112 protein-coding genes, 1 tRNA gene and 2 pseudogenes (2 of these 115 cut by a window edge) are annotated in these 110,243 nt (G+C 68.4%); 58 read left to right on the top strand and 57 right to left on the bottom strand.

Annotated elements, in window-relative coordinates; all coding sequences use genetic code 11:
- Positions 1-99 carry the beginning of a succinyl-diaminopimelate desuccinylase gene (gene dapE, locus EOW66_RS13485; RefSeq protein WP_128156864.1) on the bottom strand. 1,041 nt of this gene lie to the left of the window's left edge, so 99 of the gene's 1,140 nt are visible here — the first part of the coding sequence; the start codon lies at positions 97-99; the stop codon falls past the left edge of the window.
- Positions 100-394: 295 nt separating this feature from the next.
- Here dapE and EOW66_RS13480 point away from each other — a divergent pair, with 295 nt between their 5' ends.
- On the top strand, positions 395-1,978 hold the full coding sequence (locus tag EOW66_RS13480) for a Hint domain-containing protein (RefSeq protein WP_128156843.1): 1,584 nt from the start codon (positions 395-397) through the stop codon (positions 1,976-1,978).
- Entirely contained in the window at positions 1,975-3,087 is a 1,113-nt protein-coding gene (locus EOW66_RS13475; protein WP_128156842.1) for a Hint domain-containing protein, read from the top strand. Before EOW66_RS13480 ends, EOW66_RS13475 begins: the two co-directional genes overlap by 4 nt.
- A 117-nt stretch (positions 3,088-3,204) precedes the next feature.
- Here the strand turns inward: EOW66_RS13475 and EOW66_RS13470 are convergent, their stop codons facing one another.
- On the bottom strand, positions 3,205-3,768 hold the full coding sequence (locus tag EOW66_RS13470; protein ID WP_128156841.1) for a LabA-like NYN domain-containing protein: 564 nt from the start codon (positions 3,766-3,768) through the stop codon (positions 3,205-3,207).
- 140 nt (positions 3,769-3,908) lie between these two features.
- On the opposite strand from EOW66_RS13470, the gene folK reads away from it, so the two are divergent.
- The 11 genes from folK (at position 3,909) to recO (ending at position 12,667) form a co-directional block, all read left to right on the top strand.
- Complete coding sequence (gene folK / locus EOW66_RS13465; RefSeq protein ID WP_128156840.1) at positions 3,909-4,493, top strand: 2-amino-4-hydroxy-6-hydroxymethyldihydropteridine diphosphokinase; 585 nt, start codon at positions 3,909-3,911, stop codon at positions 4,491-4,493.
- Positions 4,494-4,563: 70 nt separating this feature from the next.
- Positions 4,564-4,920, top strand: a complete 357-nt coding sequence (rpoZ, locus tag EOW66_RS13460; RefSeq protein WP_113901516.1) for a DNA-directed RNA polymerase subunit omega — start codon at positions 4,564-4,566, stop codon at positions 4,918-4,920.
- 31 nt (positions 4,921-4,951) lie between these two features.
- Positions 4,952-7,069 carry a RelA/SpoT family protein gene (locus tag EOW66_RS13455; protein ID WP_128156839.1) on the top strand — a complete coding sequence of 706 codons (2,118 nt, stop codon included), beginning with the start codon at positions 4,952-4,954 and terminating at the stop codon, positions 7,067-7,069.
- Positions 7,070-7,130: 61 nt separating this feature from the next.
- Complete coding sequence (locus EOW66_RS13450) at positions 7,131-7,799, top strand: DUF2062 domain-containing protein (protein ID WP_128151321.1); 669 nt, start codon at positions 7,131-7,133, stop codon at positions 7,797-7,799.
- 92 nt (positions 7,800-7,891) lie between these two features.
- A complete protein-coding gene (locus tag EOW66_RS13445) occupies positions 7,892-8,638 on the top strand; it encodes a pyridoxine 5'-phosphate synthase (protein ID WP_128156838.1) in 747 nt (248 codons plus the stop codon).
- 2 nt (positions 8,639-8,640) lie between these two features.
- Positions 8,641-9,042 (top strand): holo-ACP synthase, encoded by a 402-nt coding sequence (gene acpS, locus EOW66_RS13440; RefSeq protein ID WP_128156863.1) that lies wholly within the window; start codon positions 8,641-8,643, stop codon positions 9,040-9,042.
- A gap of 55 nt (positions 9,043-9,097) precedes the next feature.
- On the top strand, positions 9,098-9,880 hold the full coding sequence (gene lepB / locus EOW66_RS13435; protein WP_128156837.1) for a signal peptidase I: 783 nt from the start codon (positions 9,098-9,100) through the stop codon (positions 9,878-9,880).
- 39 nt (positions 9,881-9,919) lie between these two features.
- A complete protein-coding gene (gene rnc / locus EOW66_RS13430; RefSeq protein ID WP_380711126.1) occupies positions 9,920-10,576 on the top strand; it encodes a ribonuclease III in 657 nt (218 codons plus the stop codon).
- Complete coding sequence (gene era / locus EOW66_RS13425; RefSeq protein WP_128156836.1) at positions 10,573-11,502, top strand: GTPase Era; 930 nt, start codon at positions 10,573-10,575, stop codon at positions 11,500-11,502. Before rnc ends, era begins: the two co-directional genes overlap by 4 nt.
- The gene (locus tag EOW66_RS13420) at positions 11,503-11,838 is read left to right on the top strand and encodes a DUF1491 family protein (protein WP_128156835.1); all 336 of its coding nucleotides are present in this window, start codon (positions 11,503-11,505) and stop codon (positions 11,836-11,838) included.
- A 106-nt stretch (positions 11,839-11,944) separates the two neighbouring features.
- A complete protein-coding gene (gene recO / locus EOW66_RS13415; protein ID WP_128156834.1) occupies positions 11,945-12,667 on the top strand; it encodes a DNA repair protein RecO in 723 nt (240 codons plus the stop codon).
- Here recO and EOW66_RS13410 read toward each other — a convergent pair.
- Positions 12,658-13,161, bottom strand: a complete 504-nt coding sequence (locus EOW66_RS13410; RefSeq protein WP_128156833.1) for a GNAT family N-acetyltransferase — start codon at positions 13,159-13,161, stop codon at positions 12,658-12,660. The two genes, recO and EOW66_RS13410, sit on opposite strands and share 10 nt — an antisense overlap.
- 96 nt (positions 13,162-13,257) lie before the next feature.
- The gene (locus tag EOW66_RS13405) at positions 13,258-14,901 is read right to left on the bottom strand and encodes an acyl-CoA dehydrogenase family protein (protein WP_128156832.1); all 1,644 of its coding nucleotides are present in this window, start codon (positions 14,899-14,901) and stop codon (positions 13,258-13,260) included.
- Positions 14,902-15,112: 211 nt separating this feature from the next.
- On the opposite strand from EOW66_RS13405, the gene ispH reads away from it, so the two are divergent.
- From ispH to EOW66_RS13390, 3 genes are all read left to right on the top strand, one after another.
- On the top strand, positions 15,113-16,057 hold the full coding sequence (gene ispH / locus EOW66_RS13400) for a 4-hydroxy-3-methylbut-2-enyl diphosphate reductase (RefSeq protein ID WP_128156831.1): 945 nt from the start codon (positions 15,113-15,115) through the stop codon (positions 16,055-16,057).
- Between the two features lie 73 nt (positions 16,058-16,130).
- Positions 16,131-16,589 (top strand): ribonuclease HI, encoded by a 459-nt coding sequence (rnhA, locus tag EOW66_RS13395; protein ID WP_128156830.1) that lies wholly within the window; start codon positions 16,131-16,133, stop codon positions 16,587-16,589.
- A 38-nt stretch (positions 16,590-16,627) separates the two neighbouring features.
- Positions 16,628-17,302 carry a trimeric intracellular cation channel family protein gene (locus EOW66_RS13390; protein ID WP_128156829.1) on the top strand — a complete coding sequence of 225 codons (675 nt, stop codon included), beginning with the start codon at positions 16,628-16,630 and terminating at the stop codon, positions 17,300-17,302.
- Here the strand turns inward: EOW66_RS13390 and EOW66_RS13385 are convergent.
- Positions 17,299-18,015, bottom strand: a complete 717-nt coding sequence (locus EOW66_RS13385; RefSeq protein ID WP_128156828.1) for an LrgB family protein — start codon at positions 18,013-18,015, stop codon at positions 17,299-17,301. The two genes, EOW66_RS13390 and EOW66_RS13385, sit on opposite strands and share 4 nt — an antisense overlap.
- Positions 18,008-18,364 (bottom strand): CidA/LrgA family protein, encoded by a 357-nt coding sequence (locus tag EOW66_RS13380; RefSeq protein ID WP_128156827.1) that lies wholly within the window; start codon positions 18,362-18,364, stop codon positions 18,008-18,010. The genes EOW66_RS13385 and EOW66_RS13380 overlap by 8 nt, the downstream gene beginning before the upstream one ends.
- Positions 18,365-18,548: 184 nt before the next feature.
- Between EOW66_RS13380 and smc the strand changes: the two genes are divergently transcribed.
- From smc to msrA, 3 genes are all read left to right on the top strand, one after another.
- The gene (smc, locus tag EOW66_RS13375) at positions 18,549-22,007 is read left to right on the top strand and encodes a chromosome segregation protein SMC (RefSeq protein WP_128156826.1); all 3,459 of its coding nucleotides are present in this window, start codon (positions 18,549-18,551) and stop codon (positions 22,005-22,007) included.
- A gap of 81 nt (positions 22,008-22,088) precedes the next feature.
- Positions 22,089-22,532 carry a peptide-methionine (R)-S-oxide reductase MsrB gene (gene msrB / locus EOW66_RS13370; RefSeq protein WP_128156825.1) on the top strand — a complete coding sequence of 148 codons (444 nt, stop codon included), beginning with the start codon at positions 22,089-22,091 and terminating at the stop codon, positions 22,530-22,532.
- Positions 22,532-23,035, top strand: a complete 504-nt coding sequence (msrA, locus tag EOW66_RS13365) for a peptide-methionine (S)-S-oxide reductase MsrA (RefSeq protein ID WP_206363709.1) — start codon at positions 22,532-22,534, stop codon at positions 23,033-23,035. The genes msrB and msrA overlap by 1 nt, the downstream gene beginning before the upstream one ends.
- Before the next feature lie 19 nt (positions 23,036-23,054).
- On the opposite strand, the gene fliP is transcribed toward msrA, so the two are convergent.
- The 4 genes from fliP to fliF are packed head-to-tail and all read right to left on the bottom strand — an operon-like array spanning position 23,055 to position 26,285.
- Positions 23,055-23,780: a flagellar type III secretion system pore protein FliP gene (gene fliP / locus EOW66_RS13360; RefSeq protein ID WP_128156823.1), complete on the bottom strand. Its 726-nt coding sequence runs from the start codon at positions 23,778-23,780 to the stop codon at positions 23,055-23,057.
- A gap of 3 nt (positions 23,781-23,783) precedes the next feature.
- A complete protein-coding gene (locus EOW66_RS13355; RefSeq protein ID WP_113901536.1) occupies positions 23,784-24,062 on the bottom strand; it encodes a FliM/FliN family flagellar motor switch protein in 279 nt (92 codons plus the stop codon).
- The gene (locus tag EOW66_RS13350) at positions 24,055-24,648 is read right to left on the bottom strand and encodes a flagellar biosynthesis protein (RefSeq protein ID WP_128156822.1); all 594 of its coding nucleotides are present in this window, start codon (positions 24,646-24,648) and stop codon (positions 24,055-24,057) included. Before EOW66_RS13350 ends, EOW66_RS13355 begins: the two co-directional genes overlap by 8 nt.
- Positions 24,648-26,285 carry a flagellar basal-body MS-ring/collar protein FliF gene (fliF, locus tag EOW66_RS13345; protein WP_128156821.1) on the bottom strand — a complete coding sequence of 546 codons (1,638 nt, stop codon included), beginning with the start codon at positions 26,283-26,285 and terminating at the stop codon, positions 24,648-24,650. The genes EOW66_RS13350 and fliF overlap by 1 nt, the downstream gene beginning before the upstream one ends.
- 128 nt (positions 26,286-26,413) lie before the next feature.
- Between fliF and EOW66_RS13340 the strand changes: the two genes are divergently transcribed.
- The 5 genes from EOW66_RS13340 to EOW66_RS13320 are packed head-to-tail and all read left to right on the top strand — an operon-like array spanning position 26,414 to position 30,971.
- Positions 26,414-26,893, top strand: a complete 480-nt coding sequence (locus EOW66_RS13340; protein ID WP_128156820.1) for a flagellar basal body-associated FliL family protein — start codon at positions 26,414-26,416, stop codon at positions 26,891-26,893.
- A gap of 10 nt (positions 26,894-26,903) precedes the next feature.
- Complete coding sequence (locus tag EOW66_RS13335) at positions 26,904-27,263, top strand: hypothetical protein (RefSeq protein WP_128156819.1); 360 nt, start codon at positions 26,904-26,906, stop codon at positions 27,261-27,263.
- The gene (locus EOW66_RS13330) at positions 27,260-27,844 is read left to right on the top strand and encodes a MotE family protein (protein WP_128156818.1); all 585 of its coding nucleotides are present in this window, start codon (positions 27,260-27,262) and stop codon (positions 27,842-27,844) included. Before EOW66_RS13335 ends, EOW66_RS13330 begins: the two co-directional genes overlap by 4 nt.
- A gap of 59 nt (positions 27,845-27,903) precedes the next feature.
- Entirely contained in the window at positions 27,904-28,773 is an 870-nt protein-coding gene (motA, locus tag EOW66_RS13325) for a flagellar motor stator protein MotA (RefSeq protein ID WP_128156817.1), read from the top strand.
- Complete coding sequence (locus tag EOW66_RS13320; protein WP_128156816.1) at positions 28,770-30,971, top strand: hypothetical protein; 2,202 nt, start codon at positions 28,770-28,772, stop codon at positions 30,969-30,971. The genes motA and EOW66_RS13320 overlap by 4 nt, the downstream gene beginning before the upstream one ends.
- A gap of 42 nt (positions 30,972-31,013) precedes the next feature.
- On the opposite strand, the gene EOW66_RS13315 is transcribed toward EOW66_RS13320, so the two are convergent.
- The 10 genes from EOW66_RS13315 to EOW66_RS13270 form a co-directional block, all read right to left on the bottom strand.
- Positions 31,014-32,261, bottom strand: a complete 1,248-nt coding sequence (locus EOW66_RS13315; protein ID WP_128156815.1) for an OmpP1/FadL family transporter — start codon at positions 32,259-32,261, stop codon at positions 31,014-31,016.
- An 80-nt stretch (positions 32,262-32,341) separates the two neighbouring features.
- Positions 32,342-32,740: an SCP-2 sterol transfer family protein gene (locus tag EOW66_RS13310; RefSeq protein WP_128156814.1), complete on the bottom strand. Its 399-nt coding sequence runs from the start codon at positions 32,738-32,740 to the stop codon at positions 32,342-32,344.
- A 16-nt stretch (positions 32,741-32,756) separates the two neighbouring features.
- Positions 32,757-34,478, bottom strand: coding sequence for a nickel-dependent hydrogenase large subunit (locus tag EOW66_RS13305; protein WP_128156813.1), 1,722 nt, complete (start codon positions 34,476-34,478; stop codon positions 32,757-32,759).
- On the bottom strand, positions 34,475-35,851 hold the full coding sequence (locus tag EOW66_RS13300) for a (Fe-S)-binding protein (RefSeq protein WP_128156812.1): 1,377 nt from the start codon (positions 35,849-35,851) through the stop codon (positions 34,475-34,477). The genes EOW66_RS13305 and EOW66_RS13300 overlap by 4 nt, the downstream gene beginning before the upstream one ends.
- Complete coding sequence (locus EOW66_RS13295) at positions 35,848-36,501, bottom strand: nitrate reductase (protein ID WP_128156811.1); 654 nt, start codon at positions 36,499-36,501, stop codon at positions 35,848-35,850. The genes EOW66_RS13300 and EOW66_RS13295 overlap by 4 nt, the downstream gene beginning before the upstream one ends.
- The gene (locus EOW66_RS13290; RefSeq protein ID WP_128156810.1) at positions 36,501-37,604 is read right to left on the bottom strand and encodes a hydrogenase small subunit; all 1,104 of its coding nucleotides are present in this window, start codon (positions 37,602-37,604) and stop codon (positions 36,501-36,503) included. Before EOW66_RS13290 ends, EOW66_RS13295 begins: the two co-directional genes overlap by 1 nt.
- Complete coding sequence (locus EOW66_RS13285) at positions 37,601-38,023, bottom strand: hydrogenase expression/formation C-terminal domain-containing protein (RefSeq protein WP_128156809.1); 423 nt, start codon at positions 38,021-38,023, stop codon at positions 37,601-37,603. Before EOW66_RS13285 ends, EOW66_RS13290 begins: the two co-directional genes overlap by 4 nt.
- The gene (locus EOW66_RS13280) at positions 38,020-38,532 is read right to left on the bottom strand and encodes a hydrogenase maturation protease (RefSeq protein ID WP_128156808.1); all 513 of its coding nucleotides are present in this window, start codon (positions 38,530-38,532) and stop codon (positions 38,020-38,022) included. Before EOW66_RS13280 ends, EOW66_RS13285 begins: the two co-directional genes overlap by 4 nt.
- A 409-nt stretch (positions 38,533-38,941) precedes the next feature.
- Positions 38,942-39,286: a flagellar export chaperone FlgN gene (flgN, locus tag EOW66_RS13275; RefSeq protein WP_128156807.1), complete on the bottom strand. Its 345-nt coding sequence runs from the start codon at positions 39,284-39,286 to the stop codon at positions 38,942-38,944.
- On the bottom strand, positions 39,279-39,566 hold the full coding sequence (locus tag EOW66_RS13270) for a rod-binding protein (protein ID WP_128156806.1): 288 nt from the start codon (positions 39,564-39,566) through the stop codon (positions 39,279-39,281). The genes flgN and EOW66_RS13270 overlap by 8 nt, the downstream gene beginning before the upstream one ends.
- 1,623 nt (positions 39,567-41,189) lie before the next feature.
- Between EOW66_RS13270 and EOW66_RS20410 the strand changes: the two genes are divergently transcribed.
- Complete coding sequence (locus EOW66_RS20410) at positions 41,190-42,269, top strand: flagellar hook-length control protein FliK (protein WP_164881129.1); 1,080 nt, start codon at positions 41,190-41,192, stop codon at positions 42,267-42,269.
- 10 nt (positions 42,270-42,279) lie between these two features.
- Positions 42,280-42,957, top strand: coding sequence for a flagellar hook capping FlgD N-terminal domain-containing protein (locus tag EOW66_RS13260; RefSeq protein ID WP_128156804.1), 678 nt, complete (start codon positions 42,280-42,282; stop codon positions 42,955-42,957).
- Here the strand turns inward: EOW66_RS13260 and ubiB are convergent.
- Both ubiB and ubiE read right to left on the bottom strand, forming a co-directional pair.
- Positions 42,945-44,474, bottom strand: coding sequence for a 2-polyprenylphenol 6-hydroxylase (gene ubiB / locus EOW66_RS13255; RefSeq protein ID WP_128156803.1), 1,530 nt, complete (start codon positions 44,472-44,474; stop codon positions 42,945-42,947). The genes EOW66_RS13260 and ubiB overlap by 13 nt on opposite strands.
- A gap of 1 nt (position 44,475) precedes the next feature.
- Positions 44,476-45,228: a bifunctional demethylmenaquinone methyltransferase/2-methoxy-6-polyprenyl-1,4-benzoquinol methylase UbiE gene (gene ubiE / locus EOW66_RS13250; protein WP_128156802.1), complete on the bottom strand. Its 753-nt coding sequence runs from the start codon at positions 45,226-45,228 to the stop codon at positions 44,476-44,478.
- A gap of 75 nt (positions 45,229-45,303) precedes the next feature.
- On the opposite strand from ubiE, the gene mutM reads away from it, so the two are divergent.
- The 9 genes from mutM to EOW66_RS13205 all read left to right on the top strand — a co-directional run bounded on the left by mutM (position 45,304) and on the right by EOW66_RS13205 (position 55,674).
- Positions 45,304-46,149 carry a bifunctional DNA-formamidopyrimidine glycosylase/DNA-(apurinic or apyrimidinic site) lyase gene (mutM, locus tag EOW66_RS13245; protein ID WP_113901620.1) on the top strand — a complete coding sequence of 282 codons (846 nt, stop codon included), beginning with the start codon at positions 45,304-45,306 and terminating at the stop codon, positions 46,147-46,149.
- 86 nt (positions 46,150-46,235) lie between these two features.
- Positions 46,236-47,012: an enoyl-CoA hydratase gene (locus EOW66_RS13240; protein WP_128156801.1), complete on the top strand. Its 777-nt coding sequence runs from the start codon at positions 46,236-46,238 to the stop codon at positions 47,010-47,012.
- 173 nt (positions 47,013-47,185) lie between these two features.
- Positions 47,186-47,452: a 30S ribosomal protein S20 gene (gene rpsT, locus EOW66_RS13235; RefSeq protein WP_113901618.1), complete on the top strand. Its 267-nt coding sequence runs from the start codon at positions 47,186-47,188 to the stop codon at positions 47,450-47,452.
- Between the two features lie 478 nt (positions 47,453-47,930).
- Complete coding sequence (gene dnaA / locus EOW66_RS13230; protein WP_239017587.1) at positions 47,931-49,295, top strand: chromosomal replication initiator protein DnaA; 1,365 nt, start codon at positions 47,931-47,933, stop codon at positions 49,293-49,295.
- A 100-nt stretch (positions 49,296-49,395) separates the two neighbouring features.
- Entirely contained in the window at positions 49,396-50,514 is a 1,119-nt protein-coding gene (gene dnaN, locus EOW66_RS13225; RefSeq protein ID WP_128156799.1) for a DNA polymerase III subunit beta, read from the top strand.
- A gap of 52 nt (positions 50,515-50,566) precedes the next feature.
- Entirely contained in the window at positions 50,567-51,622 is a 1,056-nt protein-coding gene (recF, locus tag EOW66_RS13220) for a DNA replication/repair protein RecF (RefSeq protein WP_128156798.1), read from the top strand.
- On the top strand, positions 51,619-52,065 hold the full coding sequence (locus EOW66_RS13215; protein ID WP_128156797.1) for a VOC family protein: 447 nt from the start codon (positions 51,619-51,621) through the stop codon (positions 52,063-52,065). Before recF ends, EOW66_RS13215 begins: the two co-directional genes overlap by 4 nt.
- Before the next feature lie 73 nt (positions 52,066-52,138).
- Positions 52,139-54,589, top strand: a complete 2,451-nt coding sequence (gyrB, locus tag EOW66_RS13210) for a DNA topoisomerase (ATP-hydrolyzing) subunit B (RefSeq protein WP_128156796.1) — start codon at positions 52,139-52,141, stop codon at positions 54,587-54,589.
- Positions 54,590-54,768: 179 nt separating this feature from the next.
- The gene (locus EOW66_RS13205) at positions 54,769-55,674 is read left to right on the top strand and encodes a LysR family transcriptional regulator (RefSeq protein WP_113901613.1); all 906 of its coding nucleotides are present in this window, start codon (positions 54,769-54,771) and stop codon (positions 55,672-55,674) included.
- A 34-nt stretch (positions 55,675-55,708) separates the two neighbouring features.
- Here the strand turns inward: EOW66_RS13205 and EOW66_RS13200 are convergent, their stop codons facing one another.
- From EOW66_RS13200 to EOW66_RS13190, 3 genes are read right to left on the bottom strand one after another with little or no spacing between them, the layout of a single operon-like run.
- Positions 55,709-56,644, bottom strand: coding sequence for an OmpA family protein (locus tag EOW66_RS13200; RefSeq protein ID WP_128156795.1), 936 nt, complete (start codon positions 56,642-56,644; stop codon positions 55,709-55,711).
- The gene (locus EOW66_RS13195) at positions 56,641-57,351 is read right to left on the bottom strand and encodes a GNAT family N-acetyltransferase (RefSeq protein WP_128156794.1); all 711 of its coding nucleotides are present in this window, start codon (positions 57,349-57,351) and stop codon (positions 56,641-56,643) included. Before EOW66_RS13195 ends, EOW66_RS13200 begins: the two co-directional genes overlap by 4 nt.
- A complete protein-coding gene (locus tag EOW66_RS13190; protein ID WP_128156793.1) occupies positions 57,348-58,076 on the bottom strand; it encodes a competence/damage-inducible protein A in 729 nt (242 codons plus the stop codon). Before EOW66_RS13190 ends, EOW66_RS13195 begins: the two co-directional genes overlap by 4 nt.
- 115 nt (positions 58,077-58,191) lie before the next feature.
- On the opposite strand from EOW66_RS13190, the gene map reads away from it, so the two are divergent.
- Positions 58,192-59,004: a type I methionyl aminopeptidase gene (gene map / locus EOW66_RS13185; protein ID WP_128156792.1), complete on the top strand. Its 813-nt coding sequence runs from the start codon at positions 58,192-58,194 to the stop codon at positions 59,002-59,004.
- 71 nt (positions 59,005-59,075) lie between these two features.
- Here the strand turns inward: map and EOW66_RS13180 are convergent, their stop codons facing one another.
- Genes EOW66_RS13180 through EOW66_RS13170 form a run of 3 tightly spaced genes read right to left on the bottom strand, consistent with a single transcriptional unit; the run spans position 59,076 to position 61,479 of the window.
- Positions 59,076-59,723, bottom strand: coding sequence for an HAD family hydrolase (locus EOW66_RS13180; protein WP_128156791.1), 648 nt, complete (start codon positions 59,721-59,723; stop codon positions 59,076-59,078).
- The gene (gene rsmD, locus EOW66_RS13175) at positions 59,720-60,283 is read right to left on the bottom strand and encodes a 16S rRNA (guanine(966)-N(2))-methyltransferase RsmD (protein ID WP_128156790.1); all 564 of its coding nucleotides are present in this window, start codon (positions 60,281-60,283) and stop codon (positions 59,720-59,722) included. The genes EOW66_RS13180 and rsmD overlap by 4 nt, the downstream gene beginning before the upstream one ends.
- Positions 60,280-61,479 carry an NAD(P)/FAD-dependent oxidoreductase gene (locus EOW66_RS13170; protein ID WP_128156789.1) on the bottom strand — a complete coding sequence of 400 codons (1,200 nt, stop codon included), beginning with the start codon at positions 61,477-61,479 and terminating at the stop codon, positions 60,280-60,282. Before EOW66_RS13170 ends, rsmD begins: the two co-directional genes overlap by 4 nt.
- A gap of 75 nt (positions 61,480-61,554) precedes the next feature.
- Between EOW66_RS13170 and EOW66_RS13165 the strand changes: the two genes are divergently transcribed.
- Entirely contained in the window at positions 61,555-62,043 is a 489-nt protein-coding gene (locus tag EOW66_RS13165; protein WP_128156788.1) for a peroxiredoxin, read from the top strand.
- Positions 62,044-62,085: 42 nt separating this feature from the next.
- Here EOW66_RS13165 and EOW66_RS13160 read toward each other — a convergent pair whose 3' ends face one another.
- From EOW66_RS13160 to EOW66_RS13145, 4 genes are all read right to left on the bottom strand, one after another.
- Positions 62,086-62,475 carry a 4a-hydroxytetrahydrobiopterin dehydratase gene (locus EOW66_RS13160; RefSeq protein ID WP_128156787.1) on the bottom strand — a complete coding sequence of 130 codons (390 nt, stop codon included), beginning with the start codon at positions 62,473-62,475 and terminating at the stop codon, positions 62,086-62,088.
- Positions 62,476-62,539: 64 nt separating this feature from the next.
- Positions 62,540-63,706 (bottom strand): GNAT family N-acetyltransferase, encoded by a 1,167-nt coding sequence (locus tag EOW66_RS13155; RefSeq protein WP_128156786.1) that lies wholly within the window; start codon positions 63,704-63,706, stop codon positions 62,540-62,542.
- A 49-nt stretch (positions 63,707-63,755) separates the two neighbouring features.
- A complete protein-coding gene (locus tag EOW66_RS13150) occupies positions 63,756-64,520 on the bottom strand; it encodes a glycerophosphodiester phosphodiesterase family protein (protein ID WP_128156785.1) in 765 nt (254 codons plus the stop codon).
- The gene (locus tag EOW66_RS13145; RefSeq protein ID WP_128156784.1) at positions 64,517-64,975 is read right to left on the bottom strand and encodes a RidA family protein; all 459 of its coding nucleotides are present in this window, start codon (positions 64,973-64,975) and stop codon (positions 64,517-64,519) included. Before EOW66_RS13145 ends, EOW66_RS13150 begins: the two co-directional genes overlap by 4 nt.
- Positions 64,976-65,123: 148 nt before the next feature.
- On the opposite strand from EOW66_RS13145, the gene EOW66_RS13140 reads away from it, so the two are divergent.
- Positions 65,124-65,669 (top strand): flavin reductase family protein, encoded by a 546-nt coding sequence (locus EOW66_RS13140; protein WP_113901601.1) that lies wholly within the window; start codon positions 65,124-65,126, stop codon positions 65,667-65,669.
- Positions 65,670-66,062: 393 nt separating this feature from the next.
- Positions 66,063-66,830 carry a DNA-binding transcriptional regulator gene (locus EOW66_RS13135; protein ID WP_128156783.1) on the top strand — a complete coding sequence of 256 codons (768 nt, stop codon included), beginning with the start codon at positions 66,063-66,065 and terminating at the stop codon, positions 66,828-66,830.
- Here the strand turns inward: EOW66_RS13135 and EOW66_RS13130 are convergent.
- Positions 66,815-67,402: an NAD(P)H-dependent oxidoreductase gene (locus EOW66_RS13130; protein ID WP_128156782.1), complete on the bottom strand. Its 588-nt coding sequence runs from the start codon at positions 67,400-67,402 to the stop codon at positions 66,815-66,817. The genes EOW66_RS13135 and EOW66_RS13130 overlap by 16 nt on opposite strands.
- A gap of 161 nt (positions 67,403-67,563) precedes the next feature.
- On the opposite strand from EOW66_RS13130, the gene EOW66_RS13125 reads away from it, so the two are divergent.
- Positions 67,564-68,481 (top strand): hypothetical protein, encoded by a 918-nt coding sequence (locus tag EOW66_RS13125; protein ID WP_128156781.1) that lies wholly within the window; start codon positions 67,564-67,566, stop codon positions 68,479-68,481.
- Positions 68,482-68,491: 10 nt separating this feature from the next.
- On the opposite strand, the gene EOW66_RS13120 is transcribed toward EOW66_RS13125, so the two are convergent.
- The gene (locus EOW66_RS13120) at positions 68,492-69,247 is read right to left on the bottom strand and encodes a TetR/AcrR family transcriptional regulator (protein WP_128156780.1); all 756 of its coding nucleotides are present in this window, start codon (positions 69,245-69,247) and stop codon (positions 68,492-68,494) included.
- Positions 69,248-69,910: 663 nt separating this feature from the next.
- Between EOW66_RS13120 and EOW66_RS13115 the strand changes: the two genes are divergently transcribed.
- From EOW66_RS13115 to EOW66_RS13080, 8 genes are all read left to right on the top strand, one after another.
- Positions 69,911-70,825 (top strand): VOC family protein, encoded by a 915-nt coding sequence (locus EOW66_RS13115; protein ID WP_128156779.1) that lies wholly within the window; start codon positions 69,911-69,913, stop codon positions 70,823-70,825.
- A gap of 56 nt (positions 70,826-70,881) precedes the next feature.
- Entirely contained in the window at positions 70,882-71,352 is a 471-nt protein-coding gene (locus EOW66_RS13110; RefSeq protein WP_128156778.1) for a nuclear transport factor 2 family protein, read from the top strand.
- Positions 71,349-72,029, top strand: a complete 681-nt coding sequence (locus tag EOW66_RS13105; protein WP_128156777.1) for an alpha/beta fold hydrolase — start codon at positions 71,349-71,351, stop codon at positions 72,027-72,029. The genes EOW66_RS13110 and EOW66_RS13105 overlap by 4 nt, the downstream gene beginning before the upstream one ends.
- 41 nt (positions 72,030-72,070) lie before the next feature.
- The gene (locus EOW66_RS13100) at positions 72,071-73,243 is read left to right on the top strand and encodes a p-hydroxyphenylacetate 3-hydroxylase oxygenase component (RefSeq protein WP_128156776.1); all 1,173 of its coding nucleotides are present in this window, start codon (positions 72,071-72,073) and stop codon (positions 73,241-73,243) included.
- A 77-nt stretch (positions 73,244-73,320) separates the two neighbouring features.
- Complete coding sequence (locus tag EOW66_RS13095; protein WP_128156775.1) at positions 73,321-73,842, top strand: flavin reductase family protein; 522 nt, start codon at positions 73,321-73,323, stop codon at positions 73,840-73,842.
- 33 nt (positions 73,843-73,875) lie between these two features.
- Positions 73,876-74,745 (top strand): transporter, encoded by an 870-nt coding sequence (locus EOW66_RS13090; protein ID WP_128156774.1) that lies wholly within the window; start codon positions 73,876-73,878, stop codon positions 74,743-74,745.
- A 159-nt stretch (positions 74,746-74,904) separates the two neighbouring features.
- On the top strand, positions 74,905-75,660 hold the full coding sequence (locus EOW66_RS13085) for an HpcH/HpaI aldolase family protein (protein ID WP_128156773.1): 756 nt from the start codon (positions 74,905-74,907) through the stop codon (positions 75,658-75,660).
- 490 nt (positions 75,661-76,150) lie between these two features.
- Positions 76,151-76,227 (top strand) — tRNA-Pro (locus tag EOW66_RS13080).
- A gap of 411 nt (positions 76,228-76,638) precedes the next feature.
- Here the strand turns inward: EOW66_RS13080 and EOW66_RS13075 are convergent.
- A complete protein-coding gene (locus EOW66_RS13075) occupies positions 76,639-77,370 on the bottom strand; it encodes an SDR family oxidoreductase (protein ID WP_128156772.1) in 732 nt (243 codons plus the stop codon).
- A gap of 99 nt (positions 77,371-77,469) precedes the next feature.
- Between EOW66_RS13075 and EOW66_RS13070 the strand changes: the two genes are divergently transcribed.
- The gene (locus tag EOW66_RS13070) at positions 77,470-78,375 is read left to right on the top strand and encodes an AraC family transcriptional regulator (protein WP_128156771.1); all 906 of its coding nucleotides are present in this window, start codon (positions 77,470-77,472) and stop codon (positions 78,373-78,375) included.
- A gap of 244 nt (positions 78,376-78,619) precedes the next feature.
- Positions 78,620-79,495, top strand: a complete 876-nt coding sequence (locus tag EOW66_RS13065; RefSeq protein WP_164881128.1) for an HNH endonuclease — start codon at positions 78,620-78,622, stop codon at positions 79,493-79,495.
- A 223-nt stretch (positions 79,496-79,718) separates the two neighbouring features.
- Here EOW66_RS13065 and EOW66_RS13060 read toward each other — a convergent pair whose 3' ends face one another.
- Complete coding sequence (locus tag EOW66_RS13060; protein WP_128156769.1) at positions 79,719-80,174, bottom strand: adenylyltransferase/cytidyltransferase family protein; 456 nt, start codon at positions 80,172-80,174, stop codon at positions 79,719-79,721.
- On the bottom strand, positions 80,171-81,145 hold the full coding sequence (locus tag EOW66_RS13055) for a hypothetical protein (RefSeq protein WP_164881127.1): 975 nt from the start codon (positions 81,143-81,145) through the stop codon (positions 80,171-80,173). The genes EOW66_RS13060 and EOW66_RS13055 overlap by 4 nt, the downstream gene beginning before the upstream one ends.
- On the opposite strand from EOW66_RS13055, the gene EOW66_RS13050 reads away from it, so the two are divergent.
- The 3 genes and pseudogenes from EOW66_RS13050 to EOW66_RS13040 all read left to right on the top strand — a co-directional run bounded on the left by EOW66_RS13050 (position 81,135) and on the right by EOW66_RS13040 (position 83,833).
- Positions 81,135-81,701 (top strand): hypothetical protein, encoded by a 567-nt coding sequence (locus tag EOW66_RS13050; protein WP_128156767.1) that lies wholly within the window; start codon positions 81,135-81,137, stop codon positions 81,699-81,701. The two genes, EOW66_RS13055 and EOW66_RS13050, sit on opposite strands and share 11 nt — an antisense overlap.
- Positions 81,702-82,399: 698 nt before the next feature.
- Positions 82,400-82,561: pseudogene (locus EOW66_RS20930) on the top strand (HigA family addiction module antitoxin); the annotation flags it as partial.
- Between the two features lie 73 nt (positions 82,562-82,634).
- Positions 82,635-83,833: pseudogene (locus tag EOW66_RS13040) on the top strand (IS3 family transposase).
- A 15-nt stretch (positions 83,834-83,848) separates the two neighbouring features.
- On the opposite strand, the gene EOW66_RS20405 reads toward EOW66_RS13040, so the two are convergent.
- The 5 genes from EOW66_RS20405 to EOW66_RS13020 all read right to left on the bottom strand — a co-directional run bounded on the left by EOW66_RS20405 (position 83,849) and on the right by EOW66_RS13020 (position 89,013).
- A complete protein-coding gene (locus EOW66_RS20405; RefSeq protein ID WP_164881126.1) occupies positions 83,849-83,995 on the bottom strand; it encodes a hypothetical protein in 147 nt (48 codons plus the stop codon).
- Between the two features lie 81 nt (positions 83,996-84,076).
- Positions 84,077-85,252 carry an acetyl-CoA C-acyltransferase family protein gene (locus EOW66_RS13035; protein WP_128156766.1) on the bottom strand — a complete coding sequence of 392 codons (1,176 nt, stop codon included), beginning with the start codon at positions 85,250-85,252 and terminating at the stop codon, positions 84,077-84,079.
- Between the two features lie 95 nt (positions 85,253-85,347).
- The gene (locus EOW66_RS13030) at positions 85,348-86,079 is read right to left on the bottom strand and encodes a metallophosphoesterase family protein (protein ID WP_113901878.1); all 732 of its coding nucleotides are present in this window, start codon (positions 86,077-86,079) and stop codon (positions 85,348-85,350) included.
- Positions 86,080-86,160: 81 nt separating this feature from the next.
- Complete coding sequence (gene serA, locus EOW66_RS13025) at positions 86,161-87,756, bottom strand: phosphoglycerate dehydrogenase (RefSeq protein ID WP_128156765.1); 1,596 nt, start codon at positions 87,754-87,756, stop codon at positions 86,161-86,163.
- 111 nt (positions 87,757-87,867) lie between these two features.
- Complete coding sequence (locus EOW66_RS13020) at positions 87,868-89,013, bottom strand: phosphoserine transaminase (protein WP_128156764.1); 1,146 nt, start codon at positions 89,011-89,013, stop codon at positions 87,868-87,870.
- 169 nt (positions 89,014-89,182) lie between these two features.
- On the opposite strand from EOW66_RS13020, the gene serB reads away from it, so the two are divergent.
- Entirely contained in the window at positions 89,183-90,055 is an 873-nt protein-coding gene (serB, locus tag EOW66_RS13015) for a phosphoserine phosphatase SerB (RefSeq protein WP_128156763.1), read from the top strand.
- On the opposite strand, the gene nagA is transcribed toward serB, so the two are convergent.
- Together nagA and EOW66_RS13005 are read right to left on the bottom strand one after the other, a co-directional pair.
- Positions 90,031-91,179, bottom strand: coding sequence for an N-acetylglucosamine-6-phosphate deacetylase (gene nagA / locus EOW66_RS13010; protein ID WP_128156762.1), 1,149 nt, complete (start codon positions 91,177-91,179; stop codon positions 90,031-90,033). The genes serB and nagA overlap by 25 nt on opposite strands.
- Entirely contained in the window at positions 91,167-91,985 is an 819-nt protein-coding gene (locus EOW66_RS13005) for a BadF/BadG/BcrA/BcrD ATPase family protein (RefSeq protein WP_128156761.1), read from the bottom strand. The genes nagA and EOW66_RS13005 overlap by 13 nt, the downstream gene beginning before the upstream one ends.
- A gap of 193 nt (positions 91,986-92,178) precedes the next feature.
- Here EOW66_RS13005 and EOW66_RS13000 point away from each other — a divergent pair, with 193 nt between their 5' ends.
- The 3 genes from EOW66_RS13000 (at position 92,179) to EOW66_RS12990 (ending at position 94,109) form a co-directional block, all read left to right on the top strand.
- A complete protein-coding gene (locus EOW66_RS13000; protein ID WP_128156760.1) occupies positions 92,179-92,829 on the top strand; it encodes a hypothetical protein in 651 nt (216 codons plus the stop codon).
- A gap of 145 nt (positions 92,830-92,974) precedes the next feature.
- Positions 92,975-93,748 carry a DUF6478 family protein gene (locus EOW66_RS12995; RefSeq protein WP_128148887.1) on the top strand — a complete coding sequence of 258 codons (774 nt, stop codon included), beginning with the start codon at positions 92,975-92,977 and terminating at the stop codon, positions 93,746-93,748.
- Between the two features lie 10 nt (positions 93,749-93,758).
- Positions 93,759-94,109, top strand: a complete 351-nt coding sequence (locus EOW66_RS12990; protein ID WP_128156759.1) for a hypothetical protein — start codon at positions 93,759-93,761, stop codon at positions 94,107-94,109.
- Positions 94,110-94,173: 64 nt separating this feature from the next.
- Here the strand turns inward: EOW66_RS12990 and EOW66_RS12985 are convergent, their stop codons facing one another.
- The 6 genes from EOW66_RS12985 to EOW66_RS12960 all read right to left on the bottom strand — a co-directional run bounded on the left by EOW66_RS12985 (position 94,174) and on the right by EOW66_RS12960 (position 102,168).
- Positions 94,174-96,186, bottom strand: coding sequence for an NADPH-dependent 2,4-dienoyl-CoA reductase (locus EOW66_RS12985; protein WP_128156758.1), 2,013 nt, complete (start codon positions 96,184-96,186; stop codon positions 94,174-94,176).
- A 101-nt stretch (positions 96,187-96,287) separates the two neighbouring features.
- On the bottom strand, positions 96,288-97,067 hold the full coding sequence (locus tag EOW66_RS12980; protein WP_206363708.1) for a fumarylacetoacetate hydrolase family protein: 780 nt from the start codon (positions 97,065-97,067) through the stop codon (positions 96,288-96,290).
- Between the two features lie 103 nt (positions 97,068-97,170).
- Positions 97,171-98,271: an ABC transporter permease gene (locus EOW66_RS12975; RefSeq protein WP_128156756.1), complete on the bottom strand. Its 1,101-nt coding sequence runs from the start codon at positions 98,269-98,271 to the stop codon at positions 97,171-97,173.
- A 2-nt stretch (positions 98,272-98,273) separates the two neighbouring features.
- Complete coding sequence (locus EOW66_RS12970; protein WP_128156755.1) at positions 98,274-99,419, bottom strand: ABC transporter permease; 1,146 nt, start codon at positions 99,417-99,419, stop codon at positions 98,274-98,276.
- A complete protein-coding gene (locus EOW66_RS12965) occupies positions 99,416-101,176 on the bottom strand; it encodes an ATP-binding cassette domain-containing protein (RefSeq protein ID WP_128156862.1) in 1,761 nt (586 codons plus the stop codon). The genes EOW66_RS12970 and EOW66_RS12965 overlap by 4 nt, the downstream gene beginning before the upstream one ends.
- Before the next feature lie 5 nt (positions 101,177-101,181).
- The gene (locus EOW66_RS12960) at positions 101,182-102,168 is read right to left on the bottom strand and encodes an HlyD family efflux transporter periplasmic adaptor subunit (RefSeq protein WP_128156754.1); all 987 of its coding nucleotides are present in this window, start codon (positions 102,166-102,168) and stop codon (positions 101,182-101,184) included.
- Positions 102,169-102,270: 102 nt separating this feature from the next.
- Here EOW66_RS12960 and EOW66_RS12955 point away from each other — a divergent pair, with 102 nt between their 5' ends.
- The gene (locus EOW66_RS12955) at positions 102,271-102,924 is read left to right on the top strand and encodes a TetR/AcrR family transcriptional regulator (RefSeq protein ID WP_128156753.1); all 654 of its coding nucleotides are present in this window, start codon (positions 102,271-102,273) and stop codon (positions 102,922-102,924) included.
- Here the strand turns inward: EOW66_RS12955 and EOW66_RS12950 are convergent.
- The 7 genes from EOW66_RS12950 to EOW66_RS12920 form a co-directional block, all read right to left on the bottom strand.
- Positions 102,914-103,693, bottom strand: coding sequence for a TIM barrel protein (locus EOW66_RS12950; protein WP_128156752.1), 780 nt, complete (start codon positions 103,691-103,693; stop codon positions 102,914-102,916). The genes EOW66_RS12955 and EOW66_RS12950 overlap by 11 nt on opposite strands.
- Positions 103,694-103,717: 24 nt before the next feature.
- Positions 103,718-104,524, bottom strand: a complete 807-nt coding sequence (gene iolB / locus EOW66_RS12945) for a 5-deoxy-glucuronate isomerase (RefSeq protein WP_128156751.1) — start codon at positions 104,522-104,524, stop codon at positions 103,718-103,720.
- Between the two features lie 27 nt (positions 104,525-104,551).
- Positions 104,552-105,454: a myo-inosose-2 dehydratase gene (iolE, locus tag EOW66_RS12940; protein WP_128156750.1), complete on the bottom strand. Its 903-nt coding sequence runs from the start codon at positions 105,452-105,454 to the stop codon at positions 104,552-104,554.
- A gap of 22 nt (positions 105,455-105,476) precedes the next feature.
- Complete coding sequence (gene iolD, locus EOW66_RS12935; RefSeq protein ID WP_128156861.1) at positions 105,477-107,309, bottom strand: 3D-(3,5/4)-trihydroxycyclohexane-1,2-dione acylhydrolase (decyclizing); 1,833 nt, start codon at positions 107,307-107,309, stop codon at positions 105,477-105,479.
- 2 nt (positions 107,310-107,311) lie between these two features.
- Positions 107,312-109,228, bottom strand: a complete 1,917-nt coding sequence (locus EOW66_RS12930; protein WP_128156749.1) for a bifunctional 5-dehydro-2-deoxygluconokinase/5-dehydro-2-deoxyphosphogluconate aldolase — start codon at positions 109,226-109,228, stop codon at positions 107,312-107,314.
- A gap of 119 nt (positions 109,229-109,347) precedes the next feature.
- Positions 109,348-110,166: an ATP-binding cassette domain-containing protein gene (locus EOW66_RS12925; protein ID WP_206363707.1), complete on the bottom strand. Its 819-nt coding sequence runs from the start codon at positions 110,164-110,166 to the stop codon at positions 109,348-109,350.
- Between the two features lies 1 nt (position 110,167).
- A protein-coding gene (locus EOW66_RS12920; RefSeq protein WP_128156747.1) for an ABC transporter permease crosses the window boundary here: on the bottom strand, positions 110,168-110,243 show its 3' portion. 1,028 nt of this gene lie beyond the right edge of the window; only the last 76 of its 1,104 coding nucleotides appear in the window; the start codon falls outside the window, past its right edge; it ends in the stop codon at positions 110,168-110,170.

Here is a 110,243-nt window from a genome sequence, read left to right as displayed (position 1 = left end):
CAGCACCTCTTCGAGCAGCACGAGCGCGCCGCCCTCGCCCGGCGTGACCGAGGGGCAGCGGATCAGATCGGCGGTGAGTTTCACGGGGTCGAGCGGCATCGCGGGCTCCTTCTCATGGCCCATCAGGCTTAGCCCCGGCCGGAAGCGAGCACAACCGCGGCGGAACTGTTGCACCGCAGACACCCGGGGCGCCGCCGCGGCCCCCTTGAAAGAAAAAGGTTTTCTCGTGGCGAGAGTCGGGCTTAGGCTGAGCGCAATAATTATGACCCGAGGCAGGGCAACGAGCAGGGCCAAAGCGCCCCCATGACACCGAGGCCGAAACGGCCCGACACCACGGCCGGACGCATGTTTCCGGTGCGGCGTTTGCGCTGCCTCCCACATTTGCGGGGACGGCATGGCACGAGCGGCAGAGCTGGGCTACAACACCTCCGCCACTGCAATGCAGATGGCGCAGACGATCTTTGGCGACGGCGTGACGGTGGTCGATGCCTCCTATACCGGCGCGAAGAACTCCTCCGCGATCTACACCAAGGGCGATTCGATCTCGCCCGAGGCGACGCCGTCCGACACCGGGGTGATCCTGTCGACCGGCAATGCCGCGGATTTCACCAACAGTGGCGGCTGGTTCTCGTCGGACCCGAACACCGCGACCAACACCTCGACCAACACCACCGGCATCGACAACAATGCCGGGTTCAACGCGCTCGCCGGTACGCGCACCTATGACGCGGCCTGGCTTGACGTCGACTTCGTGCCGACCGGCGATCTGATGACGATCAGCTTCACCTTCGCCTCGGACGAATACCCGGAATACGTGAACTCGATCTACAATGATGTGGTGGGGGTCTGGGTGAACGGCGCGCCGGTCGAGGTGAACCTCTCGACCGCGGCCACCTCGGTCAACAACGTCAACGGCGCCAACAACGAGAACCTCTACATCTCGAACACCAACGACGCCTACAACACCGAGATGGACGGCTTCACCGTGACGATGACGCTGACCTTCCCGGTGAACGTCGGCGCGCTGAACTCGATCCGCATCGGCATCGCCGACGCGGGCGATGCGAATTACGATTCGAACCTGCTGATCGCGGGGGATTCGATCCAGACCATGCTGGTCGCCGTCGATGACGAGACGACGGTCGAACCGGGGGGCGACAAGACGATCGACGTGCTCGGCAACGACGTGAACCGCACCGCGGGCACGCTGACGATCACCGAGATCAACGGCGTTGCAGTGCAGCCGGGCGACACCGTGCAGCTCGCCTCGGGCGAGAGCGTGACGCTGAACGCCGACGGCACGCTGACGGTCCATGCCGACCCCGAGGAAGAGACCGTCAACTTCACCTATGAAGCGACGAGCTCCGACGGGCACACGGACGTGGGCCTTGTCACCTTGCATGTCGTGCCCTGCTTCGTCGCCGGCAGCCGCGTTGCCACCCCCGCCGGGCCGCGCGCGGTCGAGACGCTGATGCCGGGCGATCTGGTGCTGACCAAGGACGCCGGGCCGCAGCCGTTGCGCTGGATCGGGCGGCGCACGGTGCCGGCCGAGGGCCGCTTCGCCCCGATCCGGTTCGAGACCGGGGCCCATGGCGCGACGCGGCCATTGCTGGTCTCGCCGCAGCACCGGGTGCTGGTGCGCGATCCGGCGGCCGAACTGCTGTTCGGCGAGGCCGAGGTGCTGGTCGCGGCGAAGGACCTGGTCGATGGCCGCGCCGTGCAGGTGGTCGAGGGCGGCACCGTCGAGTATGTGCACCTGCTCCTCGACCGTCACCACATCGTCTTCGCCGATGGCATTGCCAGCGAGAGCTTCCTGCCCGGGCCGCAGGTGATGGGCGCGATGGACGCCGCGGTGCAGGCCGAGATCTGCGCCCTCTTCCCCGAACTCGACCCGGAAACCGGCGCCGGCTACGGCCCCGCCGCGCGGCGCAGCCTGCGCGCCTACGAGGCGCGCTTGCTGTATCGGCGTGCCGCGTGAGCGCGGCGCGGATCGAGGCAGGCGGCTGGCTGCGGGCGCAGCTGCCGGGCGAAGGGGCGATTGCGCTCGCGCATCGCGCCCTGCCCGAGCTTTGGCCGCGCGGCAGCCTGATGCTCGAATTCACCCTGCTGCGCGGCGAGGACGGGCCGCTGCCGCTGCTGCATCTGCCGCCCATGGGCAGCGAGGGGCTGTTCCTGTCGATCGGAATCGGCACCGGGCATCAGCTCGGCCTGATCGAACGGCGCGGCGCGGCCTTCCATGCCCTGTCGATCGACGCCACGGCGGAATGCCTTGCCGGCGGACGGATGCGCCTTGTCTGGAGCTGGGACATCGCCGCCGGCGACAGCCTGCTGACGCTGGAAGCGCTTGACCAGGCCACCTTGCGCCAGCGCGCCGGCAGCACCCCCCTGCCGCCGCGCCGCGCCGAGATGGCCGCCCTCGTCGCCGGGGCAAGTGGCGCGCGGCCCGGGCCGCGGGTGGACTGGCTCGCGATCGGCGATCATGTGCAGCCGGTCGGTCCCGGCGCCTGCTTTGCCCCCGCCACGCCCATTGCCACCCCCGCGGGGCTGCGCCCGGCGGGCAGCCTGCGCCCGGGCGATCTGGTCGAGACCGTCGATGCCGGGCCGCAGCCGGTGCTCTGGTCGGGGCGGGTGATGCTGCCAGCGCTTGGCGCGCTGCGCCCGGTGCGGCTGAGCGCGCCGAGCTTCGCCGAGCGCACCGATCTGTGGCTTTTGCCGCAGCACCGCATCGCGCTCGCCGGCCCCGCGGTCGACTATCTGTTCGGCGAGGAAGAGGTGCTGATCGCCGCGCAGCACCTGGTCGACGGCTGCAGCGCGCAGCAGCCCGACCGGCCCTGCGTGCTGGGCTGGCAGGGGATCATGCTCGAACGTCATCACCTGCTGATCGCCGACGGCTGCCGGCTTGAAAGCCTCAGCGCCGGGCGGCTGGCGCGGCAGCCGGCACTCGCCCGCACCACCGCCCTCGCCGCGCTGGCCGAGGCCGGCGCGCTGCCGGTGCATGCCGCGCCGGTGCGGCGCGAGCTGGCGCCACACGAGGCGCAGGCACTGACGATGGCGCGCACGCAAGGCCGCGGGCCATGGGCGGCCTGAGCTGCACCCCAGCTGGCAGAAAAGGGGAGCCGAAGCCCCCCTTTCCGGATCTTGTCACCACCATTCCGGCCGGGCCCGCGCAAGAGAGTGGGTCGCGACGGCCCCGTCGGGTCCGGCTTACACCTCGGCGGCGGCCTCGGGTTCGCGGGCCTCGCGCGGCGGGCGGCCGATCACTTCGCGCAGCGCGTCGAGCTCGATGAAATTATCGGCCTGGCGGCGCAGCTCGTCGGCGATCATCGGCGGCTGGCTGCGGATCGTCGAGACGACCGACACCCGCACGCCCATCCGCTGCAACGCTTCGACGAGCGGACGGAAATCGCCGTCGCCCGAGAACAGCACGGCATGGTCGAGGCGCGGCGCGAGTTCCATCGCGTTCACCGCGAGCTCGATGTCCATGTTGCCCTTGACCTTCCGCCGGCCCATCGAGTCGGTGTATTCCTTCGCCGGCTTCGTCACCATCGCGTAGCCGTTGTAATGCAGCCAGTCGACCAGCGGACGGATCGGTGAATATTCCTCGTTTTCCAGCAGGGCCGTGTAATAGAAGGCCCGCACCAGCTTGCCACGCCGTTCGAATTCCTGCCGAAGCAGCTTGTAGTCGATGTCAAACCCGAGCGCCTTGGCTGCCGCGTAGAGGTTCGAACCATCAATGAACAGCGCAAGCCGCTCGTCCTTGTAAAACATCAACACTTCCTTTCGTCTTTGCGCAGCGGTAGGCGTCGTGTGAGTGGTTGACGCGAGGAAGAATATCCCCAATACGCCGCTGCGCACAGTTCCTGACAGAACTGCATAGCAATCGGCCGAGGGCAAGGATATCTGTATTTATGGCCAATAACACATTCCTGATTGCCCTCGGAGCGAATCTTCCGTCGGCCGCCGGACTGCCCGCGCAGACCCTGGCGGCAGCGCTGGAAAGGATGCCGGAACAAGGACTTGTGCTTGCGGCCGTGAGCCGGTTCTACCGCTCGCCCGCCTTCCCCGCCGGCTCCGGCCCCGATTACGTCAATGCCTGCGCCGTGCTGCGCGCCGAGGCGACGCCCGAACAGGTCCTCGACCGGCTGCACGCGATCGAGGCCGCGCTCGGCCGGGTCCGCAGCGAGCGCTGGCAGGCGCGCAGGATCGACCTCGACCTGATCGCCGCCGGCCAGACCGTGCTGCCCGACGCCGAGGGCCAGGCCGCCTGGCGCGCGCTGCCGCTCGAGCGGCAGATGCGCGAGACGCCCTCCGAGCTGATCTTGCCGCACCCGCGCCTGCAGGATCGCGGTTTCGTGCTGATTCCCCTCGCCGAGATCGCGCCCGGCTGGCGCCACCCCGCGACCGGCCAGAGCGTGGCGGAAATGGTCGCAGCCCTGCCCGAGGCGGAAAAAGCCGCACTCGTGCCGCTCGAGCCGGTGGGGGTGCCGGATTGAGCGCTTGTCAAGCCCCGATATTGCGCCTAAATAGGCGCTTCACACCTCCCAAGTCCGATTGGAGATGCCAATGGCCCGCGTGACGGTTGAAGATTGCGTTGACAAGGTTCCGAACCGCTTCGAGCTGGTGATGCTCGCAGCGCATCGGGCACGCGAAATCGCTGCCGGCTCTCCGCTGACGGTGGACCGCGACAACGACAAGAACCCGGTGGTCGCCCTGCGCGAGATCGCCGAAGAGACGCAGTCCGCCGAGGATCTGCGTGAACGTCTGATCGAGTCGCATCAGACCCAGATCGAAGTCGACGAACCCGAAGAGGATTCGATGGCGATGCTGATGTCGGGTGAAACCCCCGATCGTCCGCGCGCCGACGACATGGACGAAGAGCGCATGCTGCGCGCCCTGATGGACGCGCAGGGTCGCGACTGAATCGCACGACCGGCGGGGGGCGGATGCGCGAATGATCGACGTCGAAGACCTGATCGCGCTTGTCCGCAACTATAACCCGCATACCGATGCCGAGCTGATCCGCCGGGCCTATGTCTATGGCATGAAGATGCACGAGGGTCAGTTCCGGCAGTCGGGGGAATCCTATTTCACCCATCCCGTCGCCGTCGCCGCGATCCTGACCGAGCAGCGGCTTGACGATGCGACGATCGTCACGGCGCTTCTGCACGACACGATCGAGGACACCCGTTCGACCTATACCGAGGTCGAGGGGCTTTTCGGCCACGAGATCGCCGAGCTCGTCGATGGCGTCACCAAGCTCACCAACCTGCAGCTGTCCTCGAATGCCTCGAAGCAGGCGGAGAATTTCCGCAAGCTCCTGATGGCGATGTCGAAGGACATCCGCGTGCTGCTGGTGAAGCTCGCCGACCGGCTGCACAACATGCGCACGATCAAGTCGATGCGCGCCGAGAAGCAGGTGCAGAAGGCGCGCGAGACGATGGAGATCTTCGCCCCGCTTGCCGGCCGCATGGGCATGCAGTGGATGCGCGAGGAGCTCGAGGACCTTGCCTTCAAGGTGCTGAACCCCGAGGCCCGCACCTCGATCATCCGCCGCTTTGTCTCGCTGCAGAAGGAATCGGGCGACGTGATCTCGAAGATCACGCACGACATCCGCACGCTGATGGACAAGGCCGGGATCGAGGCCGACGTCTTCGGCCGGGCAAAGCGCCCCTATTCGATCTGGCGCAAGATGGAGGAGAAGCAGCTTGCCTTCTCGCGTCTGTCCGACATCTACGGCTTCCGCGTCATCACCGAGAACGTCGAGGATTGCTATCGCGTCGTCGGGCTGATCCATCAGCGCTGGCGCGCCGTGCCGGGCCGGTTCAAGGATTACATCTCCCAGCCGAAGACGAACGGCTACCGCTCGATCCACACCACGGTGACCGGCCGCGACGGCAAGCGCGTCGAGGTGCAGATCCGCACCCGGCAGATGCACGAGGTGGCCGAGGCCGGCGTCGCCGCACACTGGTCCTACCGCGACGGCGAACCCGCCGAGAACCCTTTCGCCGTCGATCCGGCGAAGTGGCTGTCCTCGCTGACCGAGCGTTTCACCGAGGGCGATCACGAGGAATTCCTCGAGAACGTCAAGCTCGAGATGTATTCCGACCAGGTGTTCTGCTTCACGCCCAAGGGCGATGTGGTGAAGCTGCCGAAGGGCGCGACGCCGATCGACTTCGCCTATGCGATCCACACCCGGATCGGCAATTCCTGCGTCGGCGCCAAGGTCGACGGCATCCGCGTGCCGCTCTGGACCCGGCTGAAGAACGGCCAGTCGGTCGAGATCATCACCGCCGCGGGGCAGCGGCCGCAGGCGACCTGGCTCGACATCGTCGGCACCGGCCGTGCCCGCGCCGCGATCCGCAAGAGCCTGCGCGAGGAGGACCGCTCGCGCTTCGTCAAGCTCGGTGCGGAACTGGCCCGCGTCGCCTTCGAGCATGTCGGCCGCAAGGTGTCCGACAAGGCGCTGCGCACCGCGGCCAAGACCCTCGGCATGGTCGACGAGATCGAGCTGCTCGCCCGGCTCGGCTCGGCCGAGTTCACCGCGCGCGAAGTGGTCGAGACGCTTTACCCCGAGCTTGCCCAGCACGGCCCCGAGACGGTCGAGCCCACCCGCGCGGTGATCGGCCTCGGCGCCGACCAGAGCTTCCGCCGTGCCGATTGCTGCCAGCCGCTGCCGGGCGAGCGCATCGTCGGCATCACCTATCGCGGTCAGGGCGTGGTGATCCATGCGATCGACTGCCCCGCGCTCGAGGAATTCGAGGACCAGCCCGAACGCTGGGTCGATCTGCACTGGCAGCCGGGCCAGCATCCGCCCGCCTATACCGCCTCGCTCAAGATCACGATCTCGAACGACGCCGGCGTGCTTGGCCATATCTGCACCTTGATCGGCCAGCAGAAGGCCAATATCTCGGATCTGCATTTCATCGACCGCAAGCCGGACTTTTACTCTCTTGTCGTGGAAGTCGAGCTAAGGGACGTGGAACACCTGCACATGCTGCTCACCGCGCTCGAGGCGGAGACGGATGTGTCGCAGGTGGAGCGGTGGCGCGACATCTCGCGCAAGCCCTGAGCGGGCCCGAGGGCATCGCGGACGGAGGGAACGGCCCCCGGCAAGGGGGAGAAGGACGACGGTGGTTTTCAAGCGGCGCAACAAACGTCCCTTCCTGCAGGCGCTGCGCGAGGCGGTCTGGCCGCGCGGCGGCTGGACCCGTGCCTTCCACTACATCAAGCACCGGCTGAACCGCCTGCCCGATCGGCCCGAGCGGATCGCGCGCGGCATCTTCGCGGGCGTGCTGATCTCCTTCACGCCGCTCTTCGGCTTTCACCTTGGCGGTGCGGTGGTGCTTGCCTGGCTGGTGCGCGGCAATGTCATCGCCGCGCTCTTCGGCACGCTGATCGGCAACCCGCTGACTTTCCCGCTGATCGCGCTGGTCTCGATCAAGCTCGGCCACTGGATGCTTGGCCGACATCTCGCCCCGGTCCAGACCGAGGGGCTGTTCGAGACCTTCGGCCATGCCTTCCAGGACCTGCACCACAACCTCGTGGCCTTCTTCACCCACGAGCCGACGCAGTGGCAGGGGCTGGCGAATTTCTTCGACGGGATCTTCCTGCCCTATCTGGTGGGCGGGCTGCTGCCCGGCATCGCCGCCGGGCTGGTGTGCTATTTCATCGCCCTGCCGATCGTCACCGCCTATCAGAACCGCCGCCGCACCCGGCTGAAGGAACGGCTGACGAAGATTCGCGCCAAGATCAGCCCGCGCCGCAAGGACGGCAATGCCCCACCGCCGGGCGAGGGCTGAGCCCCGCGCGACAGCCCCTCGGACATGGCGCGCCCCCTTCCCTTCCGCCCGGGCTTGCGCACATACTCTCGCCGCACTGACCGGAGGATTCCATGCCCCATTCGCTTCGCCTTGGCGTCAACATCGACCACGTCGCCACCCTGCGCAACGCCCGCGGCGCCGCCTATCCCGAGCCCCTGCGCGCCGCCCTGCTGGCCGAGGCGGCGGGCGCCGACGGCGTCACCGCCCATCTGCGTGAGGATCGCCGCCACATCCGTGACAGCGACATCGCCGCGCTGAAGGCGGAACTCGGGATTCCGCTCAACTTCGAGATGGCGCCGACCGAGGAGATGCAGGCGATCGCGCTCGCCACCGCGCCGCATGCCTGCTGCCTCGTCCCCGAGAAGCGGCAGGAGGTGACGACCGAGGGCGGGCTCGACGTGGTGGCCGATCTGCCGCGGTTGACCGAATACGTCGGCACGCTGAACGAGGCGGGGATCCGCGTCTCGATGTTCATCGGCCACGACCCGGCGCAGATCGAGGCCTCGGCGCAGATCGGCGCGGCGGTGATCGAGCTGCACACCGGCCATTACTGCGACCTGCATTATGCCGGCCGCTTCGCCGAGCGCGACCTCGAGCTCGAGGCGCTCGCCGCGGGTGCGGCCTATGCCCATTCGCTCGGCCTCGAGGTGCACGCGGGCCACGGCCTGACCTTCGAGACGGTCGGCCCGGTCGCCGCGATGCCCGAGATCCGCGAGCTGAACATCGGCCATTTCCTGATCGGCGAGGCGGTGTTCGTCGGCCTCGAGGGCGCGATCGGCCAGATGCGTGCCCTGATGGATGCAGCCCGGGGCGAGTGAGCGTGATCCTCGGCATCGGCTCCGACCTCGCCAATATCGACCGCATCGCCGCGACGCTCGCGCGTTTCGGCGATCGGTTCCGCACCCGCGTCTTCACCGAGACCGAGATCGCCAAGGCCGAGCGGCGCGCCGACGTCGCCGGCACCTATGCCAAACGCTGGGCGGCGAAGGAGGCCTGTTCGAAGGCGCTTGGCACCGGGCTGCGCATGGGCATCTCCTGGCGCGACATGGCGGTGACGAATCTGCCCACCGGGCAACCGGTGATGCATCTCACCGGCTGGGCCGCCGAGCGGCTGGCGGCGATGACCCCGCCCGGGCACGAGGCGATCGTTCACGTCACATTGACCGACGACGCCCCCTGGGCACAGGCCTTCGTGGTGATCGAGGCACGACCCCTTCCTTGACTTGGGTATCCCCGCAAGCCTAGGAAGGCGGGACTTTTCACAAGCGGGGCAGGGAATGGCCAAGAAATCCGAAGGCGGCATCGTCGAGACGGTGAAAACCATCGTCTGGGCACTGGTGATCGCGGGGGTGTTCCGCACCCTGTTCTTCCAGCCGTTCTGGATTCCCTCGGGCTCGATGAAGGACACGCTGCTGATCGGCGACTTCCTCTTCGTCAACAAGATGGCCTACGGCTATTCGAGCCATTCCTGCCCGTTCTCTGCCTGCCCGATCTCCGGCCGGATCTTCGCGAGCGAACCCGAACGCGGCGATGTCGTCGTCTTCCGTCACCCGACGAAGAACGTCGACTTCATCAAGCGGCTGATCGGCCTGCCCGGCGACAAGATCCAGATGGTGCAGGGCGTGCTGCACATCAACGGCGAACCGGTGCAGCTCGCCGATGCCGGCACCTTCGCCGAGGAGAAGGCGCCGCAGGGCCCGCAACAGCTGATGCCGCGCTGCGAGAACGACCCGGTGGGGATCGGTGGCACCTGCCTGAAGGCGCGCCAGACCGAGACCCTGCCCAATGGGGTCAGCCACGACATCCTGAACATCTCGGACAATTGGGTGGCCGACGACACCCCGGTCTTCACCGTGCCCGAGGGTCAGTATTTCTTCATGGGCGACAACCGTGACAACTCCGAGGACAGCCGCTTCCCGGCCGCTGCCGGCGGGCTTGGCTTCGTGCCGGCGGAATACCTGATCGGCCGTGCCGACCGGGTGATGTTCTCCTCGGCGGGCAAGTCGCTCTTCTACTTCTGGACCTGGCGTCCGGACCGGTTCTTCAAGGCGATCGACTGAGGTGAGGGCGTGAAGGTCGGCTCCGACATCGAGGCATTCATGGACAGGCTCGGGCACCGCTTCGCGAAGCCCGAGCTTCTCGTTCGCGCGCTCACCCACAGCTCGATCGGCTCGGCCACGCGCCCCGACAACCAGCGGCTCGAGTTCCTGGGCGACCGTGTGCTCGGGCTCAGCATCGCCGAGGCGCTGTTCAAGGCCGACCGCGACGCCTCGGAAGGCCAGCTTGCGCCGCGCTTCAACGCGCTGGTGCGCAAGGAAACCTGCGCCGATGTCGCCCGCCAGATCGACCTTGGCGCGGTGCTGAAGCTCGGCCGCTCCGAGATGATGTCGGGCGGCCGCCGCAAGGAGGCGCTCCTCGGCGACGCGATGGAGGCGGTGATCGCCGCCGTGCACCTCGACGCGGGCTTCGAAGTGGCACGCAAGCTCGTGCTGCGGCTCTGGGGCAAACGCGTCGAGGCCGTCGAGGAAGACGCCCGCGACGCCAAGACCGCGCTGCAGGAATGGGCGCAGGCCCGTGGCCTGCCGCCGCCGGGGTATGAAACGGTGTCGCGCAGCGGCCCCGACCACGCCCCGGTCTTCACCATCGAGGTGCATCTTGCCTCGGGCGAAAGCGAGCGCGCCAAGGCCGGCTCGAAACGACTGGCCGAACAATCCGCCGCCAAGACGCTGCTGACCCGCCTGGAGGGCACCACATGACCGAAGACACGCCGCATCCCGACCACACCCGCGCGGGCTTCGTCGCCCTGATCGGCGAGCCGAACGCCGGCAAATCGACCCTGCTCAACCGCATGGTCGGCGCCAAGGTCTCGATCGTCACCCACAAGGTGCAGACCACCCGCGCCCGCATCCGCGGCGTGTGCATGCAGGGCGAGACGCAGATCGTCTTCGTCGACACTCCCGGCATCTTCCGCCCGCGCCGCCGGCTCGACCGGGCGATGGTGACCGCGGCCTGGGGCGGCGCCTCGGATGCCGACATCATCGTGCTGCTGATCGAGGCGCATCGCGGCCTGACCGACGGCACCCGCGCGATCATCGAGGCGCTGAAGGAACGCGCCGGCGAACAGCCGGTCGCGCTTGCGATCAACAAGATCGACAAGGTCAAGGCCGAGCGCCTGCTCGAACTGGCCCAGTCGGCGAACGAGGCCTTCCCCTTCGTCAAGACCTTCATGATCTCGGCCGAGCGCGGCTATGGCGTCGACGATCTGCGCGAATGGCTGGCGGGCGAGCTGCCCGAGGGCCCCTGGTTCTACCCCGAGGACCAGATCGCCGACCTGCCGATGCGGCAGATCGCCGCCGAGGTCACGCGCGAGAAACTGACCCTGCGGCTGCACGAGGAGCTGCCCTATCAGCTCACCGTCGAGACCGAGAAATGGGAGGACCGCAAGGACGGCTCCACCCGCATCGACCAGCTGATCTATGTCGCGCGCGAGGGCCACAAGGGCATCTTGCTCGGCAAGGGCGGCGAGACGATCAAGGCGATCTCGACCGCGGCGCGCGCCGATCTCGCCGAATTCCTCGGCCGGCCGGTGCATCTTTTCCTGCAGGTCAAGGTGCGCCCGAACTGGCTCGACGAGGCCGAGCGCTATTCCGAGATGGGGCTCGACTTCAAGGACGGCGACTGAATGACGCTCCGCCTGACCTCGGATTTCTGGGTGCGGGCCTATCTGCGACGGCTGGAGATTGCCAATATCCCGGCCTATGTCACCGCGCATGGCGAGCCGCATGCCGGCGCGGTGATGGTGAAATGCGCCACCCTCGACGGCCGCGCAACGCTGTGGCAGCGCAGCTTCGATCTGACGACCGGCGCGCGCAAATGGATGATCCTGACCGAGGGCCCGGAGGCCGAGGTCGACGCCTCGATCCGCCGCCAGCGCGGCTTCGACCCCGATCTGTGGGTGATCGAGCTCGAAAACCGCGACGGCCGCACCCTTCTGGACGAGGAGGGGCTCAGCGACTGAGCCCCGCCCGCACGCCCCGCCCCCTTTCCCTTTCTCCTTGCCGGAAATACCTTCGGGGGGTCCGGGGGGCAGACAGCCCCCCGGCCTCTCCGCCCGGAACCCCTGCATGGACTGGCAAGACCACGGCACCATCCTCTCGACCCGCCCGCAGGGCGAGACCTCGGCGCTGATCGAGGTCTTCACCATGGCCCATGGCCGGCATGCGGGCGTGGTGCGCGGCGGCGCCTCGCGGAAGATGGCGGCGACGCTGCAGCCCGGCTCGTCCGTTGCCCTGCGTTGGCGCGCCCGGCTCGAGGACCAGCTCGGCACCTTCACCGTCGAACCGCTCGCCTCGCGCGCGGGGGCGATGCGTGACCGGCTGGCGCTTGCCGGGCTGTCCGCCACCTGCGCGATGCTTGCCTTCGCGCTGCCCGAACGCGCCCCGCACCCCGCGCTTTTCGCCGCGACCGAGCCGCTCTTCACGGTGATCGGCGACGCGGTGCCGGGCTGGCCGCTCGACTATCTGCGCTGGGAAATGCAGCTCCTCGAGGAACTGGGCTATGCGCTTGATCTCAGCCGCTGCGCCGTCACCGGCACGCGCGAGGATCTGGCCTTCGTCAGCCCCCGCAGCGGCCGCGCCGTCAGCCGGGCGGGCGCCGGGGACTGGGCGCCGCGGCTTTTGCCGCTGCCTGCCTGCCTGCTGGGCCAGGGGCCGGCAAGCTGGGCGGAGGTCACGGAGGGGCTGCGCCTCACCGGCCATTTCCTCGACCGGTTCGCGGCCGAGCACGGCAACCGTGCCCTCCCCGCCGCCCGCGCCCGGCTGATCGCGGCACTTGCCCGTCAGGGCTGAGCGCGGTCGTCGAGCATCAGCTGCAACAGCGCCAGATCCAGCCAGCGGCCGAATTTCTGCCCGACCTCGGGCATCGTGCCGATGGCGCGGAAGCCGAGCTGCTCGTGCAGCGCGATCGAGGCCGCATTGCCCGCCTCGATCGCCGCCACCATCACATGCAGCCCCCCGGCGCGGGCATGGGCGATGAGCTGCGTCATCAGCGCCCGGCCCCGGCCGCCGCCACGCCGGTCGGCGCGGATGTAGACCGAATGCTCGACCGTCTCGCGATAACCATCAAAAGCGCGGAACGGGCCATAGCTCGCATAGCCGGTGACCTCGCCCGCCTCCTCGAGCACGAGGACGGGCAGCCCCGCCCCCTGCCGCGCGCTCATCCAGGCGATGCGGTTCGCGGCATCGACCTCGACATCGTTCCAGATCGCCGTCGTGTTGCGCACGGCGTCGTTGTAGATCGCCGCAAGGGCCTCGGCATCTTCGGCAATGGCGTCACGGATCATCGCAATCTCCTTTGCCGCCAGTGAGCGCAAAGAGACCCGCGATGCAATGAAAAACGGGGCCCGAAGGCCCCGTTTCCCGCCCTGATCAGGACAGTCTCAGCCGAGCAGGCGGCGGGCGATGACCTGGGCCTGGATCTCGGCCGCGCCCTCGAAGATGTTCAGGATGCGCGCGTCGCACAGGATCCGCGAGATCGTGTATTCGAGCGCGAAGCCGTTGCCGCCGTGGATCTGCAGCGCGTTGTCGGCCGCCGCCCAGGCGACGCGGGCGCCCAGGAGCTTCGCCATCCCCGCCTCGAGGTCGCAGCGCCGGCCGTGGTCCTTCTGCCAGGCCGAGAAATAGGTGAACTGGCGCGCGATCATGATCTCGACCGCCATCATCGCAAGCTTGCCCGAGACCCGCGGGAACTCGATCAGCGACTTGCCGAACTGCTTGCGGTCGATCGCATAGCGCATGCCGATCTCGCAGGCCGCCTGCGCCACGCCGACGGCGCGCGCCGCGGTCTGGATGCGGGCCGATTCGAAGGTCTCCATCAGCTGCTTGAAGCCGCGCCCGGTCTCGCCGCCCAGAAGGTTCTCGCCCTTCACCCGGAAGCCGTCGAAGCCGAGCTCGTATTCCTTCATGCCGCGATAGCCCAGAACCTCAATCTCGCCGCCGGTCATGCCGGGCGTCGGGAACGGGTTGTCGTCGGTGCCCGGGGTCTTTTCGGCAAGGAACATGCTCAGCCCGCGCCAGTCGCTGGTCTCGGGCTCGGTGCGGGCCAGAAGCGTCATCACATGGGTGCGCTGCGCATGGGTGATCCAGGTCTTGTTGCCGGTGATCACCCAGTCAGAGCCGTCGCGCACCGCGCGGGTGCGCAGGCTGCCGAGGTCCGAGCCGGTGTTCGGTTCGGTGAAGACCGCGGTCGACAGGATCTCGCCGCTCGCGAGCGCCGGCAGCCATTTCTTCTTCTGCTCCTCGGTGCCGCCGCACAGGATCAGCTCGGCGGCGATTTCCGAGCGCGTGCCGAGCGAGCCGACACCGATATAGCCGCGCGACAGCTCCTCGGTCACCACCACCATCGAGGCCTTCGACAGGCCGAGCCCGCCATATTCTTCGGGGATGGTCAGGCCGAAGACGCCAAGTTCGGCAAGCTCCTCGATGATCTCCATCGGAATGAGCTCGTCCTTCAGGTGCCACTCATGCGCGTTCGGGATCACCCGTTCCTCGGCATAGCGGTGGAACTGCTCACGGATCATCTCGAGGTCTTCATCAAGGCCCGAGGCACCGAAAAGCGCCCGGCCCTGATTGTCGCGCATCAGGGCGACGAGGGCGGTGCGGGCGGCCGGGCTGTTGCCCTCGGCCATCAGTTTCGCGGCGGCGGCCGACGGCGTCCAGCTCAGCCCGAGGTCGTGCAGGCGCGCCACCTCGCCCTGACTCATCGGGATGCCGCCGGCGATCTGGTTCAGGTATTCGCCGAAACCGATCTGCAGCAGCAGCCCTTCCATCTCGCCGAAGCCGCCCGCCTCGGCGACGCGGCCGGCCCAGGCCCGCAGCTGCACCAGCGACTGTTCATAGGTGGCAAGCCAGGCCAGCGCATGGGCCGCGAACTGCTCGCGCTCGAGCGCCGATCCCGAGACCTTGCCCTCGCGGCTCACCTTCGCGCGCAGCTTCGTGGTGGCCTCGGACAGCAGCGTGGCGAGTTCGGGCAGCGCCGCCTCGGTCAGAGCGAGCAGGTCAGGAAGAACAGTCGTCGTGGTCATGTCAGCCCCATCTTGCGCCCGGAATCGGCGCCTCGTCTTGCGTTGGTCCCGTGCTTAGGCATTTTGCAGTCGCAGCGCAATAAAAATTCGCGTACGCAGCATGAATTGACCGAATGTGTCGCGGCTATTTTTGCCTTTTGCATGCCGCCCGCGCCGGGCTGGACGCGCCGGGCGGGGCGCATTAGGTCAGGGACAGACCAAGGAGAGCGCGATGAAGCCAGCCCTGACCCTCTACCTCGCCGCGCCGCGCGGTTTCTGCGCCGGCGTCGACCGGGCGATCAAGATCGTCGAGATGGCGCTCGAGAAATGGGGGGCGCCGGTCTATGTGCGCCACGAGATCGTGCACAACAAGTTCGTCGTCGACGGGCTGCGCGACAAGGGCGCGGTCTTCGTCGAGGAGCTGGACGAGGTGCCCGCCGACCGGCCGGTGATCTTCTCGGCGCATGGCGTGCCGAAATCGGTGCCGGCCGAGGCGCAGCGGCGCGAGATGATCTGGGTCGATGCCACCTGCCCGCTGGTCAGCAAGGTGCATATCGAGGCCGAGCGTCATCACGAGGCCGGGCTGCAGATGGTGATGATCGGTCATGCCGGCCATCCCGAGGTGCTGGGCACGATGGGGCAGCTGCCCGACGGCGAGGTGCTGCTGGTCGAGACCGTGGACGATGTCGCGCATCTCGACCCGCGCGATCCGGCGCGGCTTGCGTTCATCACCCAGACGACGCTCTCGGTCGACGACACCACCGAGATCGTCGCGGCGCTGAAGGCACGGTTCCCGGCGATCGTCGGGCCGGCGAAGGAAGACATCTGCTATGCCACGACGAACCGGCAGGCGGCGGTGAAGGCGATTGCGCCGAAGATCGACGCGCTGCTGGTGATCGGCGCGCCGAACTCGTCGAACTCGCGCCGTCTGGTCGAGGTCGGCCGCGCCGAGGGCTGCGCCTACAGCCAGCTGGTGCAGCGCGCGACCGACATCGACTGGCGCGCGCTCGAGGGCATTCGCGCAGTCGGCGTGACTGCCGGCGCCTCGGCGCCCGAGGTGCTGGTGAACGAGGTGATCGACGCCTTCGCCGAGCATTACGCGCTGACCGTCGAGCGGGTCGAGACCGCGCGCGAGGACATCGAGTTCAAGGTGCCGCGGGTCTTGCGCACCGCCTGAGCGCGGCGCAAACGGAGCGGACAGATGCGGGGCGCTGCCCCGCACCCCGGGATATTTGGAGCGATTGGAAGACATGGCCGACTTCTTTGCATGGACCGACGGCGCCTGCTCGGGCAACCCCGGGCCGGGGGGCTGGGGCGTGCTGATGCGCGCGATGGAGGGCGGGACTGTCGCCAAAGAGCGCGAGCTGAACGGCGGCGAGGCGATGACCACCAACAACCGGATGGAGCTGCTGGCCGCGATCAGCGCGCTCGAGGCGCTGACCCGCGAGGTGGCGATCACCATCACCACCGACTCGGCCTATGTGAAGAACGGGGTGACCGGCTGGATCCATGGCTGGAAGCGCAACGGCTGGAAGACGGCGGACCGCAAGCCGGTGAAGAACGTCGATCTGTGGCAGCGCCTCGATGCGGCGCAGGCGCGCCACAGGGTGACCTGGAAATGGATCAAGGGCCACGCCGGCCACGCCGAGAACGAGCGCGCCGACGAGCTCGCCCGCGCCGGCATGGCCCCCTATAAAGGCGGCAAATAACCGGCTAGCATCGGGCGACACCGCAGCGAGGCGCCGCCATGACCCCCGGGGATCAGCATCCGGTCATCGACTATCTGACGACGCTGCCCGTTGGCATCGCGCTCGATTACATCTCGGTCTTCGTCTTCGCGCTGACGGGCGCACTGGTCGCCTCGCGCCAGCAGCTCGATCTTGTGGGCTTCATCTTCATCGCGGCCCTGACCGCGGTGGGGGGCGGCACGCTGCGCGATCTGCTGATCGGGCGGATCCCGGTGTTCTGGGTCGGCCAGCCCGTCTACATGGTGCTGATCGCCGGGGCGGCGGTGCTGGTCTTCTTCACCGCGCATCTGCTGGAAAGCCGCTATCGCACGCTGCTGTGGCTGGATGCCTGTGCGCTCGCCGTCGCGGTGCCGGCGGGTGTCGCGGTGACGATGTCGCGCGGGCACGGGCCGGTCACGGTGCTGATCATGGGGGTGGTCACCGGCTCGTTCGGCGGGCTGATGCGCGATGTCGTGTGCAACGAGGTGCCGCTGACGCTGAAGCAGGGCGAGCTCTATCTCAGCTGCGCCTTTGCCGGCGCGGGGGCGGCGCTGCTGCTGACGGCGGCCGGCGCGCCGGGGCTGCCGGCGGCGATCGGCTGCGGTCTTGTGACCTTCGGGCTGCGGGCCGGGTCGCTGCGCTGGGGCTGGAAGCTGCCGGTCTACAAGCCGCGCCCGCCCCGCACCCGCGGCTAGAGGAACAGCTGCAGCACCAGCGGTGCGAGGAAGGCCGTCAGCACCGCATTGAGCCCCATCCCGATCGAGGCGAAGACCCCCGCCGTGTCGTTCACCTGAAAGGCGCGGGCGGTGCCGATGCCATGTGCGGCGACCCCGGTCGCAAAGCCGCGCGCGCGCCAGTCGGTGAGCCCGATCGCGTTCAGCATCGGGGTGACGAAGATCGCCCCGATCATGCCGGTGAGCAGCACCAGCACCGCGGTCAGCGTCGGCGCGCCGCCGAGGCTTTCGGAGATGCCGATGGCGACCGGGGCGGTCGCCGATTTCGGCGCGAGCGTGGCCAGCAGCCCCTTGTCCGCGCCCAGTGCCCAGGCGATCGCCAGCGCCGAGAACACCGCGGTGAACGAGCCCGCGACCAGCGCCACCGTGATCGGCACCAGTGCCTTGCGGATCTTGCCGAGGTTCGCCTGCAGCGGCACCGCCAGACACACCGTCGCCGGGCCAAGCATGAAATGCACGAATTGCGCGCCGTCGAAGTAGCTTTCGTAAGTGGTGCCGGTCAGCTCGAGCAGCACCGCGAGCAGCACCACCGCGATCAGCACCGGGTTGGCAATCGGGTTGCAGCGGGCCAGTCGATAGATCCGGTCGCCCGCCCAATAGGCGATCAGCGTCGCAGCCAGCCACAAAAGCGGCTTCGAGGCGAGGTAGGACCAGATCAGTGCGGCGTCAGTCATCGGGATTGCTCCCCACCAGCCGCGCGACCCAGGTGAAGGTCAGCGCCCCCACGATGATTGCAAGCAGCGTCGAGACGACCAGCGAGACGGCGAGCGCGAGCCCATGCGCGGCAATCGTCGGCAGATGCGCCACCACCCCCACCCCCGCCGGCACGAAGAGCAGCGCCAGATTGGCCAAAAGCCCCTGCGCCGCGGGCCGGATGATCGCGCCGAGCGGCGGGATCATCTGCAAGGCCAGCACCAGCCCCACCATGCCCAGCACCGGCCCGGGCAGCGGCAGGTGCAGCGCGCGCGAGATCACCTCGCCCACGAGCTGAAAGATCAGGATGATTGACAGAGCCGGGACCATCGGCCTTCCCTTATTGCGCGAACCTGTGCCCAGCCTAGGCAAGGCGCGGCCGGGATCAAGCCGAAACCCGCGCAGATCTTGTGGATAACCGCGTCCAGCCCGCCAGATCATGGGGTGCGCGGTTGACTCGCCCGTGGCTGCACCCGAAACTGCCCCACCCTGAACAGAATCGGAAAGATCTGCCTTGCGCTTCTCCCGCCTGCGCCTGAACGGCTTCAAGAGCTTCGTCGACCCGACCGACCTCGTGATCCACGACGGTCTGACCGGCGTCGTCGGGCCGAATGGCTGCGGCAAGTCGAACCTGCTCGAGGCGCTGCGCTGGGTGATGGGCGAGAACCGCCCGACCGCGATGCGCGGCGACGGCATGGAGGACGTGATCTTCGCCGGCGCCGCCACCCGGCCGGCGCGCAACTTCGCCGAGGTCTCGCTCAGCATCGACAATACCGAGCGGCTGGCGCCCTCGGGCTTCAACGATGCCGACACGCTGGAGATCGTGCGCCGGATCACCCGCGATGCGGGCTCGGCCTACAAGGTGAACGGCAAGGACGTGCGGGCGCGCGACGTGCAGATGCTGTTTGCCGATGCCTCGACCGGCTCGCAATCGCCGGCGCTGGTGCGGCAGGGGCAGATTTCCGAACTGATCAACGCCAAGCCGAAGGCGCGGCGGCGGATTCTGGAAGAGGCGGCGGGGATCTCGGGCCTGTATCAGCGCCGGCACGAGGCCGAGCTGAAGCTCAATGGCGCCGAACAGAACCTGCTGCGCGTCGATGACGTGGTCGAGCAGCTGGGCGGGCAGCTGGCCACGCTTGCCCGGCAGGCCCGGCAGGCGGCGCGCTATCGCGAGCTCGGTGCGGCGCTGCGCCGGGCCGAGGGCATGCTGCTCTATCGGCGCTGGCGCGAGGCCGACCTTGCCCGCGAGGAGGCCGAGGCGGGGCTGCGGGCGCGGCTGACCGCGGCGGCGCAGGCCGAGGGCGCGGCGCGCTCGGCGGCGAAGGCGCGCGCGGTGCAGGAAGACGGCCTGCCGCCGCTGCGCGAGGAAGAGGCGATCGCCGGCGCGATCCTGCAGCGGCTGGTGTTGCAGCGCGACGCGCTCTCCGATCAGGAAGCGCAGGCGGCGGCCCGGATCGAGACGCTGAAATCGCGCATCACCCAGCTTGACCGCGACATGGAGCGCGAGGCCGGGCTGAACCGCGACGCCGGCGAGACGATCGAGCGGCTCGACTGGGAGATGGGGCAGCTGCTGAAGGCGGCCGAAGGCCAGGACGACAAGCTCGAGGCGGCGGCCGAGGCCTCGGCCGAAGCGGCGGGGGTGCTGGCCGACCGCGAGGCGCAGCTCGCCGAGATGACCGAGGATGTCGCCCGGCTTGCGGCCCGGCACGGCTCGGCGCAGCGGCTTTTGTCCGACAGCCGCGCGACCGCGACCCGCGCCGAGGCCGAGGCCGCGCGCGCGGCCGATCAGGCCGAGGAGGCCGCCGAGGCGCTTGAACGCGCCGGCGAGGCCTTCGAGGCGGCGCAGATCGCGCAGGAAGAGGCGCAGGAGGCGACCGAGACCGCCGAGGAGATGCTGACCGCCGCCGAGGAGGCCCGTGCCGAGGTGCAGGCCCGCGAATCGGCCGCCCGTGCGATGCGGTCCGAGGCCGAGGGCGAGGCCGGCGCGCTGCGCGCCGAGGTGACCGCGCTCGCCCGGCTGGTCGAGCGCGAGGCGGCGAGCGGCCAGCAGCTGCTCGACCGGGTGCAGGTGGAACCGGGCTATGAGGCGGCGCTTGGCGCGGCGCTGGCCGACGACCTGCGCGCCCCCGAGGTCGGGGAAGACGCCGCCTCGGGCTGGGGTCTTCTGCCCGATTACGACGCGCCGCAACCGCTGCCCGCGGGCGTCGCGCCGCTGGCCTCGCATGTCGGCGTGCCCGAGGTGCTGGCCCGCCGCATCGGCCAGATCGGCCTTGTCGCCGACGCTGCCGAGGGCGCGCGGTTGCAGCCGCTGCTGGCGCCCGGCCAGCGGCTGGTGTCGCTCGCGGGCGATCTGTGGCGGTGGGACGGCTTCCGCGCCGGCGCCGAGGATGCGCCAAGCGCCGCCGCGCTGCGATTGCGCCAGCTCAACCGTCTGGTCGAGCTGAAACGCGACCTCGAGGAGGTCGCGGCGCGGGCCGAGGGCGCACGGCAGGCGCATGAGGCGCTGACCCGGGCGCTCGCCGATGCCTCGACCGCCGATGCCCGCGCCCGCGAGGCGCGCCGCACCGCCGATCAGCGTCTGGCCGAAGCCGGCCGCGCGCTGAGCCGGGCCGAGGCCGAGCGTGCGATTGCCGCGGGCAAGCTCGAATCCGCGCGGCTGGCAATGAAGCGGCATGGCGACGAGGCGTCCGCGGCGCGGCTGGCGCTCGCCGAGGCCGAGGCGCAATCGGCGGCGCTGCCGAACCTCGATGCCGCGCGCGCCGATGTCGACGCGGTGAAGATGACGGTCGAGGCGGCGCGGGTGACGATGCTCACCCGCCGCTCGGCCCATGACGAGATCCGCCGCGAGGGCGAAGCCCGGCTGAAGCGCCGGCAGGAGATCACCAAGGAGCTGTCCGGCTGGCGCCACCGGCTCGAGACCGCCGAGAAGCGTTCGGCGGAACTGGCGGCGCGCCGCGCCGAGGCGGTGGACGAGCTGTCCGAAGCGGCCGAGGTGCCCGAGGAGCTGGCGGCGAAGCGCGAGGAGCTGTCCGAGGCGATCGAGAGTGCCGAGGAGCGCCGCGGCACCGCCTCGGAGCGTCTGGCCACGGCCGAGGCCGCGCTGCGCGAGGCGCAATTCGCCGAGCGCGAGGCCGAGCGGCTGGCCGGCGAGGCGCGCGAGGGCCGGGCCCGCGCCGAGGCTCGGGTCGAGGCCGCCCGCGCGACGCTGTCGCAGGCCGCCGACCGCATCCTCGAAGTCACCGAGCAATCGCCGCAGGCACTGTTTGCAAGCCTTGGCGAGGGCGCCGAGGAGATGCCCGGCGCCGATGAGCTGGAAACCGAGGTCGCCCGGCTGAAGCGCAGCCGCGAGGCACTTGGCGCGGTCAACCTGCGCGCCGAGGAAGACGCGCGCGAGGTGCAGGGCGAATACGACACGCTGGTGCAGGAAAAGGGCGACCTCGAAGAGGCGATCCGCAAGCTGCGCTCGGGCATCCAGGGGCTGAACCGCGAGGGGCGCGAGCGGCTGCTGACCGCCTTCGAGCAGGTGAACCAGAGCTTCCGCAACCTGTTCACCCACCTCTTCGGCGGCGGCGAGGCCAATCTGGTGCTGGTCGAATCCGACGACCCGCTCGAAGCCGGGCTTGAAATCATGTGCCAGCCGCCGGGCAAGAAGCTGTCGGCGCTGTCGCTTCTGTCGGGCGGCGAGCAGACGCTGACCGCGCTTGCGCTGATCTTCGCTGTGTTCCTGGCGAATCCGGCGCCGATCTGCGTGCTCGACGAGGTCGACGCGCCGCTCGACGATGCGAACGTTACCCGGTTCTGCGACCTGATGGACGAGATGACGCGGCGCACCGACACCCGCTTCCTCGTCATCACCCACCACGCGGTGACGATGAGCCGGATGGACCGGCTGTTCGGCGTGACGATGCAGGAGCAGGGGGTGAGCCAGCTCGTCTCGGTCGACCTCAAGCGCGCCGAGCAGCTGGTGGCCTGAGACGGTCCGCAAGGGCGCGGGGCTGGACATCCGCCGCCCGCGCCCCATCTTCTGCGCCAGACCGCAACAGGAGGGAACCGCATGAGCAGGACCTATGCGAAGACGCCCGAGGCGCTGGCCCGGCTGACGCCCGAGCAATACCGGGTGACGCAGGAAAGCGGCACCGAACGGCCCTTCACCGGCGAATACACCGACACCGCCGAGCCCGGGCTTTACGTCGACGTGGTCTCGGGCGAGCCGCTCTTCGCCTCGCAGGACAAGTTCGACAGCCATTGCGGCTGGCCGTCCTTCACCCGCCCGCTCGAGGCCGAGCACGTCACCGCGCACCGCGACCTCAGCCATGGCATGGTGCGGGTCGAGGTGCGCTCGAAACACGGCGACAGCCATCTCGGCCATGTCTTCCCGGACGGGCCGCAGGACCGCGGCGGGCTGCGCTATTGCATCAACTCGGCCAGCCTGCGCTTCATCCCGCGCGACCGGATGGAGGCCGAAGGCTATGGCGACTATCTGGACATGGTGAAATGATGACCGAGACCGCCCTTCTTGCCGGTGGCTGCTTCTGGGGGATGCAGGATCTGATCCGCAAGCTTCCGGGGGTGATCGCGACCCGCGTCGGCTATAGCGGCGGCGACGTGGCGAACGCGACCTATCGCCACCACGGCACCCATGCCGAGGCGATCGAGATCACCTTCGATCCGGCGCAGATCAGCTATCGCCGGCTGCTCGAGTTCTTCTTCCAGATCCACGACCCGACCACGCCGAACCGGCAGGGCAACGATATCGGCCTCTCCTACCGCTCGGCGATCTTCTACATGTCCGAGGCGCAGCACCAGACCGCACTCGACACCATCGCGGATGTCGATGCCTCGGGCCTGTGGCCGGGCAAGGTGGTGACCGAACTCGCCCCCGCCGGCCCGTTCTGGCAGGCCGAGCCCGAGCATCAGGACTACCTCGAGCGTTTCCCGAACGGCTATACCTGCCACCGGATCCGTCCGGGCTGGGTGCTGCCGCGCCGCGCGGCCGAGTGACCGGCCGCGGGCCGCGGCGCTAGAGATAGCTGCGCACCAGCGCCCCCGAGACCAGCACCCAGCCGTTCGCCACCACGAAGAAGGCGAGCTTGAAGGGCAGCGCCACGGCGGCGGGCGGCACCATCATCATGCCCATCGACATCAGGATCGCCGAGACGACAAGGTCGATGACGAGAAAGGGCAGATAGACGAGAAAGCCGATCTCGAACGCCCGGGAGATCTCGGACAGCATGAAGGCCGGCACCAGGGTGGAAAGCGGCGCCGCCTTCAGCTCGCCCGCGAAGGGGGTGCCGTCGCGCAGGCCGGAAAGCTGGGCGAAGGTGTCGGGGTTCACCCGCCCGGCCATGAAGCCGCGAAACGGTTCCACCCCGCGCGCGAACGCCGTGGCAAGGTCGACCGTGCCGTCGAGGAGCGGGCTGATGCCGGCGTTCCAGCTTTCGGTGAAGGTCGGTTCCATGATGAACCAGGTCAGGAACAGCGCGAGACTGACGATCAGCATGTTCGGCGGCGACTGCTGCAACCCCATCGCCTGACGCAGGATCGACAGCACGGTGACCACGAAGGGAAAGCAGGTCACCATGATCGCGAGCCCCGGTGCGATGCTGAGCAGGGTGATCCCCGCGATCATCAGCATCGAGCGGCCGGCAAGGCTGTCGCTGCCGCCGAGGTCGAGCGAGATCTGCTGCGCCGCGGCGGGCAGCGCGGCAAGGCACAGGAACGCGGCCAGAACCGCGACACGACGCATGGTTCAGAGCCCGTTCTGCAGGTCGACCACCTCGGTCAGCCGCACGGCGAGCTGGCCCGCCTGATCGCCCTCGAGCTCGGTCAGCTCGCCGCGCGCGATCAGCTTGTCGCCGACGTAAAGCTCGACCGGGTCCTCGACCTTGCGGTCGAGCGGCAGGATCGCGTCGCGCTTCATCCGCAGCAGGTCGCGCACCAGCGGACGTGCCTTGCCGACCGAGATCGTGATCTCGATCGGGATCTGCGAGAACGGGCTCGCGGCAGGGTCTTGGCGAACGTCATCCATGGTCGGTCTCCTGCAAGGTGGCATCGAAGTAGCTGCGGATCGCCGCGGTGATCGCCGCGGTCACGCCGTCGAGGTCGATCCGCGTCTCGGCATCGGGGAATTTCAGATAGGCCTGGCCGTCGCCGAGGCTCGGCTCCGCGGCGAAGGTCAGCGGCAGGCCTGCCGCCGGCAGCAGCGCCCGCAGCAGCGCCAGGCTTGCGGGCGAGGCGACCACCGTCACCGGCCGGTCGAGAACCGTGCCCGCCAGCGGCAGAAGCTGTTCGACGACGATCCGCGGCAGCGCCTCCCGCGCCGCGGCGGGCAGAACCTTCGCCGCCATCTCGAGCAACAGCGGCTGCAGCGCGACCAGAAGGTTGCGCCTTGCCTCGACGAAGGTGAAGGACATCTCCTGCAGCTGCTGGCACAGCTGCATGCGCAGCTTTGCGGCCTCGCCGTCCTGCGCCGCGACCGCGTCCTCCCAGCCGGCGGAATAGCCCTGCTCGAAGGCCGCGAACCGCGCCTCCTCGAATGCGGCCGGGGCGATCTCGATCGGCTGCGGCGCGCCCGCGTCGGTCTCGAAGGTTTCCAGCCGGACCGGATTCCTCATCAGACACGCTCCTGCGTTTTATCCATCCAGCCACGCAGGATCTCGACCGATTCGGCCTGACGCTGACCGATCAGCCGCTTCAGCCGGGCGACCGGATCATCCTCGAGCTCGGCCGTCTGCCCCCCGAAGGCCGAGGCCATCGAGATCGGCACCGGCAGGTCGGAGGTGCCGAAATCCGCCACCAGTTCCATCTCGCGCTCCGGCGCCTCGTCACCGCTGATTTCTCCGATCAGCGCGGGCGCCGCGCCAGGCTGCGCCGACAGCGGCGCGGGCAGGCCCGAGCGCGGCGGCATGGCGATGCGCGGCGCCAGCGCCGGCCGCACCACGAACAGCGCCAGCACGACCACCACCAGCACCAGCGCCGCAATCTCGATCAGCAGCATCAGGTCCAGCGGCGCGCCGCCACCAAGCATCCCCGCCGTCGCCATCGCGCCGGTCTCGGCGATCGGCTGGAACGCCATCGAGCGCAGCGTGATGACATCGCCGCGCGCCGCATCGAAGCCCACCGCCGAGGCGACAAGGTCATGCAGCGCCGCGATCTCGTCCTCTGACCGCGGCACCACCGTGATCTGCCCGCTCGCATCCTTGCCCTCGGTGCCGTCGACCAGCACCGCGACGGTGATCCGCTTCACGTCGCCGGGATTGCGCACGATCTCGCGCGTGGTTTCCGACAGGTCGTAATTCGTCCGCTCGCGCGTCTCGTTGCCCTGCCGCTGCGAATTGCCGCCATTCGCGCCTTGCCCGTCGGGCAGGTTCGAGGCAACCGAGACGCCGCCGGTCTTGCTCTCGTCGGCCTTGTTCGAGCTTTCGGCAGTGTCGGTGGAGATCACCGTGCGGCTGGTCGGGTCGATGCGCCGCTCGGTGATCGCCTCGCGCTCGGTCACCGTCTCGACCGCAACCTCGACCACCGCATTGCCATAACCGACCCGCGCCTCGAGCAGCCGCTCGATGTTGCGGCGCAGCATCGCGGCGCGGTCTTCGCCCAGGGTGGCGGGTGTCTCGTCCCCGGCCGCGACCAGACCACTTGCCGTGTCGATCACCGAGACATCCTCGGGCGTCATCCCCGCGACAGCCGAGGCGATCAGGTATTTCAGGGCCTTGGCCTGCGGCGGTGTGAGCCCGCCCGCGCCGGTGGTGACGGTCACCGAAGCGGTCGGGCGGCTTTGCGTGCGGAACGAGACCCCCGCGGGCGGGGCGATATGCACCCGCGCCGCGCGGATCGCCGGATTGGCAAGAATGGTGCGCGCAAGTTCGCCTTCCTTCGCACGCCAATAGGCGGCGTCGAACATCTGCGAGGTGGTGCCGAAGCCCGAAAGCGAATCGAGCAGCTCATAGCCCGCGCCGCCGGTCGCCGGCAGCCCCTCGGCCGCAAGCGTCATCCGCAGCGCATCCCGCTTCGGCGCCTCGACATAGATCGAATCGCCGCGCACCTCGTATGCCACCGCACGCTGTTCGAGCGCGGAGATCACCTCGCCCGCCTTCGCCCCGTCGAGCCCGGCATAAAGCAGCCCCATGTCCGGCCGCGCCGTCAGGCCCGACAGCGCCAGCACCGCCGCAAAGACAAGCGCCGTGGCCCCGAGGACGATGATGCGGCGACGCGCGTCGAGGTTTCCCCATACCGTCGTCAACTGTTGCAAGCCGCACCTCCACACGAGCGGGTATCTGTCCCGTCGTCCCGGGCATCTTTCCGCGATCGCCCTTAACAATCGGTTAGTCGTCTCAGGGCTATAGCTGGGGCGACGAAGAAACCGGTGATGCGATGGCGATGGCGCAGACACAGACGGAGCCGGAAGCGGCCCCTTCCCACAGCTCGAGACTGCCGCTGATTTTCGGCCTCGTGCTGATGATCGCCGGCGGCGGAGCGAGCTTTGCGGCGCTCTACCTCGGGCTGCTGCCGGCCGGTCACGGCGCGGCGCAGGACACGGCGACGGGGCCTGCGGCCTTGCCGGACATCGCCTATGTGGCGCTCGAGCCGATGGTGATCTCGCTGTCGGACCCGGCCGCGCGGCACCTGCGCTTTTCGGCCCAGATCGAGGTGCCCGCCGCCTATCAGAAGGATGTCGAGCTGCTGCGGCCGCGGGTGGTCGACGTGCTCAACGGCTATCTGCGCGCGGTCGATCTGCGCGACATCGAGGACCCGGCCGCGCTGATCCGGCTGCGCGCGCAGATGCTGCGCCGGGTGCAGATCGTGTGTGGCGCGGACCGGGTGCGCGACCTGCTGATCATGGAATTCGTTCTGAACTGAGGAAAGCCCGATGCAATTGTTTGCCGATCTTCTGGCCGGGCTCGGCGCACTTGGCGCGGCGGTCTATTGCCTGGTCCTGTCGCGCCGGCTGAAACGCTTCAACCAGCTCGAGAACGGCATGGGCGGGGCGATCGCGGTGCTCTCGGCCCAGGTCGACGACATGACGAAGGCGCTGAACCGCGCGCAATCCACCGCTGCGCTCTCGGCCGAGCAGTTGACCGCCCTGACCGAACGCGCCGAGCAGGGCGCCGAGCGGCTCGAACTGATGCTTGCGGCCCTGCACGACCTGCCCGAGGCAGAGACCGGCGCGCGCCGCCCCCGCGTGCTGCGCCGCCGGCCCCGCGCCTCGGGGATGGAGGCGGCGGAATGAAGCCGCCCGCCGCCCGCCCGCCGCGCCGCCCCTGGCGCCCGGGCCGCGCCCTCCTGCCGTTGATCGCCGGCACCTTCGCGGTGGCCGCGGTGATGCGGATCGGCGACGGCGTCGGGCTGGCGCTGGCGCTCGACGCCGGCACCGGCGGCGCCGCCACGACCTGCCCCGACCCGGCCGCGAATGCCGCGCTTTTGCGCGCGCTCGAGGACCGGGACCAGAAGCTGAGCCTGCGCGAAGGGATCATCGCCGACCGGGCGCAGGCGCTGCGGCTCGCCGAACAGCGCATCGACGAGCGTCTCGCGACGCTGATCGCGGCAGAGAATGCGCTGTCGAAGACCGTGGCGGTCGCCGATTCCGGGGCCGACGCGGATGTCGCGCGGCTGGTCACCGTCTACGAAAACATGAAGCCGAAGGAGGCCGCGCCGCTGTTCGAGACGATGGCGCCCGAATTCGCGGCGGGTTTCCTCGGCAAGATGCGGCCCGAAGCGGCGGCTGCCGTCCTCGCCAACCTGACGCCCGAGGTCGGCTATTCGATCAGCGTCATCATGGCCGGCAGGAACGCCGGCGTCCCCCGCCGCTGAACCGCGGCATCGGTCAATCCCCCGCGCAAGACTGCCGGGCGTACTGTGGAGAGAGATGAATGATCGGCATTGTCGGGATGATCGTCATCTTCGTGATGGTGTTCGGCGGCTTCGTCGCGGCAGGCGGCAAGATCGGCATCATCCTGAAGGCGATGCCGTTCGAGCTGATCATGATCGGCGGTGCCGCGGCGGGCTCGTTCCTGCTGTCGAACAGCCTTGCGACGATCAGGCACACGCTGCGCGACCTCGGCAAGGTGTTCCGCGGCCCGACCTGGCAGCCCGCCGACTATCGCGACCTGCTGTGCCTGCTGTTCGAGCTGATCCGGCTGGTGCGGCAGAACCCCGTCGCCGTCGAGGAACATATCGAGGCGCCGCAGGGCTCTTCGATTTTCCAGAAATATCCGAAAATCCTGAAGGATCACGAGGCGGTCGAGATGATCTGCGACACGATGCGCGCCGCCTCGATGAATTACGACGACCCGCATCAGGTCGAGGAGATCCTCGACAAGCAGCTCGAGGCCAATTACGAGCACGCGATGCAGTCGAGCCACGCGATCCAGACCGTGGCCGACGCGATGCCCGCGCTTGGCATCGTCGCCGCGGTGCTTGGCGTGATCAAGACGATGGCGGCGATCGACCAGCCGCCCGAGATCCTCGGCCACATGATCGGCGGTGCGCTGGTCGGCACCTTCCTCGGCGTCTTCCTCGCCTATGGCTTCGTCGGCCCCTTCGCCAGCCGGATCGGCGCGGTGATCGAGGAGGACAGCCATTTCTACAAGCTGATCCGCGAGGTGCTGGTCGCCAATCTTTATAACCACGCGACCAACATCTGCATCGAGGTCGGCCGGCAGAACACCCCCCATCACATCCGCCCGAGCTTTTCCGAGCTGGAAGAGGCGCTGCGGACGGTGAAGGCAGAGGCGGCATGAGGCTCGGGCTGATCCTTGCAAGCGGCGCGCTGATCTGCGCGGCCGGCGCGGCGCTGGCGCAACAGGTGCCGGTGCGCTCGGGCGAGCATGACGGCTTCTCCCGCCTGGTCTTCATGTTGCCGCCCGGCACCGACTGGCAGCTGAGCGAGAGCGAGGGGGCGGTCACCCTGCGCACCCCGGGCGAGAGCTTCGGCTATGACACCGCGGATGTCTTCCGGCTGATCCCGCGCAACCGGATCACCGCGCTTGCCGCACAGGCCGATGGCGCGATCCGCATCGCCACGGCGACGGGCACGGTGCACGCGGCGTTCCAGCTTGCCTCGGGCGCCGTGGTGCTCGACATCCTCGATGCGCCCGAACTGCCGATGCCGGGGAGCCCGCCGCGCGAGGCCCCCAGGACGCCGCTGCGCCTCGATCATCTCGGGACCTACTGGCGCGAGCATACACCGCCTGCGCCCCTTCCTGCGGCCCCCGCCGCGCCGACAGCACTGCTGCCCCGCCTTGCCCCGCCCGACCCGCGCGTGCGCGAAGCGGAAACCGAGCTGCTCGCCCAGCTCAGCCGTGCCGCCTCGCAAGGGGTCATCAGCGCCTTCGTGACACCGCCGGCGATGGCGCCGGCGCCGCAGCCCAGCGGCGCGGCCCCCGCCGCCGCGGCCGGGGCCCATCTGGCGATCGCATCACAGACGGTCTTCGACCGCGACATGATGGGCAGCGCCCCGGGGCCGCAGCTGCTTGCGAACGGCCAGCGCTGTGCGCCGGACCGGGCCTTCGCGCTGGAAAGCTGGGTCTCCGATGCCCCGGCGGGCGCGCAGATCACAGCGGCACGGCAGGGGCTGGTGGGCGAGTTCGACCGCCCCGACCCGGCCGCGGTCGAACGGCTTGCGCGCACCTATCTCGGCCTCGGCTTCGGCACCGAGGCGCGCGCCACGCTGCGCGGCTTCGGCCTCGACACGCCCGCCGCCGGGGCAATCGCCTATGTTGCCGCCGTGCTCGACGAGCTGCCGGTGCCCGATTCGCCGCTCTCACACATGGCCGCCTGCGACGGCAAGGTCGCACTCTGGGCCCTGCTCGGCCGCGGGACGGCGCAGAACGAGGCGCCGAACCTGGCCGCCGTGCGGCGCAGCTTCTCGGCGCTGCCGGTGCCGATCCGCAAGATCGTCGGCCCCGAGCTGGTGCGCCGGCTGCTGGCGCTTGGCGCCGAAAGCGACGCGCGCGAGATCGGCTCGATGATCGCGCGGGCCGTGCCGGAGGGCGATCCCGCACGCGGCCTGATCGACGCGCGCATCGACATCGCCCGGGGCGCGCCGGCGCAGGCCGAACCGGTCCTGGCCGGGATGATCGACCGCAACAGCGCCGACGCGGCGCAGGCGCTGATCCTGCTGGTCGACACCCGGCTCAGCCGCGGCGAGCCGGTCGACGAGGCGACTGTCGAGCTTGCCGCCGCGCGCGCGCGCGAACTCCGCGGCTCACCCGAGGGGGCGCGGCTGCTGCGCGCGCAGATCCTCGGCGAGGGCTCGGTCGGGCGGTTTTCCGAGGCCTTCGCGGCACTCGCGGCCTGGCCCGCCGGGGACACGCCCGCGCTGGTGCAGGAAACCCGGCGCAGTCTGTGGGGGCTGCTCGCCCGGGTGCCGGACGACACACTGTTCCTTGGCCAGTTCCTTGCCCGGCACGATCAGGTGCCGGTGGAGGAGCTGCCCAATCTGGTGCGGTTGCAGATGGCCGACCGGCTCACCGCCGCGGGCCTGCCGGGCCCCGTGCGCGACCTGCTTGCCGGCTCGCTCGGGCGCACGCCCGACGGGCGGGTGGCGCTGGCCGCCGCCGCCATCGCCGAACGCGACGGCCCGGCGGCGCTGTCCTATCTCGAGGCGCTCGACGGCAGCCGCGCCACCGCGCTGAAGGCCCGCGCCCATGTGCTGCTGAACGAACATGCGATCGCGCAGCAGATCTTTGCGGCCGCAGGCGACCTGCCAAGCGCCACCGCCGAGGCCTGGCGTGGCGGCGACTGGGGCTTCGTTGCCGCGAATGGCAGCGAGGCCGAGAAGGCGCTGGTGCGGCTTTACGATCTCACCGCCGAGGAACCGCCGGCCCCGCCCCCCTCGCCGGCCGATGGGGTCGCGGGGTTCAGGGACCTGATCGCGCGCAGCCAGGCCGAGCGCGAGGCCCTGACCCGGCTGCGCGCCGACTTCCCCGAACCGTGAGGACGCCCCCGCCGGAGGGCGCCCTGCCGGTCTTTCGAAGGCTCAGAACCGCCGCGTCCAGCCGACCGACGCGCTGAACTGATGCATCTCGAGCTTGACGGTGCCGCCGCCCATCGAAGCGGGCAGCGTGCCCTTGACCGAGTTCGACAGCGCATAGCCCACCGAGAAGTCGAGCCGGTCGTTGTCGCTCAGCATCTTCGAGCCGCCGAAGCTGACGTGATCCTCGACGATGCCGGGGGCGAGGATGTTCAGGCTCACGTCCTCGGGCCCGACCGGGTTCGTCGCATGGGCATAGCCCACGCGCCAGGTCATGTCGGGGGTCTGCTGCCATTCGGCGCCAAGCCGGATCACGTCGACATCGTCCCAGCCAAAGCCCGCACCGCCCGGTGCCCCCATCGGTCCGGCATCGGTCGCGTTGCCGACCGCACCGACGTCGCTGTAGAAGATCTTCTGATAGTCGAGCAGCAGCGTCACATCCGGGCGCGGGTGATAGGCGAGACCCGCGGTGATCGAGGCGGGAATGTCGAAATCACCGCCGTTCTCGAACAGGTTCGAATAATCGTCGAGCTTCGACATCTCGAAGCGGGTCTGCGCCGAAAGGCCCAGCGTCAACTGCGGCGAGACCTCGTATTGCACGCCCGCCCGCAGCCCGACGCCGGTGGAATAATCGGTGTCGTCCCTGGTGACGCCGAAGGCCGCAAGGCCGCGCGCCGAGAAGCTCTGCACCGCGACCGTGGGCGCGATGCCCCAGGACAGCCGCCCCATCTTCTGCGCATAGGTCACCGACAGGAACAGCTGGTTCAGGTTCACCCCCGCCTTGCCGCCGCACAGCACGCCCGAGCCGCCGCCGAAATAACCGCAATTCGGGTTGGCGACCGCCGGGTAGGAGGTGTTCATCCCGCCGTTGCCATAGGCCGCGAAGTTCAGCACCGCGCCGTTCTGCAGCGGCATGTTGTAGGAGAAATTCGGCACGAGGAAATACTCGTGCCCGCTTTCCACCTTGCCCGGGGCGACGAAGTAGGTGTCGGTGCCGGTGTAGCTGCGCCGCGGCGAGAACACCTGCATGCCAAGGCTGAACTCCTTCCCGACCGACGCCACCGCGGCGGGGTTGATCGCGCTCGACATCCCGTCCTGGCTGTAGGCCACGCCCGCGCCCGCCACGCCGCGCTGCGCAACGCCATAGCCCAGGGCAAAATATCCTTCGGTGGCCGAAGCGACTTCCGGCACCAGTGCCGCCACAAGGCACAGCGCCGCCGTTCCCGCGAGGCGGGGTTTCAGGGTGGACTTCATTCAAGCCTCCATGGGCTGGAGTTGGTCAAAATCTTCCGCACCGCCCCAGCCGGAACCGGAGGCGATCCGAAAGCGACAGGTTATCCGACGCGCGACATTGCGGCGAAGGATTTGATGAAGGGGCCGGCCATGCGCGGGTCCTTGATCATCGCACTGTAATCGCCGACCTCGAACTTCATCTTGCCGGTGGTATAGGCGACACCCAGATCCATCATGGTCGGCGGCTTCTTCAGCCACTTGTCCCAATGTTCAGGCGTGCAGCGGATGTCCCAGCTCAGCGGCTCGCCGGCATAGGCGCCGCTCGAGATCACCTTGCCGCCCTCGATCACCATCACCCCCTTCGGCGCCGGATCCCCTTTGAAGCCATAGGCGATGGTCGACTTGAAGCCGATCTGCTCGAGCGCGCCGGCAAGCGCCGGCTCCTTGTTCCATTCCGCGGCGAACCCGGCCATCCATTCGGGGCTGAAAATTTCGCTCATCTTGTCTTTCTCCTGTTCAGCAGACCTTGACCTGCAGCCGTTCTTCGCCGTCCGGGTCCATCACATGCACCGCGCAGGCGAGGCAGGGGTCGAAGCTGTGGATCGTGCGCAGGATCTCGAGCGGCTGGTCTTCGACCGCCATCGTGTGATTGTCCTGCAGCGCGGCCTCGTAGGCGCCCGACTGACCCTGCGCATCGCGCGGCCCGGCGTTCCAGGTCGAGGGAACCACGGCCTGGTAATTGGCGATCTTGCCATCCTCGATCACGATCCAATGGCCCAGACCGCCGCGCGGCGCCTCCATGAAGCCGACGCCCCTGGCCTGTTTCGGCCAGCTTGCCGGATCCCATTTCGTGCCGTTGAAGGTGGTGGTGTCGCCGGCCTTGATGTTGGCGATCAGCGCCGCATACCAATCCTGCATCGCATCGACGATCAGCTTGGTTTCGAGCGTGCGTGCCGCGACCCGGCCGAGCGTCGAATACAGCCCGCGCACCGGCAGATCGAGCGTGGTGAGCGCGCTGTCGACCAGCGCCTTCGCCTGTTCCTGCCCGGTGGCATACATCATCAGCACCCGCGCCAGCGGGCCGACCTCGACCGGCTTGCCCTTCCAGCGCGGCGCCTTGATCCAGGAATAGGCGCCCTCGACATCCAGCTGCTCGAAGGGCGGCTTCGGCCCGGTGTAGTCGAGCGCGGTCTCGCCCGCCCAGGGGTGCAGGCCCTTGTCCTTGCCGCCCTCGTATTCATACCAGGAATGGGCGATGTATTCCTCGATCTCGCCCTCGGCCGACAGGTCGACCGGGTGGATCGTCGACAGGTCGCGGTCAAGGATCACGCCCGGCGGCACCAGCCAGCTCGCGCGGTCCGAGGTCAGCCCGGTCGACGGGAAGTCGCCATAGGTCAGGAAGTTGCCCAGCCCCTCGCCGCGCGTCGCCCAGTCCTTGTAGAAACCGGCGATCGCCAGCGTGTCGGGCAGATAGACCTCGTCGACGAAGCTTTGTGCAAGGTCGATGATGTTCTTCACCTTGGCCAGCTTCTCGGCGTTGATCGCGCTGTCCGAGTTCAGGTCGATCGGGCTCGGCACACCGCCCACCACGAAGTTCGGATGCGGGTTCTTGCCGCCGAAGATCGCGTGCAGCTTCGCCACCTCGCGCTGCCAGGCGAGCGCCTCGAAGTAATGCGCGACGGCCATCAGGTTTGCCTCGGGCGGCAGCTTGTAGCCCGGGTGGCCCCAGTAGCCCTGATTGAAGATACCGATCTGCCCGCTCTCGACGAAAGTCTTCAGCTTCGTCTTCATGTCCGAGAAATAGCCCGGGGACGAGTTCGGATGCTTCGAGATCGACTGCGCCAGTGCCGAGGTCGCCGCCGGGTCGGCATCGAGCGCCGAAACCACGTCGACCCAGTCGAGCGCGTGCAGGTGATAGAAGTGCATCACGTGGTCATGCACGTATTGCGCCCCGATCATCAGGTTGCGGATCAGCTGCGCGTTGGTCGGGATGTCGATCTTCAGCGCATCCTCGACCGCGCGGATCGAGGCCATGCCATGCACCAGCGTGCACACGCCGCAGATCCGCTGCGCGAAGGCCCAGGCGTCGCGCGGGTCGCGGCCCTTCAGGATGATCTCGAGCCCGCGCACCGAGGTGCCCGAGGAGAAGGCCTGCGCGATGCGGCCGTCCTCCATCTGCGCCTCGATGCGCAGGTGCCCCTCGATGCGGGTGATCGGATCGACGACGATACGGCTCATGCCTTGGCTCCTTCCGTCTTCGGCAGATGCGCCGCGATGATCGCGGCAAGGCTTTCCACCGGAATCGTGTCACCGGCATTGACCTTGCCGACCTCGAAATTCATCCGGCACGAGCCGCAGGAGACGACGAGGGTCTTCGCCTCGGTCTTCTCGATCTCGGCCATCTTCACCCGATAGCCCGCGCGCTTGAGCGGGTTGGCGCGTTCGATCAGGAAGTTGCCGGCCCCGCCGCCGCAGCAGAAGTTGTAGGCGCGGTTGCTTTCGGTCTCGTGCAACTCCCAGCCGATCGCCTTCAGAATGGCGCGCGGCTCCTCGAAGACGCCGCCCCAGCGGCCGACCTTGCACGGGTCGTGCAGCGCGACGACACGCGGCTCCTTGTCCTTCTCGAGTTTCAGCCGGCCGTCCATCACCGCCTTGCCGAAATACTCGGACACGGTCATCACGTCGAAATCGACGGGCTTGCCGAGCGCCTCGGCCGCGCCCCAGCGCAGCGCCGGGAAGGCGTGGCCGCATTCGGGCACGATCACCACCTTGGCGCCGACCTCGATCGCGGCATTGGCGAGCTTCGCCGCCATCTTCTTCTTCGTGCCCTCGTGGCCCGAAAGCAGGCCGAAGTTCGCCCCCTCGTAGGCGTCCGAGCGCAGGGTGTAATCAATGCCCATGTGATGCAGCGTCTCGATCGTGCCGCCGGTCGCATCCTGGAACAGGTGGATGTCGAGCCCGGTGGTGATGAGCAGCACGTCGGCTTTCGGCTTGTCGATCGGGATCTCGAAGCCGAGCTTTTCCTGCAGCGCATCCATGCGGAAGCGGAACAGATCCTCGTCGGCGCCGAAGATGGTGCCGTCGGCCTCCTGCCCTTCCTGCATGAAGCGCAGCTCGTCCGGCATCAGCCGCGCCGCGGCGAGCGCCGAGCGGTTCAGCGCCACCATGTCGGCGATGTTGATCCCCGCCGGGCAGACAAGGTTGCACCGCCCGCACATCGTGCAGGCGTCATAGACCAGTTCCTGCTGGGCGCGCAGATCGTCGGCGGTGATGTCCTTCACGATGAACTTCTTCAGCCAGCTCAGCGGCGACAGTTCGCGGTCATAGACCCGCTTCATCAGGTCGAGCTTGTGCACCGGCGTGTATTTCGGGTCCTCCGTGCCAAGGTAGAACTGGCAGGCCTGGGCACAGGCGCCGCAATGCACGCAGGCGTCGAGCTGGGTGGCGAAATTCGCGTCGATGCCCTTCAGGAAGACTCGCTTCGCCGCGGCGACGCGCTCCTCGTCGGCGACTTCGACCGGGGGGCTCGCCAGATCCTTCAGGCTGGCGGCCATGCCGTAGAACATGGCGAAGGCTTCGTCGAGCTCCTGCTTGGTGACGACTTCGGTCATGCTTGCACCCCCCTGCGCCAGAACTTCACGCCCAGGATGTAGCGGGACGGAAGCAGCGTGATGACATGGAACAGTTTCGAGAACGGGAACCACACCAGCAGCAGCGAGATCGACAGGATGTGCAGCGCCAGCATGGTTTCATAGGCAAGGCCATAATGGGCGAAGGCGAGGAAGCCGGTGATGAAGGGCAGCATCGTCACGACCAGGCTCGAATAATCGTTGAAGGTCGAGATGTAGCGCAGCACCGGGTTCACGATGCGCCGGCCCAGAAGCCACAGCAGCACGCCAAGCGTGATCCCCGCGACGGCGACGACGACGCCGTTCGGCAGCGTCGGCCAGCCAAAGCCCAGCAGCCCCTGGAAGAACATCACATGAATCTTGAAGAACAGCAGCACGATGAAGAAGCCCAGATGCCAGATCCAGCCCGCGACATATTGGAACGACACCCGCCGCTCGAACACCGGGGCGGGGATGAAGCGGCTGAGCACGGTGCGAAAGCCGTGCCGGGCAAGGTGATTGTCGCGGTTGCGCGACAGCGGCCTGTTGCGGTGCAGCAAAAGCAGGCCGAGCGCGCGCCAGACCATGCCGACGACGAAGATGAAGGCGGCGCCCTGAAGCGCGGGACCGCGTGCGAAATCAAGAAGGGTCATCAGCTGGTCTCCTTCTGCCCGGCATCCGCCACTGGCGGCGCCTCGAACGGGCCGGCCTTGCCCTTTTCCTGCATCTTGCGCCCGGCATAGCCCGCACCGGCGCCCAGAACCGCACCGGCCAGAACGCCCGCCGCAACCGTGCCCGAGCCAAGCTCGGTCGCCGTCGACAGCGGCGCATAGAAGCTGCCCTTGTCCCAGAAGTTCGGCTCCGAACAGCCAAGGCAGCCATGCCCCGCCTCGATCGGGAAGGAGGTGCCCTCGTTCCACTTCAGCACCGCGCAGGCGTTGTAGGTGGTGGGGCCCTTGCAGCCGAGCTTGTAAAGGCACCAGCCGGCCTTCGCGCCTTCGTCGTCGAAGCTTTGCGCGAACTGGCCGCGTTCATAGAACGGCCGGCGATAGCAGCGGTCGTGGATGTTCTGGCCGTAGAACACCTTCGGCCGGCCGAGGTCATCGAGCTCGGGCAGGCTGCCGAAGGTGATGTAATGGGCCAGCACCGAGGTCATCACCGCCGGGATCGGCGGGCAGCCGGGCACGTTGACGATCGGCTTGTCGGTGATGATCTCCGAGACCGGCACCGCGCCGGTGGGATTCGGTTTCGCATAGGGGATGCCGCCGAAGGCCGAGCAGGTGCCCATGCAGATCACCGCGGCGGCGCCCTTCGCCACCTGTTTCAGCGTCTCGACATTGCTTTGCCCGGCGACGGTCGAGAAGCCCGGATTGCCAAGCGGCACCGAGCCGTCGACGACGACCAGATACTTGCCCATGTTCTCGGCCATCGCCTGTTCGCGCGCGGCCTCGGCCTGATGGCCCGCGGCGGCCTGCAGCGTCTCGTGATAATCGAGCGAGATCGCCTCGAAGATCAGGCTCTCGATCGAGGGCGCCCCGGCGCGCAGGATCGATTCCGAGCAGCCGGTGCATTCCTGGAAGCTGAGCCAGATCACCGACGGCCGGCGCTGGCTTTCCAGCGCCTCGGCGATGCGCGGGGCAAAGGCCGGCGGCAGGGCCAGAAGCGACGCGGTGGTGGTGCAGAATTTCAGGAAACTGCGCCGCGAGATGCCGCGCTCCTCCAGCCGTTCGCCCAGTGTTTGCTGCCTTCGGATCATGATGCCTCCTCCAGGTCGCTGATTTGGTCCAGTTTGCGCGCAAGCCGGGCGGCGGCGGCGCGGATGTCGGCGTCCTGACTGCGCAGGATCTCCGGCAGGGGGGTAATCTCGATGTAGCGGCCGCGCAGCATGTCGTCGGTGTCGCGGTGGGTGACCAGCCAGACGCCGGAAAAGCCGGTCTCGGTCACCTCCGAGCGGCCCTCGGCCTCGATCACCGCGCGCACCTCGCCCTCGCCGAGCGAAGCGGTGAGCTGCTGCAGTTCCGCGGGCGTCATCGGCAGGCTGCTGAGGTCGATCACATGGGTCTCGCCGGTGCGGGCGAGGCGGTCGAGCGCATGGGAAACCTCGTGCAGCACCAGAACCATGTTCCCGGTCCCGGCGGCACGCCGGCGCAGCACCTCGTTCAGATCCGGCCTCATGCGCAGACCTCCGTCACCGCGGCCTGCCAGCGGGCGACGATCTGCCGCGCCGCCTCGGCCGCGACCGGCAGCGCCGCGGCAACGGCCTCACTCGGCGCCAGCCCCCAGCCGATCTCGCCCGGCTCGATGCCGATGAGCGCGCGGCGCGCAGGCAGATCGCCGGTCAGCCGCGCCATGTCGAGCAGATCGCGCAGGCCGACCTCATGCACGCTCAGGCTGCCGGCGCGGACGAAGTGATCCATCTCGGCATCCTCGAGCGCGCGCACCGTGCCCGGCGCCGCACCGAAACGGGCGGCGTCAAAGACGATCAGCGCCTCGGCGGCGCCGATCTCCTCGGCCAGCGGAAAGCCGAGCGTGCCGACGTCGAGACAGCTCACACCAAGCGCCGCGCCATGACGTTCCTCGAACAGCCGCAGCGCGAGCGGCCCCGCCGCCTCGTCGGTCAGAAGCGTGTTGCCGACGCCAAGGGCGAGGATTCGCGGGGTGCCATCTGTTCCGACTCTGCTCACGCCCTAGCCCTCCAGGAACGATCTAACATGTCATAATATTTGAATATTTTGCAGCCGAGCCAGCCGCACCCTATTCCTGCGACAGTCTAACACAGGCACCGGCGAAAGTGATAATGAAATCCCCGCAACACATTGGAAAGGAAGGGTTCTCTGGCGAGAACGGAACGCGACCATGGTGGCGCGGGCGCCACGAAGCGGAAAGAACATTTCCACGGAGAACAGCCGCCGGAAGCCGTCTTTCCACTCGCAGATCCGATCGCTCGTCTTCCGGAAAGGAAACCGCGCCTTGCCACACTGCGGCGCATGCCGGCCGGCGCCGGGTCGCCCGTGGCGGCGCAAAGCCGCCCCGCATGTCCGCCAGCGCGCTCCTTCCGCGTGACACGCCTGCGCCGCGGATCGGGCGCATCGCTCAGGCGCGCTTCTCGAGCGTCGGCCGCTCGGGGCTGATCCGCTGCGCCCGGCCGCGCTGGTCATAGCTGTGATAGCCCTGCGCCCCCTGCACGATCTCGCCCAGCCGGATGCGCGCCGCCCGCACGCCCTCGATCGCCGCCTGCAGCAGGTGCTGGTTCTCCTGCGCCATGCGCTGCACCTGCGCGAGCCGTGCCCCCGGCGTGCCCGCGAGCGCGGCAAGCAGCGCCTCCTTGCGCGCGATCAGCGGCGCCAGCTCCTGAAACCGGCCCGCGCGCAGCGTCTCGCGCTCCTGCCGCAGATGTTCCAGCAGCTGCCGGATGGCCCCGTCGTTGTGCTCAGGCATGACCTTGTCCTTTCGTCAGCGCGTGAAAGATCGACTCGGCCAGCCCGACCCCGCCTTTCTCCGCCATCTTTTCCGAATAGGCGTCGCGCAGGAACGAGGCGAACTGCTCCTCGCCGATGCCGCCGCCAAAGCTCTCGAGCGGGCGCCCGACCTGGGCGCATTTCAGCATCTCCGACAGGAAGGCCGCCTCGAGCCTGACCGCCTGCGCGCGCAGCTTCTGTTCGGTCTGCGCCGGCGTCGCGCCGGTCGGCGCAACCGGTATCGGCTGAAGATCCTGCATCCTGTCGCCCCGCTGCAGATGGATGGATTTGCAGCGAAAATCGCAGGACTCCGTAAAGAAGCGGTAACTTCCTGCTGCCATTCTGCGCAGACCCGGCAGATGTCGCGATGGCCCATGACCCAGCTTCTCCTCCCCGACCCTCTTGCGCAGCTCGCGACGCCCCCGGCCCGCGGGCGCGACTACAAGGCGGGCGACCCGGCCGCAGGCATGGCCTTCGCCGTGGTGATCGACGCGCTGTCGACCGGGGGTGAGGAAACCTCTGCGCCGATGGCCGGCGGCCCCGTGGCGGCCCCCGGACCGTGCCTCGAGGCGCTGGCCGCCCCGCTGCTGGCCCCCGACTCGCCGCCCCGCCCCGGTGCCGGGCGGGACCTGACCGCAGGGATCGCGCCCCCCTCCGCCGCCCCGGCCCCGCGCCTTGGCCCGTCGCCCGGGGCAGCCCCCGCCGCAACCGGAACCCCTGCCGGAGCGGCCGGGAGCGGCCTCCTTCTCCCGGCCGATCTGCCCGCAGGAGCCCCGCCCCCGCCCGCCAGCGGGGCGCAGACGCGCGCCCCCGACATGCGCCGCGCAGAGACCGGCCCCGATCAGCCGCCGCGCCCCGCCGAGACGCCGGCAGCTCCGCCCACGCAACCGTCGCTCGCTGCAGCCGCGGAAGCCGGGATCTCCGCCGTCGCAGCAGGGCATCCGAGCAAGGCCGCCGTGCCCGCCTCCCGGCCAACAGATGACCCGCCCGCCGCCGGCGGTGCCGATCCGACCGATCCGCCGCGCGATGGCGCCCCGTCCACTTCCGCCATGTCCGCTTCCGCCGTGTCCGCCGCCGCGATCGGCTCTCCACCGCCCCTGCCGAATACCCCGGCCCCGGAACCGGCGTCCGGGACCCCACGCGCGGCGCCACTCCCGCCCCGTGCCGGGTCGCCCCCGGACATCACGCCGGATCTGCGGCCGCGCGCACCCGCCGGTCCGGCGGGCGAGGCTGCCGGCGGGCCCCCTGCCGCACCGGCGGCCGGGCAGACCTTCGGCGCCCCGGCCCCCACAAGCCCCGCCGCGGAACAGGCCGTTTCGCCGCGCCCCGACACGGGGGCCGGGCGTGGGACGACCGACACCGGCACCAGAACGGCAACGGAGCACCGCTCCACCTTCCGCAAGGAGCGCCCCGCAGAGCCTTCCACCGCAATCGGCCCGGTGATGCCGGCAATCGCCCCCGCGGCCGAAGGTCGCGACACCACCGCCGAAGCCACGGTTTCTGCGCCCCGGGCCGGACACGGGCGGCGCGCGGTCCTGCCGGACTGGTCACGGACGATACCCGCCGCCGCGCGCACCGCTGCCCCCTCCTCCGGAGCGGCAGAGCTTGCCCTCGCGCCGACCGCGGCCCCGGGAGAGGTCCACCGGCCCATGGCGGGTCAGCCGCAGCCCCGGCCCGCCCCGCCAGCGGAGCGGCACACAGCCGTCGCCACGGCGCCCGGCGGCGGCCAGATTGTCGCGGCGGCCTTGCCCGTCCCGGCCCAGGCCCCGTCCGCCCCGGCGGCCGTCGCCGCAACCGGCCACGCCCCGGCCGCGCCCGACCGCCGCGGCGACGCTCCGGCACCGGGGCCGCAGGCGCCGTCCGCCGCCTCCCCGCCAGCGCCGATGCGGATCACGGTTTCCATGCCGGACAATCCGGCGCCCGCCACCAAGACCGAGCCTTCACAGACGCCGGCACCGGCCGAGGCAGCCCCCGCCCCCGTGCCGCCGGGCGAGGCAGCCCCCGATTCGCGGACGTCCGAGGCCCCGGTCCGGCCGATCACCACCGCGCCGGCAGGGGCCGCCCCGGCCATGGCCGCCGCGCTGCACCCGCCAGCCGCCGCGGCCGATGGGGTCGATGGGGTCGGTGGCGCCAGGAGCGCCCCCGCCGGCATAGCCCCCGATGCGGCCCCGCAACCGCAGCCGGCACCGGAGCAGGCCGGAACCGGGCGACCGGCCCCCGAGACCGGCGCGCAGACGGCCGCGGCGCCCGCCGCGCCCCCGATGGCGGCCCCCGCCGTCGCGGGCCGAGCCGATCCGCTGGGGTGGACCGCCGCGCGACCGGAGGCGCCCGCCCGGGCTGCGACCGGACCGACGGCGACAGAGCCGCACTCCCCCCCCCGTGCCGCCGTCCGGCCGCCCGCGGACGAGGGCGGCGATGCCGCGGGACAGACCCGCGCCACCGCCGCAGCGCCCGGCGCATCAGGTCCAGACGGCCCCGTCCTTGCCGCGCCGGCACCGACGCCGACGCTGGCACCGACACCGACACCGACACCGACACCGGCAGGCCGCGAGATCGGCCATGTGCCCGCGCATCACGTGCTGCGCCAGCTGCACGAGGCCGTCGTGCACCGCCCCGACGGCCCGGTCGAGGTCGCGCTGTCTCCCGAAGAACTGGGCCGCGTCCGCCTGACTCTGCATCCGGCCGAGCACGGCATCACCGTCGCAGTGCAGGCCGAGCGCCCCGAAACGCTCGACCTGATGCGGCGCAACATCGAAATGCTGGCGCGCGATTTCCGCGACCTCGGCTACACCGACGTCTCCTTCAGCTTCGGTGCCGAGAGCGGCCGGCAGCAGCGCGGCGAGACCGCCCCGGACAACAGCTTCGGTGCCGAACCGGATCGCCCCGCCCCCGCCACACCCACCGCCGCCCCGCCCCGCCCCGCGCCGCGGAGCACGGACGGCTCCCTCGATCTTCGCATGTAAGGACAGCGCCATGAGCACCGTTTCCGGCATCACCCCGGCCACCGCCGGCCCGGCCAGCAGCACCACCACCGGCTCGGGCACCAACATCAGTTCCGATTACCAGATGTTCCTGTCCCTGCTGACCACGCAGATGCAGAACCAGGATCCGACCGACCCGATCGACAGCTCGGATTACGCGGTGCAGCTCGCCACCTTCTCGGGCGTCGAGCAGCAGGTGAAGACGAACGAGCTGCTGACCAGCATGGCGACGCAGCTCGGCCTGCTCGGCGTGACGCAATATGCGGGCTGGGTGGGGATGGAGGCGCGGGTGGCGGCGCCCGCCTATTTCGACGGCACGACGCCGCTCACCGTCGCACCGAACCCGGTGACCGGCGCCGATCAGGCGGTGCTGGTGGTGAAGGACGCCTCGGGGACGGAAGTGGCGCGGCGGAACGTCGGCACCACGGCCGAGACGCTCGACTGGGCCGGCACCGACAATTCCGGCACCGCCCTGCCCGCCGGGGTCTATTCCTTCGAGCTTGAAAGCTACAACAGCGGCACCCTGCTTTCGACCGACACCGCCGAGGTCTACAGCCCGATCGCCGAGGTGCAGGGCACGGCGGGCGGGTCAGTGCTGGTGCTGCGCGGCGGCGCACAGGTGGCGCCCGCCGACATCACCGGGCTGCGCGACCCCGATCAGAGCACCTGAGCCGCGATCAGCCCAAGCGCGAAAGCCGCAAGCCCGCCAAGCGCCAGCCAGCCGTTGTGGCGGCGTTCGGGCGCGGGCGCGGGGGCGGGCCCGTTCACCCGCCGCTCGATCAGCTCCTGCAGCAGCGCCGGCATCCGCGGCCCGAAATGGCCCAGCACCAGCGCCGTGCGTTTCAGATCGCGCAGCGCCGCGCGCGGGCCGAGGTTCTCGCGGATGTAGGTCTCGACCACCGGCCGGGCCACTTCCCACATGTTCATCGCCGGGTTGAGCGAGCGCGACACGCCCTCGACCACCACCATCGTGCGCTGCAGCAAGATCAGCTCGGTGCGGGTCTGCATGCCGAAGCGTTCGGTCACCTCGAAGAGATAGGCGAGCAGCTTCGCCATCGAGATCTGCGTCGCGTTCATGCCGAAGATCGGCTCGCCCACGGCGCGCAGCGCCAGCGCGAAGGCGTTCACGTCGCGGTCGGCCGGCACATAGCCCGCCTCGAAATGCACCTCGGCCACGCGGCGGTAATCGCGCCGGATGAAGCCCATCAGGATCTCGGCATAGACGCGGCGGGTGTATTCGTCGATCTGCCCCATGATGCCGAAGTCATAGGCGATGACATCACCGTTCGCCGCGACCTTCAGGTTGCCCTGATGCATGTCGGCGTGGAAATAGCCGTCGCGCAGGGCATGGCTGAGGAACAGCTGCAGCACCCGCTCGGACAGCGCCACGAGGTCATGGCCGGCCGCGCGCAGCGCCGGCACATCGCCCATCGCCGTGCCCTCGGCCCAGTCCATCACCATCACCGTGCGGCCGGACAGCGCCCAGACCGGCGCCGGCACGCGGAAATGCGCGTCCCGCGCGGTGTTCGCGGCGAATTGCGAGGCGGCGGCGGCCTCGAGCCGCAGGTCGAGCTCGCCCAGAACGGTCTGCTCGAAATGGCTCACCACCTCGGTCGGTTTCAGCCGGCGGGTGCCGGGCAGAAGCCGCTCGATCATCCCGGCAGCGAAATGGAAGGCATCAAGGTCGCGACGGAAGGCGCGCTCGATTCCCGGCCGCAGCACCTTCACCGCGACGGTCTCGCCGGTTCCGGCCAGCACCGCCGAATGCACCTGCGCGATCGAGGCGGCGGCGACGGGTTCGGAGAATGTCGTGAAGATCTCCCCGACCGGGCGGCCAAGCTCCTCGGCGATCGCGGCCTTGGCCAGCGCCGTGTCGAAGGGCGGCAGCTTGTCTTGCAGCACCCGCAGCTGGTTCGCCAGATCCTCGCCCACCACATCGGGGCGGGTGGACAGCACCTGGCCGAACTTGATGTAGGCGGGCCCGAGCGCGGTGATCGCGCGCGTCACCGGCGGCAGCGCCGGATCGCCCTTGTAGCCGAGCCACTTGAACGGCCAGCCGATGATCCGCGCCACCAGCCGCAGCCGCGGCGGCGCCTCCATCGCCTCGAGCGCGACGCTCATCGCGCCGGTGCGTTCGAAGGTGGCGCCGGTGCGGATCAGCCGCCAGATATTGTGAGGGCCCCGCATCTCAGATCTTCCAGCCGGAATGCAGCGCGGCGATGCCCATGGTCAGGTTGCGATATTTGACATGCTCGAAGCCGGCCTCGCGGATCATCGAGGCGAAGATCTCCTGCGTCGGGAACTTGCGGATCGATTCCACCAGATATTGATAGCTGTCGCGGTCATTCGCCACGATCTGCCCCATCACCGGGATGACGTTGAAGGAATAGGCGTCATAGAGCGATTGCAGCATGTCGTTCGGGATCTGGCTGAACTCGAGCACCATGATCCGCCCGCCCGGACGCAGCACGCGATAGGCCTCGCGCAGCGCGTCGGGGATCCGGGTCACGTTCCGGATGCCGAAGGAAATCGTGTAGACGTCGAAGGTATTGTCCTCGAACGGCAGCTCCATCGCGTCGCCGACGACCCAGCTCAGCCGCTCGGCCATGTCCTCGGCCTCGGCGCGCTTCTGGCCCTCGATCAGCATCGATTCCGTCATGTCGCAGACAGTGGCCGTGGCGCCCGGCGCGCGCTTGAGGAAGCGGAAGGCGACGTCGCCGGTGCCGCCTGCCACGTCGAGCAGCCTCTGCCCCGGCCGTGGCGCAAGCCAGTCCATCATCGCATCCTTCCAGATGCGGTGGATGCCCATGCTCATCAGGTCGTTCATAATGTCGTATTTCGAGGCCACGCGCGAGAACACGCCATGGACCATTCCGGCCTTCGCGTCCTCGTCCACGGTCTGGAAGCCGAAATGCGTGGTTCTCGTCTGTTCTGTCGTCATGGTCTCTTGCCGATCCCGAAATCTCCCCCTTCTTATAGGGGCCCTTGCGGCCAAGACAATGCGACAGGAAAGAAGATGCCCGAACTGCCCGAGGTGGAAACCGTGCGACGGGGCCTTGCCCCGGCGATGGAGGGGCGGCGGATCGAGGCCGCGCAGGTGAACCGCCCCGACCTGCGCTGGCCGCTGCCCGAGCACATGGCCGAGCGGCTGACCGGGCGGCGCGTCGAGCAGCTGCGGCGGCGCTCGAAATACATTCTGGCCGATCTCGACAGCGGCGAGAGCCTGCTCATCCACCTTGGCATGTCGGGGCGGATGCTGGTGTCGGGGGTGATGCTCGGCGACTATCACCTCGACCATCCGGCGCCGCAAAAGCACGATCACGTGGTGCTGGAAATGGAAGGCGGCGCCCGCGTCACCTTCAACGATGCGCGCCGCTTCGGGGCGATGGACCTTGTGCGCACCGACCGCGAGGCAGCGCACTGGCTGCTGGCGGGGCTCGGCCCCGAGCCCTTCGGCAACGAGTTCCACGAGGACTATCTTGTCGAGCGGCTGAAGGGCCGGGCAAGCCCGATCAAGACCGCGCTGCTGGATCAGCATGTCGTCGCCGGGCTTGGCAACATCTATGTCTCCGAGGTGCTGTTTCGCGCCGGCATCGACCCGCGCCGGCCCGCCGGGCGGATCGCGGCGAAGCGGATCGCGGCGCTCGTGCCGCTGGTGCGCGAGGTGCTGAGCGAGGCGATCGAGGCCGGCGGGTCGTCGCTGCGCGACCACCGTCAGGCCGATGGCGAGCTTGGTTATTTCCAGCATTCCTTCCGCGTCTACGACCGCGAGGGCGAGCCCTGCCCCACCTGCGGCACCCCGGTTCGGCGCATCGTGCAATCGGGCCGGTCGAGCTATTTCTGCCCGCAGTGCCAGAAATAGCGGCTATGCTGCAGCTGCGAGGGGGTCTTGATAATCGCCCAGACCCTGTTACGACTCCGGCCCAGCATAAGGAAAGGCACTGCCACATGGCCTACCAGACCCTGATCGTCGAGATCGAAGACTATGTCGCCCTGATCCGACTGAACCGTCCCGAAGCCCTGAACGCCCTGAACTCGACCCTGCTGGGCGAGCTGGCCGATGCGCTCGCCGCGGCGGACAAGAACGACAAGGTGCGCTGCATCGTCATCACCGGTTCGGAGAAGGCGTTCGCGGCCGGTGCCGACATCAAGGAGATGTCGGAGCAGAGCTTCGTCGACATGTTCACCAAGAACTTCTTCAGCACCGAGACCGACGGCATCCTGAAGACCCGCAAGCCGGTGATCGCGGCGGTGGCGGGCTATGCGCTCGGCGGCGGCTGCGAGCTGGCGATGATGTGCGATTTCATCATCGCCGCCGAGAACGCCAAGTTCGGCCAGCCCGAGATCAACCTCGGCGTCGTCGCCGGCATGGGCGGCACGCAGCGGCTGACCCGCTTCGTCGGCAAGTCGAAGTCGATGGACATGCATCTGACCGGCCGTTTCATGGATGCGGCCGAGGCGGAACGTTCGGGCCTTGTCAGCCGCGTCGTGCCGCTGGCCCAGCTGCTGCCCGACGCGATGGCCGCGGCGCACAAGATCGCCGAGAAATCGCTGCTGAGCACGATGGTGGTGAAGGAATGCGTCAACCGCGCCTACGAGACCACCCTCGCCGAGGGCGTGCATTTCGAGCGCCGCGTCTTCTATGCGCTGTTCTCGACCGAGGACCAGAAGGAGGGCATGTCGGCCTTCCTCGAAAAGCGCGAACCGCAGTTCCGCGACCGCTGAGCCGTCCCGGCTCCGATTGGCCGCCGAAGGGGCTTTCCTTTCGGCGGCTTTTGCCGTAATGGCAGCCCTCACATGCGCGTGCAGCCCGCTTTGGCTCGAATCATCCGGTTCTCCGAGAGACCGGGCTTTGTGCGCTATCCTGACGCAACTGACCCGGAAAGTGGGAAAGAACCATGGCCAATACGCCCCAGTCCAAGAAGCGCGCCCGTCAGAACGAGCGCCGCAACGACATCAACCGCGCGCGCCGCTCGCGCATCCGCACCTTCCTGCGCAAGGTCGAAGAAGCGATCGCCTCGGGCGACGCGACCGCCGCCAAGACCGCGCTGCTGGCCGCCGAGCCGGAACTGGCCCGCGGCGTGACCAAGGGCGTGCTGCACAAGAACACCGTCTCGCGCAAGGTTTCGCGCCTTTCGGCCCGCGTGAAAGCGCTGGCGAACTGAGCCGCAGATTGCTGCAGCGCAGAGACTCGGTTTAAGGGCGCCTTCGGGCGCCCTTTTTCATATTTTCAAGACATTTCAATGCATTATTCGCGGCTGTTGCGCGTTTTCCCATCCCCGGAGATTCGATTTCGGGAATCCCCCGTCAAGCGCGAAGTTCGGTTGCAGCACGGCAGGAGGGCGCGCTAGCTTGCCTCAGCGATTCACATCGCCTTGGGGGACATGACGCGTCTTCGACCGCCGGAGCAGGCATAAAGTCTGCCACGACAACGAAAAAAGCCGGGGGTTCCGGTGTCGAAGAAGCGAATCCGATTCTGAAGGCTGCCGCCTTCCGAGATTCGGCATCCAGTGCCTTGCCCGGTTTTCACCGGGCCTGTTGCCGTGTCCTATTGCAGGGGTTCCGACCCGCGTCCGCGCGGGTCCCTGTTCCGGGGAGATGTGTGCACCGAAACTGCATGTAGACTCTAAAGGCAACAAGAAGATGACCAAAGAAACCTGGGGGCGGGTGTGCAATGAACTTCTCAAGACTGTCGGCAAGAGCAACTACACGACCTGGATCGCGCCGCTGCGCATGATCGACATGGCCGAAGGCATCGCCGCCTTCGAGGCTCCGACGAAATTCATGCGCGACTGGGTGTCGCGCAACTTCGGCGAGGCGATCCTGCGCGAGTTGCGCAACGACGGCCACGTCGTCGAGCGGATCGAATTCCGCGTGCCCGAACTGCGCCCGATTCCGGCAAACGAGGTCTCGCGACCCGTTGCCGCACCGGCACCTGCCGCACCGAAGGCCCGCAGTGACGAGGACCTGCCCGGCGCACCGCTCGATGCCCGCTTCACCTTCGACAGCTTCGTCGTCGGCAAGCCGAACGAGCTTGCCCATGCCGCCGCGCGGCGCGTGGCCGAGGGCGGCCCCGTCACCTTCAACCCGCTGTTCCTCTATGGTGGCGTCGGCCTCGGCAAGACCCACCTGATGCACGCCATCGCGCACGAGCTGCAGATCCGCCGCCCCGAGGCGCGGGTGCGCTATCTGTCCGCCGAGCAGTTCATGTACCGCTTCGTGCAGGCGCTGCGCGAACGCCAGATCATGGACTTCAAGGAGATGTTCCGCTCGGTCGACGTGCTGATGGTCGATGACGTGCAGTTCATCGCCGGCAAGGACAGCACGCAGGAAGAATTCTTCCACACCTTCAATGCGCTCGTCGATCAGGGCAAGCAGATCATCATCTCGGCCGACCGCGCGCCGGGCGAGATCAAGGATCTCGAGGAGCGGATCAAGTCGCGCCTGCAATGCGGCCTCGTGGTCGACCTGCACCCGACCGATTACGAGCTGCGCCTTGGCATCTTGCAAACCAAGACCGAGGCTTACCGCGCGCAATATCCGGGGCTGACGATGGCCGATGGCGTGCTCGAGTTCCTCGCGCATCGGATCACCACCAACGTGCGTGTGCTCGAAGGCGCGCTGACCCGGCTCTTTGCCTTCGCCTCGCTCGTCGGCAAGGAGATCTCCCTCGACCTCGCGCAGGAATGCCTCACCGACATCCTGCGCGCCTCGGACCGCAAGGTCACGATCGAGGAGATCCAGCGCAAGGTGGCCGAGCATTACAACGTGCGCCTGTCCGACATGATCGGGCCGAAGCGCGTGCGCACCATCGCCCGGCCGCGGCAGGTGGCGATGTATCTGTCGAAGCAGCTCACCACCCGCTCGCTGCCGGAGATCGGCCGCCGCTTCGGCGGGCGCGATCACACCACGATCATGCACGGCATTCGCAAGATCGAGGAACTGATGGGCTCGGACCGCCAGATCGCCGAGGATATCGACCTGCTGCGCCGTCTTCTCGAGTCCTGACGTCTTGACGCTTCGGCCAAAGCGGCCGAATGTCCGAAAAAACTTGTGCCGGTGCGGGGAGATGCTACCTTTCCGCCCCCGGTTGCCGTGAGGGATGGAAATGAAGATCAGCATCGAACGCGCCGCACTGCTCAAGGCCGTGGCGCAGGCACAGTCGGTCGTGGAGCGGCGCAACACCATCCCGATCCTGGCGAACGTGCTGGTCGAGGCAGAGGGCGACAGCGTCTCCTTCCGCGCCACCGACCTCGACATCGAGGTGGTGAACAAGGCTCCGGCGCAGGTCGAACGCGCCGGCGCCACGACGGTTTCGGCGGTGATGCTGCATGAGATCGTGCGCAAGCTGCCCGACGGGGCGCTGGTGGTGCTGGCCGATGATCCGGCCGCGGGGCGGCTGACGATCCAGGCGGGGCGGTCGAGCTTCAACCTCGCCACGCTGCCGCGGGAAGATTTCCCGGTCATGGCCTCGTCGGAATACACGGCGAATTTCACCGCCAAGGCGGGGATGCTGAAGCGGCTGTTCGACAAGTCGAAATTCGCGATCTCGACCGAGGAGACGCGCTATTACCTGAACGGCGTCTACATGCATGTGGCGACCGGCGAGAGCGGCCCGGTGCTGCGCTGCGTGGCGACCGACGGCCACCGCCTGGCCCGCATCGACGCGCCGCTGCCCGCGGGCGCCGAGGGCATGCCGGGCGTGATCGTGCCGCGCAAGACGGTGAACGAGCTGCGCAAGCTGCTTGATGACGACGAGGCCGACATCGCGGTTTCGGTGAGCGAGACCAAGGTCCGCTTCGCCACGCCCGAGATCACCCTGACCTCGAAGGTGATCGACGGCACCTTCCCCGATTATTCGCGCGTGATCCCGATGGGCAATGCGCGCCGGCTGGAAGTGGATGCGGCGGAGTTTGCCAAGGCCGTCGACCGCGTGGCCACCGTGTCCTCGGAACGCTCGCGCGCCGTCAAGCTGAGCCTCGAGGAGGACCGGCTGGTGCTCTCGGTCAATGCCCCCGATTCCGGCGCGGCCGAGGAAGAGCTGGCCGTCGCCTATGACGACGAGCGGCTGGAGATCGGCTTCAACGCGAAATACCTGCTGGAGATCGCCAGCCAGGTCGACCGCGAGAACGCCGTCTTCCTGTTCAACTCCTCGGGCGATCCGACGCTGATGCGCGAGGGCAATGACACCTCGGCGGTCTATGTCGTGATGCCGATGCGCGTGTGAGGCGGGCGAACGCCTCCGGCGGGAGTATTTTTGCCAGGAAAACGAGGGGCCGATGCTGCGGGATCTGACGCTGCTGCAGTTCCGCTCGCATCGCCGCGCGCAGTTCACCTTCGATGGCCGGCCGGTGGCGATCTGGGGGCCGAACGGCGCCGGCAAGACCTCGGTACTCGAGGCGGTGTCGCTGCTCTCGCCCGGGCGCGGGCTGCGCCGGGCCGGTTCCGAGGAGCTGATCCGCCGGCAGGAGGCCGTGGGCTGGAAGATCCGCGCCGAGATCGGCGGTCAGGCGGTCGAGACCATGGCCCTGCCCGGCGCCTCGCGCGAGGTGACGATCGACGGCAAGGCCGCGCCGCAGCTGGCGCTTGGCCGGCTGATGCGGGTGCTGTGGCTGGTGCCCTCGATGGACCGGCTCTGGATCGAGGCGGCGGAGGGGCGGCGGCGCTTCCTCGACCGGATGACGCTTTCCTTCGATCCCGCCCATGCGGAAGCGGTGCTGGCCTATGAAAAGGCGATGCGCGAGCGCAACCGGCTGCTCAAGGACATGGTGACCGACGCCGGCTGGTATGGCGCGCTCGAGACGCGGATGGCCGAGGCCGCCACCCGCATCACGGCGGCCCGCGCCACGGCGCTGTCCCGGATCGCGGCGGCGCAGGCCGGGGCGGCGACGGCCTTTCCGGCCGCCGCGCTGACCCTGGTGAACGAGGGGCCCGCGGATCTGGCGGCGGCGCTCGCCGCCGGGCGGCGGCGCGACATGGCGGCCGGCCGCACGCTCGAGGGGCCGCACCGCGCCGATCTCGAGGCGATCTATGCCGAGAAGGCGATCCCCGCCGCGCAATGCTCGACCGGCGAGCAGAAGGCGCTTCTGATCTCGCTGCTGCTGGCCAATGCGCGGGCCGTTGCGGGGGCGCCTTGCGTGCTTTTGCTCGATGAGGTCGCGGCGCATCTGGACGCGGGCCGGCGCGCGGCGCTTTATGACGAGGTCTGCGCGCTCTCCGCGCAGGTGATGATGACCGGCACCGGGGCGGAGCTGTTCGACAGTCTCGGCGCGCGGGGTCAGGGCTGGCAGGTGACCGAGGTGGGGGGAACCTCGCAGGTCGAGGAGGTGCGATGAGTTATCCGGTGCAGCGCGTGAGCCTGATCACGCTCGGCGTGCGCAACCTGACCGCGGCCCGCCGCTTCTACGAGGCGCTTGGCTGGCGCCCGGCCGAGGCGACGCAGGCGGTGGTCTTCTTCCGCCTGCCGGGGATGGCGCTTGGCCTCTTCGGGCTGAAGGATCTGGCCGAGGATCAGGGCCGGCCCGAGGTGCCGCTGGGCACCGGCGCGATCACGCTGGCACAGAATTTCGCGACCGAGGCCGATGTCGACGCCGCCTTCGCCGCCGCGCTTGCCGCCGGCGCCGAGCCGGTGAAACCGCCCGCGCGCACCTTCTGGGGCGGCTATTCCGGCTATTGGGCCGACCTTGACGGCCATGTCTGGGAAGTGGCGCGAAATCCGTTCTGGCCGCTTGACGAGACCGGCGCGCTGAGCCTGCCGGACGGGGCCGTCCTGCCCTGAAAACCCCCGCTATCGCGTGACATTGCCGCGCCGAACTCCTATAAGTCCGCAACACTTGTCAGGATAGGCGCGCATGACCGAAAACAGCCCGAAGAAGTCCGACTACAGCGCGGAGTCCATCAAGGTTCTCAAGGGCCTGGAGGCCGTGCGCAAACGGCCGGGCATGTATATCGGCGACACCGACGACGGCTCGGGCCTGCATCACATGGTCTATGAGGTCGTCGACAACGGCATCGACGAGGCACTTGCGGGCTATGCCAATTACGTCGCGGTGAAGATCCATGCCGACAGCTCGGTCTCGGTGCGCGACAACGGCCGCGGCATCCCGGTCGACATGCACCACGAGGAAGGCGTCTCGGCGGCCGAGGTCATCATGACCCAGCTGCACGCCGGCGGCAAATTCAACAACACCGACGAGGGCGGCAACGCCTACAAGGTGTCGGGCGGTCTGCACGGCGTCGGCGTTTCGGTGGTGAACGCGCTGTCCGACTGGCTCGAGCTCAAGGTCTGGCGCAACGACAAGGTCTATTTCGCCCGCTTCGAGAAGGGCGAATGCGTCGAGCATGTGCGCGAGATCGGCGATGCGCCGGGCGAGAAGGGCACCGAGGTGCGCTTCATGGCCTCGGCCAAGACCAACGACCCCGAGGGCACCTTCTCGAACCTCGACTACAGCTTCAAGACGCTGGAGACGCGGCTGCGCGAGCTTGCCTTCCTGAACTCGGGCGTGCGCATCCTGCTCGAGGACGAGCGCCCGGCCGAGCCGCTGCATGTCGAGCTGCATTACGACGGCGGCGTCAAGGAATTCGTGAAATACCTCGACCGTTCGAAGAGCGCGCTGATCCCCGACCCGATCTACATGGTGGGCGAGGTGCGCGGCATCGGCGTCGAAGTGGCGCTGTGGTGGAACGACGGCTACCACGAGACCGTGCTGCCCTTCACCAACAACATCCCGCAGCGCGACGGCGGCACCCATCTTGCCGGCCTGCGCGGCGCGCTGACCCGGACGCTGACGAAATACGCCCAGGACAGCGGCATCGCCAAGAAGGAGAAGATCGACTTCACCGGCGACGACGCCCGCGAGGGGCTGACCTGCGTGCTGTCGGTCAAGGTGCCAGATCCGAAATTCTCCAGCCAGACCAAGGACAAGCTCGTCTCCTCCGAAGTCCGGCCGGCGGTCGAGAACCTGGTGAACGAGAAGCTCAGCGAATGGTTCGAGGAACATCCCGGCGAGGCGCGCACGATCGTCGGCAAGATCGTCGAGGCGGCGCTTGCCCGCGAGGCGGCGCGCAAGGCGCGCGAGCTCACCCGGCGCAAGACGGCGATGGACGTCGCCTCGCTGCCCGGCAAGCTTGCCGATTGCCAGTCGAAGGACCCCGCCGATTCCGAACTCTTCCTGGTCGAGGGGGATTCGGCCGGCGGCTCGGCCAAGCAGGGGCGCGAGCGCAAGAACCAGGCGGTGCTGCCTCTGCGCGGCAAGATCCTGAACGTCGAGCGCGCGCGTTTCGACCGGATGCTCGGCTCGGAGCAGATCGGCACGCTGATCACCGCGCTTGGCACCGGGATCGGCCGTGACGAGTTCAACATCGGCAAGCTGCGCTATCACAAGATCATCATCATGACGGATGCCGACGTCGACGGCGCCCATATCCGCACCCTGCTGCTGACCTTCTTCTTCCGGCAGATGCCCGAGCTGATCGAGCACGGCTATCTCTACATCGCGCAGCCGCCGCTCTACAAAGTCGCGCGCGGCAAGTCCGAGGTCTATCTGAAGGACCAGGCCGCCTTCGAGGAGTTCCTGATCCATCAGGGCATCGAGGGCGCGCGGCTGCGGCTTGGCGATGGTCAGGAGATCATCGGCGCCGATCTCGAGCGCGTGGTCGAGGAGGCGCGGATGATCCGCCGCATCCTGCAGGCCTTCCCGACGCATTACCCGCAAAGCATCCTCGAACAGGCGGCGATCGCCGGCGCGCTGGTGCCGGGCCGGGTCGATGCCGATGCGCAGGGCGTGGCGAATGCGGTGGCGACGCGGCTCGATCTTGTCGCGCTCGAATACGAGCGCGGCTGGAGCGGCCGTCCGACGCAGGACCACGGGCTGCGTTTTGCCCGCATGGTGCGCGGCGTCGAGGAGCACCGTGCCCTCGACGGCGCCGTGCTGCGCTCGGGCGAGGCGCGGCGGCTGGCGCAACACACGGCGCTGCTGCAGGAGGTCTATGGCACGCCCGCGAAGCTGATCCGCAAGGACCGCGAGCAGCTGATCTACGGCCCGCTCGCGCTGTTGCAGGCGATCCTGTCCGAGGGCGAGAAGGGGCTGACGCTGCAGCGCTACAAGGGGCTGGGCGAGATGAACCCGGAACAGCTGTGGGAAACCACGCTCGACCCCTCGGCGCGCACCCTGCTGCAGGTGAAGATCGACGACGTGGCCGAGGCCGACGACATCTTCACCAAGCTGATGGGCGACGTGGTCGAACCGCGCCGCGAGTTCATCCAGCAAAACGCGCTGAACGTCGAGAACCTCGACTTCTGAGTCCCGATCGGGCACCGGCACGCCGGCGCCCGATCCCGCCACCGGGCCTGCCCGCCCGTCGATGGCAATTGTTTCCCCGCGCAGGGCAATTCCCCCGTATTGTCCCCGCCGGGCCCCATTTGTGCCCGATTTCACACCGATGCATGAGGGAACCGAGAAACGTTCCCGAAGGGTGCACAATGGACCGCCTGACCGAAATGGAAGCCTTCGCCACCGTCGTCGATCAGGGCGGCTTCACCGATGCGGCGAAGAAGATGGGCATCTCCAAGTCCGCCGTGTCGAAACATGTCTCGGCGCTCGAGGCGCGGCTCGGGGCGCGGCTTTTGAACCGCACCACCCGCCGCGTCTCGCCGACCGAGATCGGCCTGGCCTATTACGACCGCGCCCGGCGCGTGCTGAACGACGCGGGCGAGGCCGATGCGCTCGTCACCGCGATGCAGGTGGCGCCCTCGGGTCTGCTGCGGATTTCGGTCGCCACCGATTTCGGGGTGAACCTGCTGTCGCCGGTGCTGGGCGATTTCCTGCAGGAATATCCCGAGATCACCGTGAACATGGTGCTGACCAATCGCTATGTCGAGCTGATCTCGGAGGGCTTCGACATGGCGATCCGGGTGGGCGAACTCGAGGACAGCACGCTGCGCGCACGCAAGCTGACCGAAAGCTCGCGCCGGATGATTGCCGCGCCCTCCTATTTCCAGAAATACGGCCGGCCGCAGAAGATCGACGACCTGAACGAGCATAAACTGCTGCATTATTCCAGCCAGTCGAACGGCAACGTCTGGAAGATCACCGCGCCCTCGGGCGAGCGGCGGCAGGTGCGCTCGGCCGGCTGGCTGACGGTGAACGACGGGCAATCGCTGCTGCATGCCTGCATCGCCGGGCTCGGTATCGCCTATCTGCCCTCGTTCCTCTACGCCGACGCGCTGAAACAGGGGCTGGTCGAGGAGGCGATCCCCGATCTGCCGATGGAGACGCTCGGCATCTATGCGGTCTATCCGCCCGGGCGCTTCACTCAGCCCAAGGTGCGCGCCTTCATCGACTTCCTCGCCCAGACCTTCGCCGACAAGGGCCCCGACAACTGGTGAATTCCCTCGCGCGGCGCCACTCCGTCCGGCGTCGTCACTGACGGGTCGGGGCCAGAACGGCTTCGACCCGTCTGTTTTTATCCCGCCCCTCGGGGGTCAGGCTGCTCGCCCGCGGCGCAAGCCAGCCCGCGCCCTCGGCGCTCAGCTGCTCGGGGGCGACGCCGTAATCGGCCAGGAGCCGCGCCCGCACCGAATCCGCCCGCCGCTTCGACAGCGCGATATTCGCCTCGAGCCCGCCGGTCGCATCGGTGTGGCCGACAAGGACGATCACCGCCTCGGGCCGCGTCGACAGATAGTCGGCCATGGCGCGCAGCGACGCGAAATCCTCGGGGCCAAGGTCGGTCGCGCCGCTCTCGAAGATCAGATCGTCGAGCGCCACCGCCCCCTTCGCCTCGATCTGCGTGGCGAAATCCGAGGGCGCGATCGCCGGCGCAGGCGTCGGCGCGGCAAGCGGATTGTCCGGCGTGGCCGGCCGCACGTCCTGCACCGTCATCGTCGTCAGGTGCACAAAGCCCGATTCCGACGAGCGCGAGACGGTCAGCGCCAGCCAGTCGGTGCCATGCCGCGCCGCCAGATAGCGGAAATCGCCCAGATCGACATGCATCTCGGGCTCGGCCAGCAGGTCGAGCTCATAGCGGAAGTCGAAGCCGCCGCAGGCCTCGGTCTCGCATTGGTAAAGGATCGTGTAGCCCGCTGCCTGGATCTGGTCGCGCAGCGGCGCCAGGATCTGCAGCGTCGTCTCCTGATCGGCACGCAGCCGCCAGGCAGTGTCGGTGCGCGTGCCCTCGAGCGTGCTTGCCGGCCCCGCGCCTTCCTGCCAGGGGCCGGTCAGCAACCGATAGCTGGTGGCTGCCGTGGTCGCCTCGGCCGAAACCGCGGCCCCGTCCGGCAAGGCAAGCTCAAGCGGGGCGGCAAGCGCCGGGGTGGCAAGCAGGGCGGCGGCGGTCAGCGCCAGAAGGGACAGTCTCATGCGGCGGGCTCGCGACGATAGTGATAGCTGCCGGCCGGCACCATGCCGAGCGCGGTATAAAGGGCGATGGCCGGGGCATTGGCGCTGCGTACGACGAGGGCGAAAGTCCCGGCGCCTTCGCCCCCGGCCCAGCGGACGGCCTCGGCGATGATCGAACGGGCAAGGCCGCGGCGGCGGAAGGCCGGCAGCACCTCGAGCGCGTGCAGCATCGCGACGCCCTCATGGATCGCCACGAACCCCGCCCCCGCGGCACGGTCCGAGGTGCGGCCGAGCACCGCGGCCTTCGGGCCCGCCGCGCGCTCGGCCACCGCCTGCCGCTCGGGCCCGATCTCGCCCTCGGCCCAGACCTCGCGGGTGATCGCGAGCGGCGGCCAATGCGCGAAGGCGGTCACCGGCGGCACCTCGGCGGGCAGCGCGGCAATCGGCGCGGTGAAAAGGGTGACCGGATCGAAGATCTCGAAGCCGCGGGCGGCAAGTGCCGCATCCAGCGCCGCCTCGCCCGGGCGGATGATGAATTTCGGCGGCTGGCCGAGGGCGCGATGCGCGGCGACGGCGGCACCGATGTCGGCCTCGTGCAGCGGCACTTCAAGGCTTGCCGTGCTGACCCGCGAGCCGCCGCCCAGCCCCTCGCGCACCTTGAAGCCGCCCGCAAGCCGGGTGCTTGCGGCGGGCCAGGTGGCGTCGATCACCTCGAAGAGATCGGTCATTGCCCCTCCGGGAAGGCGGCCTGCAGCGCGGCGAAGGCCCCTTCGAGCGCCGCGGGATCGGTCGAGCGCACCACGAGGTTGGTGCCATAGCGGCCCTCGGTGACGAAGGGATAGGAGCCGAAGCTTGCCTCGGGATGGGCGCCGGCAAGCGCGCGCAGCGCATCGGCGATCGTCGCCTCGGGCACCATCAGCTGCCAGCTGCGGCTGAGAAGCGGCGCGCCGCCGGTCAGCCGCGGCAAAAGCCCCGCCACCATCGCCTGGAAGATGTTCGGCACCCCGGCCATGACGTGGCAGTTCCCAACCGAGAAGCCCGGCGCCGAGGACACCGGGTTGTCGATCAGCGCCGCGCCCTCGGGGATGCGCGCCATCCGCAGCCGCGCCTCGGTGAACTCGAGGCCGCGGGCGGCGTAATGGGCGGCAAGGATCGCGCGGGCATCGTCGCGCACGCCGATCGTGCGGCCAAAGGCATCGGCCACGGCATCGGCGGTGATGTCGTCATGCGTCGGCCCGATGCCGCCCGAGGTGAACAGCTGGTCATGTGCGGCGGAAAGCTCGCGCACCGCTGCGACGATCGTCGCGTGATCGTCGCCGATGACGCGGATCTGGCGCAGGTCGATCCCGGCCTTTGCAAGTTCGCCGGCGAGGAACCAGGCGTTGCCCTCGCGGGTGCGGCCGGTGAGGATCTCGTCGCCGATAATCAGGATGGCAGCGGTCGGATTGGGCATCTCGGGCCTCCTTTTGCGCAAATGTATAAGCCCGCGCCTTGTGTCGGAAAAGCCCGGCTCTGGCCAAGCCATGCTTTTGTGACTATCTAGGGGGCCAACAAGCAGGAGAAGACCAGTGGAAGAGAGTCGGGGCCACGTCACCAAGGACGGGATTCGCATCTACAACACAACCAGCGATTTCGATGGCATCCGGGCCTCCTGCCAGGTCACCGCGCAGATCCTCGACGAGGTTGCAGACCTCGTGAAGCCGGGCGTGACCACGGCAGAGCTCGACGATTTCATCCGCAAGCGCATCGGCGAGCTCGGCGCCACCTCGGCGACGATCGGCTATCGTGGCTACAAGCACGCCTCGTGCATCTCGGTGAACCATGTCGTGTGCCATGGCATCCCGTCGGACAAGGTGCTGCACGACGGCGACATCCTGAACATCGACGTCACCGTCATCCTCGACGGCTGGTTCGGCGACAGCTCGCGGATGTATGTCGCGGGCAATCTCAGCCGCAAGGCCGAGCGGCTGATCGACGTCACCCATGAATCGCTGCTGATCGGCATCGAGCAGGTGAAGCCCGGCAACACCTTCGGCGACATCGGCCACGCGATCCAGACCTATGTCGAGGGCAACCGAATGAGCGTGGTGCGCGACTTCTGCGGCCACGGCGTCGGCCGCGTGTTCCACGCCCCGCCGAACGTGCTGCATTACGGCCGCGCGGGCTCGGGCCCGGTGCTGGAAGAGGGGATGATCTTCACCATCGAGCCGATGGTGAACCTTGGCCGCTATGAAACCAAGGTGCTGGCCGACGACTGGACCGCGGTCACCCGCGACAAGTCGCTGTCGGCGCAGTTCGAGCATTGCGTGGGCGTCACCGCCGACGGCTGCGAGATCTTCACCCTCTCGCCCGCGAACCGCTTCCACCCGACCTGGCGCTGAGCCGGGCGGAAAGAGCCGGGGGCCCTGCCCCCGGACCCCCGGAGTATTTTCGCCAAGAAAAAGCCGGAAGCTCAGAGCCCGATCAGGGCCGGGACCTGTGCCATGTCGGTGAAGATCTCGGCCCCCGCCGCGGCGAGGCGCGGGTTCTCGCCCTGCGGCGCATAGCCGAGGCAGCGCATTCCCGCAGCCTTCGCCGCGCGCGCGCCGGTCGCGCTGTCCTCGATCACCACACAGTGCGCCGGATCGGCGCCAAGCGCGCGGGCCGCGTGCAGGTAAAGGTCGGGCGCCGGCTTCGGGCAGCCAAGATCCTGGCCCGAGAACAACAGCCCCTCGAGCCGCGCACGGATCTTCGGGTGCTGGCCCAGTGTCGCCTCCATCTTCGCGCCGCGCCCGTTCGAGCCGACGGCGAAGGGAATGCCCTCGGCATCGAGCCGGGCAAGCAGCGTGGCCACCCCCGGCATCAGCGGCGTGCCGGCGCGCAGCCGGGCGTAAAGCCGCGGGTAATAGCGCTCGACCCAATCGGCGGGCAGCGTCGCGCCCAGTGCCCGGCCCTGCTCGGCCACGCCCTCGATCGTGCCGCCGATGAACAGATCCTCGAGCGCCGGGATCTCCATCGTCAGCCCATGCGCGGCGAAATCCGACTGGATCAGGGCGAAGGTGGCGGGCTCGCTGTCGACGAGCACGCCGTCGCAGTCGAACAGAACAGCCTGAGGTTTCATGCGGGCATCCGGGCAAGGGTGACAAGGGTATCGCCATAACGGCGCTGGTCGATCTGTTCGAGCGGCGCCGGCACGGCGGGGGGAACGCTTTCCTCCCAGACGACCATCGCGCCCGGGGCGATCCAGCCATTCGCAAGGCAGGAGGCAATCGCCTTCTCGCCCAGCCCCATGCCATAGGGCGGATCGAGGAAGACAAGGTCATAGCCCGCGCCGCGGCACGGGCCCATGGCGGTGGCGTCGCGACGCCAGACATCGGTGATGCCCATCGCCCGCATCAGCTCGATGTTGCGGCGCAGAAGGGCGCGCGCCGCAGTGCCGTCGTCGACGAAGGCGACGCGGGCGGCGCCGCGCGACAGCGCCTCGAGGCCGAGCGCGCCGGTGCCGGCGAAAAGGTCGAGCACCCGCGCGCCGGGCACCGGGTTGCCGTGCGTGCCGTTGATGAGAAGGTTGAAGATCGACTCGCGCACGCGGTCGGTCGTCGGGCGCAGATGCGCCTGCGCATCGCCCTCGCCCACATCGGCGAGCTTCAGGCCGCGCCGCTCTCCCCCGATGATCCTCATTTCATCAGCGCCTTCAGGTCGGTTTCGGTGGCGATCTGCTCGGGCGTCACGGGCTTGCCCGCCTCGATCAGCCGCTTGCCGATCATGTAGGCCCGGGCATCGTTCAGCGCATCGACGGCGATCAGCGTCTCGCCGCGGAAATACCAGAACGAGGCGCCCTCGCCCTGCCGCGTCACCACCCGGTCATAGCCGGCGTTGAGCCCGGCGATCTGCAGCTTAGCCTCGAACTGGTCGGACCAGAACCAGGGCTTCGGCACATAGGCCTTGCCGGCGCCGAGCATGTTCTCGGCCACCAGATCGCCCATGTCGATGGCATTGCCGACGCTTTCCATCCTGAGCCGCGCATCCTTCCAGGGGAAGGCGGCACAATCGCCCGCGGCCCAGATCGAGGGGTCCTCGGTGCGGCCCGTCGCATCGACGGCGATGCCGTTCTCGACCTTCAGCCCCGCCGCCGCGGCCAGCCCGGTCTCGGGGGTGACGCCGATGCCGGTGATGACGAAATCGGCCGCGATGACCCGGCCGTCGGCCAGCTCGGCGCCGGTGATGCGGGTCTCGCCGGTCAGCCGCTTCAGCCCGATCCCCTCGAGGATGGTGACACCATGGGCGACATGCAGGGCGCGGATGGCATCGGCGGTCTCGGCGCAGGCGACGCGGCCGAGGATGCGCGGCGCCGCCTCGATCAGCGTCACACTGAGCCCGAGTTTCGAGGCGACTGCCGCCGCCTCGAGCCCGATATAGCCGCCACCGATCACCACGAGGCGGCGGCCGGCGCGGAACTCGGGCGCCATTGCATCGACATCGGCGAGGGTGCGCACGGTATAGACGCCGGGCAGATCGCCGCCGATCGCCGCGGGCAGGCGGCGCGGCGGGGCGCCGGTGCACAGCGCCAGCTGGTCATAGGCGACGGTTTCGCCCGCCGCCGTCACGACCGTCTTCGCGGCGCGGTCGATCGTCTCGACGCGGGTGCCGGTGCGCAGGGTGATGTCATTGGTCGCCCACCAGTCGTCGCCGCGCAGCGTCAGCCGGTCGAGCGGCATCTGGCCGAGCAGATAGCCCTTCGACAGCGGCGGGCGCTGATAGGGCGCCACCGGCTCCTCGCCAAGGATCGTCACGGCGCCGACATAGCCGAGCCCTCGCAGCTTTGCCGCCATCGACGTCGCCGCCTGGCCGCCGCCGACAATCACGATCCCCGCCATCATCTCACCTCTGGTCCCGTTGCGCGCCGACCCTATATCCTCGGGGCAACGACATGCAACGCGAGAGGGACAACAATGACTGTTACGGTTGGGGACGTGCTTCCCGGCGCCACGCTGCTGGTTCTGGGAGACAACGGGCCCGAGGCGGTGAGCCTTGGCGCCAAGATGAAGGGCCGCAAGGTGGTGATCTTTGCCGTGCCGGGCGCCTATACCGGCGTGTGCACCACCGCCCATGTGCCGAGCTTCATCCGCACCAGGGACAAGTTCGCCGAGAAGGGCGTCGACGAGATCATCTGCATCTCGGTCAACGACCCCTTCGTGATGAAGGCCTGGGGCGATTCGACCGGCGCGAATGCGGCCGGGATCTCGATGCTCGCCGATGCGGAATCGGCCTTCACCACCGCGATCGGGATGGATTTCTCGGCCCCGCCCGCCGGTCTCATCAACCGCTCCGCCCGCTATGCGATGCTGGTCGAGGATGGCGTGGTGAAGATCCTGCACCGCGAGGAATCGCCCGGCGTGTGCGACATCTCCGCGGGCGAAGGTCTGCTTGCCGCGATGTGATCCCCAGGACGCGATCACCGGGGGGGCGCCGCGCGGCGCCCCTCAGCCTTCGGGCGGAGGCTCCGGGGCCGCCGCCGCGGCCTTTTCCGCGCACAGGCAGGCGATCGGGCGCGACAGGTCGAGCATGATCTCGGCCTCGGTCTCGATCGCGTCGAGGCAATTTGCGAGTTCGGTGTCGAGCACGCTCAGCCCGCCGCAGGAATGGGTGGTCAGGCGGATGTCCACCACGTTGTAGCTGTTGCGCCAGTCCGGGTGGTGATCCATCTTCTCGGCCTCGAGCGCAGCGCGCGCCATGAACCCCCAGGCCTGCGAGAAGCTGCGGAACTTCCAGACCTTGCGCAGCGCGTCGCCGTCGGGGGCGGCACGCCATCCCGTTGCCTCGAGCGCGGGCAGCAGGGCGGCGCGCTCTTCCTCGGTCAGGATCTCGGCCATATTCGGTCCTCCGTGCTGTTCGCCCCATCCTTGCACATCGGAACGCGGGGCCAAAGCCCGCGGTTCAGTCCTCGGCGCGGAAGGGGCCAAGATCGGCCAGCGCCTCGATTTCCCCGGCGACGGCAGGGCGTTCGGCCTGAAGATAGTCATCAACCGCCCGGCGCAGCCCCGGGTGGGTGAGAAGATGCGCGGAATGGGTCAGCACCGGCATGTAGCCGCGGGCGAGCTTGTGTTCGCCCTGCGCCCCGGCCTCGACGCGGTCAAGGCCATGGGCGATCGCCCAGTCGACGGCCTGATGATAGCACAGCTCGAAATGCAGGAAGGCGTGATCCTCGAGACAGCCCCAGTAGCGGCCGAAGAGCGCCTCGCGCCCGATCAGGTTCAGCGCCCCGGCGACGGGAATGCCATCGCGCTCGGCCAGCACCAGAAGCACGTCGTCGCGCATCGCGTGCAGCGCGTCGAAGAAGGCGCGGGTGAGGTAGGGCCGGCCCCATTTCCGCCCGCCGGTGTCCTGATAGAAGGCCCACATCGCCGCCCAGTGCTCGGGGAGGATCGCGTCGCCGGTGAGGGACCGGATCGTGCCGCCAAAGCCCTGCGCCCGCTCGCGCTCCTTGCGCAGCGCCTTGCGCTTGCGCGAGGCGAGATCGGCGAGGAAATCGTCGAAGCTGTCATAGCCGCGGTTGGTCCAGTGAAACTGCATCCCGGTGCGGTGCAGCCAGCCCGCCCCGGTGGCGGCCGCCACCTCGTCTTCGGTGCAGAAGGTGAGATGGACGGACGAGAGCCCCGCCCCTTCGGCCACCTCGGCCATCGCCTGCAACAGCGCGCCCTGCCCCGCGGCCTCGTGGCCCGGGCGGGTCAGCAGGCGCCGGCCGGTGACCGGGGTGAAGGGCACCGCGCCCTGCAGCTTCGGATAATAGCGCCCGCCCGCCTGTTCGAAGGCCTCTGCCCAGGCGTGGTCGAAGACATATTCGCCCTGCGAATGGCTTTTCAGGTAGAGCGGCGCGACGGCGATCACCTGCCCCGCCGCCCGCGCCACCATCGGCCGCGGCGTCCAGCCGGAGCCCGCGCCGACCGAGCCCGAAGCCTCGAGCGCGGTCAGGAAGCGATGCGTGGTGAACGGGTCGAGCGGACGCCCGCCGTCCTGCGCCTCGGGACAGGCGCAGGCGTTCCAGTCACTTTCCGAAATCTCGGAAATTCCGGAAAGAATCGAAACCTCGACCGACGTGCTCATCTGCCCCCTCGGGAAACCTGCCCCGATGGTGGCGCGCCGCGGCGCGGCGTCAAGCCGGGATCGGCGCCGGATAGCCCTCGAAGGTGATGTTCTGCGCAATCTCGCGCGCTGCGGCCTCGGCCGCGGGCGAGCGGATCGTCCAGCACAGGATGGCCGCGCCCTGCGCCTTCAGCGCCGCAACGCGCGGGGCATCGAGCGCCGCCGCCTCGTGCGAGATGAAGCACGCGCCGACGCGGTCGTAATCGGGGATCTCGCGCAGGCTGTCGCGCACTGCGGCGGGCAGCAGCGGCCAGTCCTCGGCGGTATAGGCCGAGGTCGTCAGCCCCACCGCCACATCGGGCGCCGCGGCGCGGAAAGCCGCGATCGCATTCGGGTTGAAGGACATCACCGCGACCGGCCCGGCATAGGCCGCGATCTGCGCCGCCGCCGCGCGTTCGAGCGCACCATCGGTGCTCCCCATCGCGCCGTGCTGATCCTTGAGCTCGATCAGCAGCGGCACCCGGCCGGCGACAAGGGCCAGAAGCTCGGCGAGCGTCGGGATCCCCTCGTCACCGCCCAGAAGCGGCGTTGCCGCCAGCTCGGCCGCGGTAAAACCGCCGATCCGGCCGGCGACGCCGGTCAGCCGGCGCAGGTCGTAGTCGTGAAACACCATCGGCACGCCATCGGCCGAGGGCTGCAGATCGCATTCGATCGCATAGCCCGCGGCAATCGCCGCCCGCGCCGCGGCAAGGCTGTTCTCGGGGCGCCCCGCGGCGCGGTCGTGATAGCCGCGATGCGCGACCGGCAGGCGCAGGAAATCGGGGGACAACATCATGCGACCTCGAAGATCGCCTCGATCTCGACGGCGACGCCGAGCGGCAGCGAAGGCGCGGCCACCGCCGAACGGGCATGGCGCCCGGCCTCGCCGAAGACCTCGACCATCAGGTCGGAGGCGCCGTTCACCACCTTCGGCTGGTCGGTGAAGTCGGGCGTCGAGTTGACGAAACCCACGAGCTTCACCACCCGCGTCACCCGGTCGAGATCGCCCAGCGCGGCGCGCGCCTGCGCGATCAGCGCAAGGCCGCAGCGGCGGGCGGCGGCGGCGCCCTCCTCGATGCCGAGATCGGCGCCGAGCCGGCCGATGATCAGCCCCGCCGCATCCGACGAGATCTGTCCCGAGACGAAGAGCTGGTTGCCCGTGCGCACGAAGGGCACGTAATTCGCGGCCGGCGCCGGGGCCGGCGGCAGCTCGAGGCCAAGCTCGGCAAGGCGCGTTTCGATCAGGCTCATGATTCCCTCCATGTCCGGGGCGACGCTAGGGGCTCGGCGCCGCCGGCTCAAGCGCTTTTGCCGACGAAAGAGGCTGTGAAATGCGCCGCGACGCGCTAGATCAGGGGGCAGCCGGCGGCACAGGCCGGCGCCGTCGAAAGGGGATGCGATGCGCGAGAGCCACCAGATCGAAGCCGCCGTCAGCCGGGCCGAAGAGGCAAGCCCGATGCCCGACCCGGTCGATCCGCGGCAGTTCCGCGACGCGCTCGGCCGCTTCGCGACCGGTGTCACCGTCATCACCACCCGCGAGGCGGAGGGGGCGGCGCCGGTGGGGATCACCGCGAACAGCTTCGCCTCGGTCTCGCTCGACCCGGCGCTGGTGCTGTGGTCGGCGGCGCGGTCGTCGATGCGGCACCGGCATTTCTCGCTGGCGCAGGCCTTCGCGGTGCATGTTCTGGGCTTTGGTCAGCAGGCGCTGGCGCAGCGTTTCACCGGCAAGGGCGAGGGATTTTCCGGGCTCGACCACCGGCTGAACGCCGAGGGGGTGCCGGTCTTCGACGATGTTCTCGCGCGGTTCGAATGCCGCACCGAGGCGACGCACGAGGGCGGCGACCACACCATCATCATCGGCCGGGTGATCCGCTTTGCGCTGTGCCGCGAGGGCGAGCCGCTGGTCTTCGCCGGCGGTCGCTTTGGCCGGTTCGAGCCGAGCTGAGCGCAGGGATCAACGCGACCGGGAGGCGCCTGTCCCGCTGAGAAACCCGGCGCGATGACCGCAGTGGCCTCTGTCCACGATCTGAGGCAGACGCCCCGGATCTTCATCGTCAGGCCGATGCCGTCGGGGGCCAGATCCTCAACGCCGGGGAAGCCGACACCGCTCGAAGCGCGCCGAAGGCTTGCGCATGTCGAGGGCGCCTCGCCCGGCGCGCTTGTCCGGAACGACCGGCCCGACGGCCGATCTCATCCCGCAGACCCGCGTGGGAAAGGAGAGCCCAAAGGGTCAGGGCCGCCAAGGTCCGGCCCCGGCCGGCGCAACCGGAGCGGCTTGCATTTTTGCCCCCCGCGGTATCGGATGCTCGGCGAGATGCCTCGCCCCCGGACCGATCCGATGACGCCAACGCCTTCGAAAACCGTGCGCTCGGTCGAACGCACCTTGCAGCTGCTCGAATTCATGAACCGGGTCGCCGTGGTCCGGGTGCAGGATCTGGCGGCGCAGACCTGCCTGCCGGCGCCAACGGTGGTGCGGTTGCTCGAAACGCTGATTGCCGCAGGCTATGTGCGCAAGCTGGGCCGGACCGCGGGCTATTGCGTGACCGAGAAGGTCACCGCACTCGGGGCCGGGCATCACGGGCTGCCACAGGTTTTTGAGGTCGCGCGGCAGGCCGCCGAAACGCTGACCCGGCGCACCCTGTGGCCGGCGGCGCTTGCCACGCTCGACGTCGACGCGCTGGTGATCCGCTTCAGCACGATCCCGATGAGCCCGCTGTCGCATTACCAGTCGACGATCAACCGGCGGATGACGCTGCTCGACTATGCCCATGGCCGCGCCTATCTCGCCTTCTGCCCGACGGCCGAGCGGCGCCATCTGGTCGCGCTGCTGCAGCAATCCGCCGCGACCCCGGCCGAGGCGCAGGCGATCGAGGAGCGCGCGGCGGCCGTGGTGGCGATGACCCGCGCCAGCGGCTTTGGCGAGCGCAGCGGCAATGTCCAGCCCGAGACCCATTCGCTCGCGCTGCCGCTGCGGCTTGGCGCAAAGCTCGTCGGCACGCTCGGCGTCACCTATTTCGCCCGCGCGCAGGTCGATGTGCCGGCGCTGAAGGCCGAGCTGCGCGCCGCCGTCGCGGCCTGCGAGAGCGGCGCTCAGGCAGTCGGGTAACGGGTCTTCGCGCGGGCGTCATCGGCGCCCGAGGCGATGCGGCGCGGCGCGGCATGGCACAGGTGGCGGGCATAGCGCGCGGCCGATTGCGCGAGCGCCGCGTCGTCGCAGTCGCGCACGCCGGTCAGGGTGAAGGCGGGCAGATAATGCATGCCGGTATGGATCGCCAGCAACTCGAAGGGCAAGGTGACTGCGTCGAGCGTGTGGCCGTAGCGGCCATCGGGGCTGTAATCCGCACCGTTCGAGCCGGTCGAGACCGCGATGCCGAGCGTCTTCAGCCGCAGCGCCCGCCCGCCCGGACCATAGGCCCAACCCCGTTGCAGGACCGCGCCCATCCATTCCGACAACAGCGGCGGGCAGGAATACCAGGTCAGCGGGAATTGCAGCACGATCCGGTCATGGGCGTCGATCCGCGCGCGTTCGCGCGCGCCATCGATCCGGCCGCCGGGGGTCTCGGCATAAAGGTCATGGACGGTGCAGCCCTCGCAGCCGCGGGCCGCCGCGGCCCAGGCGGCATTGATCCGGCTGTGCGCCAGATCCGGATGCGCGACGATCACCAGCGTGCCTGTCATCTGTCTCTCCCTCTGCTTCGGGGGGACCGTCTCATCGCACGGGCAGTGGCTCAAGCGCGGCGGGCGTCAATTCCGCCTCGTGGAACTGGCACAGGTTTTGCGTGCACCCTCTGTGGTGCTGTGAGAGCTGTGGACCGGCATGAAGACGGAGAGACAGCCCCATGTTCGACGACAGCGACCCGCGCAAGGCGCTCCTCAAGACCGCTCCGGCCGAGACAGTGGCGACCGGGCCGTTCTGCCTGCCGCAGGTCAGCCGCTTCCACGATGCCCCGCCGCATGCGGCGGGCGCGGGCTGGCGGGCCTGGATGCTCGGCGCGACGCAGATGGTGCTGCGGGTGGTCGAGTTGGACGGCATGGCGGAATTCACCCGCTCCGGCCAGCTCGACGAATACATGGTCTTCTCCCTCGAGCCCGGGGTGCGTTTCACCATCGCCACCGGTGCGGGCCGGGTCGAGGATCACCCGGGCAACCACCTGTTCATCGTGCCGCCGGGCGACAGCCGGGTGACGCTGCAGGGCCGTGGCACGGTGACCTTCGTCTTCACCAGCCGTTCCGCCGACCTCGTGGCGCAATGCCCGCCCGAGGTGCGGCCGGCCGCGGTCAATCCCTGCATCCCGCCGTTCCAGCCCTGGCCCGACCCGCCCGCAGGCTTCCGGCTGCGCGCCTATGATCTGGACGTGGCGCCGCAGGAGGGGCGCTTTGGCCGCATCTTCCGCTGCACCACACTGATGGTGAACATCCTGCCGCGCTTCACCGCACCGCGCGACACCGCGAAGGTCTCGCCGCATTTTCATGCGAGCTTCGAGCAGGTTTCGCTGACGCTGGCGGGGGAGTTCGAGCATTTCCTGCGCTGGCCCTGGACGCCGGATCAGGCGCATTGGCTGCCCGACATGCGCATTGCCTGTTCCAGCCCCTCGGCCACGGTGCTGCCGCCGCCAGCGCTGCACACCACGCTCTGGACCTCGCCCGAGGCGCAGATCGTCGACATCTTCGCCCCGCCGCGGATGGATTTCTCGCAGCACGCAGGCTGGGTTCTGAATGCGGACGACTATCCGACGGCGCACACCGCAATCGAATAGGGCGCGGCGTTCAGCGCCCGCCCGGCTGCTCCGGGCCGCCGATCTCGCCAAGCGCCGGCATGCTGGCGATGACGATCTTTTCATGTGCAATCGCCGGCAGCACCGGCAGCGGCCGGGTGGCGATCTCCTGCGCCTCGGCCGCGGTCATGCCGAAGGCCAGCAGGATGTGACGCGCGATCTGCTCGGGGTAATCCGCGGGCGTGGCGCCCTGGGTGATCGAGACCATCGCCGCCGCGACCGCCCCCATCAGGATGTCTCGGCCGATCTCGGCCGAGCTGATGGTGAACACGCCCTGATCGAGGCCGCGCCGGATCGTCACCAGCGAATTGTGCCAGACCGTTTCGCCGAAGGTGTGGCCCGGCGCGCTCGAGTGGATCATCGCCCAGCCCCAGGCGGAGTTTTTCCCGGCGGCGTGCAGATAATAGCGGATCGCGACGGCGGTCTGCTCGGCCGGGCCCTCGAGCGCCGCGAACATCAGGTGGACGGCGCGGTCGAACTCGCCGGTCAGCTCCTCGAGGAGCTGGTATTTCAGCTGCCCGAGATCCTCGAAGTGGTTGTAGAAGGTGCCGCGCGCGACGCCGGCGCATTTGCAGATGTCCTCGATCCGCGAGGCCTGGCCGGTCTCCTGGCCAAAGCAGGTGAAGGCGGCGGTCAGGATCGTGTTGCGCGAGCGGGCGCGGCGGGCGGCGCCGATCTCGGCGCGGCGCCCGCTGCCGGCGGTCCGGTAGCCGAGGGTCGAAAGCTGGCTGTCGTCGTTTTCCGCCATGAACCGGTCTTGCTGCCCCTGCATCCGAGCCGGAGAATCGCCCGGCCTGCCGCGTTGCGGCGCCGTGCCGGCCGCGCCTTCCGGTATGGGGCGGATTGTCCCCGAGGTCCAGCTTTGCGGTGGCGGAACGGGTCCGGCCACACTGTCCGGCGTTGGGGACAGGCCGTTCCGGGAAGGGGGAGTGCGGGGCTTGCTCTGGCCCGGCCGCGGTCTGTCAACCATTTGAAATCTCGTCCTGCAAAAGCTGTCCCCGCGCCCCTGGCAGGGCGGCGGAAAATCGAATGTGTCCCGAAGTTATTCCGTCTGGTGGAATTTGTAAAATGACGATTTGTCATTTTGACATTCTGTCGTAGTCTTTCCGGGCAGCTTGGAGGGCTGCAAGGGAGAGGATCGGCCCGGAAGAGCCGAACGGAGGAGATCACGATGGCTGACGCAATGCGACCGGGCTGAGCCGGTCCGTGCCGCGTGGGGCCTGCGCCGGTCGGCGTGGGGCCGCGGGCCGAACATTCCATGACATTTCGCGGCGGGCTGCGCGCATCGGGTGCGCAAGGGCCGGGGTCTGCCCCGGGCGTCCCCTCTGCCACCGCCGCTTGCGACATCCGGCGCCACATCCCGTGGCCGCCGCAGCGAACACCATTGACTGAACACGAGAAGGACCAAGACATGGGGATCAACCGCATCGACCACGCCGCGATCTATGTCGGCGACATCGGCAAGGCGCTGAGCTGGTACGAGGACGTTCTGGGCTTGACGGTGCTGAGCCGCAGCGACGACAGCGCGCATCTGGCCTGCCGCGGCACGGCCGCCGATCTGACGCTGGTGAAGGGCACCTGCTCGCTCGACAATTTCACCTTCGGCGTCGATGACGAGGAGGATCTCGACCGGGTCGGCGCGATCCTGACGCGCGAGGGCGTGGCGCATGAACGTTTCGCCGGCGACAGCCGTCCGGGCGAGGGCGCGGCGCTGAAATTCCACCTGCCCTCGGGGCATCAGCTGCGGCTGGCCACCGGCGGGGCCGAGCGCCGCGCCGGGATCTCGGATTTCGACGGCCGCGGCTCGCATGTGCCCTGCGACATGGACCACATCAACCTGCTCGGCGAGGTCGAGCCCGAGGTGATGCGCGACTTCCTGATGATGATCGGCTTCAAGTCGTCGCTGAACATCTCGGTCGAAGGCAAGCTCGCGGGGATCTGGCTGCGCGGCTCGGCCTATGACCACGACATCGCCTATATGAAGGCAGTGAACCCGGCGCACCGGCTGCATCACGTCGCCTTCGCGGTCGAGGACGGCAACCACTATTTCCGCCTCTCCGACCGGCTGATGGAGACCGGCCACCGCTGGGAATTCGGCCCGGGCCGCCACAATGCGGGGCTGGGCTCCTCGACCGGCTTCGGCACCAACAATTACGCCTACATCTTCGACCCCTTCGGCAACCGCAACGAGTTCTCCTCGGGGATGGAGCAGTTCGCCGACGACGCGACGCCGCTTTGCGTCGACATCGTGCCCGCGCAGATGCCCGAGGTGATGAACGGCTGGGGCTATGAGATGGCCGAGACCTTCATGACGGTCGGCTCGTAACTGCAGGAGCAGGGCGTCTTCCCCGCGCGGGGAGCCGCCCGAACGGAGGGCATCCCATGACACTCACCTGCCAGCAGTTCCACATGCTCGAGGATCTGGTCCTGCGCTTCTGGGCCTGCGTCGACGAAACGGCGCCGATCGACGGGCCGGAGCTGTTCATTCCGGACGGCGCGCTGGTCATCGAGAGCTTTCGCGCCGAGGGGCAGGCGGCGCTGGCGCGCTATTTCACCGCGCGCCGTGCGCTCTCGGCCGCGCGCGGGCGCCTCACCCGCCATCTGTGTACGAACCTGCGGGTGTTGAGCGGCGAGGGTATGCGACTGGCGGCGACGATCACGGTGTTTTCCGGCACCGGGGCGCGCCCGGTCGCGCTTGGGCCGCCGTCGTCGCTTGCCGATTTCACCTTCGACTGTGTCGAGACCGCGGCGGGCTGGCGCCTTGCCTGCGTCACCGGCGCGCTGATCTTCGCCGGCGCCGACACGCCCGACCTGAAGCAGGCCGCCGCCGCGGCAAGGGGAGAGACGACATGAGAAAGGTCGCGCTGATCCATGGCTGGGGCGGCTCCTACGCCGCGACCTGGCAGGCCGACGGCTGGGACGCGGCCCTGCGCGCGGCGGGGTTCGAGCCGGTGGGGCTCGACATCGCCGGCCATGGCCCGCAGGGCGGATCGCACGATCCGGCCGATTATGCCGACCTTGCCGGCGATCTGGCGGCGCGGTTGCCGGGCGATCTGTTTGGTGCGATCGGCTTCTCGCTCGGCACCAAGCTGCTGCTTGAACTCGAGGCGCGGCGCCCCGGCGCGAACGGGCGGCTGGTGCTGGGCGGGATCGGCGACAATCTTTTTGCGCCGGAACAGGCCGGTCCCGCGCTTGTCGCCGCGCTGCGCGGTGCGGCGCAGGAGCCGCTCTCGCCGCAGGTCGCGGCCCTCGTCGACTATGCGCAGCGCAGCGCGTCCGATCCGGCCTGCCTCGCCGCGGTGCTGGAGCGGCCGGCGAACCCGGTGCTGACCGAGGCGCGGCTCGCGCAGGTGCGCGCGCCGGTCCTGATCTTCAACAGCCGCGACGATGCGGTGGCACAGCCCGATGCGCGCCTGCGCGCCGCGCTGCCCGGCGCCGCGCATCAGCTGATCGCCGGAACCGGCCATGTCGGCCTGACCGCCGACATCCGCTTCCGCGACGCCGCGCTCGCCTTTCTGAGCCGGGGCTGACGCCGCCGGCAGACCACGACACCGACCAAAGGGAGGAACCCATGTTCGACGCGTCCACCACCATGATCGAGCGCATCCGCGCGATCCTGCCGCAGATCGCGGCGAATGCCGTGCAGGCCGAAGAGGGCCGCATGGTCCCGAAGGAGAACATCGCGCTGCTGAAGGCCACCGGCCTGCACCGCGCCTTTCAGCCCAGGGCCTATGGCGGGCTCGAGCTGCCGGTGCCCGAGTTCGAGAACTGCATCGCGCTGATCGCCACCGCCTGCGGCTCGACCGCCTGGGCCTTCTCGCTGCTGGCCGAGCACAACCACCAGATCGCGCTTTATTCGCGCGAGCTGCAGGACGAGATCTGGGGCGAGGACCCGGACACCGTCGCCTCCTCCTCGATCGCGCCCTATGGCAAGTCGGTCGAGGTCGAGGGCGGGGTGCGCTTTTCGGGCGAGTTCGGCTGGTCCTCGGGCTGCGACCATGCGCAATGGGCGATCCTCGGCTTCCTGCGCGACGCGCCCGAGGGCGGCAAGGTCTACAGCTTTGCGATCGTGCCGCGCGCCGATTACGAGATCCGCGACACCTGGTTCACCCAGGGGATGCGCGGCACCGGCTCGAAGACGCTGGTGGTCAAGGACGCCTTCGTGCCGAACCACCGCATCGAGAGCGTGCCGGCGCTGATGAGCCTGACCTCGGCAGGGGGACATCTCTATCCCGACAGCAAGATCTTCCACGTCCCCTTCATCTATGTCTTCGCAAGCTGCTTCTCCTCGGTCAGCCTCGGCATCGCGGAACGGATGATCGCGCTTTACACCGAGCGCACCCAGGGCCGCGTGCGCGCCTATACCGGCGCGAAGGTCGGCCAGTCGATCCCCGCCTGCATGCGTCTGGCCGAAAGCGCGCATCAGGTGGCGGCGGGCCGCGCCTTCCTGGAAAAGACCTGGGAGGACATGCGCGACCACGCCGAGCGCCGGGTTTTCCCCGATGCGCAGAAGATGGCCTATTGGCGCACCAACCAGGCCTATGCGGTGAAGATGTTCGTCGCCGCGGTGGACCGGCTGTTCGAGGCCTCGGGCGGTTCGGCCTGGTTCGACGACGCCGAGGCGCAGCGGCTGTTCCGCAACAGCCACATGACCGCCGCCCATGCCTATACCGACTATGACATCTGCGCGCAGATCCTCGGCCGCGCGCTGATGGGGCTCGAGCCGGACCCGTCCCTGTTCTGAGCCCGCCCGGCCCGGCCTCCCCCCGGGCCGGGCCCCCGCGCCGGCGCGCCCTGCGCGTCGTCCTGACAGGAGTTCCCATGACCGATCTTTCTTCCCCCGCCACGACCGGGTTCGATCCGCGCGCCTTCCGCGCCGCGCTTGGCTGCTTTGCCACCGGCATCACGGTGATCACCGCGCAGGCCGGCGGCCGCCGCGTCGGCGTCACCGCCAACAGCTTCAATTCGCTCTCGCTCGATCCGCCGCTGATCCTGTGGAGCCTGGTGAAGACCTCGGCGAGCTATCCGGTGTTCGAGGCCGCCAGCCATTTCGCGGTCAATATCCTCGCGCATGACCAGATCGCGCTCTGCCGCGCCTTCGCCGCGCGGGGCGACGACAAGTTCGCCGGCGTCGCGGTGACCGAGGGCCAGGGCGGCTGCCTGCTGCTGCCCGGCACCTGCGCCACGATCGAATGCGCCCGCGAGACCGTCCTTGATGGTGGCGACCACTGGCTGCTGATCGGGCGCGTCACCGGCTTTGCGCAGACCGACACCGACCCGCTGCTTTACCACCGCGGCGCCTATTCGCTGGCGCAGCCGCACCCGCAGGCCGCCGCACGCTGACCATCGTCGCACATCATAAGGGAGGAGACCTTGATGAAGATGACACAGACCCTGGGCGCCGGCGCGGTTGCGCTTGCGCTTGCCGCGCTGCCTGCACGCGCGATCGACGTCGGCCCGGCCGACTACACGATCCTGCCCAGCGGCACGGCACTTGCCATGCTCTATCTGCAGCACCTGAGCGCCGACAGCCTCGAGGTGAACGGCGCTGCCGTGCCGGGCTCGTCCTTCGAGGCGAATGTGGGGATCCTGCGCGGGCTCTACTACACCGCCTTCGGCGACCTGCCCGCGGCCTATCACCTCGTCATCCCCTTCGCCGACATCGACCGGGCCCGGATCGGCGGCGCGGACCAGCCCACCAGCAGCGGCCTTGGCGACACCACGCTGGGCCTGACGGTCTGGCCGGTGCAACCCGAGACGCCCGAGACCGGCACCAGCTTCGGCGTCTCGCTCTTCGCGACGCTGCCCACCGGCAACTACGACCCGGAACGCCTCGGCATCGGCGAGGGCACCTGGTCGCTGACGCCGCAGATCGGCGTGATTCAGGGGCTGGGCGGCGGGTTCTTCTTCGACGGCGCGCTCGACGTCGCCTTCCAGGGCGATCACCGCGAGGCCGGGGCCGAGCATTCCCGCAGCCCGTCGTGGCAGCTGCAGGCGATGCTGCGCAAGCAATGGGGGCCGGCCACCTCGCTGACGGTCGGCTATTCCGGCCAGCGCGGCGGCAAGCAGAAGGTGGCGGGCGCCGAGACCGGCCTGAAGACCCACCGCGATCAGCTGCGCCTCTATCTGACGCATTTCATCGACCCCACGACCCAGATCCAGGGATTGCTGGCGCGCGATTTCAATGTCGAAGGCGGCTACAAATACGACAGCGCCGTGCAGCTGCGCCTCGTCAAGGTGTTCTGACCCCGACCGGCCCGGGCAGCCCCGGGCCGTCTTCCTGAAAGGAGTGAACATGTCAAAGACCATTCTGTTCCGAGCCGCCGCCGCCCCGCGGCGATCCGTGCCGCTTTGCGCCGCGCCGCGGGCAGCCTGCGCCCCGGGCGCGGAAAGGGCCGGGTCGCGATGCTGAGCGGTTTTCGTGCCCGCCTGCGGGAGACCGAGCCGCTGCTCGGCACCTTCCTGAAGATCCCCTCGACACAGCCGGCCGAAATCCTCGGCCAGCTCGGCTTCGACTTCGCGGTGATCGACGAGGAACATGCGCCGCTGAACCCCGAGACCACCGATGCGATCGTGCTTGCCTGTCGGGCGCATGGCATGGCCGGGCTGGTGCGCGTGCGGACCGCCTCGGAGATCCTGCGCGTGCTCGACTGCGGCGCCGATGGCGTGCTGGTGCCGCATGTGACCGATGCCCGGGTTGCGCGCGAGGCGGTGGCGCGGGCGCGCTATGCCGCCGCGCGGGGCTTTTCCCCGAGCACGAGGGCGGGTGCTTTCGGCACCCTGGGCATGGCCCAGCATCTCGCGCAACAGGATGCGCGCTGTGCCGTCATCGCGATGATCGAGGATGCCGAGGCAATCAGCACGATCGAGGAAATCGTCGCGGTCGAAGGGCTTGATGCAATCTTCATCGGGCGCGCCGATCTGGCGGTGTCGATGGGCGGAAATCTGCGCGGCAGCGATCTCGAGGCGGCGGTGAACCGGGTGCTTGCGGCGGCGGTGGCCGTGGGCCTGCCGGTGATGATCCTGGCCGCCAATTCGGTCGAACTAGCCCATCTGCGCGCGCGCGGGGCGACGAGCTTTCTCACCGGGTCGGATCAGGGCTTCCTGCTTGCCAGCGCGGCGCAGGCGCGGGCAAGCTTCCTGCCACGCCCGGGCAGCTGAGAGGCATGTCGGGGAGCCGCACGAGCCGGGTGTCGAGGCTTTGCAAAGAGACCCGCGGCAAGGTGAAGGCGTTCCTCCCCCACCCTCCCGAAGGTGGCTGACCCTCCATGTGGATCGGCGCCACCGACCGCAAGGTCCGGCGCGGCGGGCGGATCGTCGCCGCCCGCTTCCGGAACAGAGCGACGAATGGTCCGTCCAGCGCGCCCGCGACAGGGCGCGGGAAGCCCGCCGACGGGCGAAGGTGCCGTCATCAGCTTGCCCGCCGCGGCATCCTGATCAGGCAGGCCCGCGCCAAGTTCCACGGTGACGATCACTGCCAGCTCCCGCCGTGGAACACGCATCGGCGTCCCGGTCAGAGCTGGACCAAAGCCGGCACCGGGGAAACACGCAAACGAGGAGCCTCAAAGAGGCGGCGCATGCGATGCATCGAAAAATCCGCGAAAAGCCCCTTGCAAATCCCCGGGCGACTCTGTAGTTCCGCGCTCACGGTCGGAGCGTAGCGCAGCCTGGTAGCGCACCTGCTTCGGGAGCAGGGGGTCGGAGGTTCGAATCCTCTCGCTCCGACCAAATTTCCCGTTGTCGATAGTCAGGGCATTTGCCCTTTCGCGTCAGGATGTGCCCTTTGGAGGCCATTGTACCTTGGCTCGGTTTGTCCGCCGCTAGAGGGCAAACACCTTGTCTGCGCAGGTGCGCCGTTTCATGAAAATCTGAAGGCTGACAGCCGAGCCTGTTGTTTACCGTGGTCCCGCGGTAATTTCGGCCCAATGCCGCCGGTCGATTGGGCGCAACGCTGCCAGTTGGCAGCCCCGGAAGCATCCGTTCATCTGATGCCGCAGCAAATGCGTGGCTCGGTCGCAGTGAAGCCCTCCAAAGCAGCTGGTCGAAGCACGGGTGGAAATGTGGGGCCAAGGCGAGAACGTCCTACCTTATCCGGTCAGGACGGCCCCGCACTGCGATCTGCCGCACGCCTTCCGTATCTCAGGCGGCCAGGGCGACGGCATCCGGCCCGGCGGGATAGCGCAGCCGGTCGGTGCCATCGGTCGCGGCGTGGAATACGGCCTGCGCCACGTCGGTTTCCCTGGTGGTCAGGGTCGGGTTGGCGAAGGCGGCAAAGATCGGCCGGGCGAAATCGGCATAGGCTTCGGGAATCATGTCCTCGATGGCGAAGTCGATATTCTGCGCGAAACGCGTGGTCGGCGCATAGCCCGGCTCGACCAGCTTTGCCCGCACCCCGAAGGCCGCCAGCTCATGCGCCAGCGATCCGGTGAAACCTTCGATCGCCTGCTTGCTGGCGGTATAGGCAGCGGCCAGCGGCATCGCCGCCAGCGTCACGCTGGAGGTGACGTTCACGATCACCCCCGAGCGCCGCGCCCGCATCTGCGGGGTCACCGCCTGCACCATGGCCATCGTGCCGAAGGTGTTGGTGTCGAACATCTTGCGGACGTAGGCCATCGGCGCGACCTCGAAGGCACCGACAAGGCCGATGCCGGCGTTGTTCACCAGCACGTCGATGTGGCCGGCGGCTTCAACGGCGGCTTTGATACTGGCCGGATCGGTGACATCCAGCGGCAGGATGCGGACACCTTTGGGCAGGAGCCCGGGGTGCGGGGTCCGCATCGTGGCGATGACAGTCCAGCCCTGGGCGTGGAAATGGCGGGCAGTTTCCAGCCCATAGCCAGACGAGGCGCCGGTGATGAGAACGGTGGTCATGGAAGATCTCCGGTGTTTGCGGTTGACGAGAGGAATTTAGCGCGCATGATCAGGATGATCATCAATCGAAAATCCTGATGGAATTTGCGAAAGTCCTGAATGTCCGATCCTCTGGCCCAGGTCATGGAACTCTTGCGCCCGCAGGCGGTGTTCTCCAAGGGGATCACCGCGGCAGGTCGCTGGGCGGTGGAATATACCGAATTTGGCCGCCCGGCCTTTGCGGCGATGACCCTGGGGTGCTGCCGGCTGACCGTCGAAGGCGAAGCGCCGGTCATCGTCGAGGCCGGCGATTTCGTGCTGCTGCCCGCCACGCCGCGCTTCGGCATGTCCAGCCTGAACCCCGGCCCGCTGCGGCGCATCGACGCCCGCACCGCCCCGCCACAGCACGAGGTTCGCCATGGCCAGCAGGACGGCCCGCCCGAGATGCGGCAGTTCGGCGGCTGGTTCACCTTTGCCGCACCCGATGCGGCGCTGCTGGTGACGCTCTTGCCACGGATGATCCATCTGCGCGGCGTGCCCCGCCTGACGCAGCTGGTTCATATGCTGGGCGAGGAGGCCGCGCGCGACGATGTGGGCCGCGATCTGATCCTGTCGCGTCTTGTCGAGATCCTGCTGATCGAGGCACTGCGCGCTGTGCCCGCCGGGACTGCCGCGCCCGGCCTGCTGCGCGGCCTGGCAGATCCGCGCATCGCCAGCGCCCTGCGGAAACTGCATGGCGACATCAGCCGCGCTTGGACGGTTCCCGACCTCGCCGACGCGGCCGGCATGTCGCGCTCGGCCTTCTTCGATCGGTTCACCCGTATGGTCGGCAGCCGGCCGATGGAATACCTGACCATTTGGCGCATGGCAGTGGCCCGCAATCTCTTGCGCGGCGGCAGACTTGCGCTGGACGAAGTCGCTGCACGCGTCGGCTATGGCTCCGCCAGCACCTTCAGTACTGCCTTCAGCCGCCACACCGGCCAGCCTCCGGGACGCTTTGCGAAAGCGGCACTCCCGGAGGGATGAGAAGGGTGGCTCCCCGCCCCTTGCGAATGCTCTTAGGCCATTGATGTGCCCGGCCCTTTCCCGCCGCTCGATGCATGACGGGTACTGCCGAGATGCTTCGTCAAACCCGACGCTCGTGCTTTGTGCAGCGAAATCGAGCCGGTATAGATCTGCTATCGTGAGACAAAGCGAACGGTCAGAATGAAATGTTGCCAAACCGCAGTCGGCGCACACTTCCTGCCGGAAGCACTTCGGGAGGATGGGAATGAACCTGATCGAGACCTACGATGACTTACTATGCAACTGCGCGGAATTGGAGGAAGCACGGAAGGGTGGCGGTCAGGTCAAGGGCCTTTATGCTGGTCTGATCGGTCGCGGGTCGGTCTTTCTCCCCTATCTCACCAGCGATGGGATCGCCTTCGCCCCATCGCGTTTCATTGGATATGCCGAAAACACTGTGCTCGGACATGGGCGGCTGGAGGGGCGGCATGGATGGCATACCACCACTAGGGTGCGGGAGATCTTGCGTGCCCAGTTCGGCTTCACGATCTGGAACGTCGTGGATGAAGCCGCCAACTCGCATTATCAGAGCTTTTGCGGCAGCCTCGGTATTGTGCCGCGGAGATCCAAGAAGACCTTCTGGATTACACCGGAGGTGGGAGACTGGCTCGAGCAAAATACTATCGACCACGCTGATGCCCATGAGGAGATCGCCGCGCTCGAGCACGACGTATTGATCGATACCTCATTTCCCGAGACAACCCGCGAGGCAATCGTCAAGGCTCGGATCGGCCAAGGACTGTTCCGACGGCGCGTCATCCAAAAATACGGTTGCTGTCTGATCACTGAGATCGAGGAGCGCAGTCTCCTAGTTGCCTCCCACATCAAGCCATGGAGGGATTGCCGGAAGGACCCGCGGGAATGTCTCGATCCCGAGAACGCGCTATTACTGTCGCCAACATGGGACAGGCTCTTCGACCAGGGCTTTATCAGCTTCACCGATCGGGGTGAGATGATAATCTCAGACGACCTGACGCAATCGACACGTAAGGCACTCGGTGTCAGGAAACGAAAAATCAAGCTGACGCGGGGCCAAGTGGCTTATATGGCCTGGCACCGCGAGATCCACGGTTACGAATAACCCCGGCCCTGAGCTGCCGGTCGCGCCTCGACGCGCTTTTCCTGAAAGCAACCGTTCAGGCACGGCGCAGCGACCGGGCAAACAGCCCATTTTGATTGTTTCAGTTCATTCGGCGGACACCATGCAAGAGAGTTTAACCTGTCCATTCGGAGGTAATCGCTCTGTCTGCGGGACTTACCTACCTCGAGAAAGATGGAGGATTCTGAGGAATATGAGAATCGCCTTACTCTCCCCCACCATCTTTTTCAAAGCGAATACGTCTGATAATATCAGTGCTAGAGAATCCTGGGGTGTCGGGTATGATAACAATGTTTGCGCCGAAACCCCAGCCATTAATTTTTTCCTGCTTTTCGGATTGGCTTTCTGGGATGAAAATCACATCTGGAGTGAGCTTGGCTATGTAGAAGCGTGAGGTGCTGCGTTTCACAAATGACATAAATCCGATGTTTTCTACATTTCCCACCCTCACGTATTCATCATCATACGGACGATCCGCACCTTTCATTTCCCGAACTCTATGATCTGAGTCGACGCCAACCACTAGAGTTCCGCAATGTGACGCGCAGATTTCCAAGTATCCCCTATGCCCAGTATGAAAAACATCGAAGACTCCACTGGCATAACCCAATGTGCCAGACCTTCCATTTTTAATGACCAACCTGATCTCTTCGAAATTCATCTCCTGCCAGCCTGAGAATTAAGGGCGATCATAAGATCAGCGAGGTCTTCCTCTCTATAGACCCCCAAGTAAACCATTATACGCCTATTCTCTGTACGCAAAACATTGCAAACGCTTTGAACCGTTATGGTGACTGCGCGCTCCGAAGGAATGCCTCCGCTACCCAACCCGAAAACGGGGAGAAAAATAGATCTATATCCTGACGCCAAAGCATTTTGAATGGCCCCACCTATTATTCTATGTATGGCTCCGTCATCAAATTCAACACCCCCTTGTGGTCTTTTTCGTATTGCGACGGCGAGGGTGATGGCTTGAATATTGCAACGTTCGGCGCAGAAGGCTTCGTGAATGAAAACTGTGTGCCCTAAATCGAAGTTGTCATATTTTCCCACGCGCGCCTTCCACTCTAATACGTAATTCTGAAGATGGTCGACTTGCACCTCTCCGCACTCATTCACTTCGGCTGCAAGCCTGCGGACGCGTCCTGAAACTGATGTTCCTGAAATTGAGCCAAGATCCAGGCTGGTATCCTCTGATGTTACAATTACCTGCGCCTCTGTAATGTGGGAAATGTCTCCCAAATAGCAGTATACGTATGAGTTTCCGAATTGAAATCCTTCAAATATTGACTTCAGGCTAACAAGGTTGGAGGTCTTTCCGCTCGAAGCTCTATTTGCAAAGTATACAAAAATGACACTTATTGAGATCATCGTGAAAAATGCGACAGGTTGCATCCATGTAAAATCTCCTGCCACTCGGTATGCTGAGGCGAGTGATACATTCTCCCCTCGAAAAAATAGATCGAGCGCTCCCAATATTACCTGCAAAAGCGTCGGCCCTGCCAAACAAGCAACAGCTGCCAGTGCAAAGAATTTCGCCATGCTAACCAGAACGCCTTGCTTCATTTTGCGAATGAGATATTTTAGAGCGTACTCTTGAACAAATCTGAGGGCGGAACTTGTGTCGGACATATCTGATCTCAATCAGCTTTACGTAAGGGCTTTTCATGGAACGAACTTGCAATATGCAAATAATATCCTCGAAGGCGGCTTTTATTTAAGGGATGATGAAGAGGGGTGGCTCGGTCAAGGTGTATATTTTTTCCTTGATGGCATATGCGAAGGACTGCCCATGGCTAAGGACTGGTCTGAGTTTCGTTACGCCGATTCAACTCCAGTCGTGGTAATGTCTGACATTGTCGCACCGATGAGTTCTGTTTTAGACCTAAGGTCAATGGATCAGTTGCGCGAATTTCATAAATTTCGTCTTTCTTTTACCGAAGGGAACTCCGACTCTCTTTCAAAGAGGCGAGACCTTATGGTGAAAAAGAGGAGGGATATTAGATTGGATGATGCTATCATTGCCAAGGCAGCCATGGAAGCGCCAGGGAAGTCAGTCCTTATACACAACATTTACATAAAGACGCGAAAACTTAGGGAGCTCCAGCTTGAATCATCATATCCGACTTGCACGGCATGTTGCGTTTCAAATATCTCATTCATTAAAAGCAGTCAGATCATTGATTGAAGCATTTTCGACACACCTTTCGAGACAACGAGTTGAGGTCGCAAACCTCGTGTGGCTGACTTGTCACCTCACGATGAATACCCTGAGGTCGGAGTCGATACCAAGTTCAAAGTGCGACGATTGCTCCAGTTAAGGTCTTCCCGATAGTCTCGTTGATTGAGTTTTTTGTGCTTATCCTAAGTTCGACAGTGGAGCCGAGAATTTCCGCTTCCTGCGCAACGCATCGCGCCCCATGGAACCCGCGAGCGGCGGCTTCCGCTGATTGCTGGGGATGCAATGCCGCAACCTCACAGTCCGCTCTCCGCCCTTTTCGCCCAAAAAGGTATCTGGCTCTGGCAAAGTTTCCCCAGCCCGAGCCATACCGCCACCCCAACCAACTCGCCTGTTTGACTCCAAAGGAGTGGCGGCCCTACGCCATCTTTGACAAACAAGAAGAACATTATGACGTGTGCCGCTGCAAGATACGCTCTTTTGTGGCTGTCGGCAGTGGTCGTAAAGCGCTCGAAGCGATACGCCGCATCGGCTCCATGTCGGGTGTCCAGGAAGTTCACGCGTCCGGACCGGGATGACCTTGGATCCGGGGCCAATGCCGACAGGGTGACAGCTCGTGGGCCTGCCATCGTTGAAACTGTATCCGCGCAACGACATTTGGCCTGATCTCGCCGATTGTCGGGGGCGCTGCCGAAGGAGCAACTGAGATGATGCATAGTCCGCCGCATCCAGGCGAAGTCCTCAGGGAAGATGTAATTGCTCCGTTGGGGCTGTCGGTGACCGACGCTGCCGAAAGGCTTGCCATGTCCCGCGTCGCGCTCTCGCGGGTGCTGAACGGCAAGGCGGGTATCAGCCCTGATCTGGCCATTCGGCTTGAACTGACCTGCCACGGGGTTTTTCCTCCACCATCGATTAAAGTCTACCCCAACCTGAGGACGGACAATGAAGCGAACAAGATTCACGGACGAGCAGATCATCGGCATCCTTGCCGGGCATGGTCGACGCATACGTCGACGGTGCGAAGTGTGTGGACCTGTGCCGCAAGCACGGCATGTCGGAAGGCACCTTCTACAACTGGAAGGCCAAGTTCGGCGGCATGACGATATCGGAGGCGAAGCGACTGAAGGCGCTCGAGGATGAGAGCGCGAAGCTGAAGAAGCTGCTGGCCGAGCAGATGCTGGATCTGGCGGCCATGAAGGATCTGGTCGCAAAAAAATGGCAGGGCCCGCCGTGAAGCGCGAGGCGGTCGCACACCTTCGGGCCGCCCACGGTCTGTCGGAGCGGCGGGCCTGTCGGATTGTCAAAGCGGATCGCAAGATGGTCCGCGACCAGTCGCAGCGTGCGCCAGACACGGTGCTGCGCAGGCGGCTGCGGGAGCTGGCCAACCAGCGCCGGCGGTTCGGCTATCGCCGTCTCTTCGTCCTGCTCGCGAGGGTGAGCCTTCCGGCATCAACCGGATCTATCGGCTCTACCGCGAAGAGGGGCTGACGGTGCGCAAGAGGAAAGCCCGGCGCAAGGCCGTCGGGACACGGGCGCCAATCCTTGTCGAGGCGCAGCCCAATGCGCGCTGGTCATTGGATTTCGTCCATGACCAGTTCGCCAACGGGCAGCGCTTTCGGGTACTCAACGTGGTCGACGACGTCACCCGCGAGTGCCTCGCTGCGATCCCGGACAGCTCAATTTCAGGACGCCGTGTGGCGCGTGACCTGAAGGCGCTGATCGAGCGCCGCGGAAAGCCGGGGATGATCGTCTCCGACAACGGCACGGAACTGACCTCGACCGCAATCCTGCGCTGGCGTTCCGGGCACCGGGTCGAGTGGCGCGACATCGCGCCCGGCAAACCGATGCAAAATGGCTTCGTGGAGAGCTTCAACGGGCGGATGCGGGACGAGTTGCTCAACGAGACCATGTTCCGCAACCTGGCCCACGCACATGTCGTGATCGCCGCCTGGGCCGCCGACTACAACACCGAGCGACCGCACTCGGCCTTGGACTACCAGACCCCGATCGACTACGCGCGGCCCCTGACCACCGCAATCGCCCGCCCCGCTGCGCGAGAGGAAAGCTCCGCGCGTCGGGCGATTGCTCAACCTGCGCCGAATGGCGTAAACACCAACTGGGCTCCGGTCACCGCTGGATGAAAGTTCAGTGACAGGTCACTGCGCGGCGGCGATGGCATGTGCCACCGAGGCTCGCGCCCGCGGCGCATCCGCCCAGCAGGTCGTGCCCAGATGCGCCGCGACCAGCCGGCACAGGTCTTCGGGCACCGCCGCGGCGAGGGCTTCGACGGTGCCGAAGCCCACTTCCTCGAACCGGCGCAGGACCCGTCGGCCCCACCAGAGGCGCGGCCAGCAAGGCTGCCCGCTGCTCTGGCGAGAAGGCCATCAGACCAGCTCGATGGCCAGCGCAATGCCCTGGCCGCCACCGATGCACATGGTGATCAGGCCGCGTTTTCCGCCGGTGCGCTCGAGATGGTAGAGCGTCTTCACCGTCAGGATCGCGCCGGTGGCACCGATCGGATGGCCAAGCGCGATCGCGCCGCCATTCGGGTTCACCTTCGCCGGGTCGAGGCCGAGCTCCTTGGTCACCGCCAGCGCCTGCGCCGCGAAGGCCTCGTTCGACTCAATCACGTCGAAATCGGCGACGGTCATGCCGAGCTTCTTGCACAGCTGCTGCACCGCCGGGATCGGGCCGACGCCCATCACCTCGGGGCGCACGCCCGCGACCGAATAGCCGAGGATCTTCGCGCGCGGCTTCAGCCCCGCGGCCTCGGCGGCATCGGCACGCGCAAGGATCAGCGCCGCGGCGCCGTCATTGATGCCCGAGGCGTTGCCGGCGGTGACGGTGCCGTCCTTCTTGAACACCGGCTTCAGCCCGGCCAGCGCCTCGGCCGAGGTCTTCTTCGGGTGCTCGTCGGTGTCGAAGACGACGGTGGCGCGGCGCGAGACGATCTCGAGCGGCACGATCTCGTCCTTGAACAGGCCGGCCTCGATCGCCGCGAAGGCACGCTCCTGGCTTTGCAGCGCCAGCGCGTCCTGTTCTTCGCGCGAGATCGAATGCTCACAGGCGACGTTCTCGGCGGTGACGCCCATGTGGCCGGTGCCGAAGGGGCAGCTCAGCGCGCCGGTCATCATGTCGATGGCCTTCACGTCGCCCATCTTCTGGCCGAAGCGGGCCTGCTGCAGGATGTAGGGCGCGCGCGACATGCAGTCGACGCCGCCGGCGAGCGCGAATTCGGCATCGCCCAGCATCAGCGACTGCGTCGCCGAGACGATCGCCTGCGCGCCCGAGCCGCACAGCCGGTTCACGTTCATCGCCGGGGTGCCGACCGGAACGCCGGCCTGCACCGAGGCCACGCGCGAGACATACATGTCGCGCGGCTCGGTGTTGATGACGTGGCCGAAGACCACCTGGCCGATCTTTTCGGCGTCGATCCCGGCGCGGGCAATGGCCGCCTTCGAGACATGGGTGGCGAGGTCGATCGGGCAAAAGCCCGAGAGGCTGCCCCCGAAGGTGCCGATAGCGGTGCGCGCACCGGAAAGGATGACGATGCCGGTCATGGAGAACTCCCCCTTTGAGATATGGGGGGAGGTTATCGTGGCGCCGCGGCGGGCGCCAGTTGCCCCAGGGGCAAGTGACGGGGCGTCATATCGCCTCAGACGAGGGGAACGCGCCCCTCGGGGGTCAGCAGCCAGGCCTGGCGCCCCTCGATCACCGCGGCCGAGACCGGGCCGCCATAGGCCGCGCTCGAATCCATGTTCAGCCGGTTGCCGTAATGGGTGACCTTGTCGATCGCGGTATGGCCATGCACCACCAGCACGCCGTGATCGCGCGGATCGTCGAGGAACTCGGCCCGGATCCAGAGCAGATCGTCCTCGACCTGGTCGGCCAGCGCCACGCCCGGGCGGATGCCCGCATGCACGAAAAGCTGTTCATCCCGGCGGAAACTGGTGGGCAGCGCCGCGATCCAGGCCCGCGCCTCGGGCGCTACCGCGGCCAGCGTGTCGGCATGGACCTCGGGCAGCGGCCGCTCCTCGGGGTTGCGCACGCCCCAGGAGGCGAGCGTCGTCACCCCGCCGACGCGCGGGTGCATCCATTCGATGCCACTGCGCAGCATCGGATCGTGGGCGTAGGGGTCTTCGAGGAAGCGCTCGAACATGCGGTCGTGGTTGCCCTTCAGCACCACCCAGTTCTCGCCCCGCGCCTGGCCCGCCATCAGATGCTCGACCACCTGGCGCGAGCGCGGACCACGGTCGATCAGATCGCCGATATGGACCAGCGGCGCCTCGCTGTCGCCGACCCGGGCGCGGTCTTCGGCGACACGGGCCTGTGCCGCCTGCAGCAGGTCGAGATGACCGTGGATATCGCCGATCGCATAAGTGCGCATGCTGTTCCTCCGAACGCCGGGACCGAATGCAATGGGCCCCCCGCGGCAGCGGAGGGCCCGGATCTCATCCTCTCATGTCGCTCAGGCGACGAGGAATTCAAGCGGCTTGACCTGCTGGAACAGGCCCGTCGCTTCGAGTTCCTTCACCACTTCCGGGGCGAGCGGCGCATCGAGATAGGCGATGGCGATCGCTTCGCCACCCGCCGCCGAACGGCCGAGGGTGAAGTTCGCGACGTTGACCTTGTGATCGCCGAGCAGCGTGCCGAGCTTGCCGATGATGCCGGGGACGTCCTTGTTCGTGGTGTAGAGCATGTGCGGCCCCACTTCGGCGTCGACGTTGATCCCCTTGATCTGGATGAAGCGCGGCTTGCCATCCGAGAAGCAGGTGCCGGCCACGGCGCGCTCGCGCACCTCGGTGACGACGGTGACCTTGATGTAGCCGTCGAACACGCCCGACTTGTCCTGCGTGGTCTTCGAGATCTGGATCCCGCGTTCCTTCGCGATCACCGGCGCCGAGACCATGTTCACGTCCGGGTTCGCCTTCTTCATGATCCCGGCGATCACCGCGCAATCAAGCGCCTTCAGGTTCATCTTCGAGACGATGCCGTCATAGGTGATGTTGATCGCCTTGATCGGTTCGTCGGTCATCTGGCCGATGAACGAGCCGAGGTATTCGGCCAGCTTCACCCAGGGGCCCATGACCTTCGCCTCTTCGGCGGTCATCGACGGCAGGTTCAGCGCGTTCTCGACGGCGCCGTCGAGCAGGTAGTTCGACATCTGCTCGGCGACCTGCAGCGCGACGTTTTCCTGCGCTTCCGAGGTCGAGGCGCCAAGGTGCGGCGTGCACACGACGTTCGGCAGGCCGAAGAGCACGTTCTCGGTGGCCGGTTCGACGGCGAAGACGTCGAGCGCGGCACCCGCCACATGGCCCGATTTCAGCAGATCGGCGAGGGCTTCCTCGTCGACCAGACCGCCGCGGGCGCAGTTGATGATGCGCACGCCCTTCTTGGTCTTCTCGAGGTTTTCGCGCGACAGGATGTTGCGGGTCTGCTCGGTCAGCGGCACGTGCAGGGTGATGAAGTCGGCGCGCTCGAGCAGCTCGTCAAGCTCGACCTTCTCGACGCCCATCTTCGCGGCCTTCTCGTCCGACATGAAGGGATCGTAGGCGATGACCTTCATCTTCAGGCCCTTGGCGCGGTCGCACACGATGCCGCCGATGTTGCCGGCGCCGATCACGCCAAGCGTCTTGCCGGTCAGCTCGACGCCCATGAACTTCGACTTCTCCCACTTGCCGGCCTGGGTCGAGGCCGAGGCTTCGGGGATCTGGCGGGCGACGGCGAACATCATCGCGATCGCGTGCTCGGCGGTGGTGATCATGTTGCCGAACGGCGTGTTCATCACGATCACGCCCTTCTTCGAGGCGGCTTCCTTGTCGACGTTGTCGACGCCGATCCCGGCGCGGCCGACGACCTTCAGCTTCGTCGCCTTCTCGAGCAGGGCGGCGGTCACCTTGGTGGCCGAGCGGATCGCGAGACCGTCATAGTCGCCGATCACTTCGGCCAGTTTGTCCTTGTCCTTGCCGAGTTCCGGGCGGAAGTCGACTTCGATGCCGCGGTTCTTGAAGATCGCGATGGCGGCGTCGGAAAGCTTGTCGGAGATGAGAACCTTGGGGGCCATTTCTGGATTTCCTGAATATACGGGATTTCGGAAAGGGCGGGTCGTCACGGAGTCTATAGACGTCCCGCCGCACTTTCGCATGCGGCCCACCCGGAGGCAGGCCGCCTGAAATCAGGCCTGAGCCGCGATTTCGGCCTCGAAGGCGTATTCGATCCAGGGCATCAGCGCCTCGAGATCGGCCTTTTCGACGGTCGAGCCGCACCAGATGCGCAGGCCGGCCGGGGCGTCACGATAGGCGCCGACGTCAAGCGCGACGCCGTCCTTCTCGAGCCGCTTCGCGACAGCCTTGGCGAAGGCCGCGCCGTCCTTGATCCGGGCATCGTTGAACTTCAGGCACACCGAGGTGGTCGAGGCATTCGCCGGGTTGTTGGCGAGGTTCTCGATCCAGGGCTTCGCCGCGACGAAGTCCCACACCACCTGCGCGTTCGCCTCGGCGCGGCCGATCAGGCCCTTCAGGCCGCCGATCGTCTTCGCCCATTTCAGCGCCACGAGGTAGTCCTCGACGCAGAGCATCGAGGGCGTGTTGATCGTCTCGCCGACGAAGATGCCATCGATCAGCTTGCCGCCCTTGGTCATGCGGAAGATCTTCGGCATCGGCCATTTCGGGGTGTAGGTTTCCAGCCGCTCGACGGCGCGCGGGCTGAGGATCAGCACGCCATGGCCGCCCTCGCCGCCCAGCACCTTCTGCCAGGAGAAGGTGACGACGTCGAGCTTGTCCCAGGGCAGATCCATCGCGAAGGCGGCAGAGGTCGCGTCGCAGATGGTCAGGCCCTGACGCTCGGCCGGGATGTCGTCGCCGTTGGCGACGCGCACGCCCGAGGTGGTGCCGTTCCAGGTGAAGACGACGTCGGTGTTGAAGTCGACATCGGTGAAATCGACGATGTCACCATATTCGGCCTTCTTCACGTCGGCGTCGATCTTGAGCTGTTTCACCACATCGGTGACCCAGCCCGAGCCGAAGGATTCCCAGGCGCACATGGTGACCGGGCGGGCGCCAAGCAGCGACCACAGGGCCATCTCGACGGCGCCGGTGTCCGACGCGGGAACGATGCCGATGCGGTAGTCGGCGGGCACACCCAGGATCTCGCGGGTGGTCTCGATCGCCTCTTTCAGCTTCGCCTTGCCGACGGCGGCACGATGCGAGCGGCCAAGCGGCGCGTCAGCGAGCATGTCGAGGGAGAAACCGGGGATCTTCGCGCAGGGGCCCGAAGAAAAACGCGGATTGACCGGACGCGCGACCGGAGCTTCGTAAGCCATCAATGGTATCCTTCCAGATAAACGCCCCTCGTTGGGGAGAGGTGTCCCGCTGCGGCAGATACGCCTCCACCTGCTCTGGCACAAGGGGGGAAATTGCGATATTGCGCCGCATCGGCGCCCGAAAGCGACGCCGCGCTCCACTATCGGAAACTTCTCGCGGAATCCCCCAATGTTCATTGCCGTCCTCCTCGCCGATCCGAAAGCCGCCAATCTCGAGCGCGTCACCGTTGAATCGCTGCGCAACGCCTGGGGCGGGGGCGAGGCGCGCTGGCTGAGCCCCGGCATCGCCGCCGAGTTCGATCTGCGCGAGATGCCCTCGAATCGCTGGGAGGTGTGGGAAAGCCTGCAGGGGCTGGGCCACGACCTTGTCATCGTGCCGGCCGCGGGGCGGCGCAAGAAGATGCTGCTCGCTGACATGGACAGCACGATGATCCAGCAGGAATGCATCGACGAGCTCGCCGATGTGGCGGGCGTCGGCGCGCGGGTGAAGGAGATCACCGCGCGGGCGATGAACGGCGAGCTTGATTTCGAGGGCGCGCTGACCGAACGCGTCGGCCTGCTCCGGGGCCTGTCCGCCGACGTCATCCGCCAGGTGATCGACGAGCGGCTCAGCTTCATGCCGGGGGGCCACGACCTTCTGCGCACGATGAAGGCGAACGGCGCCTATTGCGCGCTGGTCTCGGGCGGCTTCACTGCCTTCACCGGCCATGTCGCCGAGGTGCTGGGCTTTGACGAGAACCGCGCCAACGTGCTGCTGGTCGAGGACGGCAGGCTGACCGGCGTGCCCTCGCGCCCGATCCTTGGCCGCGAGGCGAAGGTGCAGGCCTTCCACGAGATCTCGACCCGGCTCGGCCTTGCGGCAAGCGAGGTGATCGCCGTGGGCGACGGCGCGAATGACCTCGGCATGCTGCATCTTGCCGGCATGGGCGTGGCGCTGCATGCCAAGCCCTCGGTCGCCGCGCAATGCGACATCCGCATCAACCACGGCGACCTGAGCGCGCTTCTGTATATTCAGGGCTACTCGGTCGAAGACTTCGCCTGAACCGGAACGCCGCCGCGCCAGGTGCCCGCAAGGCGCCAGTCGGCGGTGAGATGCACGAGATCCGCGGCAAGGCCGGGGGCGATGCGCCCGGCCGGCGCGCCGATCAGCGCGGCAGGCCGCGCGGTCGCCATCGTCAGCGCCGCCTCGGGCGTCAGGCCAAGGCGGGTGATGCACAGCCGGATCGCCTCGGGCAAGGTCAGGTCCGCCCCCGCAAGCGTGCCGTTTTCCAGCCGCAGCGCGCCCTCGCGGCGCAGGATCCGGCGCCCGGCAAGGGTGAATTCCTGCGCCTCGGTGCCCGCGACCGCCATCGCATCGGTCACCAGAAACAGCCGCTCCCCCGCCAGCCGCAGCGCAAGCGACAGGGTCTCGGGAGAGACATGGATGCCGTCGGCAATCAGCCCCGCGGCAAAGGGCAGGCTCAGCGCCGCACCGACCAGCCCCGGCTCGCGCGAGCCAAGCTGCGACATCGCGTTGAAGAGATGGGTGACCATCCGTGCCCCGGCGGCATGGGCCGCCTGCGCCTCGGCAAAGCTTGCCTCGGCATGGCCGAGCGAGACGAGGATCCCGGCCGCGGCCAGTTGCGCGATCTGATCGGGGGTGGCAGAGGCGGGCGCCAGCGTCACCACCAGCGCCGGCAGGCCGGTCTTCGCCTCGGTCAGGATGTCGATATCGTCCTGCGTCAGCGGCCGGATGCACTGCGGCGGATGACAGCCCGGCCGCTTCGGGTCGAGATGCGGCCCTTCGAGATGCAGGCCCAGAAAGCCCGGCACCCGCGCCGCGGCGGCAATCCCCGCCGCCAGAACCGTGCGCGTCGCGGCCGCGGTGTCGGTGATCAGCGTCGGCAACAGCCCGGTGGTGCCAAGCCGCGCATGCGCGTCGCAGATCGTGGCGATGGTCTCGACCGTGGCCGTGCCGTCGAGCATCACGCCGCCGCCGCCGTTCACCTGCAGGTCGATCAGCCCGGGGGCGAGGGTGCCCCCCGAAAGCGCAACGCGCCGCCCCTCGGGCGCCTCGGCCTCGGGCAGGATCGCGGCGACGCGCCCGCCCTCGGTGACGAGCGCGGCGCCATTGTGAAAGCGCGTGCCATCGAAGATCCGCGCGCCGGTAAAGATCAGTCGGTCCATGTCATCTCCTCGCGCGCAAGCGCCAGCGCGCCGTCAAGCGCCGTGCCCGCCGGGCTCAGCGCCGGCCAGTCGGGCAGCGCGAGCCGCGGCCCGAGCCCGCCCATCCAGACCACGGGCAAGGGGGCCTCGGGTTGCAGCAGCTGCACGGCGGCGCGGATCTCGGCCGCGGCGGCCGCGCGCACCGCCTGCGCGGCGGGGTCGTCCTCGAAGGCGCGCGGCGCAAGGCGGGCCCAGTCGGCAGGCATCGCGGCAAGTGAAAAGGCCACCAGCCCCGCCGGCCCGCCCAGCTCGTCGGCGAGCGCGGCCAGCAGCGGCGTCAGCGCCACGAAGCCATCAAGCGCGCGGGTCGTGCGCATGACAAGCGCCCGGCCGATCCAGGCGCCCGAGGCCTCGTCGCCAAGTCGCAGCCCCCAGCCGCCGATCGCGTGCAGCCGCCCGCCCAGCTGCCGGGCAAAGACCGAGCCGGTGCCGATCGCCACCGCGATGCCGTCGCGCGGGCCAAGCGCGCCGCGCACCGAGGTGGCGACGTCCTGCACCACCTTCGCGGGAAACGGCAGCGCTGCCGCGAGCCGCGGCCCCGCGGCAGAGAGGTTCGCCCCGGCAAGGCCCAGCACCGCGCGCACCTGTGCTGCGGGGCGCTCGCCGATCACCGCCCGCGCCACGGCGGACACCTCGCGCAGCGCGGCATCGAAATCGGTGGCGATGTTCGCCGGGCCGGCCTCGGCCCGGGCCAGCACCGTGCCCGAGGCATCGGCCAGCGCCGCGCGGCATCCGGTGCCGCCGCCGTCGATCCCGAGATAGAACATCGCCCCTCCTGCCCGGTTGCGTGGCGCCGGGCCCGCATCGGCGCGAAGATGCCGCGCCGGGGCGCGGGGGGCAAGGCGAAAGGCCCCGGCCGCCGCGGCGCGCAGGCGGCCGGTCGCGCAGTCGCCCTTCACCCCTTCGGCACCGCCCGAGGCAAGGCTTGCCGGGCGCCGCCGCGCTCGCTATGCCTTTTGCATGAGCACAAGGACCTGTCCCTTTTCGCTGCGGCGCCTGCTGCTGCCGGCCCTGCTTGCGGGGCTTGCCGGCTGCGTCGCACCCGGCACGCCCGCCACCGACCGCGCCGAGGTGCTCGGCGGCACGATGACCCTCGTTGCGCCGAAGGGGTTCTGCGTCGACCCCGGCTCGCGGCGCGAGGAGCGCGCCGGCAGCTTCGTGCTGTGGGGCAATTGCGCGGCGATCTCGGGCGATCCGGCGGCGCCGAAGCCGCCCTATCGGGCGATGCTCACCGCCACCGTCGGCCCCGAGGGGGCGGGCCCGGTGGAGGCGACCTTCCCGGGCTTCGAGCGCTTCTTCCGCTCGGGCGCGGGGCGCGCGGCGCTCGCCCGTTCCGGCGCGCCCGACGATGTCGAGATCCTGAAGGTCCGGCGCAGCGGCCATCTGCTGCTGCTGAAGATCCGCGACCGTTCGAGCGTGCAGGGCGCGCCGGTGAGCGAGACCTACTGGCGCGCGATCACCGGCCTTGCCGGGCGGATCACCGCACTTTCGGTGCTGCCGCTCGAGGGTGCCTCGATCAGCGACACGGCGCAGATTCGCCTGCTGACCGATTTCGATGCAACCATTCGCGCGGCGAACCCGGAAACGGTCCCCGGTTCGCCGAAGGGTTGAGCGACAGCACCGGCTTTCCCGCGAAATCCCCGGAAACCGGAACGATTCCACTTTTCCCGCTTCAAATTCAGGAAGGGCGCGAATAAAACTCTGAAAAGCTGGGATTGTTTCCAAGAAGTTAACGATTTGTTACAAGGGTCGCGGCATGGTCAAGAAGCAGGACTCTTTTCTCGATCGGCTGGTGCAGCGACGGGCGCTGGCGCGCTGGCAGCGGGCGACGCGCCTTGCCCCCTCTCTTGACCTCGATGACCTGCGTCAGCTGCGCGCAGATGCCGCGCAGGTGCGCCATGCCGTCGGTCAGCTTCTGCATGTCGCCGACGGCCGGCTGACGATGCCGGTCAGCAGCGGCGACGGTATCGAGCGGCCGCTCGGCGCGGACTGGGCCTGGCGGCCGAACCTGTGGCGTGGCCCGATCAGCCCGGCCGGCATCGCCGCGGCGGAGAACCGCGACCGGCTCGGCGACGAGATCACGCTGTTCCACGACTGCAAGGTTTCCGAGCTGACGCTGCGCCAGATGCGCAATACCCGCGACAAGGATCTTGCGCCCTACGGGCTGCGCATGGACGTGTTCCGCTTCGACGGCTCGTTCCTCTCGCTGGTGCTCGATCTGCCCGAGAGCGGGCTGCGCGGGCTGCGGCGCACCCATCTGCTGCGGCTGAACATGGAGGTCGAGGTGGAAAAACCGCTCGAGATCTTCTGCCGGCTGAACGTCAAGCACGGGCCGAACACCGAGCAGCTGGTGCGCGAACTGCCGCTGAGCTCGGGGCCGAGCCATGTCGATTTCGATCTGGCCTATACCAAGATGAACGAGAAGCGGCTGGAGAAGGCTTGGGTCGACCTGATCTTCGAGGGGCCGCAGATGAACCAGGTGGTGCTGCGCGACGTGACCTTCGTGCGCCACCCGCGTGCGGATATCTGAGGGGGAAGCCATGCTGGAAATGTCGCGGGTGCGGGGCGGCCGCTGGGAAGCGATCTGGGACGGGGCGAATGACGCGCGCATCGCCGTGCTGCACCAGGGCGAAGAGCTGACGGGGCTGAGCTTCGAGGCGACGGGCGACGGCAAATGGCGGCTGAGCCTGCCGCTGCCGCCCGAACTCCTGTCGGACGGGGTGCAGACCTTCGTCATCCGCGAGGGCAGCGAGACGGTCGGCAGCTTCGCGATCGTCACCGGCGCGCCGCTCGAGGATGACCTGCGCGCCGAGCTCGACCTCTTGCGCGCCGAGCTCGACCTGCTGAAGAAGGCGTTCCGGCGCCATTGCGTCGAGACCGGCGCGGCCTGAGCGGCGACGGCCGGGGGGCGCCGCCCCCCCCGACCCCCCGAGGTATTTCGGGCAAGGAGAAAGATCAGAGCGCGGCGCCGAGGCGGGTGCCCTGGTCGATCGCCCGCTTCGCATCAAGCTCGCCCGCGACATCGGCGCCGCCGATCACCTGCGGCGTGATCCCGGCGGCGATCAGCCGGTCGGCAAGGCTGCGCTCGCTGAGCTGGCCGGCGCACAGAACCACCGTATCGGCGGCGATCAGCGTGGGCTCCTTGCGCTCGGGGCCGAAGCTGACCTGCAGCCCCTCGGCGGTGATTGCCTCGTAATTCACCCCGCCCAGCATCCGCACGCCCTTGGCCTGCAGCGCCGCGCGGTGGATCCAGCCGGTGGTCTTGCCAAGCTTGCGACCGGGCTTTTCCGGCTTGCGCTGCAGAAGCGTCACCTGCCGTGCCGGCGGTTCGGGCTGCGGCGGCGCGAGCCCGCCCGGGGTCTGCGCCGGATCGCCGACGCCCCATTCGCGCATCCATTCCGCCGGGTGCAGGGTCGGGCTGTCGGAGACCGTCAGGAACTCGGCCACATCAAAGCCGATGCCGCCCGCGCCGATGATCGCAACGCGCGGGCCGGCGGTGACCCGGCCGGTCAGGATGTCGATATAGCTGGCGGCCCGCTCCTCGCCCGGGATGGCGGGGCTGCGCGGCGTGACGCCGGTGGCGATGATGACATCATCGAAGTCCGCGAGCGTGTCGACCGTTGCCTCGGTGTTCAGCCGCAGCGTGACGCCGGTGCGCGTGAGCATCGTCGCGAACCAGTCGGTGAGGCCGTGGAATTCCTCCTTGCCCGGCACCCGGCGCGCCATGCACAGCTGTCCGCCGATCTCGGCCGCGCGGTCGAAAAGGGTGACGGCATGGCCGCGGCCGGCGGCGGTGATCGCGGCGGAAAGCCCCGCGGGCCCCGCGCCGACGACGGCGATGCGTTTCGGCGTGGCGGCGGGGGCAAGGGTCAGCTCGGTCTCGTGCCCGGCGCGCGGGTTGACGAGGCAGCTCGAGATCTTGCCCGCAAAGGTGTGATCGAGGCAGGCCTGGTTGCAGCCGATGCAGGGGGCGATCTCATCCGCGCGGCCCGCGGCGGCCTTGGCGACGAAATCGGGATCGGCGAGGAAGGGACGGGCAAGCGAAACCATGTCGGCATCGCCGCGGGCGAGGATTTCCTCGGCGACGCCCGGGGTGTTGATCCGGTTCGAGGTGATGACCGGGATCGAGACCTCGGGGCGCAGCCGGGCGGTGAGCCAGGTGAAGGCCGCGCGCGGCACCGAGGTGGCGATCGTCGGCACCCGCGCCTCGTGCCAGCCGATGCCGGTGTTGAGCATCGTGGCGCCGGCGGCCTCGATCGCCTTCGCGAGCCTCACCACCTCGTCCCAGGTCGAGCCCTCGGGCACCAGGTCGATGAGCGAGATCCGGTAGATCACGATGAAATCGGGGCCGACCGCTTCGCGCACGCGTTTGACCACCTCGACCGGCAGGCGCATCCGGTTCTCGTAGGAGCCGCCCCAGCGGTCCTCGCGCCGGTTCACGTGGCGCACGAGGAACTGGTTCAGGAAATACCCTTCCGAGCCCATCACCTCGACGCCGTCATAGCCCGCCTCGCGGGCGCGGGCGGCAGCGGTGGCGATGTCGGCGATTTGCTTCTCGATCCCGGCCTCGTCGAGTTCGCGCGGCGGGAACGGCGAGATCGGCGATTTCACCGCGCTCGCCGACACGCACTCGGGCGAATAGGCATAGCGGCCCGCATGCAGGATCTGCATCGCGATGCGCCCGCCGGCCGCATGCACGCGCTCGGTGACGAGGCGGTGATGGGCGATGTCCTCGGCGGTGAACAGCCCCGCCGCTCCCGGAAACACCCCGCCCTCGCGGTTCGGCGCCATGCCGCCCGTCACCATCAGCCCGACGCCGCCGCGGGCGCGCTCGGCGTAGAACTCGGCGACGCGGTTCCAGTCGCCGGTCTCCTCGAGATTGGTGTGCATCGAGCCCATCAGCACGCGGTTCTTCAGAACGACGTGACCGAGGTCGAGCGGCGCAAGCATATGCGGATAGTGGCTCATAGGTCTCCTCCCTGGCTGGCGCCAAAGTGACGTGCACGGAAGCCTCTGTCACGCCGAACGCGGCGTCAATGGCGGGCCGGTGTCGGCCGGACCGGACCGGCTCAGCCCCGCGCCGCGCCGAAGCGCACCGCCGCCTCGCCCAGCCCCTCGATCCGCGCGACATACCGGCTGCCGGGCGTCGCCGTCAGCATCGGGCCAAGCGCGCCCGAGAGCAGCACGTCGCCCGGGGCAAGCGGATAGCCCACCCGGGCCATCCCCCGCGCCAGCCACAGCGCCGCGTTCAGCGGCGAGCCGAAACAGGCGTCGCCGCGCCCCTCGGAGAGCGTGCCGTCCGTTCCCTCCATCCGCATCGCGCAACCGAGCAGGTCGAGCGTCTCGAGCCGGCGCGGAAAGGGCCCGAGGGTGAAGAACGCGGAAGAGCCGTTGTCGGCCACGGTATCGACGAAGCGGATGTCCCAGTTCGCGATGCGCGAGCCGACGATCTCGATCGCCGGCACGGCACAGTCGATGCCGCGGATCAGTTCGGCCATGCTGAGGTCCGCCGCGGTCAGCTCGCGGCCGACGATGAAGGCGATCTCGGCCTCGACCTTGAACTGGGCGCCGGGGTTCCAGGCGATCTCGGCGTCGTGCATCACCTCCATGTCGGCGAAGAGCATGCCGTAATCGGGCTGATCGACGCCCAGCTGGCGCTGCACAACGGGGTTGGTCAGCCCGACCTTGCGCCCGACGAGACGGCCGCCGGCGGCGAGGCGGTGCGTGGTGTTGATCTGCTGCACCGCATAGGCCTCGGCGCCGGTGCTCAGCCGGTCGCGCAGCGGCGCGATGGTGCGGCCCCCGGCCTCGGCGGCGCGCAGCTCCGCGGCGATGGTTTCAAGCGTCATTCGGCCCTCCTCTGCCCGGTCGGGGCGTTCCTGTGCGGGCCGGCGCGGGCCGCGCGAGCTTACCATAGGCGCAAGGCGGGCGGGCGCAACAGCGCGGGGCCGGTCAGGACCGCGCCTGCCGGTCGAACACCCGATGCGCGACGAAGAGCGTGACAAGCGCGATGCCGAACAGCGCCGAGACCGCCGGCACCACCTCGGCCAGGCCAAAGCCCTTGAGGAAGATCCCCTTCGACAGCGCGATGAAATGGGTGAGCGGGTTCACCGCGCTCAGCAGCCGCAATGCGGTCGGCATGTTCTCGACCGGGGCGAGATAGCCCGACAGCACCACCGAGGGCACCATGAAGCAGAACACGCCCAGAAAGGCCTGCTGCTGGCTCGCGCTGATCGCCGAGATCAGCAGCCCCACGCCGGAGAGCGCCAGCGCATAGGCGAACATCGCCAGCAGCAGCATCCACAGCTGCCCGGTAAAGGGCACGCCGTAAAGGAAGACTGCCGCCGCGGCGATCACGCTGGCCTGCACCATCGCTACCAGAATGCCCGGCACCGCCTTGCCGACCATGATGTAGCCCGGCGTCAGCGGCGTGACGAGGAGCTGGTCATAGGTGCCCTCCTCGCGCTCGCGCGCCAGCGACAGCGCGGTGACCAGCAGGCAGCCGATGGTCGAGATGATCGCGACAAGGCTGGGCAGCACGAACCACTTGTAGTTCAGGTTCGGGTTGTAGAGGTTGCGCCGCTCGATCCTTGCGGGCAGCACCTGCCCGGCGCGCTCGTCGGCGAAGGTCGAGGTGATGTCGCGGATGTAGGAAAAGGCGATCTGCGCCGCGTTCGACTTGCGCCCGTCGATCAGCGCCTGCAGCCTGACCGGGGTGCCCGCCAGCACCTTGCGCGAGAAGTCGGGCGGGATGCGCAGGCCGAGGAGCGCCTTTTGCCCGTCGATCGTCTGTTCCAGCTCGGCCTCGCTGTGCACCGGATAAAGCGTGCCGAAGGCCGAGGCGGCGGCGATGCGGTGCATCAGTTCGACCGCCTCGGCGCCCGGATCCTCGTTCAGGATCGCGACGGCGGCATTGCGCACCTCGAGCGTGGTGGCGAAGGGAAAGACGGCAAGCTGCACCAGAAGCGGCATCATCAGCATCGCCACATTGCGGCGCGAGGACAGCAGCTGCGCCAGCTCTTTCGCGATCAGGGTGAGGATGCGGCGCCACATCGTCAGCCGTCCAGTCGCATGCGGGTGCGCCGCGCCGTCAGGCCCAGCCAGAACAGCGCCGAGACCAGCAGGAACAGCAGGTTCGGCAGCAAGATGGCGGCGATGTCGCCGGCCTGGAACAGGGTCTGCATCACCGTCACGAAATAGCGCGCCGGCACGATCAGCGTCACCGCCTGCACGACGGCCGGCATCGAGGAGATCTCGAAGATCAGCCCGGACAGCATCACCGCCGGCAGGAAGGCTGCGTTGAGCGCCGCGAGCGCCGCATTGAACTGGTTGCGGGTCAACGTCGACAGCAGCAGCCCGAGGCCAAGCGCGCTGCCCAGGAACAGGCTGGTGGCGATGAACAGCATGGCGATCGAGCCGCGCAGCGGCACCTGCATCAGCGTCACCGCGATGACCACGCAGACCGCCATCGCGATCAGCCCGAGCCCGTAATAGGGCAGCGCCTTCGACAGCAGCAGCTCGGCCCGTCGCACCGGGGTGGCGAGCAGCGCCTCCATCGTGCCGCGCTCCCATTCCCGCGCGACGACGAGCGAGGTCAGCAGCGCGCCGATGATCGTCATCACCACCGCGATCGAGCCCGGGATCAGGAAGTTGCGGCTTTCGGTCGAGGGGTTGAACCAGTAGCGCGGTTCCAGCGACACCGGCGGGTCGGCGCTGAGGCCGCGGGCATCGGCGCGGGCATGCAGCCAGGTTTCGAACAGGCCCTGGGCATAGCTGGCGACGAAATTCGCGGTGTTCGGCTCCGAGCCGTCGGTCAGCACCTGAATCCGCGCGCTGCCGTCGCCAGCGGCCAGCCGCGCGCCGAAATCCTGCGGGATCACGATGAGGCCGCGCAGCGCGCCCTCGGCCATCGGCGTGGCCAGCTCGGCCCGGGTCCGGGCAAAGCGCGGGCGGATATAGGGCGAGCCGGCGGCCACGGCGGCAAAGCGCTGCGCCTCGGCGCCCTGATCCTCGAGCACGATGCCGAGCGACAGCCGGTTGGTATCAAGCGAGATGCCGAAGCCGAAGATGAACAGCAGCACGACCGGCAGCACCACGGCAATCAGCAGACTGCTCGGATCGCGCAGGATCTGCTTCGTCTCCTTGATGCAGAGCGCGCGCAACCGGCGCAGCGAAAACCCCTCGTGCGGCGCGCGGCTCATGGCGCGCCCCCTGCCGCAGCGCGGGTGGCATCGTCGCGCTCGATCAGCCGGATGAAGGCATCCTCGAAGGTCGGGTCGGGCAGCGCGGCATCGGCCACCTGCCGTTTCAGATCGTCAGGCGGGCCGACGGCAATCAGCCGGCCGCGATAGACCAGCCCGATGCGGTCGCAGTATTCCGCCTCGTCCATGAAATGGGTGGTCACCATCACCGTCACGCCACGGTCGACAAGCGCGTTGATATGCGACCAGAACTCGCGCCGGGTCACCGGATCGACACCCGAGGTCGGCTCGTCGAGGAACAGCAGCGGCGGCTCGTGCATCAGCGCGCAAGCGAGCGACAGGCGTTGCTTGAAGCCAAGCGGCAGCTCGCCCGCCTGTGTGCGGCGATACTGGTCAAGCTCGAAGCTTTCCAGCATCTGCGCCACCTTGCGGTCGCGGGTGCGGCCGCTGAGCCCGTAGATGCCGGCGAAGAAGCGCAGGTTCCGCTCGACCCCGAGGTTGCCGTAGAGCGAGAATTTCTGCGCCATGTAGCCCAGATTCTGCCGCGCCTCGGGGGCCGAGTGCTTCAGGTCGATGCCCATCACCTGCGCCTCGCCGGATGTGGGCGCGAGCAGGCCGCACATCATCCGGAAGGTGGTCGACTTGCCCGCGCCGTTCGGGCCGAGCAGGCCGAAGATCTCGCCGCGCCGGACCGAGAAGCTGACGTGATCGGTGGCGACGAAATCGCCGAAGCGGCGGGTCAGGTCATCGGCGCGGATCACCGCCTCGGGGTCGACATGCGCCGGCAGCGTCACCTCGGCGAGCGTGGAGGCGAGGGGCGAGCGGCCGTCGGGCCCGCCGCCCACAAGGTCGATGAAGGCGTCCTCGAGCCGCGGCTCGACCGGCACGATGCGCGGCGCGTCCGCGCCCAGCTCGGCCACGGGCGGCGCCTGCCCCTCGGCCAGCACAAGCCGCACGGCATCGCCCTGGATCACCCCGTCGATCACACCCGGAAGGCCGAGCGCGCGGCGCAGGAAATGGCGTCGGTTGCCGCGGATGTCGCAAGCCAGCACCGCGCGGCCGCGCATCCGCGCGATCTGCTCGCCCGGCGGACCCGCAAAGATCACCCGCCCGGCGTTCATCAGGCACAGCGCATCGCAACGCTCGGCCTCCTCGAGGTAGGCCGTGGCCCAGACCACCGCCATGCCCTCGGCGGCGAGCGCCTGCACCATCCGCCACAGCTCGCGCCGCGAGATCGGATCGACGCCCACCCCGGGCTCGTCCAGCAGCAGCAGTTCCGGCTGCCCGACCAGCGTGCAGGCAAGACCGAGCTTCTGCTTCATCCCCCCCGACAGCTTGCCGGCCAGCCGCCCGGTAAAGCGGTGCAGATCGGTGAAATCGAGCAGCCGGCCGAATTGTGCCTGCCGGGCCGCGCCGGTGACGCCGCGCAGATCGGCATAGAGAACCAGGTTCTCCATCACCGTCAGATCCTCGTAGAGGCCGAATTTCTGCGGCATGTAGCCGACCCGCAGATGCAGCTCGGCGCCGGCGCGCAGCGGGTCGAGGCCCAGCACCTCGATCTCGCCCGAGACGGGTTTCAACAGCCCCGCCATCAGCCGCATCAGCGTGGTCTTGCCCGCGCCATCGGGGCCCGCAAGCCCGGTGATGACGCCGCGCGCCACGGTCAGCGAAACGTCGTCGAGCGCATGTTCCCCGGTGCCCTGCCCGGCATAGCGGTGGGTCAGGCCGCGGATCGAAACCGCCAGACCCGCCGCCATCGCGCTCACCCCGCCTCGGCGGCAAGGCGCACGGTCACCGGCATGCCCTGACGCAGCGCGGCGTCGCCATCCCCGACGGTGATCCGCAGCCGGTAGACGAGGGCGCTGCGCAGGCTTTGCGTCTCGACCTGCTTCGGGGTGAACTCGGCGCGCGAGGACACGAAGCCCACGGTGCCGTGATAGGGTGCCCCCGGGCGGGCGTCGGTGAAGACCAGCACCCTGGTTCCGGGCGGAACGCGGCCAAGGTCGGGCTCCTCGACATAGGCGCGCACGCGGACGGGGGTATCGAGCGACAGCGTCACCACCGTGGTGCCGGCCGCGACCATCGCCCCCGGCTCGACCGCGCGGGTCAGCACTGTGCCCGCCGCGGGTGTGCGCAGCACGGTATCGTCAAGCTGGATCTGCGCCGCGTCGCGCGCGGCTGCGGCGGCCTGGCGCTGTGCCGCGGCCTGCGCGATCTCGGCCGGGCGGGGCCCGTTCACCGCCGCCAGATGCGCCTGCACCGCGGCCTCGTGCGCCGCCTGCGCCTGACCAAGCGCTGCCTCGGTGGAATCGAGCGCCTGCTGCAGCGAGACCGAGGTGGTCTTGAGCGCCTTTTGCCGCGCATAGCTCGCCTCGGCATTGCGCAGCGTCGCCTCGGTGCCTGCGACCTCGGCCGCAAGCCGGGCGATTTCCTCGCTGCGCGCGCCCTCCTTCAGCAGCGTCTCGGCCGCCGTCGCGGCATCGAGCGTGCCCTGCGCCTGCGCGCGCGCGGCACGCTGCGGCGCCGCGTCGAGCCGGGCGATCTCGTCTCCGGGCGCAAGGCGATCGCCCTCCTCGACGGCAAGCGACGCGATCCGGCCGCCGGTGCGGAAGGCAAGGTCCAGCTCGCGGATGTCGACATTGCCGCCCAGGACAAGCGCCCCGGGCGCCGCCGACCGCGCCTGCCACAGCACAAGGCCCGCCGCCAGTGCCACCACCGCCAGACCTCCGATGATCGCGCCCCGTCGCATCGCGCCGCTCCCTGTCATGCCGCGCCAGCCTAGGTAGGCGCCGCGCCGCTGACAACTGAAAAATGACTGGCGGGTCATTTTGTCCCGTGCCATGCTGGCGCCATGCAGGATGCCGCACCCGCCCCCGCGGACGTGCCGCCCGAAGCGGGGCTGCGCGACCGCAAGAAGGAAGCCAAGCGCGCCGCGATCATCGCGGCGGCGCAGGCCGAGTTCATCGCCCATGGCTTTGCCGAGGCGCGGCTGGCGCGGGTGGCGGCGCGGGCGGGCGTGGCGAAGGGCACGCTCTACCTGTATTTCGACAGCAAGGAGGCGCTCTTCGATGCGGTGCTGCGGGGCGCGCTGCCGCTGATCTTCGCGCCGCCCGAGGCCGCCGATCCGGGCATCCCGCCGCAGACCGCCTTCCGCCTGCGGCTGCGTGCGGCGATCGCCGACATGCAGGCCTCGGGGCGCGACAAGCTGGCGCTGATCGTGCTGAGCGAAAGCGCGCAGTTCCCGGGCCTGGCGCGGATCTATCTCGAGACGATCCTCGAGCCGCTGTTCGGGCTGGTGCGCGACTATGCCAGCAGCTCAGGGGTGGCGCGGCTCGAACCGCTCACCCGCTATCCGCAGCTGCTGCTGGCGCCGATGCTGGCGGCGACGATGTGGAACCGGCTGATGACCGAACGCCCGCCGCTCGACCTGCCCGAGCTGCTCGAGACGCATCTGACGCTGGTGCTGGGCCCGCCCGAGGGGGAGGCCGCGCCGCTCACAGGGTGAAGGCCGCGACGAAGGCATCGACCGCGGCGTCGCTGTCGCCCGCGGCGAAGGCCTCCATCCCCACCGGGCCGCGATAGCCCATCGCCCAAAGGCCCCGCGCCACGCCGGGATAGTTGATCTCGCCGGTGCCGGGTTCGCAGCGGCCGGGGTTGTCGGCGACCTGCACCTCGCCGATCCAGGGCAGGCATTTCTCGCACCAGCGCAGCAGATCGCCCTCGCCCAGCTGGGTGTGATAGAGGTCGAGGTTGATGCGCAGCTGCGGCCGGTCGACCGAGGACACCAGCGCCAGCACATCCGCGGTGCGACCGAAGGGGCAGCCGGGGTGGTCGAGCGGGTTGAGGTTCTCGAGGGTGAAGACCACGCCCTCGGCCTCGGCCAGATCGCAGATCCGCATCAGCGTGTCGCGCGCGCGCAGCCACATCGCGCCGGTGACGACCTCGCTTTGCCGCAGCGGGATGCCGCCCGGGCCAAGGCCGGTGCCGTGCAGGTTCAGCCGCGCCACGCCAAGCCGCTTGCCCACCTGCACCGTCTCGCGCGCCGAGGCCAGCAGCCGCTCGGCCCCCTCGGCATCGGCGAGCCGGCCCTCGAGATAGCCGTTCATGATCGTGTAGCTCGCGCCCAACCGTTCCAGTTCGGCGATGTCATGGTCGGGCCAGTTCCACAGCCCGACGCCAAGGCCGCGCTCGGTCAGGCGGGCGACGCGCCACGCGATCGGGCGCTCGGGCCAGAGCATCTCGGCGCAGACGGCAAGCGGAAAGGGTCGGGTCATTCGCGTCACTCCGGTAGCCCGCGCTCAGCCGTCGCGGTCAAGGATCCAGGTCACTGCCGGGTCGGGCTGAAAGCGCCAGTTGCGGCGCGGCCCGGCCATGACATTGAGGTAATACATCTCGAAGCCATAGGGCGCGCCGCAGGGATGGTGGCCGCGCGGCACCAGAACGACATCGCCGTCCTGCACCGCCATCGTCTCGTCGAGCGTGCCGTCCTCGGTATAGACCCGCTGGATGCCGAAGCCCTGCGCCGGGTTGATCCGGTGATAATAGGTCTCTTCGAGATAGGTGATGCGGGGGAAGTCGTCCTCGTCGTGGCGGTGGCTCGGATAGGACGACCAGTGGCCGGCGGGGGTGAAGACCTCGGTCACCAGCAGGCTGTCGCAGATGTCTTCGGCCTCCATCGCGATGTTGTGCACATAGCGGGTGTTGGTGCCCCGCCCGCGTTCGGTGAGCGCGATGCCCCCGGGCCCGATCCGGCGCGCCGGATGGTTGCCGCGGCCCGGCGCGGCACAGACCGCAACGGTGCACTCGGTCTCGGCGACAAGGCTCCAGTCCTGCCCGTTCGGGACGTAAAGGCAATGCGGCGGCGTGCGCTCGAACACGTTCATCCGCTCGCCCAGAACGCCCCAGTCCTGCCCGGCGGCATGGATGCGCGCCCGCCCCTCGACCAGAACGAGGATCACCTCGGTCGCGCCGGTCGCCTCGGCCGCGCTCTCGCCCGGGCGCAGCCGGTAGAGCGAAAAGCCGACATAGCGCCAGCCGGCCGAGGCCGGAGTGATCTCGTGCACCTTGCCATGGGTGCCGAAGGGTTTGCGCAGCAGATCCGCCATCATCCTCTCCTTTTCACCGACACCGCCTCAGGCGGCATCAAGCCCCGCCTCGCGCGCCGCAGCCTTCAGCGCCTTCAGGCCCATCGACTGGTAGACGAGCGGCGACCGGACCTTCGGGTCCTGCTCGGCCTCGATCACCAGCCAGCCGTCATAGCCCGCCTGCGCCAGCAGCCGCAGCAGCGGCACGAAGTCGATCGCGCCCTCGGGGTCACCGGGCACGGTGAAGGCGCCGGCCAGCACCCCCTCGATGAAGGACAGATCCTCGGCCCGGACCCGGTCGCAGACCGCGCGGCGGATGTTCTTGGCGTGGAAATGGCGCACCCGGCCGACGTGGCGGGCCAGCACCTCGGCCGGCACGCCGCCGCCAAAGGCGCAGTGCCCCGCATCGAAGAGCAGATGCGTCGCCGGGCCCGTCGCCGCCATGAAGGCGTCGATCTCCTCGGGGCTTTCGACCACGGTGCCCATATGGTGGTGATAGACGAGGGTGATCCCCTCGCCGGCCAGATAGGCTGCGAAGGCCTCGATCTTCGCGCCGAAGTCGCGCATCCCGTCGGCGCTCAGCCGCGGGCGGTCGTTCACCGGGTGGCTCGGGTCCGAATGCACCGCGTTCGAGGTCTCGCAGACGATGCAGACGGCACAGCCGTTCGCCTTCAGCTTCGCAAGATGGCCCTGCACCGCTTCGATCTCGGCCTCGACGGAGCGGGTCAGAAGCTCGGTCGAATACCAGCCCGAGATGAAGGCAAGGCCATAGGAGCCCAGCAGCGCACGCAGCGCCTGCGGCTCCTCGGGCCAGCGATGGCCGTTCTCGATGCCGTCGAAGCCGATCACCTCGCCCGCCTCGTGCAGGATCTGCGCGGTCGGGATCTCGGCGCCGATCGAGCGGTCGTCGTCATTCGCCCAGGCGATGGGGTTGGTGCCATAGCGGATCATCTGATTCTCCTGTCGGCGGGTGTCAGTTCGCACGCCGCACCCGGGCGGCCTGCGCAAGGTAACGGTCATAGGCGGCGGCGATCTCGGGGCGGTGGCTGACCTCGGGCACGGCCACGTCCCACCAGTGCCCGGCGGCACCGAAGCCCGGCCCCTCGGTGGCGCGGGTCTCGATCACGATCACGGTGGGGATGTCGCGCCCGCGCGCCGCAGTCACCTCGGCCTCGAGGTCGGCGATGGTCACGGCGCGGACGGCATGGGCGCCAAGCGAGGCGGCATGGGCGACATAGTCGATCTCGGGCTGTGCCTCGACCGCGCACTCCGTGTAGAGGTTGTTGAACGCGGCCCCGCCGCAGGCCTGCTGCAGCCGGTTGATGCAGCCGTAACCGCGGTTGTCGGTCAGCACCACGGTGAAGGGCACGCGCCGCATCACCGCCGTCGCCAGCTCCGAATTCGCCATCATGTAGCTGCCGTCGCCGGTGAAGCAGATCACCTCGCGTTCGGGGTGCGCCAGTTTCAGCCCGATCGCGCCGGCGATCTCGTAGCCCATGCAGCTGAAGCCGTATTCCATGTGATAGCCGCCCTGCGACGCCTGCCACAGCAGCTTGAGCGCGCCGGGCATGGTGCCCGCGGCCCCCATCGCGATCGCCTCGGGGCCGGTCGCGCGCTGCACCGCGCCGATCACCTGCGCGTCGCTCGGCAGCGGGCCGTCCGGGTCAGGGGCGGCGCAATGGGCATCGACCGCGGCAAGCCAGGCGGCGCGCGCCGCCGCATCGACCGTGCCACGATAGCCGCCCATCTGCGCCGACAGCCGCTCGAGCGCCACCCGCGCATCGGCGACCAGCGGCACCGCGCCATGCTTGAGCGCGTCCTGCGCCTGCACGTTCACTGACACCAGCCGGCGGGCGGGATTGGCGAAAAGCGACCACGAGCCGGTGGTGAAATCCTGAAACCGGGTGCCGATGCCCAGCACCAGATCGGCCGCCGCCGCCGCCGCATTCGCCGCGGCCGAGCCATCGACCCCAGCCGCGCCAAGGTTCATCGGATGTGCCTGCGCCAGCGCCGACTTGCCCGCCTGGGTCTCGATCACCGGGATCGCGTGGCGGGCGGCGAACTCGGCCAGCGCCGCCTCGGCGCCGGAATAGATCACCCCGCCGCCTGCCACGATCACCGGCGCCTGCGCCGCGCGGATCAGCGCCGCCACCTCGGCCAGCTCGGCCATGTCGGGCTCGGGCCGGCGGATGCGCCAGACCCGCGGCGCGAAGAAGTCGCACGGCCAGTCGAAGCCCTCGGCCTGCACATCCTGACAGAAGGACAGGCACACCGGGCCGCAGTCGGCCGGATCGGTCATCACCGCAAGCGCCCGCGGCAGGGCACTCAGCAGCTGTTCGGGCCGGGTGATGCGGTCGAAATAGCGCACCACCGGGCGGAAGCAGTCATTGGCCGAGACCGTGCCATCGCCGAAATCCTCGATCTGCTGCAGCACCGGATCGGGCCGGCGCCCGGCGAAGACATCGCCCGGGATCAGCAACAGCGGCAGCCGGTTCACATGCGCGAGCGCCGCCGCCGTCACCATGTTCGTCGCCCCCGGCCCGATCGACGAGGTCACCGCCATCGCCCGCCGCCGGGCATGGCCCTTGGCGAAGGCGATCGCGGCATGGGCCATCGTCTGCTCGTTCTGGCCGCGCCAGGTCGGGAAGGTGTCGCGCGCCTCGTGCAATGCCGCGCCCAGCCCCGCCACATTGCCATGGCCGAAGATCGCCCAGATCCCCTCGACGAAGCGCTCGCCCTCCTCGGTCATCTGCGCGGCAAGCCAGCGCACCATCGCCTGCGCCGCCGTCAGCCGGATCGTCTCCATCGTCATGCCTCCTTCGCGGCCGCGCGGGCCGTGTCCCAAAGCCCGGCGAGCCGGGCATAGCGGCGCGCCATCTCGTCAATCGCCGCCGCATCGCCAAGCGCGCCGGTCATCCAGGCCCGCGCGACCTCGCCGAAGATCGTGCGGCCGACGGCAAAGCCGCGCACCAGCGGGAAGGCCGCGGCCGCGCGGAAGCTTGCGGCCAGCTCCGCCTCGGGCGCGTCGAGGCCAAGGACGACGATGCCGCGGCTGTGCGGGTCGTTTTCCTCGATGGCGACACAGGCCCTGGCCCATTCGGCCCGCGTCGCCATCGGTTCCAGCTTCCACCAGTCGGGAAAGATCCCCGCTGCGTAGAACTGCCGGATCAGTGTGGGGGTGGTGTCGGCATCGACCGGGCCGACCTTCGAGGGGATGATCTCGAGCAGGAATTCGAGGTCGTTGCGCCGCGCCGCCTCGAACAGGCGCCGCACCGTCGCCTCCTGCGCCGTGCGGGTGGCCGGATCGTCGCCCGGGTGGCAAAAGCACAGCACCTTCACCACATCCTCGCGCGCCCAGGCCTCGAGCCCGCCGCAATCGGCGCCAAGGGCCGGCTCAAGCGTCAGCGGCCGCGAGCCCGGCCATTCGCAGGGCCGCCCGACCCAGAGCCCGCTGCCCGAGGCGGCATGAAGCGCGCGCCGGCCGATGCGGTCGTCGCACAGGATGCCATAGCCCGGCCGGCCCGCCTGCACCCGCTGCGCGGCCTGAAGGCACAGCGCCTTGAAGGCGCCGCCCTTTTCCGGGGTGTAACCCGCCATCTGCTCAAGCTGGACCCGGTGGTCGAAAGCGAAGATGCGGAGATCGGACCAGTCGGGCAGGCCGCGGCGGGCGCGGTTCGTCGACCAGTGGATCTGCTCAAGATCCGCATCGTTGCGCAGATCGGGGCGGACCACGCCGCGCGCGAGGAAGAAATCGAGTTCGGCGCGCGAGGGATAGGCCGGCGTGCAGCCGTGCCGGCTGACCGCAAGCGCGCCGCAGGCATTGGCGTATTCAAGCGCCTTCGGCCAGTCCTCGCCCTCGAGCCAGCCGCGCAACAGACCCGAGAAGAAGCCGTCGCCGGCGCCGAGCACGTTGAACACCTCGATCGCGAAGCCCGGGCCGCTGACGCCGTCATCGAGGCTGTCGGGGATGTCCCCCGCAAAGGCCACGGCGCCCGCCGCGCCACGCTTGCACACCAGCGTCGCGCCGCTCACCGCCCGCACCGCGCGCAGCGCCGCGATGGTGTCGGTGCTGCCGCCGGCGATGTGGAATTCCTCCTCGGTGCCGACGATCAGATCGAACAGCCCCAGATGCGCCTGCAGCCGCGCGGTGACGGCGGCGCTTTCGATGAAGCGGTTCTCGCCGTCGCCATGGCCCGACAGGCCCCACAGGTTCGGGCGATAGTCGATGTCGAGCGCCGTCCTCGCGCCCTGCGCCCGGGCCAGACGCAGCGCCTTCAGCACCGCAGCCTCGGTGCGCGGGTGGCTCAGATGGGTGCCGGTCGCCACCACCGAGCGGGTGTCGGCGATCAGCCCTTCGTCGATGTCGGCCTCGCACAGCGCCATGTCGGCGCAATTCTCGCGGTAGAAGATCAGCGGAAACTGGTCCTCGTCGCGGATGCCCAGAAGCACCAGCGCGGTCAGCCGTTCGGGATCGGTGGTCACGCCACGCAGATCGACGCCCTCGCGCGCCAGCTGTTCGCGGATGAAGCGGCCCATGTGCTCGTCGCCGACCCGGGTGATCAGCCCCGAGCGCAGGCCGAGCCGCGCCGTGCCGCAGGCGATGTTGGTGGGCGAGCCGCCGACGTATTTGCGAAACGACCCCATGTCCTCGAGCCGTCCGCCGATCTGCGCGCCGTAAAGATCGACACCGGCGCGGCCGATGGTGATCACGTCAAGGGTCTTCATCCGTCCTGATCCTCGTGCTGGAATGTCCGGTCCCGTCACCGGACCCGGTCTTTCGCTGTCTTGGGGCATGCGCTCCCGCTGCCCGCCCGCGCGGGGGGCCGATTGCGGGGGCGCCGCCGTCAGATGGTGCCGCCGAGCGAGCCCTCGAGCTCGGCAAGCTCCTGCCCGCCCGCCATCAGGTCCTGCAACTCGGCCGCCGAGATCTGCCCGCGCACCGCGGTGCCGAGCGTCTGGCCGCGGTTGAGCACGGTGAAGCGGTCGCCCACCGCCAGCGCATGGCGCACGTTGTGGCTGATGAAGACCACGCCCACGCCCTGCCGCCGCACCCGGTCGATGGTGGAGAGCACATTCGAGGTCTGCCGCACGCCCAGCGCCGAGGTCGGCTCGTCGAGGATCAGCACGCGCGCACCGAAATGCACCGCGCGGGCAATCGCCACGGTCTGCCGCTCGCCGCCCGAAAGCGTGCCCACCGCCTGATCGGGGCCGCGCAGGTTGATGCCCATCTTGCGCATCTCCTCGACGCAGATCTCGTTCGCGCGACGGTGGTCGAACCGCTTGAACAGGCCCCGTCCCTTCGTCGGCTCGCGCCCCATGAAGAAGTTGCGCGTCACCGACATCAGCGGGATCATCGCCAGATCCTGGAACACCGTGGCGATGCCGGCGTCCTGCGCGTCGCGCGGGCCGCTGAAGGTGGTCTCCTTGCCGTCGATCAGGATCCGCCCCTCGGTCGGTTTCAGCACGCCCGACATCGTCTTGATGAAGGTCGACTTTCCGGCGCCGTTGTCGCCGAGCAGGCAGTGGCACTCGCCCGGGCGCACGTCGAAGGTGACGCCGTTCAGCGCGATCACGTTGCCGAAGTGCTTGCGGATCTCTTCGAGCCGGATGATCGCGTCGGTCACGGCGACCTCCCCATGATGAAACTTGCTGTCCTGCATCATCTCAGCGCTCCCCGGTCACGCGCTTGCGGATCGCGTTGTTGAACACCACGGCGAGAAGCAGCATCCCGCCCAGGAAG

It is taken from the genome of Paenirhodobacter huangdaonensis, from assembly GCF_004022465.1.
GTDB lineage: Bacteria > Pseudomonadota > Alphaproteobacteria > Rhodobacterales > Rhodobacteraceae > Rhodobacter > Rhodobacter huangdaonensis.
This window is presented reverse-complemented; position numbering and strand designations above follow the sequence as displayed.

Bases quoted from the DNA above. Each gene is read 5' to 3' on its own strand.
- era (WP_128156836.1), top strand. From the start codon at position 10,573: ATGACCGAAGACACGCCGCATCCCGACCACACCCGCGCGGGCTTCGTC.
- EOW66_RS13195 (WP_128156794.1), bottom strand. From the start codon at position 57,351: ATGACCGATCTCTTCGAGGTGATCGACGCCACCTGGCCCGCCGCAAGC.
- EOW66_RS13005 (WP_128156761.1), bottom strand. From the start codon at position 91,985: ATGTTCTATCTCGGGATCGACGGCGGCGGCACCGGATGCCGCGCGGCG.
- EOW66_RS13035 (WP_128156766.1), bottom strand. From the start codon at position 85,252: ATGACCGGCATCGTCATCCTTTCCGGTGCGCGCACCGCTATCGGCACC.
- msrA (WP_206363709.1), top strand. From the start codon at position 22,532: ATGACCGAGACCGCCCTTCTTGCCGGTGGCTGCTTCTGGGGGATGCAG.
- iolB (WP_128156751.1), bottom strand. From the start codon at position 104,524: ATGGCGGATCTGCTGCGCAAACCCTTCGGCACCCATGGCAAGGTGCAC.
- EOW66_RS13205 (WP_113901613.1), top strand. From the start codon at position 54,769: ATGGACCGCCTGACCGAAATGGAAGCCTTCGCCACCGTCGTCGATCAG.
- EOW66_RS13020 (WP_128156764.1), bottom strand. From the start codon at position 89,013: ATGGCTTACGAAGCTCCGGTCGCGCGTCCGGTCAATCCGCGTTTTTCT.
- ispH (WP_128156831.1), top strand. From the start codon at position 15,113: ATGAAGCCAGCCCTGACCCTCTACCTCGCCGCGCCGCGCGGTTTCTGC.
- EOW66_RS12980 (WP_206363708.1), bottom strand. From the start codon at position 97,067: ATGACGCTTGAAACCATCGCCGCGGAGCTGCGCGCCGCCGAGGCCGGG.
- dnaN (WP_128156799.1), top strand. From the start codon at position 49,396: ATGAAGATCAGCATCGAACGCGCCGCACTGCTCAAGGCCGTGGCGCAG.
- EOW66_RS13140 (WP_113901601.1), top strand. From the start codon at position 65,124: ATGCGCGAGAGCCACCAGATCGAAGCCGCCGTCAGCCGGGCCGAAGAG.
- EOW66_RS13055 (WP_164881127.1), bottom strand. From the start codon at position 81,145: ATGTCCGACACAAGTTCCGCCCTCAGATTTGTTCAAGAGTACGCTCTA.
- EOW66_RS13160 (WP_128156787.1), bottom strand. From the start codon at position 62,475: ATGGCCGAGATCCTGACCGAGGAAGAGCGCGCCGCCCTGCTGCCCGCG.
- EOW66_RS13285 (WP_128156809.1), bottom strand. From the start codon at position 38,023: ATGAGGCCGGATCTGAACGAGGTGCTGCGCCGGCGTGCCGCCGGGACC.
- dnaA (WP_239017587.1), top strand. From the start codon at position 47,931: ATGACCAAAGAAACCTGGGGGCGGGTGTGCAATGAACTTCTCAAGACT.
- EOW66_RS13290 (WP_128156810.1), bottom strand. From the start codon at position 37,604: ATGATCCGAAGGCAGCAAACACTGGGCGAACGGCTGGAGGAGCGCGGC.
- EOW66_RS12925 (WP_206363707.1), bottom strand. From the start codon at position 110,166: ATGATGCAGGACAGCAAGTTTCATCATGGGGAGGTCGCCGTGACCGAC.
- EOW66_RS13180 (WP_128156791.1), bottom strand. From the start codon at position 59,723: ATGAAACCTCAGGCTGTTCTGTTCGACTGCGACGGCGTGCTCGTCGAC.
- EOW66_RS13295 (WP_128156811.1), bottom strand. From the start codon at position 36,501: ATGACCCTTCTTGATTTCGCACGCGGTCCCGCGCTTCAGGGCGCCGCC.
- iolD (WP_128156861.1), bottom strand. From the start codon at position 107,309: ATGGAGACGATCCGGCTGACGGCGGCGCAGGCGATGGTGCGCTGGCTT.
- serA (WP_128156765.1), bottom strand. From the start codon at position 87,756: ATGGCCCCCAAGGTTCTCATCTCCGACAAGCTTTCCGACGCCGCCATC.
- nagA (WP_128156762.1), bottom strand. From the start codon at position 91,179: ATGGACCGACTGATCTTTACCGGCGCGCGGATCTTCGATGGCACGCGC.
- EOW66_RS13165 (WP_128156788.1), top strand. From the start codon at position 61,555: ATGACTGTTACGGTTGGGGACGTGCTTCCCGGCGCCACGCTGCTGGTT.
- rpoZ (WP_113901516.1), top strand. From the start codon at position 4,564: ATGGCCCGCGTGACGGTTGAAGATTGCGTTGACAAGGTTCCGAACCGC.
- EOW66_RS12960 (WP_128156754.1), bottom strand. From the start codon at position 102,168: ATGCGACGGGGCGCGATCATCGGAGGTCTGGCGGTGGTGGCACTGGCG.
- fliP (WP_128156823.1), bottom strand. From the start codon at position 23,780: ATGCGTCGTGTCGCGGTTCTGGCCGCGTTCCTGTGCCTTGCCGCGCTG.
- rnc (WP_380711126.1), top strand. From the start codon at position 9,920: ATGGACAGGCTCGGGCACCGCTTCGCGAAGCCCGAGCTTCTCGTTCGC.
- EOW66_RS13100 (WP_128156776.1), top strand. From the start codon at position 72,071: ATGTTCGACGCGTCCACCACCATGATCGAGCGCATCCGCGCGATCCTG.
- EOW66_RS13130 (WP_128156782.1), bottom strand. From the start codon at position 67,402: ATGACAGGCACGCTGGTGATCGTCGCGCATCCGGATCTGGCGCACAGC.
- EOW66_RS13215 (WP_128156797.1), top strand. From the start codon at position 51,619: ATGAGTTATCCGGTGCAGCGCGTGAGCCTGATCACGCTCGGCGTGCGC.
- EOW66_RS13170 (WP_128156789.1), bottom strand. From the start codon at position 61,479: ATGGCGGGGATCGTGATTGTCGGCGGCGGCCAGGCGGCGACGTCGATG.
- EOW66_RS12975 (WP_128156756.1), bottom strand. From the start codon at position 98,271: ATGTGGCGCCGCATCCTCACCCTGATCGCGAAAGAGCTGGCGCAGCTG.
- rsmD (WP_128156790.1), bottom strand. From the start codon at position 60,283: ATGAGGATCATCGGGGGAGAGCGGCGCGGCCTGAAGCTCGCCGATGTG.
- EOW66_RS13445 (WP_128156838.1), top strand. From the start codon at position 7,892: ATGCCCCATTCGCTTCGCCTTGGCGTCAACATCGACCACGTCGCCACC.
- EOW66_RS13240 (WP_128156801.1), top strand. From the start codon at position 46,236: ATGGCCTACCAGACCCTGATCGTCGAGATCGAAGACTATGTCGCCCTG.
- EOW66_RS13030 (WP_113901878.1), bottom strand. From the start codon at position 86,079: ATGCGCACTTATGCGATCGGCGATATCCACGGTCATCTCGACCTGCTG.
- EOW66_RS12995 (WP_128148887.1), top strand. From the start codon at position 92,975: ATGGTCAAGAAGCAGGACTCTTTTCTCGATCGGCTGGTGCAGCGACGG.
- EOW66_RS13135 (WP_128156783.1), top strand. From the start codon at position 66,063: ATGACGCCAACGCCTTCGAAAACCGTGCGCTCGGTCGAACGCACCTTG.
- EOW66_RS13405 (WP_128156832.1), bottom strand. From the start codon at position 14,901: ATGACCACGACGACTGTTCTTCCTGACCTGCTCGCTCTGACCGAGGCG.
- EOW66_RS13340 (WP_128156820.1), top strand. From the start codon at position 26,414: ATGGCGCAGACACAGACGGAGCCGGAAGCGGCCCCTTCCCACAGCTCG.
- EOW66_RS12955 (WP_128156753.1), top strand. From the start codon at position 102,271: ATGCAGGATGCCGCACCCGCCCCCGCGGACGTGCCGCCCGAAGCGGGG.
- EOW66_RS13410 (WP_128156833.1), bottom strand. From the start codon at position 13,161: ATGATCCGTGACGCCATTGCCGAAGATGCCGAGGCCCTTGCGGCGATC.
- EOW66_RS12990 (WP_128156759.1), top strand. From the start codon at position 93,759: ATGCTGGAAATGTCGCGGGTGCGGGGCGGCCGCTGGGAAGCGATCTGG.
- motA (WP_128156817.1), top strand. From the start codon at position 27,904: ATGATCGGCATTGTCGGGATGATCGTCATCTTCGTGATGGTGTTCGGC.
- EOW66_RS13000 (WP_128156760.1), top strand. From the start codon at position 92,179: ATGAGCACAAGGACCTGTCCCTTTTCGCTGCGGCGCCTGCTGCTGCCG.
- EOW66_RS13420 (WP_128156835.1), top strand. From the start codon at position 11,503: ATGACGCTCCGCCTGACCTCGGATTTCTGGGTGCGGGCCTATCTGCGA.
- EOW66_RS13455 (WP_128156839.1), top strand. From the start codon at position 4,952: ATGATCGACGTCGAAGACCTGATCGCGCTTGTCCGCAACTATAACCCG.
- EOW66_RS13095 (WP_128156775.1), top strand. From the start codon at position 73,321: ATGACCGATCTTTCTTCCCCCGCCACGACCGGGTTCGATCCGCGCGCC.
- EOW66_RS13075 (WP_128156772.1), bottom strand. From the start codon at position 77,370: ATGACCACCGTTCTCATCACCGGCGCCTCGTCTGGCTATGGGCTGGAA.
- EOW66_RS13385 (WP_128156828.1), bottom strand. From the start codon at position 18,015: ATGACTGACGCCGCACTGATCTGGTCCTACCTCGCCTCGAAGCCGCTT.
- EOW66_RS13070 (WP_128156771.1), top strand. From the start codon at position 77,470: ATGTCCGATCCTCTGGCCCAGGTCATGGAACTCTTGCGCCCGCAGGCG.
- EOW66_RS13060 (WP_128156769.1), bottom strand. From the start codon at position 80,174: ATGAATTTCGAAGAGATCAGGTTGGTCATTAAAAATGGAAGGTCTGGC.
- iolE (WP_128156750.1), bottom strand. From the start codon at position 105,454: ATGATCCGCTATGGCACCAACCCCATCGCCTGGGCGAATGACGACGAC.
- EOW66_RS13390 (WP_128156829.1), top strand. From the start codon at position 16,628: ATGACCCCCGGGGATCAGCATCCGGTCATCGACTATCTGACGACGCTG.
- ubiE (WP_128156802.1), bottom strand. From the start codon at position 45,228: ATGACGACAGAACAGACGAGAACCACGCATTTCGGCTTCCAGACCGTG.
- EOW66_RS13380 (WP_128156827.1), bottom strand. From the start codon at position 18,364: ATGGTCCCGGCTCTGTCAATCATCCTGATCTTTCAGCTCGTGGGCGAG.
- EOW66_RS13085 (WP_128156773.1), top strand. From the start codon at position 74,905: ATGCTGAGCGGTTTTCGTGCCCGCCTGCGGGAGACCGAGCCGCTGCTC.
- EOW66_RS13335 (WP_128156819.1), top strand. From the start codon at position 26,904: ATGCAATTGTTTGCCGATCTTCTGGCCGGGCTCGGCGCACTTGGCGCG.
- EOW66_RS12950 (WP_128156752.1), bottom strand. From the start codon at position 103,693: ATGACCCGACCCTTTCCGCTTGCCGTCTGCGCCGAGATGCTCTGGCCC.
- EOW66_RS13115 (WP_128156779.1), top strand. From the start codon at position 69,911: ATGGGGATCAACCGCATCGACCACGCCGCGATCTATGTCGGCGACATC.
- lepB (WP_128156837.1), top strand. From the start codon at position 9,098: ATGGCCAAGAAATCCGAAGGCGGCATCGTCGAGACGGTGAAAACCATC.
- EOW66_RS13065 (WP_164881128.1), top strand. From the start codon at position 78,620: ATGAACCTGATCGAGACCTACGATGACTTACTATGCAACTGCGCGGAA.
- EOW66_RS13350 (WP_128156822.1), bottom strand. From the start codon at position 24,648: ATGAGGAATCCGGTCCGGCTGGAAACCTTCGAGACCGACGCGGGCGCG.
- ubiB (WP_128156803.1), bottom strand. From the start codon at position 44,474: ATGCGGGGCCCTCACAATATCTGGCGGCTGATCCGCACCGGCGCCACC.
- gyrB (WP_128156796.1), top strand. From the start codon at position 52,139: ATGACCGAAAACAGCCCGAAGAAGTCCGACTACAGCGCGGAGTCCATC.
- msrB (WP_128156825.1), top strand. From the start codon at position 22,089: ATGAGCAGGACCTATGCGAAGACGCCCGAGGCGCTGGCCCGGCTGACG.
- EOW66_RS13310 (WP_128156814.1), bottom strand. From the start codon at position 32,740: ATGAGCGAAATTTTCAGCCCCGAATGGATGGCCGGGTTCGCCGCGGAA.
- folK (WP_128156840.1), top strand. From the start codon at position 3,909: ATGGCCAATAACACATTCCTGATTGCCCTCGGAGCGAATCTTCCGTCG.
- recF (WP_128156798.1), top strand. From the start codon at position 50,567: ATGCTGCGGGATCTGACGCTGCTGCAGTTCCGCTCGCATCGCCGCGCG.
- EOW66_RS13120 (WP_128156780.1), bottom strand. From the start codon at position 69,247: ATGGCGGAAAACGACGACAGCCAGCTTTCGACCCTCGGCTACCGGACC.
- EOW66_RS13200 (WP_128156795.1), bottom strand. From the start codon at position 56,644: ATGAGACTGTCCCTTCTGGCGCTGACCGCCGCCGCCCTGCTTGCCACC.
- rnhA (WP_128156830.1), top strand. From the start codon at position 16,131: ATGGCCGACTTCTTTGCATGGACCGACGGCGCCTGCTCGGGCAACCCC.
- EOW66_RS12930 (WP_128156749.1), bottom strand. From the start codon at position 109,228: ATGAAGACCCTTGACGTGATCACCATCGGCCGCGCCGGTGTCGATCTT.
- EOW66_RS13330 (WP_128156818.1), top strand. From the start codon at position 27,260: ATGAAGCCGCCCGCCGCCCGCCCGCCGCGCCGCCCCTGGCGCCCGGGC.
- mutM (WP_113901620.1), top strand. From the start codon at position 45,304: ATGCCCGAACTGCCCGAGGTGGAAACCGTGCGACGGGGCCTTGCCCCG.
- EOW66_RS13270 (WP_128156806.1), bottom strand. From the start codon at position 39,566: ATGCAGGATCTTCAGCCGATACCGGTTGCGCCGACCGGCGCGACGCCG.
- EOW66_RS12970 (WP_128156755.1), bottom strand. From the start codon at position 99,419: ATGAGCCGCGCGCCGCACGAGGGGTTTTCGCTGCGCCGGTTGCGCGCG.
- EOW66_RS12965 (WP_128156862.1), bottom strand. From the start codon at position 101,176: ATGGCGGCGGGTCTGGCGGTTTCGATCCGCGGCCTGACCCACCGCTAT.
- EOW66_RS13260 (WP_128156804.1), top strand. From the start codon at position 42,280: ATGAGCACCGTTTCCGGCATCACCCCGGCCACCGCCGGCCCGGCCAGC.
- EOW66_RS12985 (WP_128156758.1), bottom strand. From the start codon at position 96,186: ATGAGCCACTATCCGCATATGCTTGCGCCGCTCGACCTCGGTCACGTC.
- EOW66_RS13155 (WP_128156786.1), bottom strand. From the start codon at position 63,706: ATGAGCACGTCGGTCGAGGTTTCGATTCTTTCCGGAATTTCCGAGATT.
- EOW66_RS13355 (WP_113901536.1), bottom strand. From the start codon at position 24,062: ATGGATGACGTTCGCCAAGACCCTGCCGCGAGCCCGTTCTCGCAGATC.
- flgN (WP_128156807.1), bottom strand. From the start codon at position 39,286: ATGCCTGAGCACAACGACGGGGCCATCCGGCAGCTGCTGGAACATCTG.
- EOW66_RS20410 (WP_164881129.1), top strand. From the start codon at position 41,190: ATGCGGATCACGGTTTCCATGCCGGACAATCCGGCGCCCGCCACCAAG.
- recO (WP_128156834.1), top strand. From the start codon at position 11,945: ATGGACTGGCAAGACCACGGCACCATCCTCTCGACCCGCCCGCAGGGC.
- EOW66_RS13470 (WP_128156841.1), bottom strand. From the start codon at position 3,768: ATGTTTTACAAGGACGAGCGGCTTGCGCTGTTCATTGATGGTTCGAAC.
- EOW66_RS13305 (WP_128156813.1), bottom strand. From the start codon at position 34,478: ATGAGCCGTATCGTCGTCGATCCGATCACCCGCATCGAGGGGCACCTG.
- EOW66_RS13145 (WP_128156784.1), bottom strand. From the start codon at position 64,975: ATGAGCCTGATCGAAACGCGCCTTGCCGAGCTTGGCCTCGAGCTGCCG.
- EOW66_RS13315 (WP_128156815.1), bottom strand. From the start codon at position 32,261: ATGAAGTCCACCCTGAAACCCCGCCTCGCGGGAACGGCGGCGCTGTGC.
- EOW66_RS13090 (WP_128156774.1), top strand. From the start codon at position 73,876: ATGAAGATGACACAGACCCTGGGCGCCGGCGCGGTTGCGCTTGCGCTT.
- EOW66_RS13105 (WP_128156777.1), top strand. From the start codon at position 71,349: ATGAGAAAGGTCGCGCTGATCCATGGCTGGGGCGGCTCCTACGCCGCG.
- EOW66_RS13125 (WP_128156781.1), top strand. From the start codon at position 67,564: ATGTTCGACGACAGCGACCCGCGCAAGGCGCTCCTCAAGACCGCTCCG.
- serB (WP_128156763.1), top strand. From the start codon at position 89,183: ATGTTCATTGCCGTCCTCCTCGCCGATCCGAAAGCCGCCAATCTCGAG.
- EOW66_RS13110 (WP_128156778.1), top strand. From the start codon at position 70,882: ATGACACTCACCTGCCAGCAGTTCCACATGCTCGAGGATCTGGTCCTG.
- EOW66_RS13150 (WP_128156785.1), bottom strand. From the start codon at position 64,520: ATGATGTTGTCCCCCGATTTCCTGCGCCTGCCGGTCGCGCATCGCGGC.
- rpsT (WP_113901618.1), top strand. From the start codon at position 47,186: ATGGCCAATACGCCCCAGTCCAAGAAGCGCGCCCGTCAGAACGAGCGC.
- EOW66_RS13480 (WP_128156843.1), top strand. From the start codon at position 395: ATGGCACGAGCGGCAGAGCTGGGCTACAACACCTCCGCCACTGCAATG.
- EOW66_RS13190 (WP_128156793.1), bottom strand. From the start codon at position 58,076: ATGCCCAATCCGACCGCTGCCATCCTGATTATCGGCGACGAGATCCTC.
- EOW66_RS13300 (WP_128156812.1), bottom strand. From the start codon at position 35,851: ATGACCGAAGTCGTCACCAAGCAGGAGCTCGACGAAGCCTTCGCCATG.
- EOW66_RS13320 (WP_128156816.1), top strand. From the start codon at position 28,770: ATGAGGCTCGGGCTGATCCTTGCAAGCGGCGCGCTGATCTGCGCGGCC.